Here is a 115,343-nt window from a genome sequence, read left to right on the forward strand (position 1 = left end):
CCTAAATTACGTTTAGTTAAACCAATATTTAATCATTACCTAACGATTCAACGGGTTTAAAAAGATTATCAACCAACTCAGGTGCATCAGCTTGTGTAAAATGGCATTTAGAACAAAAGTAGCGACGCGGAGAAACATCTGACAGTGTTTTACCGTCACGTGTCTCAAAGTGCGTTAAACTTATTTTGGTTGCGCCAGTTTCTCTCGCATACTTCCAACCATGACAAGTTAAACACTTATTACTGTCTTTATTGACCCGATAACCACGTATTTGATGAGGCGCAACAGGTGGTTGATGCACATAATTGCGCTGAATAGGGTTTTTATCTTTAATGACACGTTTAAGTGCTTCTGTACTTTTGGTTTCATTAATTTTAGCTATGCCACGAATAGTCTCTAAACCGCCTGACGTTACTTATTGATAAGCTTGTACGCCTAATGCCATGGCTAAACTGGCTGTTATCATTACTATTGATAATATTTTCATTTTTACCTCTACCCGGTAGATTAACTAAATTTAATTAGTGCTAAACAGTGACTTTTTTCACTTTTACCGCACATTTTTTGAAGTCAGTTTGTTTAGACAAAGGATCGGTAGCATCTAGGGTTAACTTATTAACCAATTTTTTTGCATCGAACCAAGGCATAAAAACTAAACCTTTCGGGGGTCTATTACGGCCACGAGTTTCAACACGAGATTTTACTTCACCTCGACGAGATTCGATCAGCACCTCATCACCACGGCGTGAACCTCTTACTTTAGCATCGTCAGGGTGGATAAATAATACCGCATCAGGAAATGCTTTATGAAGTTCAGGCACGCGCGCAATCATAGAGCCTGAATGCCAATGTTCAAGAACACGACCGGTACTCAGCCATAAGTCGAATTCTTCATCGGGTGACTCTGCCGCTGGTTCGTAGGGTAAGGCAAATATATTGGCTTTTTTATCTTTATGACCATAGAACTGCACTTCGCTACCTTTTTCTACATAAGGATCGTGACCCTCACGAAAACGCCACTTAGTCTCTTTACCATTAACAACCGGCCACCTCAGGCCACGCTCTTCGTGATAGCGATCAAAGGGGGCTAAATCATGACCATGTCCGCGGCCAAAAGTCGCATATTCTTCAAATAAGCCTTTTTGAATATAGAAGCCAAAATAATCACCTTCAAAGTTAGTATCACCTTTGGATTCACTCATCGGGAATTTATCTACATTACCGTTTGCATAAAGCACGTCAAACATAGTTTTGCCAGGGTATTCAGGATTTTTGGCAAGTAATTCTTCAGGCCATACTTCTTCAATTTTAAAACGCTTAGAAAATTCAACTATTTGCCATAAATCTGAACGCGCTTCACCCGGCGCACTTACTTGTTGATGCCAAAATTGTGTATGGCGCTCTGCATTGCCGTAAGCTCCCTCTTTTTCTACCCACATAGTCGTAGGTAAAATCAAGTCAGCGGCTTGTGCGGTTACCGTTGGGTAAGGGTCTGAAACGACAATGAAATTTTCTGGATTACGATAACCAGGGTTCCCTTCTTCATTGATATTTGGTCCGGCTTGCATGTTGTTATTACACATAACCCAATACACATTTAATTCGCCGTCTTTAAGCATACGATTTTGCTGAACGGCGTGATAACCGGGTTTACGTGGAATAGTACCTTCAGGTAATTTCCATATTTTTCAGCTATCGCTCTATGTTTAGGATTTTTAACAACGAGATCGGCAGGTAATCTATGTGAGAAAGTCCCTACTTCACGCGCCGTTCCTCAGGCTGACGGCTGTCCGGTTAATGAAAACAGGCTGTTACCCGGTTCAGATATTTTACCCGTTAATAAATACACGTTGTACATAAAATTATTTGCCCAAACACCACGAGTGTGCTGATTGAAACCCATCGTCCAAAACGAAGTCACTTTAACTTTAGGATCCGCATAAAGTTTAGCCCGTGTTAACAACTTATCTTCAGAAACGCCCGAAAGTTTTGACGTATATTCAATACTATAAGTACTAACAAATTTAGCAAAGTCATTAAAAATCTTCGACTTAGATTCGCCACTACCAGGGTTTTTAGCCACTTTTTGTAATGGATGAGAAGGACGTAAACCATAACCAATATCAGTAACACCTTCGCGAATATTGACATGCTTTTTCATAAAATCTTCGTTAACGGCATTATTTTGAATAATATAATTAGCAATAAAGTTTAATATCGCTAAATCTGTTTTTGGTGTAAAAATCATAACGTTATCAGTAAGTTCAAAACTTCGATGCTTATACGTTTACTTTTACATGAGGATGACTTAAACGACGATCAGCTAAACGCGACCATAAAATAGGATGCATTTCCGCCATATTAGAACCCCAAAGTACAAAGGCATCGGCGTGCTCTAAATCATCATAACAACCCATAGGTTCGTCGATACCAAAGGTACGCATAAAACCATCCACAGCTGACGCCATACAGTGACGGGCATTAGGATCAAGGTTGTTGGTTAAAAAGCCCACTTTCATTAATTTTGAAGCGGCATAACCTTCCCAAACAGTCCACTGACCCGAACCAAACATACCAACAGAGGTCGGTCCTTTTTTCTTTAAAGCAGCTTTAAATTTTCAGCCATAACATCAAGGGCGGTATCCCAGCTTACCGGTGTAAACTCACCTTCTTTGGCATAAACACCGTCTTTCATCCGTAATAACGGTTGAGTTAATCGGTCTTTACCGTACATAATTTTGGATAAAAAGTAACCTTTAATACAGTTGAGGCCTTTGTTAACTTCTGCTTGAGGGTCACCTTGAGTCGCGACCACTTTTCCTTCTTGTGTTCCAACAAGCACACTACAACCTGTGCCACAAAAACGACAAGGGGCTTTATCCCATTTAATGGTGGTATCCGACGATTTAGTCAGCAAGTTTGAAGCTAAAGATGGCACAGCAATGCCCGCAGCGACAGCAGTTGCTGCAATGGCGTTCGCTTTTATAAAATCACGTTTTTTTAATGTCATACCTTTATCCCCTGATGTTGTGGTAGCCCATAATCATTATGATGAAAAATCAATGATGAAGAGATCACATCCGGTAAATTACTCATATCTGTAATGGTGTTAATAAGGCCTTTGCCTTTTTCACCTCTGTTTAAATCATTTTCTTCTATGGTTACCACCATAGAACCGTTATCAGCAATTTCATGCACTTCAGCGCCAGGAAACCCACCAAGTTCTTTGGCCACTTTGGTGGTATTACTTGGCTGAGTAACAAAAAGCACACCAGCAATATTAATAGGTTTTTCTTCTAGTAGATTGATCATGATCATTCCCCAGCCGGCTTAATACCTAACATTTTTAAAAGCGCGATAGCGACTAAAGCGGTACAGGCAAAACCAGCTAAAAAAATAACAGGCATCGATGAATACACTAAGATATTCCAAATCATTTGTTCAAGAGCGCTCATATAACTCTCCTATTAGTGTGTGTGGGTTGCTCACCCACAGAATTTTTTGGTGTTAATTCAATAGATGATTGCGGGCAAATAGCAACACAGGCCCCACAATTTTTGCAGTCACTAAGTTTTATCTGGGATTGTGGTACTGATGAATTTATATATTTAAAAGATATAGCTTCTGTCTCACAGCACTCTTGACAACTTTGACAAAACACATCGTTAACTGCTAAGCAATCGCCCTTTATGGAGATACTAAATCCCAAGCATTAATTTCTGAAGCTAGTGCGCGTTCAGCAAAAAGTGGCTGTTGACAACTTTCAACGCACGCTTGACAAAAAGTACACTCTCCTTTTAAAAAGTTAACTTCCGGGAAACCGCCATCACCTTTTTGGATGATATTTTCAGGGCAAGACGTTAAACAGTCACCACACTGTGTGCAACCAGCAATAAAAGTGGCTTCATTGAGCACCCAAGGCAATCTGATTGCCGGAGCGGTTGTTAATTTTTTTGCTTTAAAAAAGTTTCGTCTAGCTAAATCAACCATGCTATCTCGTTATTTTCACATCATATTTCAGACTTTCTACCCAAGAGTAATCTATCTGATACACGAAGATGAGATATTGATTTTGATCAAGACTTTCAAATAATATGACTATTGATGTTTTTATTAAATTCAGAAAAAGCGAGCTTTTATTGACTTTATTATTGAATATCAACCTTAAAAATAACCAATCAAATAATTATTATCTGCACGATCACTTGCCACTTAATCAAATAACAAAATAAAAAGTGTTAATGTCTAGGATTCTTGCTAAAAATAATCATTTAAAGACAGTCCTCTAATGCGGCTATTTATATTTATGGTACAATGCGCGCAAAATTTAGGATTGTTCACATGTCCTTTCAGTATTTAAAAAAAGCATTTTATGTGCATCAGCATGTACACCAAAGAGAACTTTTAAAACATGACAACGCTACAGGCTAATGAAGTCAATCTAAGACGTACTTTCGCAATTATCTCTCATCCTGATGCGGGTAAAACCACCATCACTGAAAAAGTATTACTTTTTGGTCAGGCTTTACAACGAGCCGGCACGGTAAAAGGTAAAAAGTCAGGCCAGCATGCAAAGTCTGACTGGATGGAAATGGAGAAAGAGCGTGGTATTTCTATCACGACCTCTGTAATGCAATTTCCTTATAACGGTTGTTTAGTTAATTTACTGGACACACCTGGTCACGAGGATTTTTCAGAAGATACCTACAGAACACTCACCGCGGTTGATTCATGTTTAATGGTTATCGACGTAGCTAAAGGTGTTGAGGCACGTACTGTTAAGTTAATGGAAGTTACCCGTTTACGTGATACGCCCATCATTACTTTTATGAATAAAATGGATCGTGATGTTCGTGACCCTATGGAAGTTATGGATGAAGTAGAAGATGTACTGAAAATAAAATGTGCCCCTATTACTTGGCCGATTGGTATGGGTAAAGAATTTAAAGGTGTCTACAACATTTTAACTGACGAAATATTTTTATATAAGTCAGGACTTGGCCATATGATCCAAGAAGAAAGAATTATCAAAGGGCTTGATAACCCAGAGTTAGATAAGGTCATTGGAACTTATGCTGACGATTTACGTGAAGAATTAGAACTGGTTGCGGGTGCATCACATGAATTTAATTTGGAAGAGTTTTTAAAGGGTGAGCTAACGCCAGTATTCTTTGGTACGGCTTTAGGTAATTTTGGTGTTGACCATATGCTTAATGGTTTAACTAAATGGGCACCAAAACCCTTACCTCGTTTAACTGATGTTAGAGAAGTAACCGCTCAAGAAGAAAAATTCACTGGCTTTGTTTTTAAAATTCAAGCGAACATGGATCCAAAACATCGTGACCGTATTGCTTTTATGCGTATTTGTTCAGGTAAGTATGAAAAAGGCATGAAAATGCGTCAAGTACGTATTAACAAAGATGTAAAAATTGCCGATGCCGTAACGTTTATGGCTGGAGACCGTGCACATGTAGAAGAAGCCTACGCCGGCGATATTATCGGTTTACATAACCACGGTAGTATTCAAATCGGTGATACCTTTACTTCAGGCGAAATGATGAAATTTAGTGGTATTCCAAACTTTGCCCCTGAAATGTTTCGTCGTATTCGTTTACGTGATCCATTAAAGGCTAAACAATTACAAAAAGGTTTAATACAACTTTCAGAAGAAGGTGCTGTGCAAGTATTCAGACCTTTTAACTCAAACGAGATGATAGTTGGCGCGGTCGGTGTATTGCAGTTTGAAGTCGTTGTACAACGTTTAAAAACTGAATATAAAGTTGACGCTATTTACGAACCGATAAGTGTAGCAACTGCACGCTGGTGTACCTGTGATAATGAAAGAACACTAGAGCAATTTAGTAAAAAAGCTTATGACAATTTAGCACTAGATGGCGGTAATAACTTAACGTATATTGCTCCAACTATGGTGAATTTGAATTTGGCACAAGAGCGTCATCCTGACATTCAGTTCCACAAAACCCGAGAACACTAAATTTTTCTGCGTAGTAGGCATTTTATCGGCGTTGTTCGATACTTTTTATTGGCTCATTTAGTCAACTAAACTGACCAATAAAAAGTAATAAACGCTTTGCTAAAATGCCATCTACTTGCAAAAAATGAGCAAATAATTTCTATTATAAGAAAACAGAGATCAAAATGAATATTAAGCAATTACTAAGTGAAAAAGTATCTGCGGCCATGGTTTTGGCTGGATTGCCTGAAGGTACTAACCCAGCGGTAAGCCTGTCAAGTCGCCCTAATTTTGGTGACTACCAAGCGAATGGTGTTATGGGTGCAGCTAAAAAACTGAAAATGAACCCACGCGAATTAGCGACCACCGTTGTTAACCACTTAGAGTTAGCGGGTATTGCTGACCAAATAGAGTTAGCGGGACCGGGTTTTATTAATATTCATTTAGACAAATCATGGTTAGCCGCTCAACTTGCTAAAATGGCTGACGATGAAAAATTAGGTGTAACCCAGCGTGGTGCCACTCAAGAAGACAAAAAACAAACGGTTATCGTTGATTATTCAGCGCCAAACCTCGCCAAAGAAATGCATGTGGGCCACTTACGTTCAACCATTATCGGAGATGCCGTAGTACGTGCATTAGAGTTTCGTGGTGACAAAGTCATCCGCCAGAATCACATGGGTGACTGGGGCACACAATTTGGCATGTTATTGGCGCATTTAAGCGACAAACTTAATGCCAATGAAGTTGCTGAAACTGCACTTTCTGATTTAGAAAACTTTTACCGTGAAGCAAAAGTACGTTTTGATAACGAAGAAGGCTTTGCTGACCGTGCTCGTGATTATGTGGTAAAACTGCAAGGTGGCGACAAAGATTGCTTAGTATTATGGAAATTATTCATTGATATATCTATTGCCCACAGTGAAGATATTTATCAAAAACTTAATGTGACCTTAACCCGCGACGATATTATGGGCGAAAGTGCTTATAACGAAGATTTACCTAGGGTTGTTGATGAATTAATGACTAAGGGTATTGCTGAAGTTAGTGAAGGCGCAAAAGTGGTTTTCATTAATGAAATGGAAAATAAAGACGGTGATGCCCCCGTTTTTATTATCCAAAAAACCGGTGGTGGTTATTTATATGCGACCACAGATTTATCTGCTTGTCGCTACCGTAGCGATGAACTAAAAGCTGACCGTATCATTATTTTTACCGATGCCCGTCAAAGCTTACACTTTAAACAAGTAGAAATTGTAGCGCGTAAAGCTGGGTTACTGCCAGAACATGTTGGTTACGATCATTGCCCGTTTGGTATGATGATGGGCGACGATGGTAAGCCATTTAAAACAAGAACTGGCGGTACTATAAAATTAGCAGAATTACTTGACGAAGCCATTGTTCGTGCAAAAGCGGTCATTAAAGAAAAAAATCCAGATTATCCTGAAGATAAGCTAAATGAAATTGCATTGAAAGTAGGTATTGGCGCGGTTAAATTTGCTGATTTATCTAAGAATAGAACCAGCGACTATATTTTTAACTGGAAAACCATGTTGAGTTTTGAAGGCGCTACGGCTCCTTACTTGCAGTATGCTTATTCACGTATTCAAAGTATTTTCAGTAAGGCAAAAATTGAACAAGTAAACTTTAGCGCTGATATCACCATTATTGAACCACAAGAAAAAGCCTTAGCGTTAAAACTACTCCAGCTCGAAGAAGTGCTAGATGCGGTCATTGGCGAATCTATGCCTAACCTATTGTGCAATTATTTATATGAGTTAGCGAGTTTATACATGAGCTTCTACGAAGCTTGCCCTATTCTTAAAGAGGGCATTGACCAAGATGTAAAACAGTCTCGCTTAGCACTTTGTTTAAGTATCTCTAAGACCTTAAAACAAGGCTTAGATATTCTTGGCATTGACGTTATGGAACGCATGTAGTCTCCATAAAAGCATAGATGGCATTAGCCCTTGTTTACTGAAGGGGCAATGCCAAAAAATTGAAATTGTTTCAGCATATGGCAAGTATTAAGGTAGGAAGTGTCAATAAATGAAAGTGCTAATCGTTGATAATACAGACCAAAAACTCTTGCCATTAAAGCAGGAATTTTATAATGGTCCTTGCCAAACCGCTTATGTTGATAACGGCAAACATGCCTTAAAAGCCTTAAAAAAATATAAATTTGACGCTATTATTAGTGTTTTGGATTTAGGACAAATAAGTGGTTTAGATCTTCTTAAAGCCATAGCACTTAAACATCCTGCTATGATACGAATAGCAATTACTAGTGATAACATCGCACAGAGCCAGCTTAATGGTCAAACCACTAATAATTGCCATTACACTTACACACTGCCGCTTAATGTTGAAAACATTCATCAAACCATCAAAGCCCTTGGAGATGATAATAAAGCGATCACCAAAGATCATATTATCAAGGCCGTAGCCAAAGTTAAAACATTACCAAGCCCACCCAAAATCTATTTACAACTCAATGCAATTTTAGAAGAAAGTAATACCGATTCAGAAAAAATATCAGAGATAATTTCTCAAGACCCTGCACTAGCCGCTAAAGTATTGCAGTTTTCCAATAGTTCTTTTATGAACCAAGGCAGGCCAATCAACGATATTAGTGAAGCAATAACACGTATGGGACTAGAAACACTCTGCTGTATTGTTATGACTGCTGAACTTTTTTCTTATGAACCCGACATTGCTGACTTTTCATTGATCAAAGAACAACTACACTGTTTATCAACGGCCCGCTTGGCCGCTTCAATGGTGAAAGTAGAACTTAAGCGAGATGCTCTACTTGCGGGTTTATTGCACGACATTGGTAAAATTGTACTATTTGAGATGGACCCAACACTTACAAAAACATATTTTCAGTATCGGCTTAAAAATGCCAACAACAATGCCTTAGAGCAAAAAATATTTGGCACAGATCATAACCATGTCGGTGGCTACCTCCTACATCTGTGGAGCTTTTCTTATCATTTAATTGAGGCGGTAGTTATGCATCATCAGCCGGAGAAGCTCTTAAAAAAATCATTTGGTATCGCACAAGCCGTTTATCTAGCCGATATATTATTAAGAGAGCAACAACCCGAGCCAAAATTTATCGAACATTTTAAATTAGAAAATGTACTTGGCGCTTTAGAAAAAAGAGCAACAAAGCTAAGACAGTAATCAACAAGCTGAACTTTAGATAAGCTATAATTTCACACACCCATTATTTGCACTTCAAGTAAAGTCGATTATTTTATGAAATTTACCGATAGCCACTGTCACTTAGATTTCAAAGCTTTTACCCCTAAAGGTAGTGCTTCAACAAATTTACTGCTCGAGCAATGTGCAAAAAAAAGTATTCATCAAATTATTGTTCCTGCCGTTAGACCAGATAACTGGCAAAATGTTTTAAGCTTAGCCCACCATAATAAAAACCAACCTTTGAGTGGTTGCAATATTTTTCCCTGTTTAGGTATTCATCCTTGGTTTTTAGAGGGGTTAACGCAAAAAAATCTCGATGACTTATCGCAAAAAACATTAGAGAATAAAACACAAATAATTGCAATTGGCGAAGCTGGGCTTGATGGCATTATCGCAAAACAGCAAGATAATATTAACCAACAAATGTTATTTTTCGAATTCCAACTTAACCTGGCACAACAGCATCAACTGCCGATTATTGTTCATCACCGGCGCACGCACAACGAAACTATCACACTATTAAAACAAGTAAAAATTTCTCGAGGAGGTATCATTCATGCTTTTTCAGGAAGCTACCAGCAGGCTTGCCAATATATAGACTTGGGATTTAAATTAGGCATCGGTGGCACAATCACCTACCCTAGAGCGGAGAAAACAATAAAAGCCATTAAGCGCTTACCTTTGAGTAGCCTAGTATTAGAAACAGATGCACCTTCGATGCCGCTAAATGGTTTTCAAGGCGAAGATAACTCACCTCTGCGTGTTATTGATGTATTTGAAAGATTAGCCGAATTGCGCCAAGAGAGCAAAGAGGAGATAGCAGAAAAAATTGAAGATAATATTTCAACCCTCTTTCAGTTGGCTCAACGATGAAAGGGATTAACTAGCTCTATTAAATGATGCCGACTTAACTCAGCCTTTTATCTTTATTAACTAATCTAAACCCCTGACGACTAAATCGGTTGAGACCTCTGGTAAGCAGAAAGCCAACAACTCCAGCGATTATCATCATAAAACGTAACAGCGTAAACTGTTGATCATTATTTTTTAATAACTTATTGGTTAAATAGTTTTTGTCTAGGGTTAAGCGAACGTAGCCAATCAATCTTTCTTTACGGATTTCACTAACGAAAGGCACGGCGAATTCGCTCTTATTTAATTTATATTCAGACAGCCCAAAAAGAGCTTTAACACTTTTTGCATTTTGACTGCTAATAATTAATTGCCCAGATAAATCATAGAGATGAATTTCTTTTATTACCTCAGCCAGTTGTAATTCATCAACGTAGTTTTGCAGTAATTGTCGACTCTCTTTCGTGTTAACCTCGGTGATTAATACAGATAAACCTGCTGAAGCTTGTTGCAAATACTGCTGGCCAATATCATAAAAGTGTTGATCGATAGTTTGCTTATTTTGTGTCTGGCTGTATATCCATAGATTCATTAGAACGACAATAAAGACAATCGCTATAGCTAATTGCATAATTTTATTATAAATGGATGATAATTTAGGGTATAAAGGCTGTTCTATTTGTGTCATAGCACTACAAATGTATAAAATTTATCATTACGTTCATTTTTATACTATAGCATTATTCATTGAAAATAATCGCTAAAACTAACATTCACATAAAAGGCGGTACTGTGTCCATTGCTATTAAACGTTTTTCCCTTGAGCATATTCAACAACTTACTTTAGCTGAGTTTATTTCTTCAACAACATCAGAAAAATGTTTACCTTGCTTTACCACTTTCGAAGGTAATGACTGGTGCGTTGATCAGCGCCTTACCCAACAACAAGGTGGTCAAACGTGTTTAGCCGAGAAGACACACACTAAAACCCCCTTAGAGCTTGTAGTTTTCAGTGAAATTAGTCTTAGTATGCTCAGTAATTTAATCAGTCAATGCCAACTATCAATTTGGGCGGTAAATGCTATCAATCTAAGGAATAATCTTACCAGCTATCGCTTTACCGTTACCTGTGCAAACTTAAAAACGGCAAGAGAAAACTTAGTCAACTTTACCCTCAGCAATAAAATCGAAGCCGCACTGATTGAAAACGCGCCAAAATTATCAGAGCCAGGTATTTTGGTTATGGATATGGACTCCACGACCATAGAAATTGAATGTATCGATGAGATTGCAATACTTGCAGGTGTTGGAGAACAAGTGGCGGCCGTTACTGAACTTGCTATGCTTGGTGAACTTGATTTCGCACAAAGCTTGCACCAACGGGTCGCCACCTTAAAAGGTTCCTCAGAAAGCATTTTGGCTGAGGTTGCCGAGAATATCCCGTTAATGACTGGTTTAGAGATACTTGTTAGTACATTAAAATCCCATGGTTGGAAAGTTGCGATTGCCTCAGGTGGCTTTACTTACTTTGCCGATCACTTAAAAGATTTACTGGCACTTGATGTCGCACATGCTAATACTTTAGAAATTATTGATGGCAAGTTAACGGGTAAAGTTTTAGGGGATGTTGTTGATGCACAGGCAAAAGCAGATTGTTTAGTCGCTTTACAAAAGAAATATCACTTAGCTAAGGAACAAACCGTCGCTATGGGTGATGGTGCCAATGATTTAGTCATGATGGCGGCGGCACATTTGGGCGTAGCATTTCATGCTAAGCCACTAGTTTTAGCAAAGGCAGACAGTGCCATTAATGCCGATGGTCTTGATTGTCTTTTACACTGGCTAGCGTAGAGCCCTTTAAATAACAGCACTTAATAGCTCATGACGAACTAAAGTTTCTTGAGTAATATCAAGAAACTGCATAACGCCAGCAACACTCCAAATATCTTGCTCTATTTGTTTACCACGATGAATAGCATAGGAACTGATATAGCTTAATTCTGGGTTAAGATAGTCCATGTCGGGATCATCAGTTCGAGATAATCTAACTTGTACACAAAAGAATAAACCACGATTTAATGCTCGCGATATAAACATTCGTTGCAATATCGGCGACTCTAATTCGCTTGCTGTTTTGGTCGTAACCGCTTGATCAATTATTTCATTATCTAAATTTACAGCAATATATAATGTCTCAAGCACCGGAGTATCATCGGTTTGCATTTTCTTCAGTGGTAAGGTTAAGGTACTAGTTGCTTGTAAATTATTGAGTAAAGGATATAGGTTATACTGCGATGGCGAATCACTTAACTGTTTCATAACCGGTAATAATTTATCTTTAACGGTACCACAAACGATAGCTTCTAATTTATAACGACTGCCACTGGTTTGTACCATTAATGTCGGAATAGTTAAACTTCTACTGTAAATATTTCTTAATGCCTTAGCAAGGCCAGGTATCATTAAGGCATATTCGTCTGGGGTTAACTTGTCACGATTTTTTGTAATTAATGCTTTAAAAAATGCTCTTCCCATATGTTGATGCTTTTCAACATAAACCCGTAAGTTAAGTATGTTTTTCTTTTTATTAACTCGCATAACTTCATAAGGCAAACCTTTTAAATCAAAGGCTGAGGTAATCTTTTGCAAGCCAGGAAAAGTTAAATAGACAACGTCTCCTTTGTTTAATACCGAGGGCTTATCAAGTTCTAGTTTTAAACCTAAAATAGAAAAATCATGCGATTTACCCGAGCAACGAACACCTGCAATTTCAAGTTCAACAGGAGTAACATATTTAAATCTTGACTCTTGTCGTTGATTTTTATAATTAATGCCCACTTCATCCATCAACAGCGGTGATGTAAGTCGTTTATGACCAAAGTTTTTTAACCGAATTGTATCAATGTTTTTAAATGAAAGTCGTTGATACTGCTTAGTTGATGCTGGGTTGGTTACATCACTAGCGACCACGATACTTTGCAGATTATGAAGCGTTTCTATTGCATCACTAGGGATAGGGAGATTTAAGTATTCATTCTTTTTTGTTAGCGTATTCGATAACGTTAACGGAGAATGCGCTTTATCAATATCAACGTCCATAATCGATAGTTGAGTAATAGCAAAGCTCGGCTTTGACGCAGCAAAACCTAAAAATTGTACCTTAAAATCACTATCATTATTTAATTGCTCAACATCTGCCGTATAAAAAAATAATTTACCTTGGCTTATGTGCACGAAACTATAAACTAATAATGATTTACCTAAAGCATGGGTTTTTCTCATTCTGAGCAAGCGTTCAGGTGTTATCAGACAGTATAAGGTTGAGTGGCGATTTTCATCTTGCCAATATTGAAAAGTGGCTTGGTTATTATGACAGGTGAGCGCGTATCTAGGTAAAATTTCACCTTTGTTATCTTCTACAAAAATCGGTAATTCATTTAATTTAGGTAAACTATATTGCTCAAAGCTACGTGATTGAATAGCATGAATAGTATTGTCTAGATTGACTTTATAACGGCGTTTATTACCTTGGATAAAGCCCTGAAGAAAAGTTTGAAAACCGTCAACGCGTTTATCTTTCGAATAAACTCTCTGACAGCTAATCAACTGAGTTTTATCAATTTTTTGTATATTTTTAACTTCAAAATTAAAACTTTTTTCTTTGCCAAATTGAAATTCGTCTTCGAGACCTCGAAACCGAATATTTATATGTTGTCCAACCGTAATTATGTTTTTAAAATTAAAGCGAAACTTACACCCCTCAACACTGATATCTGAACTCGTACACTCGTATTCATTTTTATCGTTTTCAAGCAGTATGTCTAAGGTAATAGCGAAATTCATTCGCTCTTCACTACGATTATGGTATGGACCAAAAGTAAACAAACTTGCTGGGTACTGCGTTTTTTCAAAGAGCTTACCGGCTTTTGTCGTTTCAACCTGTACCGGTTTACCCATGTTACTTTTTTCTTTTTGATATATAACTCGAAAGTTATTTTCAGTGTTCATTACGGCTTCGTAAACACCAAAAGTATATCCCTGATAAAAACCTATATTTTCTTGATATACTTTAATCGCAATATCATCAAGATAGTGAACGCGTCCATCATGATCAAAAGACCGACATTCTCCATCAACATGGCCACGCAAATCGATTAATCGCGTACATGCAACAGCTAAACGCTTGAGCTCCATTTTAAGTAAAAATCGCTCTGTTTTGGGGATATGTTGAGTCATCGCAGAAAAGTTTGTTTCAAAATCGTTCTTTAAAACCTTCCCATTAAACTGTTCAATTATCTTTTGGTACTTTGAAAAATCTGTAGTCATATCTGCTTTAGTTTCTTTTAGTAACACTTATGATACGCAATGAATTGAAAACAATAATCATTTACTTCCTATGTAGTAAATCTACTATAAATTAATTTGTAATGAAATAACATCAGTAAGAAATATCATTAAAACTAATATGTTATCTAGATACTAGCTTATATTAAAAATAGTAGAGCAAAAATTATGCCCCATAAGAAAAATAGAATTAAAAAAACAAATTAACACCTATAGGTACAGCTAATACAACCCAGTCTATGCGGGGGATAGAACAGTAAATCATCGTTAAAGGATACAAGGATATAGATGAATTTAATCTGGCTAAGTAAGCCTATCACAATAACAATTTACCGCATTTATCACAAAAGATCGGCAATAATAAAAAATTACAAATATTTGACACTATGCACCTAGTAAGTAAAGAGGACTTTTATCTAAGTCACTTAATTCTACCCTATGATGATTAGGCTATTGTATTAAACAGTTCGCTGTTAATTTCTAATCGTAATAACGCGCACAGACACATTTTCATACAACAATGATGTGCTACTTTACAACAATCTTGCTGTCAGTGTTACACCCATCATTGTGGCTAGCAATTAATAACTAAGTACTTCTTTAACAAATTCACACATTTTAGCTACCACGTAAATTACCCAGTGATTTCTCTTTTATAGTAATACATATATAAGTTTATAGTTCGAGTACTGCAAAAACACTCGTCACCGTTGAAAACATTGACTTAAAAGGTGATAGTTCAGATAAGCTTTGTCGATACTTGTAGTCGTTCATGGGCTGAACAGACCTGCAAATATACTATTGAGTTTTTTAATCCTATGATTTTTGATCGTAGGTGAAATGTAACATTGGAGGGGATGGAGATTCATATTATGAATAAGTTAAGTATGGCTTAACAAATTATTGATATTATACATTATTAGCCAATTTCATTGAAAATCCTTAGTGTTAAACAGTATCCACATTTATTAGATACTGATTATGTTTCTCAAGCCAGAATAAAAGTATTACTCATTTAGATAATTTTAATATCAATCATCTGCTCTTTAGCAGCAGCAATACGTTCGCGCTCTTGGCGTTTCTCACAAGGGTTATCGCAATTACACGACTTATCAATACCCACTGTTGCTAATCCGCCGCAACTGCCTGCTAACGACTTTTGTTGAAAGATATAGCCAACCGACATAGCAACAACAACTACAAGGAAAAAACCTAAAGTGATCATAAATATCATCATAAACTAACCCACTTATCTTCTTTATCTATTAAGATGAATAAACAGTAACTCGTTTTAATCAGTTACTTTAAATACTGCATGAATTTTACCGTGCTTTGCTCAACAAAGCCATGCTCTGTCTTCGCAATAATGTAAGCAGCTATACCATTTTTCTCTGCAAAGTCGATGGCTTTTACTTCCCCCATAACCATCATCGCCGTAGACAGACCGTCTGCGGTCATAGAAGATGGATGAATAACTGTTACTGAGACTAACTTATGATTGATAGGTTTGCCCGTCGCCGGATCAATAATATGTGAAAAACGTTGACCATCTTTGGCTTGATAATAATTACGATAATCGCCTGAAGTTGCCACTGCATTATTTTTTGGTATGATCACTTGATAGACAGAGCGATGCTCACCACTTGCATCCTGAATAGGCTTTTCTATCGCAACATGCCAAAGCTCACCGGTATGTTTAAAACCTTTTAAACGCATTTCTCCACCAATTTCTATTAGGTAATTATTAATGCCCTTTTCTTCTAAATATTCTGCGACTATATCGACCCCATAACCTTTGGCAATGGTTGATAAATCGACATAAAGGCTAGGCGTTTTTTTAGAAAGTTTATTGCCGTTTAACACCAGCTTTGACAAGCCTATTTGTTGGCGCGCTAACAGTAAAGCCTCGGCCGTTGGTATAGTATTTGGACGATATTCAGGGCCAAACCCCCAAAGGTTGACTAATGGCCCAACAGTAATATCAAGATTGCCTTCACTTAATTGCCCCAGACGAATCGCTTCTTTAATAACGCGTTGTAACCCAACAGATATTGCGACAGGCGTAAGCGATATCGATGTGTTAAATCGTGATAATTCAGAATCAACGATATAGGTCGACATTTCTTGATTTAATTGCACCAATAGTGCGTCAATGCCTGTATGGACTTGTTCAGTATCAGCCAAATTATTATCAATGACCACTTTAATATTATACGTAGTCCCCATAGTACGACCTTGCAACAAAACTTCTTGCTTACTTAAATCACTACTTGGAAAGCAACCAGCTATAAACACCAGAATAAAACTGATAATCAATACTTTTACTTTAATCATTTTTGATACCTATAAATTTATTATTTAGGTAAAACGTCTAGGTAAAACGCCTTATATAAATAATAAAAGACGACCAAAGCCGTCTTTTACAATGCACTATTATCAAGTGACTTTTAACTCAAAACTAGTTCACTTTAAAACAATGAGATGGCGCGGAACTGATAATAGTCAATAACCACCTTCTCTACCGCTATTAAGTAAAATAGCAAAGAAATAGACACTATCCACCGAAGTCATCTAACATGATGTTCTCGTCTTCTACGCCTAAGTCTTTAAGCATATGAATAACAGCAGCATTCATCATTGGAGGACCACACATGTAGTACTCACAATCTTCTGGTGCTTCATGATCTTTTAAGTAGTTTTCATAAAGTACATTATGAATAAAACCTGTCATGCCTTCCCAGTTATCTTCAGCTTGTGGATCTGATAACGCAACATGCCATTTGAAGTTGTCATTCTCAGCGGCTAAGCCGTTGTAATCATCTTCATAGAACATTTCACGCTTAGAACGAGCACCATACCAGAACGACATTTTACGCTTAGACTGTAAACGTTTAAGTTGATCAAAAATGTGTGAACGCATTGGCGCCATACCGGCACCACCACCAATAAAGACCATTTCATTATCTGATTCTTTAGCAAAAAACTCGCCAAAGGGACCAGAAATAGTGACTTTGTCGCCAGACTTAAGGCTGAAGATATATGATGACATTTTACCTGCTGGTAAATGTAAACGTCCTGGAGGAGGCGTAGCAATACGCACGTTAAGCATAATAATGCCTTCTTCTTCAGGATAGTTAGCCATTGAATATGCACGTAACGTTGGCTCGTCAACTTTTGATTCAACATCAAAGAAGCCAAAATGATTCCAATCGCCTTTGTACTGTTGATCAATATCAAAATCACTATATTTTACATGATGAGCTGGAGCTTCTATTTGAATATAACCACCGGCTTTAAACGGAACAGATTCCCCATTGGGTATTTGAAGTTTAAGTTCTTTAATGAAAGTTGCTTGGTTATCATTAGAGATAACTTCACATTCCCATTGTTGAACACCGAAGATTTCGTCTTCCACTTCAATAACCATATCTTGCTTAACAGCAACCTGACAGGCTAAACGACAACCTGTTTTAGCTTCACGCTTAGTGATATGACCCGTTTCAGTTGGTAAAATGTCGCCACCACCTGAATGCACGTCAACACGACATTGACCACAAGTACCACCACCACCACAAGCAGAAGGAATAAAAATCCCTTGATCTGCTAAAGCGCCAAGAAGCTTGCCACCAGCAGCGGTTACTACTGATTTATTTGGGTCGCCATTTATACTAATTGTTACGTCACCTGAAGAGACTAACTTAGATTTAGCAAATAAAATCACTAAAACTAATGCTAACACTATCGCGGTAAACATCGATATGCCGAGAATGATTTCCATCGACTTTTCCTTAAATTATCTAGGGCCTAAGCTCAAATTACTTTTTGTAATAAGTGACTTAGACCGATATTTTTTAAAGTGAAATACCACCAAAAGAAAGAAAGCCAAAAGCCATCAATCCAGCGGAGATAAACGTGATACCTAAACCTTTCAAACCATCTGGTACGTCAGAATATTTCATCTTTTCACGTATAGCAGCCAACAACACAATAGCTAACATCCAACCCACACCAGAGCCAATGCCGTAAACAACACTTTCACCCAAGGTTAAATTTTTCGCTACCATAAAGGATACCGCACCAAAAATTGCACAGTTAACAGTGATCAAAGGTAAAAATATACCTAAGGCTTGATACAAAGCAGGAAAATATTTGTCTAAAATCATTTCCAAAATTTGTACTAAAGCAGCAATAACACCGATAAAGGTAATAAATGATAAAAAGCTTAAATCGATTGAATCTTTCTGCTCAGTAATACCCATCATACTATCTAAAGCGCCTGGCGCTAAAATAGCTTGATAAATAATTTGGTTAGCTGGAACAGCTAAACCTAGTACCACCACAACCGCAACACCTAGACCAATGGCTGTACTTACTTTCTTAGACACCGCTAAGAAAGTACACATACCCAAAAAGAAGCTTAATGCCATATTCTCAATAAATATGGTTTTAATAAAAATACTTAAATAATGTTCCATGGGGCTAATCCTTCTCTACTTGTTCTGGTTTCCACTGGCGTACAGCCCAGATAATTAAACCAATAATGAAGAATGAACTAAATGGTAAGACTAATAAGCCATTACCTTGGTACCAACCATCGTTTTGAACTAATTTAAATACTTCAACACCAAAGATCTCACCAAAACCAAATAATTCACGGAAAAAAGCAACAACCATCAAAACTGCGCCGTAACCTAAACCATTACCAATACCATCTAAAAAGCTGACACCCGGCTTTTCTTTCATAGCAAAGGCTTCTGCACGGCCCATTACAATGCAGTTAGTAATGATCAAACCAATGAAAACTGACAACTCTTTCGACAACTGATAAGAGAAGGCTTTTAACACTTGGTCAACCACAATAACTAACGACGCTATAATCGCCATTTGCACAATAATACGCACACTTGATGGAATATGATTACGCACAAGTGAGATAAAAAAGTTAGAGAAGCCTGTAACTAGCATTACCGCTATGGTCATAACCAAAGCGTTTGCCATTGAACTGGTTACCGCTAGAGCAGAACAAACACCTAGTACCTGTAAGGCGATAGGGTTGTTATCTACAATAGGTCCAAATAGTACTTTTTTAGTATCTGAAGACATTAGTTCATCTCTCCTTCGCTAGCAACACTGCGGTATTTAGCAATAAAAGGTCCATAACCTTGCTCACCTAACCAAAAATGTAAGGTATTTTGTACGCCATTACTGGTTAATGTAGCCCCTGACAATGCGTCAACGCCATGAATATCTCCGGCTTTAGCACCACCTTTAATCACGTTAATAGCCACTTCACCGCTATCATTGTAAATTTTCTTACCTGGCCATAAAGCTTTCCACTTAGGGTTAAGCACTTCAGCGCCTAAACCTGGAGTTTCTTTTAAGTCAGAATAAATAAGACTACGAACGGTATTTAAATTTGGCGCTAAACCAATATAACCGTACATTAAATCCCACAGCCCTGAACCAACAATAGGTAAAACCAGAGTATTTAGCTGGCCTTGCTCATTATTAACTAAATAAACAACAGCATGATTAGCTCGGCGATTAATACCTGCAGTATCGTTAGTAAGCTTTGAGCTTTTAGCAGCATTACGAGCGTCTGCACGTTCGTCAAATATATCAGTGTTACCTTCAATAATATTCCCTGAATCTAGGTCAATCATCTTAGCTTCAACATATTTTTCAAATGTTGCAACGATACTTTTAGGTTCACTACCTGAAGCTTTAATATTTTCTGTTTTCAAAGCTAATGTTAATAAGCCAGAAGCTTCAAGAATTTTAGTTTGCTTATCAAGCAGTTTATTAGCTTGTTGTAACGGTTTTAAACTAATCGCAGCAACAGAGACTAATGCAGCACAAACCAGACAAACTAAAAACACAAAGCCGATTGTTTTAATTGGAGTTTCTTTATTACTAGACATTACGAGCGAGCCTCCGTTTGATATTCCCTTGAACAACAAAATAGTCGAAAAGAGGAGCGAATAAATTAGCAAATAAAATAGCTAACATAATTCCTTCAGGGTATGCCGGATTAACTACACGTATGAGTACAACCATTACGCCAACTAATGCACCAAACCAGTATTTACCCGTGTTAGTAAAAGACATAGTGACAGGGTCAGTAGCCATAAACATCATACCAAAAGCAAAGCCACCTGTGACTAAGTGCCAATACCATGGCATAGCAAACATTGCGTTCGTATCACTACCAATACTGTTAAACAGTAAAGAAGTAAACACCATGCCAACGAATACGCTTAAGACAATACGCCACGAAGCAATACCTTTATAAAGAATGTATGCACCACCTAAGAAAATAGCAGCTGTTGATACTTCACCCATTGACCCTGGAATAAAGCCCAAGAATGCATTCCACCAGTTAGTATTGATTGCAAAATCAACCGACCCTGGAATTGCTGCTGCTGCAGCACTTAATGGAGTCGCACCTGAGTAACCATCAACAGCAACCCAAACAGCATCACCTGATAATTCACCTGGATAAGCAAAAAACAGAAAAGCACGGCCAGCTAGCGCAGGGTTCAAGAAGTTTTTACCTGTACCACCAAAAATTTCTTTAGCAATAACAATACCGAAAGTAATACCAATAGCAACTTGCCATAATGGAATTGTTGCAGGCAAGATCAAGGCAAACAAAATTGAACTAACAAAAAAACCTTCGTTAACTTCATGCTTGCGCACTGAAGCAAATAGAACTTCCCAAAAGCCACCAACAATAAAGGTAGTTGCATAAATAGGTAAGAAGAACACTGCTCCATAAAGCATTTTACCTAAGACACTCGAGTCAGCAGATAAACTCCCTCCAAGAAATTCGAACAAGCCTACTTGCCAAGTATCAGGTAAAGCATAACCAGCAGCTAAAGCATCAGCTGCTTGAAAACCAATGTTGTACATACCAAAAAACATAGCAGGGAAAACAGCTAACCATACTGTTATCATGATGCGTTTTAAGTCAATACTGTCACGAACGTGAGTAGCACCTTTGTTCACTTGACCAGGAGTAAATAAACCGGTGGCTACAGCTTCATACAAAGCGTACCACGTTTCTAGCTTACCGCCTTTTTCAAATTGCGGTTCAATATCTTCAATATACTTTTTCAAGCCCATGTCTAACCTTCCTTCTCTATTGTGGTTAGGCATTCACGAAGAATAACGCCATAATCTGTTTTGCCTGGGCAAACAAATGTACATAAGGCTAAATCTTCTTCATCAAGCTCTAAAGCACCAAGTTGCTGCGCGCTGTCGGTATCACCGGCACATAAATCACGCAATAACATTGTTGGGAGAATATCTAATGGCATCACTCGTTCAAAATTACCAATTGGAACCATGGCACGAGGACTACCGTTAGTTGTAGTGGTCATATTGAATAATTTCTTTGGGAAGAAATGAGACATATATGCACGTGTTACCGAGAATTTATTAGGCCCAGGATACATATAACCAATAAACTCTTTTTCGCGACCTTCTAAAATTAACGAAATTTGCACATGGTAGCGACCTAGATAAGCGTGAACACCTTTTGCTTTTGCTCCTGAAAGTAAAGAACCCGATATAATGCGTAATTCACCGTCAGCAAATTCACCCGCAATTAATTCGTCAGTGTTTGCACCTAAAATAGTACGCACTAAACGAGGGTTCTTAGCAGCAGGGCCAGCGAGTGAAATAATACGGGTGTTATTCAGCTCACCAGTAGTAAATAACTGCCCAAAAGCAATAACGTCTTGATAGCCTAAGTTCCATGAAGACTTGTCTACACTAACTGGCTTTAAAAAATGCATATGTGTGCCAACTAAACCAGCAGGGTGTTTTCCTGCAAATTCGTTAACTTGCACATTAGCCTCAACGGGAATATTAGTACCCGGCGCTTTACTAACAAACACTTCACCATTGGTTAAACGAGTAAGTATTGTCAAGCCATTTTTAAAGGCTTCACTTTGTTCATTAATAATCACTTCGGGGTTAGCGGCTAGCGGATTAGTATCCATTACACTAACAAAAATCGCGGTTGGCGTTGAATCAACGGCAGGAACTCTACTAAATGGACGTGTACGCAATGCTGTCCACAAACCTGAATTAACGAGGTTATCAACAACATCTTGACGTTTTATTGAGTTAAGTTCATTCGCTGTGTATGAAGGAAATGTAATTTGCTCATCGCCGTCAATTTTAATAACGACTGATTGCAAAACACGTTTTTCACCACGGTTGATTTCTTTAACAACACCGGCAGCATGAGCTGTGAATTTAACGCCAGGATTCTTTTTATCTTCAAAAATAATCTGACCTTTTTTAACACGATCATCCACTTTAACAAACATGGTTGGTCGCATACCCACAAACTCTTCACCTAATGTTGCAACGGTTTTGATGGCGTTGCCATCATGGATTACCTGCAGGGGAGAACCAACGACAGGAACATCCAGACCTTTTTTTATTGTAATCATAAACACATGCACTACTTTTGATGGGAGTATCAAAATCATAACCTTACATACGTAATTAAACTCTTTTACGATCACTCGTAAATAAAGTCTGATAGGTAAGGAAAGTACTGATTTTAGTGTATTTCAGTAAGTACTTTTTTTAGCAACAACAACAGTTAGTTGAAAATAAAAAAGACCCACTGGCTCTAAGTTAAAATTTCTGGCGCGATTTTAACACAAAAACTCTAAGGCTATCTACGATCTCAGTTACTTAAATTACAAATTAGTTGAATATTATTGATTTCGCTCATTTATCAGCCAAAAATTTTGTCAGACCTAAAAAAACCGACATTTTATGTCGGCTTTTTATTATTGATGCTAATCACAAATAATTAAAGTTAATCGTTATAAGAGATGCTTAATTTCTGCCATTGTATTGACATCAGCCTCGTAATCAACACCCACAACACTAAAGCCAAATAACTTTAAAAATTCTTGATGATAGCCAACATAGTCTGTTAATTCATCAATATTATCAGAATCAACGGTATTCCAAATGTCTGTCACACGTTTTTGAACGCTGTCTTCAAGCTCTTTATGGTTTTGACGATAACGATTTTTATCATCTAAGCGAGGTGTTTCACTGTAGATGTTCTCAACAAATAGGTTCTGAATTTGTTCGATACACCCTTCATAAGTGCCATCTGCCTTCATCACTTTAAACATTGCTGAAATATAAAGTGGCATGATGGGTATTGCTGAACTCGCCTGCGTAACGACCGCATTTAATGAAGTAACATGAGCTTCGCCCTTAAAATTAGCGGTCGCTTTATTAATTGCCGATGCAGCACGGTCTAAATCTTCTTTTGCTTTACCTATAGTCGCTTTTCCGTATATTGGCCAAGTTAATTCTTTACCAATATATGTATAAGCTACTGATTTAAATCCTTCTGAAAGAACGCCAGCCTCATTCAATGCCTTAATCCATAATTCCCAGTCAGCGCCACCCATTACATCAATGGTACCTTGTATCTCGGCTTCATTTGCTGCTTCAACAGAGATTTCATCGATAACACGCTTCGAGGTGTTTAGGTTTTTCGTGGTAACACTTTGACCAATAGGTTTAAGCGTCGATGAATAAACTTCACCGGTATCTGGATCAGTACGACGAGGTGAAGCAAGTGAGTAAACGATTAGATCAATTTCACCTAATTCAGCTTTAATCGTTTCAATAGCCTTTGCTTTAATTTCATGTGAAAACGCATCACCATTAATATTCTTAGACCAAAGGCCTTCTTGCTCAGCGGCCTTTTGAAACGCCGCAGTATTATACCAACCAGCACTGGCTGTTTTCTTTTCAGTCGGCGGTTTCTCAAAGAAAATACCTAATGTTTTAGCATTATTACCAAATGCAGCGGTTATACGTGACGATAATCCATAACCGGTAGATGAACCAATAACCAAAACATTTTTTGGCTTGGCATTAGCCTGTTGATGAGATTTAACATAAGAAATCTGCTCATTGACATGAGCTTCACAGCCGGTTGGGTGTGCATTTGTACAAATAAAACCACGAATTTTAGGTTTAATAACCATAAGAAGACCTTTTAATTAATACTATTTTTATCGCCAAACAACTCGGCAATTTAGTCATTATTCAATATTTATTGCGACATAAATTTAAAATTGTTGCATAGTTTACGCTACTAAAAAGAATACGAGGTATGACCAGTGAATGTTTTCCTCAAAATAAAGGATTAAAGCCACTAGCTATTTTAATAAAGAACATCTGCCCAAACATGGCCATCAGCTTTTAACGTATAAACAGCGCCTAACATAATGCCCCTAGCATGAAAGTACAATACCAACTCTTGTATCACATCCAACCAACATTAAAGTGATATCGCGACACCACAATGAGAAAAACAAATCACACCATCAATCATAATAACCCTGAAATAATTGTTTCGGTTTATCAGTGACCCTATCAATTGACCTTGTTAGCTAAATTTAGCCATTAAGTGACGTAGCTGTTGGCAAATATTCTTCATTTCACATAGATAGTTAAGATTAAATAACAAGTGTTTCACGAAAAGTGAATACAATTATGAGGGTATTATAAATTAGGGATAAAATCGCGAATGATGGTTAGTTAGCGTTTGACCCCTAATTTATTTGCTAAAGTTACGCTGATTTTTTACCACCACCTAAGCATTTAGGCGACAAAGGGGTATTATCTGCATAATACTTGTCCCACTCATCCTTGGTATAAGTATGAAGCGCTAACGCATGTATTTTTTCGGCAAGCTCTGTTGAAAGCAACGAATTAATGGCTCGGTGACGTTTAATTAAGCGTTCTCCAATAAAGTCGTCGCTAACGATAATCACTTTAAAATGAGATTCACTGCCCGGTGCAACATTATGTTGATGGCTTTCATTAATAACATCGAGATGTATTGGAGAAAATGCGGAAAGAAGTTTTTGTTCTATTACAGCTTCAATGGTCATTATTAAATCCCTGATGTGTTTTTCTATAGTGGAGTCATTTTAGTTTGTTACACACAATATGCCATCAGTCTGGATGGCTATAGTGGTTTCACTGTCATTAATGGCGAGTAAACAGTTGCCATTATTGATAAAAAAATCTCATTTATTTATAAAATAGTTTTTAAGCGCTCAAAGCAACTATCACTGGCTCAATTCCGTATATTTTGTCACAATAGCCGACATTCTTCTAGGTAAAAATCGAACCTCTTCATTATGATCAGCCCTTTTATTGTTAACGCAGATGGCGTTTATGACAAGAACCTTTTTTTAGATCGCTACCCCGTTGGTCAAGTTAACCGTGCACTAGTTGCTTGGGATTCAGCCGACGAGTATTTAATTAATTATGTTAATGAACAAGATTTAGCGGGTAGCCAGCACAAATTACTCATTTTCAATGATAGTTTTGGCGCTATTACCGCTAACTTTACTCAGTCAAATGTGACTACGGTTTCCGACTCTTGGATAAGCCATCAAGGGTTAAAATATAATATTGAGCAAAACGGTTTGTCGCTTGACAATATTTGCCAAATAACGAGTTTGGATGACCTACCCGATAATATTAGTGTGGTGTTGTACAAGATACCTAAAAGTAAGTCATTAATGATCGACCAACTATTATCAATTAAAGCTAAATATAATCAAAATCTTATTTTTATTGCTAGCGATAAAGCCAAAGATATACATAGTTCGACGTTAAAATTATTTGAAAAATATTTAGGGACAACAAAAACGTCTTTAGCGGTAAAAAAAGCACGTTTAGTATTCTCTCAACTTGATAACAAGCAAGTTTTCTCTTCACCTTTTCCAACAATTTGGCCGTTAGAAGATAGCGCTTTTATTATCAGTAATCATTCAGGGGTTTATGCGCGTGAAAAACTTGATATTGGTGCTCGTCACTTTATTAAGCACCTTCCTGAAGTAAAAGCAGGTAGTCGTGTTATTGACTTAGGTTGTGGCAATGGTGTGATTGGCTTAGCCGTAGTGGCCGAGCAACCCGAGGCATTAGTTACTTTTGTTGATGAATCTTATATGGCTGTTGATTCTGCAAAGACTAATATCAGTAAAAACTTACCTGAGCAACTCAATCAATGCCAGTTCATGATAAATGACTGCTTAGCAGACGTGGAGCCTAATAGTGTTGATTTGATTTTGTGTAACCCTCCTTTTCACCAGCAAAATGCAACCACTGACCATATCGCTTGGCAGATGTTTCGCGATAGCCATAGAGCATTAAAGAACGGTGGGGAGTTACGCATTATTGGTAATCGACAACTCGGATACCATATTAAACTTAAACGACTTTTTGGTAATGAAAAACTCATTGCCAGCAATGATAAATTTGTCACGCTTTCATCAATAAAATAATGGAGTTAATCAGATCATGAAAAATATATTCATTAACAATAAAATTAAAACATTAGCCGCAACAACTTTACTGCTTGTACTGACGGCTTGTGCCAACAAACCCACTTACGTAGTTATTGCTCCAGATTTAAGCATAAATAATAGTGCATCTAGCCAAAGTGCTTATCAAAATAAACAAGCGAGTTTAACGGTCACTGATTTGCGGAGTGCCCAGCATGTTGTGCAAATATTAAGAAAAGATGAAGCGGCAGAGGTTTATTCTAGTCAGCAACCATTAAACCGTATTGTTGAGGAAACGTTAGCCGCTGAATTTAAAAAACAGGGCTTAGACATTAACGCTCAAGCGGGTAATGCAATTGAAATAATTATTGATAATGGCTTAAGCAGCGTGCAACAAGAAATGATGAAATATCAAGTTAACAATGAACTTGTGATCCGTGTAACGGTTAACAATGGTTCACAAACGTTAAGTAACATCTTTAAAGTTCGCGGAACCAGTGAAGGCCCATTGGGCGCAGATATTGCAGTATTAGAGCGTGACTTTAGTCAACAACTTACTCAGCTATTATCTCAAGTTATTAATAATATTGAAATTCAGCGCTTTATAAAATAATTTTTAACAGCCCCTTTAAAAGAAGAAATGATAATGAAAGGTTTATTTTTTTTACTTATATTTTTATCTGGCACTCTATCAGCGAATAATATCGCCATTGATCCCAATAACTTATTTCCAAAAGTGAAATTAGAAACATCAAAAGGAGTCATCATTGTTGAGTTAGACCGTATTCGTGCGCCATTAACTGTTGATAATTTTTTAATGTATGTGGTTAAAGGTGAATACAACAACACAATTTTTCATCGTATTGTCTCAGACTTTATTGTACAAGGCGGTGGTTATGATGAAGACTTCAATTTAAAAAAAGTCACTGGAAATATTGTTAATGAATCAGGTAATGGTTTAAAAAATGAACGTGGCACGATTGCTATGGCAAAAGAAAATCGCCCACACACCGCAAATCGTCAATTCTTTTTTAATATGGCTAACAATAAAAGTTTAAATCCAGGCCGTCGCTGGGGATATACCGTATTTGGCGCTATTGTTGAAGGTCAGGCAGTTGTTGATGCTATGAATTTAGCTAAAACACACTATAGTGATGCGATGGGCTGGGACGATGTGCCCGTAGAACCTATTACCTTAATTAAAGCCACTTTATTACCAGAAGAATAAATTTATCCAATAAAATTTCAGCTAAAAATTATAGTCAGGAGGTAATATTTCTGACTATAACAATGCCAGAACAAACATTATTTTTTGTACGATCTTACAATTAAATGAAAATTAGATTGCCTACACCTTTGACAAACTGTTTTTAATCTACGATATATAAGGTAGTAAATAAACAATAACAACTATTTTCACCATTTCAATAAAGTGGTAGCTACTTTCCTACTTGAATGATTTAAATACGAAAGTGAACTGAGGATGCCATGATAATTGAGCCGTTTATCAACGAAAAAACACAACAAATAGCTTACTATATTAAAGCTGTGATTAACCAATCATTGCATTATACCGAACTCGACACATTCATCCTTGATACCATGGAGGAATGGACATTGCTCAAGGTAAATGATGAAACCCCAAGTAGTGCAAAAGAGCGCGTTTTTTGGCACTTAGTCCATGAGATGAGTTTACATGGAGCACAATCACTGAGTCATGACTTGTATTTCAAAAGTGAAATAACGACTTGCTTAGATTTTTTCACAGGTGCTGGCAGTTATCCTATTGACTGTATTGGCTGGCGTCCGTTACCTTAGGTTAACGTAAGTAAAACCCTCGACACTTGCTCACAGAACTCAAGAATAAACTTCTGTTTTCAATAACATTTTGATAGCCTATACCTACTAAGATTTTTATAGGTAAATGCATGACCACTCAACAAACATTCAAAGAAGCTATTCTAAATAAAAGAATGTTGATTTGTATCTTTACCGGATTCACTTCGGGCTTGCCGTTATTTATTTTATATCAACTGGTACCTGGTTGGTTAAGATCAGAGGGAGTGAGTCTAGTTGAGATAGGTTTATTCTCATTAATTGGCATTCCTTATGTTTGGAAGTTTATTTGGTCGCCATTGATGGACAGGTATTCTTTTCCAATCTTAGGTCGACGTCGAAGTTGGATGTTTGCTACGCAAATTTTATTACTCTTCTCTATCGCTGGTTTTGGTTTTATAGACCCGACTATTAATATTTGGTCTGTCGCTTATCTTGCCGCTGCTGTTGCTTTTTTTAGTGCAAGCCAAGATATTGTTCTCGATGCCTATCGCAGGGAGTTATTGCAAGAACACGAACTGGGCTTAGGTAATTCTATCCATGTACAGGCTTATCGTCTATCTGGCTTAGTGCCGGGGTCGTTAGCTTTTATCTTGGCTGACCATATCAACTGGCAATCAGTTTTTCTTATTGTTGCTGCGTTTATGCTCATCGGTATTTTACTGACCTTATGTATTAAAGAGAGTAAAAGCGAACATCTTGCTCCTAAAACATTACATGATGCTGTTGTATTGCCTTTTAGAGATTTTATTTCACGAAAAGGTTTTAAAAGTGCCTTACAAATTCTCATTTTTTTATTTTTATACAAATTAGGCGACAGTATGGCTACAGCCCTGCAAACGCCATTTTTTATAGACCTAGGCTTTACTAAAACAGAAATTGGTGTGGTTGCTAAAACAGCGTCGCTTATTGCGATGACTATCGGGCTTGCTGTTGGCGGCATTGTAATGATAAAGCTCAGTATAAATAAGGCATTATGGTTGTTTGGCTTTGTGCAAATCATCAGCATATTAGGCTTTGCCGCTTTAGCAGAAATAGGTCATAATACTTACGCTCTAGCTTTTGCGATGGGCTTTGAATACTTAGGTGTTGGTTTAGGTACAGCTGCATTTACTGCCTTTATAGCAAGAACAACCAACCCCGCTTTTGCTGCAACGCAATTTGCACTCTTTACGGCGCTAACCGCTTTGCCTCGAACCTTTGCCAATGCAACAACTGGCCTTATTGTAGAGCAAATAGGTTGGACATCGTTCTACTTTCTTTGTACTTTCCTCGCGATCCCAGGAATGCTAATGTTATTTAAAGTTGCTCCTTGGAGCGAAAAGGTCCCTTTCGAAACAAAAAATAAAACCGAGGAATTAATATGATCAAACTGTTCTTTCTACTCCCTATTATCATGTGCCTTTTTTGGTGGCGATATTTAGGTGCTAAGGGCTTTAGTGTAAAAGAAGGTGTGAAAGGTTTTGCTTATATTATTGCTTTAAATACCGTACTCATTGGATTTTTAGTGGTAATGATATACGTTACTCACGGATGACGACTCCAGTTATCCTGATACCAAATCCATCGTCCTGATACTAAATCCGTCAGCCCGATACCGCGCCTCCATCATCCTGAACTTGTTTCAGGATCTCGTCGTGACAACACAAAAAGCGGATACTGAAATAAATTAAGCATGACGGCAATGGGATAAGCCTCTGACATTCTGATACCACCTTTGTCATCCTGATAACGCCCCCGTCATCCTGATACCACCTCCGTCATCCTGAACTTGTTTCAGGATCTCGTCGTTGACAAAACAAAAAGCAGATACTGAAATAAATTCAGCATGACGGCAAAGGGATAAGCCTCTGACATTCTGATACCACCTTTGTCATCCTGATAACGCCCCCGTCATCCTGATAACACCTCCGTCATCCTGATACCACCTCCATCATCCTGATCCCCCCCGTCATCCTGCACTTGTTTAAGGATCTCGTCGTTGACAAAAAAAAGCAGATACTGAAATAAATTCAGCATGACGGCAAAAGGATAAGCCTCTGACATTCTGATACCACCTTTGTCATCCTTATAACGCCCCCGTCATCCTGATACCACCTCCGTCATCCTGAACTTGTTTCAGGATCTCGTCGTTGACAAAACAAAAAGCAGATACTGAAATAAATTCAGCATGACCGCAAAGGGATAAGCCTCTGACATTCTGATACCACCTTTGTCATCCTGATAACGCCCCCGTCATCCTGAACTTGTTTTAGGATCTCGTCGTTAACAACACAAAAAAAAACTTACTCAAAAAATGAGTAAGCTTTTAAAATTCAATCTTTTTAAAGTAGAGTTTAAAAAACTGAACGAAATGATGAGCGACCGCTTCGACGGGTTGAGCGTCGGTTTCTCATACGACTATGAAGTTCGCGACGTTTAGAATCTAGCCACTCTTCACGAGTCACTGAAACATCACCACTACGGCCTTCTTCTCGGCTACGATAAGCACAAAACTCTAAAAATGCTTCGATATCATCTTTCAGTTCTTCGGCAACTAATTCAATCATGATGGCGTCGTCTAAAAAGCCTAATACAGGAATATGGTCAGGTACTAAATCTTCCGGATCACTAAAATAAGCCAATGCACTTAGCACATCACTGCGCTCTTCTGCTGGAATTTTCCATTCAGAGTCTTCTATCATTGCCACTAAAGTTTCTAGTTTTTTAATGCGTTCGCTGACAAATTCTGGAACACTTCCTTTAATATCTTGGCTAATACTCTTAGCGTTACTTAAAATAACTGCTTCACTAAGTTTTGCAACTCCTGATTGTGCTTTACGCATTACATCACGGAAGTGGTCTAAGTCTGACTCTGTTAATTCAAATTTAACTTCAAACGCCATTATAATTCTCCTGTATTTGGCTTTTCTATTACTACACTTTGCTTATTATTTACTTTTTTGCATAATAATAAACATAGTACATTCAACCCTATTTTTCTTATTAGAGTAAATTTAGCAGATAGTTATACAAACAGCACGCAGTTAACTCAATTAATTTGTAAATATTTATAACTTTTCCCTCACACTTTTATAAACATAATGCTATGATTTTGTTCTATTGTTTGTATTTATTCTGAAACTTTTATGCAAAATACCGAGTTAGTTAAAAAAAATAATGATATTGATATCATGTCATCAGTCTCTGAACAGCCTGATACCATAAGAAGTTCAGCAAATAATAATTGTGATAATTGTCAGCAACCACTCAGTGGTCCTTTTTGTGGTCAGTGTGGCCAAAAAGCAGAATCAACATTGAAATATTTTTGGGTGGTTATATTACACCTCCTTGATGATATTTTTAGTTTTGATTCAAGAGCTGCTCGAACTATATTGCCATTAGTTACTCGTCCTGGTTTTTTAACTAATGAGTATATTACCGGAAAACGCGTCCATTACGTGCCTCCGCTGCGTCTATACCTTTTTGTGAGTATTGTCTTTTTTATTACCTTAAAATTTTTTGTGCTCTCAGACAGTGATTCTCTTCTCGCGGTAAGCGACAATCAGACATCAATCACTCAAATCAAAAATCAACTTGTTTTACTTGAAAAAAACAAGCTTAAAGCCATTGATGGCTCACCAGACAATACCGTTGATTTGTCAGAAACAACAAAAAGCATCGCAAAATTTGAAATCTATCTAACCGATATGAATAAAGATTACAGTATTGAAAAAAATAAACGGTTAATTGATATGACCAAAACACTTGTCGATTTAGAATTAAGACAATTTAAAGATGGACAAACGCTTAGCGGGAATAAGAAAGAACGTTATGATTTATTAACCTCAAATATTGCAAAATTTAAAAATGGTGAGGAGCTAGATAAGGTAGACAAAATTTCTACGACCATAAGCAACAATGCCGATGGTACCTTGTCTTTTGATTTTTTGAGTGAAGATAGTAATAAAAAACTTAATGTGTTCACAAAGTCTTTGATCAAGAAAGCAGAAAAAGCCTTCAGATCTGATGCAACGCCATTAGTGCAAGAAGTTATTGGAAAATTACCACAATTAATGTTTATTTTACTGCCTCTTTTCGCCATATTGTTAAAGATAATGTATATCTTTTCAAAGCGTCTTTATATGGAGCATTTAACTGTTGCCTTACACAGCCATAGTTTTATTTTCTTTACTATATTGTTGGTAGAGTTATTAGATGTGTTTGCTGGCTATAGTAAAACAGTCCTCCCCATACTTACTGGCTCAATTGAATTTGCCAGTAAAGCCTTATTAACTTGGATCCCCATTTATTTATTTATTATGCAAAAACGAGTTTATAAGCAAGGTTATTTTTTTACCTTTATTAAATATTCATTTATTGGCACCGCCTATATGATACTTATTGGCTTCACCGGTGTAATTGCCTTCGTTTGGGGCTTAACAGATATTTAACTAACAATTTCAGTTACTCTGCTCTAAGACAAGCCAGTTATGCTGATATGAACTACGTCAGCCTGATACTAACTCCATCAACTTGATACCGCCTCCATCATCCTAAACTTTTTTAGGATCTCGTCGTTGACAACACAAGAACAGATACTGAAATAAATTCAGCATGACGGCACAGGGGTAACTAGACTATGTTCGTCTGAAACCAGTTGTCATCCTGAACATATGACATCTTTGGCGTTATTTCTAAACAGAAAAGCCGGATAAGTGATTAACTGATCCGGCTTTTATAAATCTAATGAACGCTTCTAAAAGCGCTCATGATAAAGGTTACTCAGCTAGAGGACGCATATGAGGGAACAAAATAACATCTTTTATCGTTGGTGAGTCAGTAAACAACATCACTAAACGGTCAATACCAATACCTTCACCCGCAGTTGGCGGTAAACCATATTCAAGCGCTTGAATATAGTCTTCATCATAATGCATTGCTTCATCGTCACCAGCATCTTTACCTTCAACTTGGTTGCGGAAACGTGCTGCTTGGTCTTCTGCGTCGTTAAGCTCAGAGAAGCCATTAGCTAATTCACGGCCACCAACGAAGAATTCAAAACGGTCAGTAATAAATGGGTTGTCATCATTACGACGTGCTAATGGTGAAACTTCCCAAGGGTATTCTGTAATGAAAGTGGGTTGATCAAGCATATGCTCGGCAACTTCTTCAAATATTTCACAAATGTATTTACCTGGGCCCCATACTTTTGACGCTTCAGTTTCTTTAACACCTACAGTTTTGGCCATAGCTTTAAGTGCATCGAAGTTTGCTTCGGGGTTACGTAAAATGTTTTCGTCTAGGTCGTTACCGTATAATAAAATAGCATCAACCATAGATAAGCGCGTAAACGATTTTCCAAAGTCATAAAATTTTTCTTCTACGACTTCGCCATCGCTATTTTTAACCGTGTTACGAATAACAGAGCTACCCAATACGTTTTCAGCAAGGGTACGTAACATATCCTCAGTAATATTCATTAAATCAATGTAATCAGCATAAGCTTGATAGAATTCAATCATAGTGAATTCTGGGTTATGACGTGAAGATAAACCTTCATTGCGGAAGTTACGGTTAATTTCGAATACTTTTTCAAAACCACCAACAACTAGGCGCTTTAAATAAAGCTCAGGAGCAATACGCATATACATTTGAATGTCTAAGGCATTATGAAAAGTTTCAAAAGGTTTAGCCGTTGCACCACCTGGAATAGTTTGTAGCATTGGCGTTTCAACTTCCATAAAACCGCGGACAGTTAAAAACTGACGAATACCTTCAACAATTTTTGAACGAATAAGGAAAGTATTACGCGTTTCTTCATTGATGATTAAATCAACATAGCGTTGGCGATACTTAGTTTCAACATCAGATAAACCGTGGAATTTTTCAGGTAACGGACGCAATGACTTAGTGAGTAATTGATATTCGTCCATATTGACATACAAATCGCCTTTACCAGACATATGCATAGTGCCGGTAACACCGATAATATCGCCAATATCTAAAGTGCCCCAACGCTCTTTAATATCTTTTTGCACGGTTTTATGTGCATAAGCTTGGATGCGACCAGACATATCTTGTAGTACCAAAAATGGCCCACGCTTAGCCATAACTCGACCAGCAATACTATAGGTTGCGGTTTCAGCTTCAAGTGTTTCTTTATCTTTCTCACCATGCTCAGCTTGTAAATCAGCAGCGTAGTGTTTTCGGTCAAACTTGTTTGGGTGGCCATTAGCCGGACAGTTTTCACGAATTTTCGCTAATTTACCGCGACGTTCGGCGATTAATTTGTTTTCATCTTGCTGATTTACTTGTGCTTGGTCGGTCATTTTTTTTCTCGTTAACTTTTTAAGTTTTGATTGTCGAACCTTGCCACGCAAGGATCTTCTACTTTATAAACCAGATTTCAGGCTGGCTTCTAAAAATTTGTCTAAATCGCCATCTAAAACTGCTTGGGTATTTCGATTTTCAACACCGGTGCGTAAATCTTTAATTCGGCTGTCGTCTAAAACGTATGAGCGTATTTGACTACCCCAGCCAATGTCAGATTTACCATCTTCTAATTCTTGCTTACCTTCATTTTTCTTTTGCATTTCCATTTCAAAGAGCTTAGCTTTTAACAACTTCATCGCCGTTGCACGGTTCTTATGTTGAGAGCGGTCAGCTTGACAAGCGACAACAGCGCCCGTTGGAACATGGGTAATACGAATAGCTGAATCAGTTTTATTAACATGTTGACCACCCGCGCCCGAGGCACGAAAGGTATCAATACGTAAATCAGCAGGGTTAATATCGATTTCAATATTATCGTCAATCTCAGGATAAATAAATGCCGAAGCAAATGAGGTATGACGACGACCACTGGAATCAAATGGTGATTTTCTTACTAAGCGATGAACACCTGTTTCTGTACGTAACCAGCCATAAGCATATTCACCGGTATACTTAATCGTACAGCCTTTAATACCGGCAACATCACCGTCAGTCACTTCAATCGCTTCTGTTTTATAACCGTGTGCTTCACCCCAACGCAAATACATACGCATTAACATTTCAGCCCAGTCTTGTGCTTCAGTGCCACCAGAACCCGATTGAATATCTAAATAACAGCTATTTTCATCATGTTCACCAGAAAACATCCGGCGAAATTCTAATTTTTCTAAACTTTTTTCCAACGCTTGAATTTCATCGCTCGCATCGTTAAAGGTTTCTTCATCTTCTTCTTCTAGAGCAAGCTCAACTAAACCTTCAACGTCTTCACAGCCTCGATCCATTTCATCAATGGTTTCAACAATGGCTTCAAGAGAAGAGCGCTCTTTACCGAGTGCTTGTGCTCGTTCAGGATCATTCCAAACTTCAGGTGACTCTAATTCACGTACCACTTCAACCAAACGTTCTGATCTTTGGTCGTAGTCAAAGATACCCCCGAAGCATATCTGTACGCTCGCGGATGTCTTTAATCTTGTTTAATACCGGGTTAGCTTCAATCATAGTTTATAATTTTACATCGCAAATTTGGCGTCAAGATTCACGCCCGAAAGAATAAAATAAAATAATCGCGCATTATAGCGTAATTTCATCGCTAAATAAACGATTTAACTGACTAAACTGGCTGAAAATAAAGCAACGGATTGCCAGGCTTTTATTCAAGGTATTCCACAATAAATTGCACACTTTGCTTACCACGAAATTCATTAATATCGAGACGATAAGCAAGATGGACTTGTTGAGTTTGATGGTCAGGCCAACGGCTTAAGTCAACATTAAAAGCGATAGCATCAAAAACTTGCCCCGCTTTTTCAACAACCAGTTTCAGATGTTTCTGGCCGACAATACGTTGCTGAACCAGCTTAAATTTATCGTCAAATAAAGGTTCGATAAAGTTTTGTCCCCAAGGGCCAGAATCACGTAATAGCTGAGCAAAAGATAAAGTCATTTCATTGGTGGGTAGTTCACCATCGGAGGCAAGCGTACCTTTGAGATCGTCACTGCTTAACCAAAGCTCGGCATATTGGTTTAATAAGCGCTGAAATTCTTCAAAGTTTTCCTCTGCTATTGATAAGCCTGCCGCCATGGCATGACCACCAAATTTAATAATAATATTTGGATGCTGCGTGTCAATATGTTCCAGTAAATCTCTAATATGTAGACCAGGAATAGAGCGTGCTGAACCTTTAATTTCGCTGGTTTTTTCTGTTTTCTCAAGAGAAAGATCATTACTCGTGCCAGCAAAAACAATACTGGGCCGGTGATACTTTTCTTTTAAACGACCAGCAACAATACCGATAACCCCTTGATGCCAATCTTTTTGAAACAAAGAAATCGCATGCGGTAAGTTATCATCTGAAAAATTTAAGCTTTTTAATACTTGTTCTGCTTCTTGCTGCATCCCCTGCTCGATTTCCCGGCGCGACTTATTCAAATCATCAAGATCAGCAGCCATGACCCGAGCAGAAGCAAGGTCTTTAGCAAGTAAACAATTAATACCGTACGACATATCGTCTAAACGCCCTGCGGCATTTATTCTTGGACCCAAAGCAAAACCAAAATCACTGGCAACTATCTTTTTCTGATCTTTACCGGCTATTTCGAGCAACGCTTGAATGCCTGGGCGCGTAACCCCAGCACGAATTCTTTTTAAGCCTTGTTCAACCAAAATTCGATTATTGTTATCAAGAGAAACAACATCGGCTACTGTCCCTAAGGCAACTAAGTCAAGGAGTTGAGCAATATTAGGCTCTGCTATATTTTTGTCAACGAACCAGTTTTTCTCACGTAAATATTTACGCATTGCCATCATAAAATAAAAAGCAACACCAACACCCGCCAGCGCTTTACTGGCGAAGTCACAGCCAACTTGGTTGGGATTAATAATAGCGTCGGCATCAGGTAGTGTCATGCCCGGTAAGTGATGGTCAGTAACAATAACACCTAATCCTAATGACTTGGCTTTAGCGACGCCGGCAACACAACTAATACCATTATCAACGGTTATTAATAGCTCTGCGCCTTGCTTAGCAGCTATTTCGACAATTTCTGGTGTTAAACCATAACCATATATAAATCGGTTAGGTACTAGGAATTGATAATTATCACAGCCAAACAAACGTAAAGCTTCCATCATTAATGCGGTGCTGGTCGCACCATCGGCATCAAAATCCCCAATAATGGCAATGTTTTTATTCGCGACTAAGCCTTCATATAAAACCTCACAGCCTTGATTAATACCTTTTAAACTTTCAATGGCACAGAGTTGGCTGACATTAAGTTCGAGTTCAATTGCCTTATCAATACCGCGGCTGGCATATATTTGCTTAATAAGTGGATGAAGATGATTGGGAAGATGGTTATCTTCGACTTTGACACGGCGTACTATTTGCTTTTGCATAAGGAGAGTTTCTGATGATTAATTCAATGAGGTTAAGAGAGCAAAATGGCAGGCTATTGGGCCTGCCATTTAGGTTAGATCATTAACAAACGATTATAATTTATCCTGCCATTTTCATCTGTTCAATTATAGCAACAAGCGCATCGGGTTCTTGATAGCCAGGTAACATCATACCGTTTTCTAAAATAACAGCCGGTGTGCCACTAACCCCAACTTGACGACCAAAATCAAACTCACCTTCAATGGGCTTATCACATATACGTTGAGCAACACTTGAACCCATTTTAGCTTTTGTTAACGCATCTGCTGGATTTTCGTGACACCAAATAGAACGTAAATCTTTAAAGCCTTGAGAATATTGACCAGAACGGTCTTTCACACCTGAACGAGGGTAAGCTAAATAACGTACTGTGATACCTTTATCATTATATTCATCCATTTGTTCATGCATCTTGCGGCAGTAGCCACAAGTGATGTCGGTGAATACGGTAACAACATGCTTTTCATTTTTTGCTGGATAGACAATCATCGCATCAGCAAATTTGTCCATACCGTCAAGTCGAACTTGCGCTAAACTTGCTTCTGAATAATTGACAACCTTGCCGCCTAAACCATAGAGTTTACCTTGAATGAAAAATTTACCATCGGCACTCGCATAGAACAAACCTTGGTTAGTGATAAGTTCAACTAAACCAGGCATAGCTGATGGTTTAACGGCATCAATTTCTAAGCCTAACATTAAACTAAGCTTTGCTTTTAATTGAACCGCATCGAATTCGGTAGAATTATTGATGGTAGACGTGGTGGCTGAGACGCTATTTGCAACAACAGTCGGCTGCTCTACAGCAAACACTAAACCAGCAACACCAATACAAACCGCCGTAAGGGCAAGGGAAATTTTCTTAAACATTAATGACTTCCTAAAAGTAGAACTAACAATCGGTAATCTCAGTGATTACACAAGATTAATTGAGCTATATAACATGACCGTTTCTTGGTCGCTAAAATTACAGGGAATTGAAATAAAATGCAATAAACCTAGTCATATCACTCGATTAATAAGTGTAAACAGTCACTTTATAACGATATATATATTTTACTGCCTTGATATAAACTATCTGTTAAACTCTCGCAAAAATAGTGACCCTAATGTTAATCGGTCAATATCTTACTTCTAAGCTCAAAAAAGATGCTAAAGGCTACCTCATGAAAATTGGTTTATTTTACGGTTCTACCACTTGTTATACTGAAATGGCGGCGGAGAAAATTCAACAATATTTTGCTGATAAAGCAAAGTTCAAGACAGAGTTCGACGTTGAATTATTTAATATCAAAGAGACACCGCTAAGTAAGGTTGACGATTTCGACCTGGTTATTATGGGTATTTCTACTTGGGATTATGGTCAAATTCAAGAAGATTGGGAAGGCCATTGGGATGATATCGCGACTTTAGATTTATCAGGAAAAATTATCGCGCTTTATGGCATGGGTGACCAAATTGGTTATACCGAGTGGTTTCAAGATGCGCTGGGCATGTTGCATGAACAAGTCATCGCACAAGATGGTTTTGTGATTGGTTTTTGGCCCAACCTAGGTTATGAGTTTGAAGCCTCTAAAGCGCTCACCGAAGATAATAGTCAATTTGTCGGTTTGGCATTAGATGAAGACAATCAATACGAACAAAGTGATGAACGTATTGCGCTGTGGTGCCAACAAATTCAAAGAGAAATAGCTGAGATTATTGAAAGTGAATAAAAACTAAAAATAAATAGCTTTAGCTTTAGCTAAATAGCCTGTTTCGCTTTATAATTCATGGCAATATTATCCTGACCGAAATTATACTTTATGTTTGAGCAATTTGACCTAGATTCAGCCCTACTAGGCGGCATTACAAATGCTGGTTATAAAAAACCAACATCTATTCAAGAGTTGGTTTTACCTGTCGCCATGACAGGTAAAGATGTTTTAGCTTCAGCGCCAACGGGCACAGGTAAAACAGCTGCTTTTATATTACCTATCGCTCAACATTTGCTAGATTATCCGCGTAAAAGCCCAGGTTTTCCTCGGGTACTTATTTTATCGCCAACGCGCGAGCTTGCTATTCAAACCAGTGAGCAATGTACACAATTAACTGAATTAACTGATATTAAAACTGGCCTGATCACTGGCGGTGTTAGTTATGACAGCCATAAAGATGTCTTAACTAAGAACACCGATATTCTAGTTGCTACGCCAGGTCGTCTACTTGAATATCTTGAATCAGAACAATTTGAAGCCCGCGACATTGAAATTCTTGTACTTGATGAAGCTGACCGTATGCTTGATATGGGTTTCTCTGATGCGATTAACCGTATTGTTGGTGAAGCTCGCTGGCGTAAACAAACCATGCTTTTTTCAGCAACCCTCGAAGGTGCAGGTGTTTTACGTTTTTCAAAAGAAGTACTTAACGAGCCAGTATTTTTAGAGTCTCACCCATCACGAAAAGAAAAAGCCAAAATTCACCAATGGCTTCACTTAGCAGATGACAAAGAACATAAATTTAAATTATTAATCAACTTGTTAAAACAAGAAGGCTTTGAACGCACGGTTGTTTTTGCCAATAAACGTGAAACGGTCCAGCATTTGTCAGGAAAACTCTACGCTGAAGAAATCCCTTGTGCTTGGCTTGAAGGTAAAATGCCACAAGACAAACGTAATCATGCCATTAACCGATTACGCTCAGGCATGGTAAAAGTGTTGGTTGCTACTGATGTTGCTGCTCGTGGTTTAGATATTGATGACATTACTCATGTTATTAACTTTGATATGCCACGCAAAGCAGATATTTATTTACACCGTATTGGTCGTACAGGCAGAGCGGGTAATAAAGGTACAGCTATCTCTTTAGTTGAAGCACACGATATGCCAGTCATTGCCAAGATTGAACGTTACATGGACGAGCGTTTATCACGTCGAAATATTGAAGGCTTAAAACCACAATATAAAGAGTCTAAAGTTGCCTTGAAAAAACCTAAAATCAAAATTAGTAAATCACAGAAAAAAGCTAAGGCGAAAAAACAAGCAAAACGTGCAAACAAAAAGAAATAAAGGTAGAGTAGAATTATAGGAGGGTTTTCTAGTTTTGAAAGCCCTGATTATCATATTGATTTGTCAGGTAAAGTAAGTTTTAATTGATAATAAAAACCGTTTGCTATTACGCTAGGATGCACGGCATGGTCGAATAAATATATCGATGTTTGCGTGAATTGAATGAAGACAAAATATTTATTATGGCTAAAATACAATATAATAATGAAATAGAAGTGCAGGCCAAGTATTGGCTATCTCGCATTGAACAAGGATTATCGCAACAAGAGCGACAAGCTTTTGTTGCTTGGGTTAATCAAGAAAACAATCATCACTTAGCCCTTCATAAGTACTCACCTTCGACCAAAATTTCTAAGTTACTTGCCGAGTTTAATGGTTTATTTCCTTTAGAAAAAAAACACTCTCCTCACTCTAAAAAATTATTCATGCAATTATCAATGGCTGCCAGTGTTATTTTCTTTGGTATCATCACCAGTGAGTTTTTTTTAAATAAACCGATATTTTCGTTTTTTCAATCAACGTCATCTGAAGTTATTTACGATCAATTTTCAACAAAAATAGGCGAGCATAAAAAAGTGACCTTACCCGATGGTTCAAATGTCGAGTTAAACACTGATAGTTTACTCACTATTAGCTTCAGTGAAGGACATCGTCAATTAAATTTGATCAAAGGCGAAGCCTCTTTTGAAGTCGCAAAAGATAAATCACGCCCCTTTAGTGTCACTTCTGGGCAACAATCATTTACCGCTTTAGGCACCATTTTTAATGTACAAAAAAGCGATAATAATCAGTTAGAGTTAATTGTTACCGAAGGGCGAGTATTAATCGCTGATTCGAATGAAACATTACCGGCATTAACTGAAAAAATAGCCAGCACGGTTCAATTTCCGCAAAAGAATAGCATTATAGTTGCAGGTGAAAAATCGACTATAATCAACAAAATTCAATCACCGACAAATAAAATTTCATCACTCACATTATCTCATGAACTTTCCTGGAAAAAAGGCATACTTATTTTTGATGGTGAATCACTGGCCACTGCACTTGATGAAATTAGTCGCTATACCGATGTTAAATTTACCATCAAAGATAAAGCGCTTGCCCAAATGAAAGTGTCCGGTTATTTTAAGTCAGACGATGTTGGTACTTTATTAGATTCAATTAGCTATAATTTCGACCTAATATATACCAAGACAAGTCACAATACTGTAGTTATCACCAAAGCCACTGACGCCATAATTTAATGGTCAACGCCTCAAGTAGGCTATAGATAAATACAGTGAATGAAAATTATAAATAGAAGGTGAGCTTTCTGTATTCAACGAACACAATTAAAGCACTAGTTGACACCTTGCTAAACTATTTATTTAAAGAAAGAAAAAAGCAGCCACTTAGTGCCGTTTTAATAAAAAAAGTGATACATTTTTTTTGTTCATTCTTTATTATTCTTCCATTATCTTTTAGTTTAACTACTCAAGCTAAAGTACAAGCTATTGCACCTAATATAACGCACTTTTCTGTCGCCGCTCAATCCGTTGATCAAGCATTAATTAAACTTGCCCAGCAAGCCGATCAGACCATTATATTTTCTTATGATTTAACCCGACGTTTTAACAGTAATGCCATAGAGGGTTATTACTCAGTTTCTTTGGCTTTGAGGAAACTCCTTAAAAATACGGGTCTTCATGCAGAAGTAAATAATAAAGGCCAATGGTCGATAAAGCAGAAAAATAACGTTACCGCACAGAGCAAGTCTAAACAAAAAATTAATACCACAGAAAAAGCCAAATCCATTGAAAAAATAGTTATTGTAGGTAGTCATATTAATGGCAGAACCGTAAAAGAGTTACCTGTTCCTGTTGATATTATATCTGCTGACACTCTGCGTAATAGTGGCCAGACTAACCTTGGTCAAATATTGCAGGCACTAGTACCTTCTTTTAATTTTTCTCGTTCAGCAATAAGTGATGGCAGTGACGTATTACAGCCAGCAACGTTGCGTGGTTTAGGGCCAGATCAGACACTGATTTTATTAAATGGCAAGCGTCGTCATCAAGCGAGTTTAATTCATATTAATAGCTCTGTTGGGCGAGGTACAGCCGGAACAGATATGAATGCCATTCCAGTAGGAGCGATTAAACGTATTGAAATTTTACGTGATGGTGCAGCCGCACAATATGGTTCGGATGCTATAGCGGGTGTTATTAATATTGTGTTAAACGATAGTAGTGAACAAACAACCTTATTAACATCAGCTGGTGCTTATGAGCAAGGCGATGGTCAAGATTATCAGCTATCTTATACACAAGGTTTGCCGTTGGGTGATGATGGTTTTATCAATGCCACATTAAGTTTAGTCGACCATCAAAGTACCAACCGCTCAGGTTTACATGGTGCCTGCCAATTTGGCCAGTGCACTCAATTGGACAATGGTCATTGGCAAACCGATGATCCAAGAGAGTTAACAGCTAACCGAGCAACATTTCGTATTGGCGACCCTTCGTATCAACAACTTTCTTTTGCCGCAAACAGTACATTTGAACTGAATCACGGGCAACTTTATGGCTTTTTAACCTATTCACATCGAGAAAATCAATCTGCCGCTTTTTTTCGTCACAGCGCGAATAGTAATGAAAACCCATTATTAAGCGATGGGCAAGCCGTTATTCCTCAAGGTTATTTACCCAAAATAGATTCAGATATAAAAGATATGTCATACAATTTTGGCTATAAAGCGGCTTTCGATAATGACAGCGCCATTGATATTTCATATACCTATGGCAAGAACCAAATAGACTATACGACTAAAGATTCACTTAATGCTTCTTACGCTAACTATCTATCACAAACCAGTGACTTAACAGCAGATGAATTACGTGCTCAATTACCAAAGTCTGCTTTTGCTTACGGGCTATCTTTGTCACTTGAGACAGTGAATTTACTCTTCAGCCAAGACTATGAAAATTATTCACTCGCGTTAGGCACAGAATTTCGCCAAGAAATATACAAAATAATACCAGGTAACCCCTACAGCTTTCAGGATTATGATACTGACAATAATCAAGCATTGTTTGACCAAGATGCCGCCGGTGGTATTCAAGGTTTTCCAGGAGTCGCACCTGAACTTGCGGTTAACGAGAGCCGAGATGTTGTTTCAATTTTTGCGGAGTCTGTGACCCAAATCAATAACTCTATCGAGCTCAGTGCGGCCATTCGCTATGATGATTATGATATATTTGGTAACAGTACCAACACAAAAGTTGCGGTGCATTGGCAAGCACACCAACAACTTATTTTACGTGGTGCCTATAGCACAGGTTTTCGTGCACCTTCTATGCAGCAAATGTATTTCAATAATATCAGTACACAGTTTATTGTTGACGAAAGTGGCTCTCTGTTGAGTGAAGAAGTGGAAACCTTCAGAAATGACAGTACTTTGACCACTCGACTCGGGGTGCCTTCTTTAAAAGAAGAAGAATCTGATAACCTCAGTGTTGGCTTTATCTACAGCCCTACTGATAATATAGATATAAGTGTTGATTTTTATCAGATTGATATTGATAACCGTATTGTCATTAGTAGTAAATTGGGCATGGGAATATCACCTCTACTCGATCAAGCTTTTACTGAGGAGTCTGCTACCAAAGGACAGTTTTTCTTAAATGGCGCTGATACCACAACTCAAGGGACAGATATTGTTGCTACTTGGCAGACTCAAGCTTTTGCTGGAGATATTAACTTCACCTTGGCGGCAAACTTTACCAATACTGAGGTAACCAAGTTATTTACACCTGATCACAGCACTCTGCATACCATTAGCGTTGAAGAAATTTTTTCACAACAAGATATTTCTATCATTGAAGAGTGGCAACCACGCAATAAAATAAGTCTAAACACCCTCTATAAAAACCAGCATTGGACCATCAATATATTATTCAATCACTATGGTAAATATACGATAACCGATGGTGGTAAACAAACTTATGGCGAAGAGCTATTAACTGATATTAGCGTTAGCCATCAAATGACAAAAAATCTTGCGGTCACTGTGGGTAGTCATAATTTATTTGATGTTATGCCTGACAAAAATCGTATAGGAAACTCTCGAGGAGGCACGATTGAAGATCAACAAGGTAATATCATTGTTGATAGCCCGGGTGTATTTAAATATTCACGCCGTTCAGCTCCTTTCGGTTTTAACGGCGCTTATTTTTATGCAAGTCTGCAGTATAATTTTTAAGGGTGTGCTGTTAACACTTAATAATAAGTAACCGCTTTAATTTCACGTTTTGGTGAAGAAGCTAAATAAATATTATAAACATCTTCAAAGTCTAAACTTAACTCTGTGGTATAGCTGTCGCCAACAGGATAGCTTTTAATCACTTTAGCTGCGCGGATAACACCTTGAACTGACGCCGACACTTCATTTTTACCCATTATCAGTTGTGACATGGTCATTTCACCATTTATTTTTTGCCCATAAACTTGTTCTGCAAGTTCGGCATAAGCGGCAAGCTTTGAGGCATTAATCGCCATCAACATGCGCTGAGTTTCATGTTGGGAGTTTTGCAAACTTATCGGCGCTTGACCAATAGCATGTAACACTGGGAAGGTTTCAGGTTTAACACTTTGCCATTGTACGTGTTTGTCATAAACACTAGAACAACTGACGAGTAACAAAGCCAAACTACCAGCGGTTAATATATTAAGAATAATTTTTTTCATCATAAATACCAAAAGTTAGTCCTACATCAATGTAAAAAACTAATTAACAATTTTAATTGAACGTTCGTCATCTGCTAACATAACGCTGTTTCGAATAATTAATCCATCTTTTATCCGAACACTTTCATCTTGATTAATCTGTTCACCTATTACCCAGCTTGGAATAAAAGATTGTGCCGTGGCAACAACAACACGTGATTGCATTCCAATCATCCGAGCATTAATCATCACACCATTTTCTTGTTCCATCATGGTACCGGTTACAACATAGTCAATAATCTGCCGCTCTGGTAGCTCTTTCCAGTCGCGACTAAAAACATAATCGCCTTGAGCAGTAACACGAATATGTCCCGTCGTTTTAAAATCAATAACAACTAAACCATGGCGCTGTAATTCATGAACAAAGTTCTCTGATATTTGATTACCCAGCCAATTAGTTGACTCAAGGTTTTCTAATTCGACAAAAGAAGCTACCGCGATAGGTGTTTTAGGATTTACAAAAGAGCTACTTTCAAGCATCTGATAAGTAAGCCCTTTAACCACATCTGCTATCGCATGCCTAGGGAGATTGAAACTGTCAATTTCACCTCGCACTTCTTGCTTTGATTTATAAAAATTATCTTCATCACTCATCATATTCATTGATGAACACGACATCAACGTTGGAATAAATAATGGAATAAGCCACTTTTTCATTGAGCTCCCCTTAATCGCTCTGAAAGCGAATAATCAGTTTTGCAGTAATATCGATAAACGACATCAAATAGTTTCTAAAATAAATAAAGCACAAATCGCGCCAATCTATAAAGTTACCAGAGCATAAAAATAAGTGGGCATAGAAACTGCATATTCGACAGGAGATATTAAACCCTTTTTACTGACGGACTTCATATGCGTTTATTTATATCAGCTCTACTTTTATTTTTTATCACTCTTTCTGCTGATGCCCAGTGGTATGAAGCTCAGGGAAAGTCAGTAATAATGCAGGGCAATGCCGAACGAGCAAAAACATTAGCCATAGAGAACGCATTAAAAAAAGCCTTACTGGTTGCCGGTGCTTCAGTATCGAGTGTGCAAAAAACGGTTAACGGATTATTGACACAAAATGAAATTAATATTCGCGCCAGCGGTACTGTTAATTCTTTTGAGCTGGTTGATGAAAATTATGAGGGCAATTTGGTCACCGTAACCATTCGTGCTGACATCTTCCCACAAAGTAAACAGTGCTTCTCTTCTGATTATCGAAAGTCTTTATTAATTACCCGTAGTAACTTAATGCATAGAGAGCAAGCAAGTATCGGTAAAGTTTATGCGCTTGATAATAAATTGATGGCTAAGCTTGCTTATAAAATTAACAACCAAGGTATTTATCTAGACACCAGATTGTTGTTAAAAGAAAAGTCTCAGTTCTCAAGATTAAATAACAGTTTGCAAGTTGAAGCAATAAAAAGTCTTACCATGTCGTTAGCTAATATCAGCGATACTCAGTATGTCATGTATTCTGAAATTAATGACATTAGCTTTGCACAGGGCTCAACCAATGGTTGGCAGTTTTGGCAAGAAGATGTTTTTAACCGTCAGTTTAGTGTCAGCCTATATATTTACAACGGTAGTAATGGTGAATCTGTCTTCACTAAGCAGTACCGTAGCTCTGCCCCATGGGAATTTGGCAAACGTCAGCAAGTTGATGTTCATAGCGAAGTATTCTGGCAAAGCCAATACGGAATGGCTATTGAAAAAGTGTTAGGCGATATGATCATTGATATCGACGAAAATATGATGTGTCAACCTACTCGAGGCAAGATAGTACAAATAGCCGGTAATTCGTTAACGATTAATTTAGGCAAAAAGCATGGCGTAAAAGTTGGTGATGAGTTTTCTCTATTACATTTAAATAATATCATTACTGACGCAGGAAAAACCTATGCCGGTTTTAACGTTAGCCCTTACACAGTAAAAATAACGCAGGTGTCTCAGCAAAGTGCACAGGCAATGACTACTGATGGGCAATTACTGGGTAACATCCAATCAAATGATTTAGCGGTCCGTTACTAGCTTCATCGTTATATCGATAGTTAACGTTAACAGCAGGCTGTTAACGTTAACATTGCCACTATTTTTCGCCTTACTCGTTTGACACAGTAATACGTTTGATCAATAAAGCTGAAAGCCCTGCAAACAAAGCGGAAATAATTAAACAGGTAATTAAGTTAGTAAATTGATAAATAACACCTGACATCACGGTACCTAATAACCTTCCCAGGGCATTAGCCATATAATAAAAGCCAACGTCCATAGAAACGCCATCTTCTTTCGCCATGGCAACGATCACATAGCTATGCAGCGCCGAATTAATAGCAAAAACAGCCCCAAAAATAAATAAACCAGCGATAATGATGATTTCAGTACTGATGTTGAGCTTGGTCGCATAAAACATCAACAGTGCTAACAACAAGGTGACACTGGATAAAATCATACCCCAAGTAAATAACAGATGACCGTTGATATTATGTTGGTTGTTTTTAATAAAAAATTTAGGTGTTGAGCCTTGAACAATACCATATGCGATAATCCATAACGCCATAAATATCCCAACATTAGTATGTTGCCAACCTAAATTACTGACCAAATATATCGGTAATCCAACAACAAACCAAATATCTCTAGCGGCAAATAAAAATAAGCGCGCGCCCGCCAAGTAATTTAATGATGGGTGATTTGAGAATATCTCTTTAAATTTAACGTTGTGCTTTGCCTTACCTAAATCACCCTGTAATAATAATAGACTAAGCACAAAAACAATCGCCAACACACTCGCCATTATTAGCATAGCTGCTGAAAATCCGACGGTACTTAGTAACCAGGCACCTAGGAAAAAACCTATGCCCTTTAAGGCGTTTTTTGATCCCGTCAGATAAGCAACCCAACGAAAAAGAACAGCGTGATCTTGGTTGTTATTGGTCGTTGGTACCAGCGTTTTAATACTACTTTTAGCGCTCATCTTATTAAGATCTTTCGCTATACCCGACAGCGCTTGTGCCAACATAACCCAAATAACGGTTAAATATTGCTCAGGAACTGTCAGCATTAATAATGCAAAAACTTGGCTGAACAGACCAATATTCATGGTTTTATTCAAACCAATTTTTGCTCCTAACCATCCACCCACTAAGTTGGTAATCACGCCAAAAACTTCATAAAATAGAAATAACATCGCAATGGCAAGCGGGGAATAACCTAGATGATGAAAATGTAATAATACCAGCATACGCAAAGCACCATCGGTTAAAGTGAAAAACCAATAGTTAGTGGTAATTAATAGATACTGTTTTACCGCACTAGGCAGTGCGGTTATTTTGTTTAACATAAAGGTACCAATAATGGTATTTTCGATTGATGTTGGCGAATACTAATAAATAACCAAAAGTATTTAACACTAGCGTAACGCCAAGATATTATTCGTTTAAAAACGCCGTCTATGTCGACATTCTCAAAGACTAGTGCTTAATATCAGATCGCCCAACTAACAACATTAACTCTGCAGCTCGATTGGCATAACCCCATTCGTTGTCATACCACAAATACATTTTCAATTGGGTATCGTTAACAACCATGGTTGATAACGCATCAACAATACATGAACGTGGATCCGTTTTATAATCAACAGAGACCAAAGGACGTTCTTCATAGCCAAGTATATTTTTTAACTCTCCTTGCGCCGCCGTAGACATCAATTGATTGATTTCTTCAACAGTTACGGCTCGATTTAGCTCAAATACACAGTCAGTAATTGAGGCATTCGCTAACGGAACTCGCACGGCATGACCATTTAATTTTCCCTTCAGCTCAGGAAAAATATGGGTAATAGCGGTTGCAGACCCGGTAGTCGTTGGAATTAAACTTTGGCCACAAGCTCGTGCTCGACGTAAATCTTTATGAGGCGCATCAAGGATAGTTTGCGTATTAGTAATATCATGGATAGTTGTCATACTGCCGTGTTTTATGCCAACACTGTCTTGGAGAACTTTAACCACTGGCGCTAAACAATTAGTGGTACAAGAAGCAGCAGTGACAATTTTATGCTGTGCTTTGTTATAAAGGTGATGATTAACACCCATGACAATATTTAAGGCGCCCTCTTCTTTTACGGGTGCTGTGACCATAACCCGTTTAACACCTTGTGCTAAATAAGCGCTTAATAGCTTAGTCGTTTTCATCACTCCAGAAGCTTCTACAACAACATCACATTGTGACCAATCGGTTTCAGCTATGGTTAAATTATGACTAATATTAATGCGATGTTCACCGTCTTCATCACAAACGACCATTTGATTATTGTCTACTTGTGCATCAAATTTCCAACGACCATGAATAGAATCAAAATTCAGTAAGTGTGCTAATGTTTTAGCGTCACCTGCGGGATCATTAATTTGAATAAACTCTATTTCTGGCCATTGCCATGCCGCACGCAAAACTAAACGTCCTATGCGACCAAAGCCATTAATACCTACTTTAATTGTCATGATTTATTCCTCTTTATTTCGGTTATTCGCAACATTTTTGCTGTCTGCTTGGACGATTGCCCATATCAATAAGGTTTGTTACACATGCGCTTAAATATGCTTGATTGTTAAGACTTGATAACTCGATGACTTCTTTTTGCCAAAGTGGCATAGCATCAACGAGACTATAAAAAACCCAGCGTCCTACTTTTCGTTCACTGAGAATATGATGCAATTTAAGTTGAGCAATATGACGTGATATTTTAGGTTGGGATAAAGACAAAGCGGCCGTTAATTCACAGACACACAATTCCTTTTCCGTTTGTATCAGTAAGATTATTTTTAGCCGAGTATCATCAGCTAAATTTTTAAAAAATTGAACCGCCCTATCATTATTCATAACTGGCACCGCATTTATCCTAAAGCTAATTTGGAGCATATATAAAATAACAATATACAGCTAACATATGATTTTTCATACATATGAAAAATCATATGTTATTTTATATTGAAAGTGTATGCAAATAACCTTTTTAAATAAAAGCAGTGGTTAGATAAAATGAGCAAAAAAAAGCATGAGTTAACTCATGCTTTGGTGTTAAAAACTAAACCAGGCTAAATTTCTACCATGTCACCTTTACTTTGCAGCCATGTTTTTCTATCTGGACTACGTTTTTTTGACAGTAGCATATCCATTAACTCCATCGTTTCAGAGTGCTCATCTACAGTTAGTTGCACTAAACGACGGGTATTTGGATCCATTGTCGTTTCGCGTAGTTGCAGAGGGTTCATTTCACCCAGACCTTTGAAACGTTGCACATTAACTTTACCCCGTTTTTTCTCAGCTTCTATTCGATCTAAAACACCGTCTTTTTCGGCTTCATCTAAGGCATAGAAAACTTCTTTACCGACATCAATACGATAAAGTGGTGGCATAGCCACATAAACATGGCCGCGTTGCACTAAGGGTAAAAAGTGCTGCATGAATAAAGCACATAATAACGTCGCAATATGAAGACCATCGGAATCGGCATCGGCAAGAATACAAATTTTACCGTAGCGCAATTCTGATAAATCATCGCTATCGGGATCTATGCCTAATGCCACTGAAATATCATGGACCTCTTGTGAAGCCAGTATTTGTCCAGAATCGACTTCCCAGGTATTTAAAATTTTACCTCTAAGCGGCATAATTGCCTGAAACTCACGATCTCTTGCTTGTTTAGCACTACCTCCTGCCGAGTCTCCTTCCACTAAAAATAATTCTGTTCGGGCAATATCTTGACTGCCACAATCAGTTAATTTCCCAGGTAAAGCAGGTCCTTGAGTAATTTTTTTACGAATAATTTTTTTGCTGGCACGCAAACGTCGCTGCGCATTTGAAATACAAAATTCAGCAAGGTTTTCTGCGATTTCAGTGTGTTCATTTAACCATAAACTAAAAGAATCTTTTACCACACCGGTAACGAAAGCGGCGCATTGTCGAGAAGATAAGCGTTCTTTAGTTTGTCCTGCAAATTGTGGTTCTTGCATTTTCACCGATAAAATATATGAACATTTGTCCCATATATCATCTGGCGTTAATTTTACACCACGAGGAATGAGATTTCTAAATTCACAAAACTCGCGCATTGACTCCAATAAACCTTGGCGTAAACCATTAACGTGTGTACCACCTTGGATGGTTGGAATTAAATTAACATAACTCTCTCCAATCCCCTCACCACCTTCAGAGAGCCAAGTTACTGCCCAATCAGCTGCTTCATGCGAAGAAGAAAAAGTCCCAACAAAAGGATCCTCAGGTAAACAAATACAGCTTTTAAGAGAATCTTTCAGATAGTCGACTAAACCATCTTCGTAATACCATTGATATTTTTTATCTTCATTCTTGTCATGAAACTTGATGGTCAAGCCTGGACATAAAACAGCTTTCGCTTTTAATAAGTGAACTAAGCGACGCACTGAAAAATTTGCTGAATCAAAATATTTAGGATCAGGCCAAAATTTTACGCGTGAACCGGTATTTCTTCGGCCAACCGTACCAGTTTCATGTAACTCTTCAACTTTTTCGCCATGCTCAAAAGCCATTTCATACACTTTACTGTCACGGCGAACTGAAACATCTACGCGGGTAGAAAGAGCGTTAACCACAGAAATGCCAACACCATGCAAACCACCAGAAAATTGATAATTTTTATTGGAAAATTTACCACCAGCATGAAGTTTACAGAAAATAAGCTCAACACCTGAGACACCTTCTTCGGGATGAATATCGGTTGGCATACCTCGACCATCATCAATAATTTCGAGTGATTGGTCTTTATCGAGCACAACGGTGATATTTTGCGCATGCCCAGCCAAAGCCTCATCAACCGAGTTATCAATAACTTCTTGACCTAAATGATTAGGGCGAGATGTATCTGTGTACATACCTGGACGGTGTCGTACTGGGTCTAGACCACTGAGGACTTCAATGGAGTCTGAATTATATTGTTCGCTCATTTAACTATTCTAATAATGATTATGATTAAAAAATGTTTTAATACCTATCGGTCTACTTTATTGACTTTTAGGGTATAAATTAAAAAACATCGCAATTTTAGGTAACACTTTCGAGTAATCAATAAAGCTGTGATCCCCGCCTTGCTGGACAATTATTTGGCAGTCACAATATTTATCGACAGCTTTTTGATAATCTAACACTTCATCGCCTGTTTGTACCATGACCAAGTAATTATTTTTCGAAATAAATTGTTGTTCAAGACTTTTTAATGACTCAATAAAATGCTTTTCAATGTAATAAACTTCCTGGGTGTAAGGATTAGTTTGTTCACCTAAATAATCAACTAATAATTCAAAGGGCTTTACCGCAGGATTAATTAATACAGCTTTGCCTTGATATTTCTCTGATAAATACGTTGAAAAATAGCCACCTAGTGATGAACCAATAAAATACCAAATGTTTTCTTTATCGATTTTTGAGTCTATTAGTGTCGCTAATTGTTCGATAACAGCCGTTGGTGACGAAGCTAACTGAGGGCTAAAAAATGAGACTTCGGGAAAATTATCATTAAAATAATGCTTTGTCAGTTGCGCTTTCATCGATTGTGGTGATGAATTAAAACCATGTAGATATAAAATATTAACCTGTTTTGACATTTTATTCCTTTGTTAAAAAGTAGCTGTCTGACTTTATTTTTCCATCAGTAAATAGCGAAAAAACACGATAGCCTGGCCCTTGTCCGTTTGAAGCACCAGCGCTTTTATTCGTGTCAAATTGAATCGATGTAGCGGGACAGGTAAATAAAGGTATGGCTGGTGATTGGTTTGAATACAAGGTTAATGCTTGATGCACATGCCCACAGGTAATGGCTTTGATACTCGAAAACTTATTAATCGTTTGCCAAAACTCTGCTTGATTTTCTAAACCGTGTTGATCAATAAAATAACCAACATCTAATGGGTGATGATGCATCATCACTAATTGATGTTTTTTACCATCCACGATTGACTCAAATGCAGATAAATCACTTGGTGTTACTAGACCTTTCGGTGTTTCACTTTTACTATTAAGTAAAACAATTTGCCAATATTTATCATTAAAGACTTTTTCACCATTGAAAGGAGGAACAGATAAATATTTATCCAATAACTCGAGTTCATCATGATTCCCCGCCAAATAATAAAAAGGTAACGTTATGTTACTTTCAACAACAGCTTGCACAAAAAGTTGATAAGACTTTTCACTATGGTCTTGAGTTATATCACCGGTGAATACAATAGCATCTACTAAATGCTGATTTTTAATCTCGTCTAATACACTGACTAAGTTATGGTAAACATTAGCACCATGATGCAAACCATCTGTTTGAGAAAACAAATGGCAGTCGCTTATTTGCGCAATTTTAAAAATAGAAGACAAAAGGATTACTCAAAAAGTGATAAGTTGACTTGGCCTAACTTTAAACAAAGTTGCAGCCATTCTTTAAGAAACTGATTAATTTGCTCTTTTTCATCAGGTAAATGCATTTTACTATTGGGGTAATCGTAACGAGGTTGAACTTGTTTAATGTCTTGATTACTGATCACCTCAGCCATTCGAGCATCATGGTATAAGCGGATAATCATTTTGGGACGTAAGATGTGGTCAAATACCGTTTTATTATTGTTATCTTCTTCAGTAACTAGTGGTTTTGTCTTAGGCAGTTCTTGACAAATACTCACCAAGCTGGTGTAACGAGTAATTTCGAGTATTGTTATCTTATAGGATAAAAAATCAGAAATAAAAAAACACCGCTCATCACCAATCGCTTCTTCATTGTTCTGACTGGCCAATAAGCGAACTAAAAACATATAATTAACGTCACAAAGATTCATTAAGGTTGATAATCTTGGCTGATATTTTTTATTTTGCTGTATCATTTACGAAGACCATTTCTGCTGTAGTTGATGAAAGTTATTTTGTAACCATTGTAACCCAATTATTGTTGCTGCATTGGTGATTTTTCCATTTTCTAACAACGACATGGCTTGCTCTCTTGACATAACATGCAACAAAATATCTTCATTTTCAGTCTCTAAACCGTGCACGCCTGAGACATTTTTGCTGTCTATGTTAGCAACATATAAATGTATAACTTCGCTCATACCACCAGGACTTGAAAAATACTCCAGCACTTTATCGAGTTGATTAGCATTTAACGTTAAGTCAGCTTCTTCTTTAGCTTCTCGAATAGCAACATCAATAGGTGATTCATCTTGACCAAACATACCAGCGACAAACTCTAATAGCCATGGCGTATCTCCTTGACCAATAGCGCCAACCCGAAATTGTTCGATTAACACAACGCGATCAGAGGTCGCATCATAAGGAATAACGACTACTGCATGACCACGTTCAAAAACTTCGCGCGTTAATACTTTACTTTCGCCACCATCAAATAATCGATGGCTAAGTTGATACTCATCCATTTTAAAAACACCTTGGTAGCAGGTTTTTTGTTGATAGATGGTGACGTCTTTATTTGAAAACTTTGATGGCTTTGTATTTTTGTTAGGCATTGAGTGGCTTTATTTCCCATATAAAAAATTTAAATAAATGAAGATACTATAATAAAGCGACCACTAGCATAAAACATTTTGTTACACTAGAATGCATTCGCAAACACTTATTATATTTAGCTAATTCAAAAATCAAGATACGATAGTATCATAACAATATAGCGTACATGGCACACTCAAAGGAATAGCTCACTCATGAAAAAAACAATTACGGCACTCATCATTGGTTTGGTTTGTGTAACTAATACTACGTTAGTTAACGCTGAAGATTTATTGAGCGTTTATCAACAAGCACAAAAAAATGATCCTACCGTATTGAGATCAAAGGCTTTATTTAACGCATCAAAAGAAGGCATAGATCAAGCCCGAGCTGTTTTATTACCAGAGATCAGTGCTGCAGCTAGCTACACAATGAGTAAAGATCAATTTATTCCAACATCAGATGATGGACAATCATCAAATAGAACATTGACCAATAAATCTGATACTTTGCGCTATGGCTTGAGTTTAAGTATGCCATTATACAATCATAGTACATGGCTAAGATTAGATAATGCCAAAAAAGCCGCACACCGCAGTGATGTTTCTTATCAAGCAGCAAAACAAGAGTTGATTGTTAGAGTAACGACCGCTTATTTTGATGTTTTAAGTGCTAAAGACGATTTAGATTTTGCTAAAGCAGAGAAAGCGGCTATTGAACGTCAATTAGAACAGACAAAGCAACGTTATTCTGTTGGTCTAAAAGCGGTAACAGACGTGCATGAAGCACAGTCGCAATACGATAATGCCGTTACTTCTGAAATTCGCGCTGAAAATAGTGTTTACACTGCAGAAGAAGCGTTAAGGGTAATTACCAATGTGTATCCAAGAGATTTAAGTGTTTTAAACACTGAACGTTTCAGTACCTCACGCCCTATACCCGACAGTGCAAACGAGTGGCAACAAACAGCAGAAGCAAAAAATTTAGATTTAATTAGCCAAAAAATAGCGGTTGATGTCGCTAAAGAGAATATTAATATCGCAAGATCTGGTCATTATCCAACATTAAGTTTATCGGGCAGTTATGGTGCTAGAGATCAAGATAACGAAGTTAACAATGCTACTTTTGAAAACCCGGCTCTAGATAGTCAGTCTATCGGCATAACGTTAAACGTACCTATTTATTCTGGTGGGGCTACGTCAAGTGCTGTTCGCGAGGCACAGAGCAACTATGTTGCTGCCAGTCAAGATTTAGAGTTAACTTATCGTAATGTTGTTCGTAATACACGTAATGCGTACAACACCGTTATTGCTGCTGTTTCGGCAATCAAAGCCCTTGAGCAAGCTGTTGTTAGTGCTGATAGTGCATTAAAAGCAACGGACGCTGGTTTTGAAGTAGGAACTCGTACTATTGTTGATGTATTAGATAGCACGCGTAATTTATATAACGCAAAACGTAACTTATCATCAACACGCTATAACTATGTACAATCAATTTTATCGTTAAAACGTGCGGCAGGTACAATCAGTGAGCAAGACTTAATCAACATCAACCAAGGGTTAAGTGCCGCTAAGTAAGCTTATTAAACCTCCTTTGTGAAGTATTGATTGTAAGTATAAAAATTATTGATATAAAAAACCCTGATATTTCAGGGTTTTTTTATTGTCTACAACTTTATTGTTATTAACTGAACATAGTTTTTACATTAGTAACCATCTGTTGAAATTCTTCACTTTCCATAAAGTCAACGTCGGGTAAAATACCTTTATTCACATAGCTTTTTAATAGCACTTCACAGGTTGATACATTCTTGAAAATACCGTTGTAAATAGCCCCCGCACGAATGAAATCCAAATAATGAGTTTCAGGAGGTAGTACCGTTAAATCACTCCAACTGGTCACTAAGGTGATAAATTCATCTGAGAATCCCCACGCTTTAGTCACTTCTCCACCAATATCCGCAGCTAACTTAGCAATAGCTTGCTGCAAAAAAGTCGGGTTAGCGAAAACATCAGGATGATTTTCAGCTTCAGTTAAAATAGGTAAAACACCAATATTATGAACCAGTGCCGCCAATGTTAAGGTGTCTAACGTTAATGATGTGTGTTTATGGTCTTGAATATAAAAAGTTATTAAACTGATGGCAACCGCTGCTACGTCGACGGTTTTTTTCCATGACTTTTTCAAATACATTGAAACTATTTCATTTTTTGAGACAAATACTTGCTCTAACGCCATCGCTGTTGCGATACTTTTTATTTGGCGCAAACCGATGCGAGTAACAGCCTGGTTGACTGTTTCAACTTTAACTGAACGTCCTAAAATAACGCTATTCGCTACTTTCAACATACCCAAAGATAAAGCAGGATCATAACTGATAATATCGCTCATTTGTTTTAAATTAATGTTTGGGTCATCAGCCGCTTGGCGGACTTTCAGTGCGACTTCTGGCAAGGTTGGAAGTACAAGCGCATCTTGTTTAATTTTTTCTACTAAAATTGTATAAAGGGCATTTTCAGTTCCCATAGTCTCACCTTAATTATTATTATCAATTATTGATTGTATTACATTAAAAAGTAGCACACTTTTTTGCTTATATTATTAATTTAGGTCAAATATTAGTAAATTTTTCAATGCTGTATATTTATCAAATAAACGACTTTATTAAAGATATTACGTCCGTTATAGCAGTGGTTCTAGATGCACTGATTTTAGAAGATATATGTATTAACTGTCATAGGTGCTAACTAGCATGCCCTAATGAGGCTATTGCATTGGGTAACATGATTTATGAGATTGACGTGGATGAACGCACTGAATGTGTTGGCCATAATGATAAGCCGACTTGTATTGGCGTTTGTCCTATTGATTGTATCAAAAAAGATCTAAAGCATAGTAAAAATAAGCAAACCTTATTAGCTAAATTTATCACTATGCATAGTTAACAGCAACTTCATCGACTAAAACAATAACGTGCAATTGCTCAGTTGATGAAGTTTGTATTTAAACAGATATAGCGGCTTTTATATGAGCGTGGCATTGATAATTCACTAATTCAAAGTCTTCAAAAGTAAAATCAAAAATACTTTTTATCTCAGGATTAATTTTCATGGTTGGCAAAGCTAGCGGAGTGCGACTCAGCTGTTCATCAACTTGTTCCATATGGTTTGAATATAAATGAGCATCTCCGAAAGTATGAACAAAATCACCTAGTTCTAAATCACAAACTTGGGCGATCATCATGGTAAATAATGCATAACTTGCAATATTGAACGGTACACCTAGAAAAATGTCGGCACTGCGTTGATATAATTGACACGACAGCTTGCCATTGAGTACATAGAATTGAAAAAGCGTATGGCACGGGGGTAACGCCTGTTTGCCCTGTGCAGCATTCTCTGCAGGGCTTATAGATGTATCAGGTAATAAGGCAGGATTCCAAGCGGTAATAATATGACGTCGTGAATCGGGGTTATTTTTTAAATCATCAATCAATTGCGTAAGTTGATCAATTGTTTCGCCATTGGCTGATGGCCAATTACGCCACTGTACGCCATATACAGGACCTAGTTCACCCGACTCTGTTGCCCAAGCATCCCAAATTTTAACGCCATTCTCACTTAAGTAAGCGATATTAGACTCACCTTTAATAAACCATAATAATTCATGGATAATGGATTTTAAATGACATTTTTTAGTGGTGACCAGTGGAAAGCCTTTTGCTAAGTCAAAGCGCATTTGATAACCAAAAATACTTTTGGTGCCTGTACCTGTGCGATCTGATTTTTGTACGCCGTTATCACGAACATGTCGCATGAGATCTAAATATTCTTTCACTGTCTTTCCTTCTCTAAAAAATTTTAATTTTAAACAAATGCTATTGTACTAACTTAGTATCATTTTAACTGCTACTAGCATCAAAAATATCGCAAATGCTTTCTTGATAGTACCTACCGGTAGCTTACTCGCCGCCTTAACACCTATTGGAGCAAAAAGAGAAGACGTAATAATGATACCAAGCAAAGCAGGTAAATAAACATAGCCTAAGCTATATTTGGGTAAGTTTTCTTCTCCCCAACCCGCAATCACATAGCCGCTAACACCGAATATGGCCACAACCATACCACTCACCGTGGCAACACCAATGCATTGGCGCAGAGGGACTTTAAAGTAACTTAATATAGGGACTAGAATAGCACCACCAGCAATGCCCATCAGACTTGCTAAAATACCAGTAAAAAAGCCAATAGCTTTAACAATTATATTTTTGGGTAGTTTTTCATCATCATTGTGATTAATTAATTTATTTTTCTTCGCTCTATTAATAGCAATAAACATATAAGACGAAAGTAAAAAAACAGCAATAGCAAAAGTATTTTTTAGTGCAACAACAGAAAGCATATCCGCAATAAATCCACCAAGTAACGATCCTAATGCAATCGCCATCATTAGTTGCTTAGCAAGTGGCCAAGGTATATTGCTATTACGGTGATGAGCTAACGCCGCAGAAAGTGAAGTAACAACAATAGTGGCTAACGAGGTCGCAAGCGCCATTGGCATAACTAAGTTCGGTTCAATTCCTAACTGCGGTAATAAATACACCAAAGCGGGTACAATTATCAACCCGCCACCTATGCCTAAAAGACCAGCAGAGAAACCGACCACTGACCCGAGTAACACGCAAATTAAAAAGATACTTAATAACATTGTTTACTGCTTTTTAAGTTAAATTAACCGGAAACACTACCTACCGGTACGTACGAAACTGCTTAAACCGAATTGTTCAAGTTGTTCATTTAAATAACTGTGTACTTGTTTGGATGTTGAAAGGGTTAACACATGCGCCAACATCATTTTTACTTGATGAAAATCAACATGGCGGATCACCCATTTAATTTTTGCGATATTATGCGCGTTCATACTTAATTTGTCATATCCCATCGCTAATAATAATAAAGCACCTGCTGGTTCGCTGGCTAGCTCGCCGCATAGGCTCAGAGGTACCAGTGAGCTAGCTGATTGTTCAGCAATATGGTTAAGCGCTCTTAAAACAGCTGGATGATATGAATTATATAACGCAGATACGCGGGCATTATTTCGGTCAACCGCTAATAAATATTGAGTTAAATCATTACTGCCCACTGAAAAGAAATCAACTTTACTGGCTAATTCAGGCAATTGATAAATAATACCTGGCACCTCGATCATTATACCGATTTTTGGACGAGTGAGCTTTTCTTCACCAATAAAATCAAATTCATTAGACAGTTCATAATAAGCTTGATTGATTAAGCGGGTTGCTTCGTCTACCTCTAAAGTACTTGAAATCATCGGCAACATAATTTCTAAATTATTTAAGCCAACATTCGCTCGTAACATTGCTCGTACTTGCAAGAGAAAAATTTCAGGATGATCAAGTGTAATGCGAATACCACGCCAACCAAGAAATGGATTATCTTCATTGATCGGAAAATAGGGTAGTGACTTGTCACCACCAACGTCTAAAGTACGCATAGTTACAGGCTGATCAGGAAAAGCACGTAATACTTGACGATAAAGTTCCGTTTGCTCTGACTCAGAAGGAAAGCAGCTGCGGTTCATAAAAGGAATTTCAGTACGATACAAACCGATCCCTACAGCACCTGAGTTTTTTGAATATTCAAACCCTGATGAAAGCCCTGCATTAAGTTGCAACTCAATGGCTTGACCATCTTTGGTAATAGCAGGTAATTGTGCTACTTTTTTAACTTTATCGGCGAGTAATATCTCTTGAGCGATTAAGTGTTGATATTCACGTTGTAAGGCTTCATTAGGCTGAACAAAAAGCTCACCACTAAAGCCATCCACAATACAGTTCTTCTGGTGTAATCGACTAAGCGATATTTTCTCAATACCCATTACAGCTGGTACACCTAGTGCTCTTGCTAAGATAGCAGCATGAGAATTATTGGAGCCATGAAGCGAGACTACACCTTTTAAGCCTTGGTGCTGGTATTGTGCAAGCATAGCTGCCGTTACTTCTTCAGCAACCAGTATAAATTCTTGAGGAAGTTCTTGCTCTTTTATATTTAATTTTTTTAAGTTAAGTAATAATCGATTACCTAAGTCACGTATATCACTGGCCCTTTCACGCAAATAACGGTCATCTAAGGCCTCAAACTGAATAACATAGTTATCTATGATTTGTTTTAAAGCACTTTCAGCAGTCCAACCTGATATTATTTTTTGGGTAACTTCTTTAGTAATATTTGCATTATTTAATAACTGCTTGTACATATCGAAAATATCTAAAGTACTCTCCGCAATAATACCTCGCAAATTACTGGCCATGAAATCAAAATCTATGCGTGTTTTCGCCACGGCTTCTTCAAAGAATTGCAACTCTAGCGTTGGGGCTGTAGTTCGTTGTAAAGAAACAGAAGCTAAACTTACCGCTGGATACACAACATACATTTCACCAATCATTACTCCTGATGAGCCAGCAACCCCCTGTAATGCTTTAGTCCAATGACTATTAGCATCTTGCTCAGTGATTAACACATTAGCCTCGGCATTGGCCAATGAAGTGGCTAGTTGGGCTGACAAGGTAACTAAGAATGCTTCTTCATTTTCGGTAAAGTGCCTAGCCTCTTTTTGTTGAATCGCCAGTATGCCCAGCACTTTTCGTCGATGAATAATGGGGGTCCCCAGAAAGGCATTTAGTTCGTCTTCCTCCACTTCAGGGGCATGAATAAATTGAGGATGGTTTTGCGCATTAGCAATGTTAAGTGGTTCCTCTCGCTGGCCAACTAAACCGACTAAGCCTTCAGTAAAACCAATGGTTGTTTGACCTAATGAACCTTCTGCCAGACCGTCAGAGGCAACCAATAAAAAATGTTGTTTGAGGTGGTCAGCAAGATAAATTGAACAACAGTCAGTATTCATCGTTTCTTTTATTTGTTCCACCATACGATGTAATGCACTGTCGAGTTCAGCGTTTTGGCTAAATTCTAGAACAATTCTCCGTAGGATAGTTAACATACTGCTCCTTAAATAAAAATGCCCGTTCACTTTAAGATATAGGGCCATCTTTAAGTGATACGGGTATATTATACATTTGTGTTTTGTCGTATAAAACTGCTACATAATAATAATCAACTACGACGTTTACGGTTTTGATGGCGATAAGAAGGCATAGACGCCTGAGCAAATTCTTTCATCACTTTACGGTAAACTTCACGTTTAAAAGACACTACCTGACGCACTGGGTACCAGTAACTTACCCAACGCCAATCATCAAATTCTGGATGAGCAGAATGAAGTAAATCAACCGCAGACTCTTCTGAAGTTAGCTTAAGTAAAAACCATTTCTGTTTTTGCCCAATACAGACAGGTTTACTTTCATGCCTAATTAAACGTTTTGGTAATTTATATCTCAGCCAGTGTTTGGTCGAAGCAACAATACTGACATGTTCCGGTTTTAATCCCACTTCTTCGTGCAATTCTCGGTACATAGTTTCTTCTGCTGTTTCTCCCTCATCAACCCCCCCTTGTGGATATTGCCACGAGTGTTGACCATAACGCCTAGCCCAAAATACTTGTCCTCTATCATTGATTATGACTATGCCGACATTAGCTCTATAGCCTTCAGCATCTATCAAAGGAATTCCCAATAACTTTCATAAAATATATCTTGATTCTTCCATAATATGGGCTTGCGGGCAATTAATTAATTTTTTATTTTATCTAGACCATAGCGTCAAAAGTTATGAATCTTTATACTGAGTAAAGAAAAGTCACGACTAAAGAGTTTACTCATTAAAATTAATATCCCTGCTAACGAAGATGATTTACTAGAAAGAGCGCAAGCACTTGCTGGACTTAATTTAGCTGAAATAGCTGAACAAGCAGGCGTAGTAGTCCCTGACAATTTAACGAGAGAAAAAGGTTGGATAGGTCTTTTACTTGAACAGGTCCTTGGCGCTAATGCGGGGTCAAAACCTGAACCTGACTTTCCACATTTAGGTATTGAATTAAAATCGTTACCCATTAACATGCAAGGTAAACCTTTAGAGACAACATTTGTATGTGTTGCACCTTTGACTGGCTTAGTAGGGGCTAGTTGGAAAACCAGCCATATACGTAACAAAATGGCGCGTGTTTTATGGGTTCCGGTAATTTCTGAACGACATATACCAATAGGCGAGCGTATAGTTGGTACCCCTTTTATTTGGTCCCCCTCTTATGAAGAAGAACAATTACTCGCTCTAGACTGGCAAGAGCTTACCGATATGATTGTATTAGGTGAAGTAGAAAATATCTCAGGAAAACATGGGCAAGTGTTACAACTTCGCCCAAAAGCGGCCAATAGCCAAGCTAAGACACAAGCCTTTAATAAACACGGCGAGCCCTTTAAAACACTGCCGCGTGGCTTCTATTTAAAAACATCTTTTACACACATGTTATTACGTAATCATTTGCGTATTGATTAAGCACAGTCCTTTTATCAGCAGAGGTTTAAAATAACCAACAACACTGCTCAGTTTACAAATAAATATGGCGGTGCTAGCAGGCGAATAACTGGCGATCACAAGTGGTTAGTTTTCTAGCTACTCTTATATGCTAGGTCTCTCCAGCAGGTCAGATAAACTATTACTTTAACTGGGCAAAATATAGATGAAAAAAAACCAACTCGAAAGTTGGTTTTTTTCAATTTTCAGCTTTTCAGCAAATGTGGTGGGCGCGGCAGGAGTCGAACCTGCGACTGTAAGTGGTTAGTTTCGTAGCCACTCTTATATGCTCGGTCTCCCCAGCAAGTTAGATAAACTATCACTTTATGCTAGGCAAAATATAGACGAAAAAAAACCAATCCGAAGATTGGTTTATTTCTGCTTTTTCAGCAAATGTGGTGGGCGCGGCAGGAGTCAAACCTGCGACCGGAAGTGGTTAGTTTCGTAGCCACTCTTATATGCTCGGTCTCCCCAGCAAGTTAGATAAACTATCACTTTACTTTAGACGAAAAAAAACCAATCCAAAGATTGGTTTATTTCTGCTTTTCAGCAAATGTGGTGGGCGCGGCAGGAGTCGAACCTGCGACCGCCTGGTTCGTAGCCAGGTACTCTATCCAGCTGAGCTACGCGCCCACATTAAACTTTATTTACTATCTTGTTCAAAGATAACACCCATTATTTTTATAAGCCTTGGTATTTGCTTAACAACTCAAAATACCTCCTAAGGATGATACTTGAGTTTTTTAACTGCTATATTTTAGAAGAAAAAAAACCAATCCTAAGATTGGTTTATTTCAGCTTTACAGCAAATGTGGTGGGCGCGGCAGGAGTCGAACCTGCGACCGCCTGGTTCGTAGCCAGGTACTCTATCCAGCTGAGCTACGCGCCCACATTAAACCTTATTTAATATCTCGTTTGAAGATAATATCTATTAATTTTATAAGCGATGATATTTGCTTAGTCCACATTTCAATAAAGAAAAGTGGTGGGCGCGGCAGGAGTCGAACCTGCGACCGCCTGGTTCGTAGCCAGGTACTCTATCCAGCTGAGCTACGCGCCCTCACATGAACTATTTTTTATATCTTAGTCTAAAGATAGCAAATTGCTTTGCATTTATTACTTTTACCGCAGTTACCTTTAATAAAAGTAATGGCGGAGAGCGAGAGATTCGAACTCTCGAACGGATTTAAAGCCGTTACTCCCTTAGCAGGGGAGCTCCTTCGGCCACTCGGACAGCTCTCCATTTTTACTTCTTTACTGTAGAGTTCTAATGCGTACTTTAAAATACATCTTAGAAAAAACTCTCTATCAGGCTAGTAGCCAGATACTCCTTTAACAGGTGAGCGTCTTCAACCAATCGGTCACATCTCCAGTGGGTGCGAATACTAATGGATCGAGAAAATAAGTCAACAATATTTTCTATTTTTCTGTACTTTTAAATCTGTTTGCTGAGATTTCAACCAACAAGGCTATTTTTCAAGCTCAAAAAGATTATTGTCACTAAATTAATGCTAAAAAAAATTAATATTAGTCATTAAAAAAGTCGGCAATTGCCGACTTTTTTAATGAAGGTATTCAACAAAGCTAAAATTTATTACCTGTTTCGGCTTCGCTACTGTCACTTCCTGTTTTTTCTGCTTGTATGCGCATGTAAATTTCTTCACGGTGAACAGATATTTCTTTTGGTGCATTTACACCAATACGAACCTGATTACCCTTTACACCTAAAACAGTGACGGTAACTTCGTCACCAATCATTAACGTTTCACCAACCCTACGAGTTAAAATTAACATCCTAAATATCCTTTATGTTTAAAAGCCAGTCCACTAAAAAATTATAAGCTAGTAATAAATTTAGTTTAATTTTGGTAAAAGTACATAATAAAAATTAAAAACTTTGTAAAAAATAGTTACTTAAGTTCACTAAGACCCAGTTTTACCACTATTTACAAAGATTTTATTACCACAAGTGATAATCAGTTATTAACTTTGCACTTATAACCAATATTGGCATTCTAGCAAGCTTATTCAAGCAATAAAGTGATTTTTTGAAATTAATTATAACTATTTGTTATTATTAATATTGTAGTTAACGCAGGTTAACTCTGCATTAACAGCTAAGTAACCTAATTTGCTGTTTAAAAGATTTACCCACAAAAAAGGAGCTAAAACACTCCTTAATGAAATATATTAGCTTACTATAATATTACGATAACTGGTCAATTAACCATGCTTTCGCTGCGTCTAATGCCATAGGTAAATTCTCTGGTTTGCTGCCACCAGCTTGTGCCATATCTGGACGCCCACCTCCTTTACCACCAACATGCTGTGCTGCGGCATTAACTAAATCACCGGCTTTTACCTGTCCAGTGAGATCTTTAGTTACACCGGCGATCAAACCTACTTTTCCGTCTGATGCTGTGCCTAATAAAATGATCCCTGAGCCTATTTTATTCTTGAGTTCATCCATCATGCCGCGAAGCGCTTTAGACTCGATACCGGCTAAATCTGCAATAAGTACCTTAACACCATTAACATCTATAGCCTCACTGATTAAGTCAGAACCGGCTTGAGCCGCTACTTGCTGTTTTAGGATTTGAATTTCTTTTTCGAGTTGCTTACCGCGACTAATTAATTGCTCAACTTTTCCTGGCATACTCGCCACATCAGATTTAACCATTGAAGCAACTAAGCTTAGATTTGAACCTTGCTGCTCAGTAAAAGCAAGTGCACACTCACCAGAAACAGCTTCTATGCGACGAACACCTGCAGCTATGCCTGATTCTGACACTATTTTAACAAAGCCAATATCGCCAGTACGATCAACATGAACACCACCACAAAGCTCGGTAGAAAAACCACCTAAAGTAACCACTCGTACTTCATCGTCGTATTTCTCACCAAATAAAGCCATAGCGCCTTTTTCTTTAGCTTCGTCTATCTGCATTAAGTTGGTTTCACGAGACAAGTTATTACGTATTTCTTGGTTAACTAAACGTTCAACAGTTTGCAACTCTTGCGCGGTAACCCCTTCAAAGTGAGAGAAGTCAAAACGTAACTTTTCAGCATCACATAACGAACCTTTTTGCGTAACATGTTCACCCAAGACGCTACGCAATGCCGCATGAAGAAGGTGAGTAGCCGTGTGGTTTTTAACGATAGCTGCGCGTCGCTCGGTATTTATCTCCGCTTTTACTAGGCGATTTAAGCCAATATTTACGCGAGCAATTCCTTTATGAGCAAAGGCGTTACCCATTTTAGTGGTGTCGTGTACTTCAAATATACCGTCATCAATATGAAGAAGGCCTTGGTCTCCTGCTTGGCCACCAGATTCCGCATAAAAAGGTGTTTTGTCCAAAATAACAATGCCCTGCTCGCCTGCTTTTAACTCAGCAACCGACGCTTCGTTATTGAATAATTCAACAATCGTTGCGGAGAATTCATTACGGGTATAACCTTTAAACTGTGTGTTGTGATCAGATTTAAGCTGGTCGTTATAGTTAGAACCAAACTGACTTGCTTGCTGAGCACGTTCACGTTGAAGTCCCATAGCAATGTCAAAACCATTGTGGTCGACTTTTAATTGACGTTCTCGGGCAATATCTGCCGTTAAATCGGCAGGAAAACCATAGGTGTCATAAAGTTTAAAGGTATCGTCACCTGAAATAGTATCGCCTTTAAGGTTCGCTAAAATATCTTCAAGTAAGATCATGCCACGATCTAGCGTGCGGCCAAATTGCTCTTCTTCGATACGTAATATTTTTTCAATAACCGCTTGTTGGCTAATAAGCTCAGGGTAGGCTTCACCCATTTGCTTACCTAATGAAACAACTAGTCGATGAAAGAAGTGTGATTTTGCTTCTAATTTATGACCGTGGCGTACGGCACGTCGAATAATACGACGTAATACATAGCCACGACCTTCGTTTGAAGGCATAACGCCATCGGCTATTAAGAAGCTACATGAGCGAATATGATCGGCAATGACACGCAAAGATTTATGTTCTAAATCATTGCACTGTAATAACTCAGCAGTATCTTTAATTAAGCCTTGAAAAATATCAATTTCATAATTGCTATGCACGCCTTGCATTATTGCTGAAATGCGTTCTAAGCCCATACCTGTATCAACAGAAGGCTTTGGCAAGTTTTCCATGGTACCGTCAGCATGACGGTTGTACTGCATAAAAACTAAGTTCCAAATTTCAATAAAACGGTCACCATCTTCATCTGGTGAGCCTGGAGGTCCACCAAAAATATTTTCACCGTGATCATAGAATATTTCAGAACAAGGTCCACATGGCCCCGTATCACCCATTGACCAAAAGTTGTCTGACTCGTACTTTTTACTGGGTGACTTATCACCGATACGAATAATTTTATCTACCGGAATACCTATTTCGTCACGCCAAAAAGCAAAGGCTTCTTCGTCACTGTCATAAACAGTCACTAAAAGCTTTTCTTTAGGTAAAGCTAATTTGACGGTTAAAAATTCCCAGGCAAAACGTATAGCGTCTTGTTTAAAATAATCACCAAAACTAAAGTTACCTAACATTTCAAAGAAAGTATGATGGCGCGCCGTATAGCCAACGTTCTCTAAGTCGTTATGTTTACCACCAGCACGAACACAACGTTGTGATGAGGTTGCACGAGTATAACTTCTACTCTCTGCCCCTAAAAAAACGTCCTTAAAAGGAACCATACCGGCATTGGTAAATAATAACGTCGCGTCATTACCTGGAACTAATGAACTACTTGGAACAATTTGATGTTGCTTCGAAGCATAAAAGTCTAAAAAAGTCTGTCGTAATTGTGCACTAGTTTTAATCATGGGAATGTTCACTCTCTGAAAAGTTAATTCTTGAATTTATTCGTTTAATCGCTATGAGTATATTTAATCAATATCATGATTTCATCCGAAGAGAAACCTCGAGACTGCATAAATCGAATGCGTTTTAATTTATCTTTTTGATCTTTAATTGTACTTTCGCCAAAGCGTTTATTATACGCAAGCTCGGCTTGAAGATACCAATCAATTTGCTGATTTTTACTCAGTTCAACTATAATAGTATCGCAAACGCCTTTTTGTTCCAATTCATTGCTAATATAAAGCCAACCATAACCTTTATTAAGGCGGCTACCAAACAAAGACTCGGCAAAACGTTGGTCACTCAAATAGTTTTTTTCAATTAGAAATTCAAGGACTGGCGTAATTTCATCTTCACTGTGTTCACGAAATTTGAGCTTTTGCATTAACTCTTCATAAGAATGCTCGCGACGAGAGAGGATACCTACCGAACAATGTAAGATAGCTTTGTTCAATGATTCATTACCTTTAAAGACGTTTTACCGCTTATATTATCTTTAAATTAACAGATAATTATAGTGTTCAATTATTTAAATTTCAGATAAATAATAAGTTTTTACTTTGAGTGAATAATCACGCAGAATAAGTTGTTATAAAAGTAAGCGTAAAGTTTGCAGATAAACAGCAAAATAAAACAGGGATCTGTATGAAGGTATGTTTTAAGAACCTCAGTCAAATGTTCACCATTTTTTGTATGATATTATTGCTTTCTGCCTGTGGTGGTTCTAATGATAAATCAAAAAATTACGCCATTAACGCTGATGTTTCAACGATTAGCTTTAGCAATGAGATAATTACTGAGTTTGACGATTCAATAACCGTTAATGTTACTTTTGCTGGCGACGGTTTATTAGTGGGTTATGCCCCTGACTCCCAACCCGTGGGCTGGCTAGCCTTTAGAACTGAAAACCTAACCAGTAATTCTGCCACTGTTCATATTGATTTAACCCAAGCAGACCAAATTAATTTAGGTGAATACGTCACAAAGTTGCGTTTTTCAACGGGCGAACTCTCTGATAATGGCGCAACCTTAGTGCATCATGACATCAACGTTTCATTACTTATTTGGCAAGCAAATATAGATACTGAGCTGGTCAGTTTTCGTGGCACCTTTGGTGATGTCAGCATTCCAAGCCAAACAATCGCTATCACCAGTGAGAGTAATAACTGGCAGTTAAGCAGTGATATTGACTGGATAACTTTTGACATATCTTCAGGTTCCGGTGATGCAACAGTCACCGTTACCCCCAATATTAGCAGTTTTACTGCCGCGCAGTTATCAAGTGGGAATATTATACTCACCGAAACAACAACGGGTGATACTAAGCTTATCCCTGTAGAAGTTGGTTTAGATAATCAGTATTTATATGCCAACCAAGCCAGCTTAGCTTTTACGTCAACCGCGAATATTTCAGTGCTTGAGCAAACCATCAAAGTCAGTACCAACAGCAACGCTGAAATAAATTGGCAAGCAAGTTCTGCCTCAACCTGGTTAACCTTAACAAAACTCGACAATGACTTTCTTAAGGTTGCTGTTGATGTTAATGCCATGCCGGTAGCAGCGATAAATCAAACTGAAATAACCCTCAATGCCATTGAAAATGAAGTTGTTATGGGGCATGTTCTACCGGTATCATTATTTCAAAGTACTGAGCAAACAGAAACTAAAGTTATCACCGACATAGCCGCAAATATCGATACCGTAATAGCAGCACCTAACATGCCCTACTTTTATGTTGGCTCAGAAAACAACTTACTTGTTTATCAACAATATAGCGGTGAATTAATTGCAACCATCGCTATCGCTCCTGATAACACCCTACTTGAGCAATTTATTGTTCATCCTGACGGTAGTAAATTACTAGCAAAAGCGCTTGAAGTTGTTATCAATGAAGACGAGACCACCACTGAAGTTGTTCATCGTTATAATATCAATTTAAGCGATTATAGTTTTACTGAAGTTGCATCACCAACCATAGAGTTTGAACCTAGCCGTTACGTACAATTTTCTGGCCGATACTTTATTGTCACGCAAACACTTGAATATGCAGATGAAGAGTTACAACGCTTATTTTGGGATCGTGAGAATATCTTTTTCACCGCAACCATTGACCAAGCCAGTGAAACAGAAGCTTTATATGCACTAGACTTTCAAACAGCAACCTTAAATCGCTATAACGCAAAAATTAATGACTTCAGTCAAGATAAAATCATTACGACCTTAACCCATGAATATAAACCAGAACGGTTAGCTGAAGCCGATAGTATTTCAAGCTTTGTCGTTAATCATAACGAAACCGCGCTTTATCTTATTAGCCCAACAAGTGAATACATTAGCTTTGATGGCACCGCTTTTACCGATATGGGATTACTCAACCAAGCAGAGGGTGCAACGACGTTATTTGTTGAAAAGTCGAATAACAATTTTGCCCATTATCTGCGTTTTGTTCCCGCTAGCGGCTTCGTTGTGAATGTTTACAACCAAGCATCAGCACTGACTGCTACCATTGAAACTCAGGGACAACAGCCGACCAGCATTGATATTTCATCTGATAATAAACGCTTGTTAGTGAACGCGGTAAATAGTACTCAAATAGAAATGGTAACTTTAGCGCAGTTTGATGTGTCGGCATCTCAGTTGTCCTTTAATACTACCTTAGGCAATGCCAGCGTTGCTAGCCAGGAATTGACTATTTCAGGCGTGAGTGATTCATGGCAAGCAACAACAGATGTTTCATGGTTATCTTTTACTCAAACAACAACGCAAGAGAGTAAAACGCTTGTTATTTCCATTGATTCAAATGAGATCGTCGGTTGGGGTTTATTTACCGGTATCATTACTCTTACCGACCCAGAGACAGGTATCAATGTACAAGTAGTGGTTGAGTTAGCGGTTGATGAAATAAGGTTATTCAGTAACGCTTCAGCACTAACCTTTACTTCACAAGCGGACAAGTCAACGCTCAGTCATACAGTAGATATTGTCACCAATAAATCCAGTGCGGTAGCTTGGCAAGCACAAAGTAATGTTAATTGGTTAACGTTAACGGCTGATACCGTTAATAACACCCTAGCGATCGACGCCGATCCAAGCAAAATAACGACTAATGGTTTGTACTATGGCGAAATCACCTTAGCACCGGTCAATAGTTCTGAAAGCGTCAAGGGTACAATAAAAGTCAGCTTTGAAAAGGGCGACTTTGACACAACAAGCATCAGTGAAATTGTTATCACTGATATTACACCTAATACCTCAGCTGTCGTATTAGACCCACTGCGTCCTAATATTTATATCGGCCAAGGTGATGTGATAAAAGTGTTTAATATTATTACTGGCGCTGCAATAACAACGATTAATTCACCGCTTGGCGGTGTTGATTTAACCGACTTGGTTATTCACCCGGATGGCTCACTCCTGTTGGCTTCAAATAGTGAAAACTACAACGATGAAAATGGGCAGCCACAAACGCGTATTAATCATTATCAAATAAACCTTAACGATTTCAGTATTAACTTACTGCCAGCTGCTGACATAGATCTACAATTTAGGCCTAAAACTATCGCGATAGTCGCCGGTAAAGCCATTGTTATCAGTCAAGCGTTAGAATATGCAAACTTAGCCTTAGCGGTGCAGTTTTGGGATAGAGAAAACATTTTCAACTCACCCATCATCTATGACGTACCGGCAAGCAATCATGTTATTGCTTATAACGCTAACACTTCAGCATTGCTACAATATACCTTAGCGTATAATGCCTTTACTGCTGAAAGTGTTCAACAAATTGCCAGTAATGAAAATATTAACAGCGCTTATAGTGGCGTTTTATCAAATATAGTCACCAGTAGTCGTGGTGCAGATCTTTATACAGCGAGCACCACTTCAGAGTGGACAACTTTTGATGGTACAAGTTTTACTGACCAAGGCGTTTTGCGAGCGAGTATACGAACGGTTAACGTAGCCATTGACTCGGCTAATAATAGTTATTTCTATCGTTTCGATAGTAGTGGCGTTTTTATTCTCAGTAAATATGATGCAAACCAACAAGCCTTATTTACCGTTGGGTATACTGCCGGTTCTGTTGACAGTTATATATCGCCAAACTACCAGCGAATAATTCACTACAATTCGACTGCAAATAGCTTAGTACTTGATTATATTCCTGATTAAGCTTAGCTACATATTGCACTTATGTAATCCCGTGCTCGCACGGGATTTTTATTTCCGCTAAAGCCTACTTATTTTATTCTGTATTTTACAAAAATAATCAAGATAAAAGCTGACAACTTAACAATTCAGCTTTTTTAACCGGTTACTCACCGTTTTTAAACGTGCTGCGTCTTGTAGCTTGGTCGAGTGCAACATAGAATAAATTCATTAGCTTTGTCTATACGATATTAACAAAATCATTTAATTGTCTAACATTTAATAAAGGTCATTTATGAAAAAGCGCTTACTCGCCCCACTTGCTATTGCTATCACATTAGCCGGTTGTCAGTCGTACGACGATAACAAGAATCAAATCAAAGAAAGTCAGCAAATAATTAAAAAAGCTGAACATATAAATCCATTGTTCAGTGCATTTACTACGCCACACGGCATTCCCCCTTTTGATCAAATTAAAAAAAGTGATTACTTACCCGCATTTGAGCAAGCCATTAGTGAAAATAAAATAGAAATTTCCACTATCGCCAATGCTACTAACACAGCAACATTTGCAAATACCATTGAAGCGATGGAAAAGTCAGGTGATTTTCTTAACCGCGTCAGTAATGTATTTTACGGTTTAACCGGTTCAATGTCTGACGAAGAAATGCGCAATATTGCCAAAGCAGTATCACCACAATTATCAGCGTTAAATGACGATATTAATCTTAATGCAAAATTATTTGCTCGGGTAAAAACGGTTTATGACAAAAAAGATCAACTGAATTTACAAGTAAACGAATTAACCTTACTTGAGAAAACCTACAAAGGTTTTGTCCGTGGTGGTGCTAATTTATCAGACGCTGACAAAGTAAAATTACGCCAATTTAATACGCAATTGAGTGAATTAAGCTTAAAATTTGGCGAAAATTTATTACACGAAACGAACAGCTTTGAAATGGTTATTGATAACAAGGCTGATTTAAACGGTTTACCTGACGATATTATTGCCGCCGCCGCTGTTACGGCAAGCGACAGAGGCCATGAGGGTAAATGGGTATTCACCACTCATCGTCCTAGCAAAAATCCCTTTTTAACCTATGCAACTAACCGTAAATTACGGGAAACCTTATATAAAGGTTACACCATGCGCGGTAACAATGACGATGAGTTTGATAACAAGAGTATTGCTGCAGAAACAGCCAGCTTACGTTACCAAAAAGCACAGTTATTAGGTTATAAAACTCACGCACATTTTGTCCTTGAAAATGCGACGGCTAAAACACCTGAAAACGTATTTGGTTTATTAAATAAAGTATGGCCAGCCGCTTTAGCAAGAGCAAAAGAAGAGTCAGCTGATATGCAAAAGCTGGCTAACTCACAAGGCTCTAAAATTGAAATAGAAGCCTGGGATTGGTGGTACTACGCTGAGAAAATTCGTAAAGCTCGCTACGATATAGATGCAGCAGAAACTAAGCCTTATTTTTCACTTGAAGGGACTTTACAAGGTATTTTCTTCACTGCTGAAAAATTATGGGGCGTAACCTTTAAAGAACGCAACGACTTACCTAAATACCATGAAGATGTACGCACCTTTGAAGTCTTTGATAAAGACGGCAGCTATGTTGGTATTTATATGACTGACCATTACGTGCGCGAAAGTAAACGTGGTGGTGCTTGGATGAGCAGCTTCCGTAAACAACATCGTATGTATGGTGAAGAAGTTACCCCTATTATCTACAACGTATTAAATTATCCACGCCCGGTCGGTGATACGCCAACATTATTAACTTTTGATCAAGCATCGACCTTATTTCATGAATTCGGTCATGCAATTCAGGGCTTGTTGTCTAACGGTTATTACCGTTCACAAACTGGTACTGCTTTACCACGTGACTATGTTGAATATCCTTCACAAGTCATGGAAAATTGGATGACTGAGCCAGAAGTATTAGCAAACTTTGCTAAGCACTATAAAACAGGTGAAGTTATTCCAATGGCATTAGTTGATAAAATTCAAGCTTCAGGTAAATTTAATCAAGGTTTTGGTACCACTGAATACCTTGGTGCGGCTTTACTTGACATGAGCTGGCATTCTTTAGAAACAGCAGAGCTGCAAGATGCTGCCGTATTTGAGCAAAAGGTCTTATCTGAAATTGGCTTAATCAAAGAGATATCACCTCGTTATAGAACAGGTTACTTTTCTCATATATTCTCTGGCGGTTATTCATCAGGTTATTACGGCTACATTTGGTCAAATATCTATGATGCAGATACTTGGTTAGCGTTTAAAGAAAATGGCATATTCGATGAGAAAACTGCAGATTTATACCGTAAGCATATCTTAGAGCCCGGTGGTAGTGAAGATCCTACCATAATGTACCGTCGTTTCAGAGGTCAAGACCCTAAAGTTCAACCTTTGCTTGACCGTCGTGGTTTAACAACAACTAAATAACGTTAATCCTAATATTATTAATATCCGTTATTTAAGACTCCGTCATGCTGATACTAGATTTATATGAGTCTCAGCATGACGATTTAGAGTTAAAAAAGATATTAACTGAGATAGCGCTTTATAGTTGCTAAAAAAACCTAAGTACTTTTATTCCCATCCTGATATCATTGCCACTACTCTTGTCTTTAACGGGATAACGTCCAGTTTTTAAAATTTTTAATAAAAGTTTATTTGTATTGTTTATAACCTAATAATGTAATAATAATATTCTCTCAACGCCATATAGCTCACTAAAGTTAACCCCCCATTATGAAGTTAAAATCTGCTGTATTACTCATATTGAAAGGTTTTGTAAAAATGAGTATTATTTTCAATAACCGTAAAATAAAGTCTTCGCTGTTTTTATTTTTGCTGATACTTTTTCCTTCCTGCGTTTCATTCGCTGCAGTGCAATCAACTCGGTTTGAGCGTCTATCTATTGAAGATGGCCTACCACAAAGTGATGTAAATCAAATACTACAAGACAAACAAGGCTTCATATGGGCAGGGACTTCCAACGGGTTAGCACGTTATGACGGCTATACGTTTAAAGTATTTAAGCATAGTGGTAAAAATCAGAACTCACTAACAGGCAATGTGATTCGAACTATATTTGAAGATAAAAGTGCGAACCTATGGATAGGTACAGAATTTGGACTTAACCACTTTAATCCGAGAACTGAACAGTTTAGACACTTTCGTCACAATGCTAATAATCCAAATAGCTTAAGCCATGATGTTGTCAATGCAATAACTCAAGACCGCTTAGGCAATATCTGGATAGGTACTCGGGGCGGACTTAATCGTTTTGATCCAAAAACAGGGCAGTTTACTCATTATAGATATAATATAAATAATCCAAAGAGTTTAAGCCATAATAATGTCTGGGCAATATTAGAGGATAATAATGGCGAAATTTGGGTTGGCACTCATGCTGGTCTTAGTCGCTTTAATACAAAAACTGAGCAATTTACTCATTACTTTCACAGTGCTAACGACCCCAATAGCATAACTCAAGGAACAGTTTGGTCAATAATTACCGATAGGCAAAATAATCTTTGGATAATTACTGAAAACGGCTTAAATCGATTTAGTCTACAAACTGAACAATTTACTCATTACCGCCATGACAGTAATAATTCTAATAGTTTAAGCGATGGAGTAATTTTAACCTTAGCGGCTGATAAAAAAGGCAACCTTTGGATTGGGACAAGTATAGGATTGAATAGACTGAACCTTAAAACTGAGGTTTTCACCTATTACCGTCATGAAGAGGCAAATATAAACAGCTTAGGCTATGGTCGTATTATGGCTATCTTAGAGGACAGAGAAGGTAATATTTGGTCAGGGACTGACAAAGCGGGTCTTAGCCGCTTCAATCCAATAATAGAACAGTTTGGTCATTACCGTCGAGATATCCTTACCCCCGCAAGCTTAAGTAGTAATTGGGTTGCTGCGATCGTTGAAGACCAGCAAGGCAATCTTTGGGTGGGTGTTGATTCAGAAGGCATCAATCGCTTTAATAAAAAAACTCAGCAGTTTGAGCATTATAGTATAAATAAAACTAGCCCAGAAAATGTAAGTAATAACTGGGTTAACGCGATAACTAAAGATTACCAAGGCAACATTTGGTTTAGCTCTAAGAGTGCATTAAATAAATTCACCCTCAAAACTGAAGTATTCAGTACGTATCGGCATAATTTGGACAATTCAGACAGTTTAGGTAGCAGAGGCATCAAAGCGATAACTGAAGACAGCCAAAATAACCTTTGGGTAGGTACGGCTAATGGTCTAGATTATTTTATCCCTAAAACTGAAAAGTTCAGGACCTATCAGCATAGTGAAGTTAATTTGAACAGTTTGAGCCATAACTATATTTTAGCAATAACTGAAGACAGCCAAAAAAATCTTTGGGTGGCTACTGCTGAGGGCCTTAATTATTTCAATCATAAGACTGAAGTATTTACTCATTATCGACATGATATGGCTCAACCAAGCAGTTTAAGCCATAATTATATTACCTCAATAGCTTTAGATGACGAAGGTAACCTTTGGGTAGGTACTATGAATGGTCTCAACCTTATGGATATGAAGTCGGGGGAGTTTGCACGTTTTACTGAAGAGGACGGATTACCTGATAGCACCATTTATGCAATAGAGATTGATGAGCAAGGTTATTTATGGATAAGTACCAATCAAGGCTTATCTCAATTTAACCCCAAGTCTAAAACGTTTAAAAATTATGATGTTGGCGATGGCTTACAAAGTAATGAATTTAATGCTGGCGCTTCTTATAAGAGTGACAGTGGCGAATTGTTTTTTGGTGGTATTAATGGTTTTAATCGATTTTTTCCTAATAAGCTAATTCAGGATAACAATAAACCTGTGGTCGTTTTCACCGAAATGCTATTGTTGAATCAATCAGTCGCTATCGATGCCAATAAAGAACACGATAAAAATAAGGCAAAACCTGAAGATGGTACATTTTTTTTGGAGAAAGGGATCCATGCAACATCAGCGATCACTTTAAGCCACAAAGAAAATTTAGTGGCGTTTGAGTTTAGTGCTTTACATTTTTCTGCCCCGAAAAAAAATCAATATGCATACAAGCTTGAAGGTTTTGATGACCATTGGATAATGACCGATTATAAAAATCGCCGAGCAACATACACAAATCTATCTGATGGTGAATACTTACTAAGAGTAAAAGCAAGCAACCCTGATGGTATTTGGAATGAAGAAGGTGTTTCACTTAAAATAACCGTGCTACCACCGTTCTGGAACTCTTGGTGGGCATATACCTTATATTTCATCTCATCTTTGCTCATATTAGTCTTTTTCATTAAGGCTCATCAAAAAAAAGCAATTTTTGAACGTGACCTTATTAAGCAATTAGAGCATCAAGTTTCCACACAAACGGCTTCAATCAAACAAGAATCGAAAAAGGTTATTAAAGCGAATGAAGTTAAATCTCAATTCTTAGCGAATATGAGCCATGAGATAAGAACACCTTTAACCTCTATTATTGGCCAAACTGAAGCGATATTACATGGTGATATTGATAACAGTACTGATAGCATAAAAGTCATATATAATAATAGCTTGCATTTATTGAGCTTATTGAATGATACCCTAGATTTAAGTAAAATAGAGGCAAATAAATTTGAATTAGAAATAACGGCCTTAGATCTCATACAAATACTTGTCGACATTAAAAATATTTTCTCAGAACAAGCTAAATCTAAGGGCTTAAATTTCACTATACACCATACTTTGCCCTCCCCTTTTATGATCAATATTGATGGCTTTCGTTTAAAGCAAATTCTTATTAACCTTTGTTCAAATGCCATTAAGTTCACTGAAAAAGGGGATGTTGCTATTGAAATATACGCGCAGCATTATAATCATATCAACGAATTAACCTTCAAAATACGTGATACAGGCATAGGTATCAGTGATGAACAATTAATAAGAGTGTTTGACGCCTTTACACAAGCAGATACCAGCATTAGTCGGCGCTTTGGTGGCTCAGGTTTAGGGTTAAATTTATCTGAAAAATTAGCTGACTTCATGGGGGGAATAATCGATGTTGAAAGTGAGATAGGTCAAGGCAGTATTTTTACCTTGATATTACCCTTTACTCCCACCAGTTCAACTGAGATTGTAAAAGAATTCGAAGTAACAAAGAAGACCTTCAGTGGCGCTATTTTATTGGCTGAAGACCATGATGATAATAGGCATTTAATGAGCAGGCTACTGACCGGACTAGGTTTTGAGGTTTATACTGCGACAAACGGCTACGAAGTAATAGCGTCTTACTTTAAAAATAAACCTGATTTAATCTTACTTGATATTCAGATGCCAAAAATGGATGGTATAGAAGCGATAAAAATTCTAAGAGCTAGAGCTTGTGAAGTGCCGATTATTGCATTAACGGCAAATACCTTAGCCAAAGATCTAGAACAATATTTAGCGCTAGGATTTAATGGATTTCAAGCTAAGCCTTTTGAGCGACAAACCTTTATCAATACCATCGCTAAGTATTTTGAACAGCCTATCAAAATTAGCCACGAAGACAGTAGCTCGCTAACTAATAGCAGCATTGATATATCTGATTTGGTTGCTAAATTTGAAGTGGGTTTAATTGCAGAACATAAAAACTTCATATTGTTGAATCAAACGAATGATAATGATGCACTTGCTAAGCAAGCACATAAACTAGCTGGAGCCGCACAAATGTTTGGTTATAACAACATAACACGAGTCGCAATGAGCTTAGAGTCCAATATTAAGAGAAAAAATTATGCCGCTATTAAATCTAGCACCCATGAGCTTATTGCGGCGTTATTAACGGTTATTAACAAAAGCGACTGATAACGTTTCTCATCATTTTATTGTTAGCACATTTGAAGCATATTAATTAGGCTCTTAGCACCATATCCTACTGATCGCCGTAAACGTAAAAACCCCAGTAAGTGCAAACTTACTGGGGTTTTTATTAGCTTCAACTAAAAGAAACACTTACTTCATATAAGGGTCACTTTCAAAAAAAGCAAAAACGGTATCAAAGGCAGGTTCTTGATATTGCTTCAAGCCGGTATCACGAAAATCAATATCTATTTGACTTCTTACTAGGGTTTTCTTGACAAAACTACCCGCAATAATTTCTACTTGTAGTTCTTTTATAAGTTGAATACACGCTTCTAATTTAAAGCCGATCGGTCCACCAGAAAATTTACCTTTTAAAGCGCGACCACGGATAACAACTTTATCAACGTGATAGTCTTCCATCAATTTAGCAAAGGTAAATTGGAAGTGTTGTACTGCTTCGGAATCACCTGCATCTACTAAAGATATTTTTTGCACGCGCGTTTGCGGAATATCATACAAACCGTTTTCACGTGACATAATACAAATAATTGCATCATTACCTTTTAATTCAACACCACATATTCTCATAAAGTTATACCAATTCAATTAATTTCGATTTTCGCGGTCGCATTATATACCTAAATAGTAGATACCGAAACGAATTAATGACATTTGTCATTTTAAGTCATGACAAAGTGCTCTAATACTAAAACTAGATACTTGAAATACTTGTTTTCGCCAAGGGGGAATAAACAAAATTCTTCTTTAACTTAAAACAAAATATAAGCGAGAATACGATGAAAACTACATTATTTAAATTAGCAATTACCGTTTCATTAATGTTAAGTACTCAGGCGCAAGCTGATCAGCAAACCATTACAGCCATTGAAAATGCGTCAATGGAATTAAACTTAACAGAATTAGTAAATATTAAAGAATCCAGCAACGGTTACGACCGAGCTTTAGCGAATTATCGTCTTGGGTTCAATTACAGTTTTCTTCAACAGCAAGACAAAGGCACTGCTGCGTTAAACCGAGCAACAGAACAATTAACTGAACTGGTTAAAATTAATAATCAAGACAATGAAAGTTGGGCGCTACTAGCGCAGGTTTACGGATTACGTATTGCATATCAACCGATGAGCGGGATTGAATTAGGTCCTAAAGCAATAAGCGCATTGACAACAGCCCAAAAAATTTCACCTAACAATCCACGTGTATTACTCTTTACAGGTGTAAGTAAATATAATACACCTGCCATGTTTGGTGGAAGTAAACATCAAGCATTAATAGAGTTATCTAATGCCATTGAACAATACAATAACGATCAATATTCTGAGTATCATTGGGGATTTGCAGAAGCATATACATGGCGCGGATTAACGCAATTGGAACTAGGTAATAAAGAGGCCGCATTGGCCGATTGGGCAAAAGCAGTAGAGGTATCCCCTAATTACAGTTGGGCAAAAAATCTACTTCAGAAGAATACTTAAATATCTATTAAAATCTTAAGCTGCTGATATTAAAATAATATAATTAATTACAGATTCAGCAGCACCTCATTAAATATGATATAAATAGCGCGTTTTAGTTAACTAATATCATACGAAGTTTTGGACATTGAAATGAATATCAATAATAGCACTTTTGTAGCACCGAGCTTAACCGAAAACCAAATTGTACTGTGGACATGGCTTCCGCTGTTTTTTTCGCTATTTTATTTTTTTCCTCTATTTGCCAACTGGCAAAATTTCGATGTTATACAAATATCTGGTTCGCTCATCGTTTATAGTTGTTTTATTTATTTTTATATTACTGGTCAAAGTAATGATGAACGAATGGCTATTCGTCCTATTTTTGCTATTTTACTTTTAAGTTTTCTCGGTACATATTTTACCCCCGGCACATTTACCTTATTTGCCTTTGCAAGTTATTTTATTGGTTATTATTACCCTGCCCCAAAAAGTATAATAGGTTTAGGGATCACGATTGGTCTCATTTTTATTACTGCGGCAGTCTTTGATCTCGTCAACTTTTTTTTCATAACTCCTGCACTTTTTTGTAGTATTCCAAACTTTTTATTTGGTTTAGCTGAGCGTCGTAGCCGCAAGCAAAAATTGTCAGAACAACGCAGTCAACAGCAAATAGAGCAATTAGCAACGGTTGCTGAACGCGAAAGAATTGCACGAGACTTACATGATTTACTCGGCCACACACTCTCTTCAATCGCACTAAAAGCAGAGCTTGCCGAGAAGCTAGCTAAAGCAGGACAAATAAAAAAATCAATTGATGAAATATCACATGTTGCAAAAATTACGCGTGAAACATTAAGTGAAGTTAGACAAGCCGTTTCAGGTTATAAAGCTAAAGATCCACAAGCTGAAATCAATAAAGCATTTGCTCGTTTAATTGATAGAAATTTCACGGTAACACAGCAAGTGTTATTACAAAAATTAACAGCAAAAGCAGAAAGTTCGTTATTACTTATTATTAGGGAAGCAATAACGAACATTCTTCGTCACAGTAACGGTGATAACGTTATCGCTAAAACTCAACAAACTGAAGATTCGTTATGTCTCACAATATGCGATAACGGTTCTCATTACCAAGACGAAAATAGAGAACCTAAGTTCAGTAACGGGCTGATAGGAATAGTAGAGCGCGTTAAGGAACTCAATGGACAGTTCACCATAAATACAAAACAAGGGTTTGAGTTAAAAATTAGTTTACCATCAGAGGCTTTCATCAATGAAAAATGAAGTATTAAATAAAAAGATCAAAGTAATTATCGCTGAAGATCAAGCACTCATAAGAGGAGCATTAACAGCCTTACTTAATTTAGAGGCAGATATTGAAATTGTTGGCGAAGCTGAAAATGGCGTTGAAGCAGTGAAACTTATTAATAAAAACAGTACCGATATTTTACTAACTGATATTGAAATGCCTTTGATGAGTGGCTTAGAGTTAGCGCAAATCACAGCAAAAAATCACCCCTATATTAAAACAGTTGTCATCACTACGTTTGGTCGTGCTGGATATATTAAGCGCGCTTTGACTATTGGCGTTAAAGGTTTCTTACTTAAAGATACTCCGTCTGATGAGTTGGCAGCGGCTCTGAGAAAAGTAATGCAAGGGAAAAAAGTAATAGACCCTGAATTAGCAATTGCTGCCCTAGATGATGTCGACCCATTATCAGACAAAGAGCGTAAAGCTTTGAAATTAGCAAGTGAAGGTAAAACAACAAACGATATTGCTCAATTGTTATTTCTATCAGAAGGAACTATTCGAAATTATTTGTCGGAATGTATTTCTAAACTCAACGCGACTAATCGTATTGATGCTGCCAGAATAGCGCAACAAAAAGGCTGGCTCTGAGCTAATAATCGACAAAACTATTTAGTGCCTTTTAGCTCAACATTATGTTTTTTAGTATAATCAAGATAGTCTTCTAATGCTTGTGGATTACCTCGGTTCTTCTGGCAAACACTTTTTTGGTACTGATAACTAAACATATCAAACCATTGATCCAATAATTGTCCATTGACCGGTTCTTTTGCCATTGTTAACATTTTTGCCGCGACTTCTGCGGTAGCAAATTGATAGTTTTCTTCGGCAATGCGTATTTGATAGCGAGAGGTATTAGCCGCTTCGTCAAGTAAATGTGGGTCAAAAGCAGCAATGGGAAATTGGTTCAAGTAAGGACTTTTACGAAACATTTTTTTCGCTTCACGCCAGCAACCATCCAACATAACAAAGAGTGGTCTTTTACCTGAAGGTATGGTCATTTCATTACAAAAAACCTCACGTTCAGCCTGTGCATATTGTTGAGGAAAAACAACATAAGGTTGCCATTGCTCGTCGTTTAAAATGGCTAACATTTCTTTATTTTCTTTAGTTCTTGACCAAAGAAATGCAAAGGTATCTGGCACGACATCAGCAATTAACTTGCCTGTATTACTCGGTTTTAGTACTTCGGTATCATACATCAATAATAAAAAACCGGCATTACTGGTAGATTTTGGCGAATATGAACAAATACAATGAGGTTTTGCTAGACGACATAAGTCACAACGTAAAACGCGTTGTCCACGAGACTTGTAAGTCGTCGTGCTCAGACTCATACGATAATGATGAAGTTTATGTACAGCGTGCATAAGTGTAATTAAGACCAATTAAAACATAAAAAAATAGCGGCAATTAGAGCCGCTACTTTAGTGATTTTTAGTTTGATGTGCAATGCTTAAAACTGCGGTTTACTGAATAAGTTAACTTACTCAAACCCATTGGGGTTTTGTGACTGCCAGCGCCAAGTATCAGCAATCATAGTATTTAAATTGCGTGTTGCTTGCCAGCCTAATAGGCTGTTTGCTAATGATGCATCAGCGTAAACAGTGCCAATATCACCCGCGCGGCGCGGCACCACTTTATAGGCGATATTTTGACCACTAATTTGCTCAAAAGTATTCACTATTTCTAATACTGAAGTGCCATTACCCGTTCCGATATTAATCGCTTTACAACCTTTTATTTTTGACAAGCTTTCTAACGCTTTAACATGACCAATCGCTAAATCTACCACATGAATGTAATCGCGAACACCTGTGCCATCTGGCGTGTCGTAATTATCTCCAAATACTTGTAGTTGAGGTAAACGCCCTACTGCCACTTGAGCAACATAGGGTAATAAGTTATTAGGAATACCGTTAGGGTTTTCACCAATAGTCCCCGATTCATGTGCGCCAATCGGGTTAAAATAACGTAAGCAGGCGATTGACCATTCACTATCACTTTTTGCTAAATCAAACAGTACATGCTCAACCATTAACTTAGTTTGACCATAAGGGTTAGTCGCAGAGGTTGGCATAGTCTCATCTAATGGTGATGGGTTATTCTCACCATAAACCGTCGCTGAAGAACTAAAAACTAAATTTTTAACACCATGTTTAGCCATAACTTGAAATAAAGTAACAGAGCCTGAAACATTATTTTGATAGTAACTCAGTGGTATTTCGTTGGACTCACCAACCGCTTTTAAGCCAGCAAAATGCACAACAGCTTCAATATCATGTTCTTTGAAAACAGCATCAAGCGCAGCTTCATCACAAATATCAGCTTTAATGAAAGTGACTGTTTTGCCGGTAATTGCTTTTACGCGATTAAGGACTAAGGTAGATGAATTTGATAAGTTATCAACGATGATAATATCTTTATCTAATTTAAGTAACTCTACCACGGTATGACTACCGATATATCCAGTACCACCGGTGATTAATAAACTCATTTTTAGTCCTTTTTTAAATAGATTCGTAATCTTAAAGCCGCCATATTGATACTGAAATTCATTCAGGATGACGATGGGAAAGTGATACTTTATTTAATCACTATATTATGAGGGATATTCTGACACTGTCGCGATAAACTTACTAAGGATTTTTTGAATAATTAATATCTCTACCGTGTCTGCTCGACTGTTAACCTTAGCCTTAATGCTTAATATTATCAGACTAAATTCTACGAAAAAATATTATCAGTGATTTAATACACCCCAAATAAGCATAGTGACCGTTATGTTCTACTATCCAGCAATATAAAGTACAGACAAGACTTCGCCACTACTTTATTAGTTTGGGTGAATTAACATCATCCTTCTGCTAGCTCTCTTGCACAAAGGAACGCTTTTATTTCATCACGAGAACCCAAAATATGCTGTTTTAACAAAGCAACAGACTTTTCAATATTACCTGCTTTACATAAAGCGAGTAATTCATTGTGTTCAGATTCTGCTTTTGAAATACCCCCTGCCCATAATAAATGCATGCGAATATAACGGTCTGCATTTTTATTCAAGGTATTTACTAAGTCTTGTGTTTGCGGACGATTTGCCCCTGAGTATAAGCAATTATGGTAATCAGAATTTAATTCACTCCAGGTATTAGCAGCATTCTCTTTACCAAGCGCTTTGTCTAATTTCCCAAGAAGTTCTGTCGCTTCGTCAAGTTTTTCAACCGTAAGACGAGGGATTGATGACGCCAACAAATCAGCTTCCAACATAGCCCGTAGTTCAAATAACTCATCAACTTGACTAGCATTTAGCTCGGTAGCTGTAGCGCCTTTATGCGGTTCAAAAGCAACTAAACCTTCAGCTTCTAATTGTAGTAACGCTTCACGTACCGGAATTCGACTAACATTTAACTCTTCGGCTAATGCCGCTTGCCGTAAAGGTTGCCCTGCTTGAATTTCGCCACTGAGGATCTTCTCTCTAAGGGTTTCAACAACTAACTGAGTTCGGGTTTTATAAACAATGGTCATAAAGTACTTCTCTTACAAGTGTGGTGACATTATAAGGGTTTATTAACTAAAAAAAAGCGACTAACAAATATTAGCCGCTTATTGTTGTTATCCATGAAAGTTATAACTTCAAAACCTACTGACTTAATAATGTAGTTAGTGACTCATCGGTCATATTTTAATAACCAATGGTAAATGGAGGCGTTTATTAGCATTCCCAACAGTGATTGCAATTATTTAATTAGCGCTAAGAAAAGTAGCAATGGCTGAAATCACTCATTTTAAAAGCCCTTTACTTGTCTTTGAGAAGACCTCAGCTAGCACTATTAAGTGTCAATTTACCCATAACCTTTTTAATTATCTATAAAATAAAGACTATCCAAATAGTTAAGAATTCTTTAAGTAACACTATACAATATTAAATAATAAGATAACTAATAACACATTATCAACATAACCATAATAACAAGTAAAATAAAAATCAACTTATGCTAGAACAAACAAAGACCACTTAACTATACATAATTAACTAGCAAATAATTAACTAGCAAATAATGATTTAGCTATTGTTAAATAAATCGTTACCTTAAGCTGAGTTATCGATTAGTTAGTTTGATTAATTAAATTAATAAGTCAGTTATCACAGCTGACAATTGATTATATAAAACATTTCTCATTGACGTTTTTCGCCATAACACACCAATTTCTCGATAATAATCTTGGTCTAATGGTGCTATGGTTAACCCCTCATTTTCCCCAATATTTTTCTTTACCGCCATTTCAGGCAAAAAAGTAAAACCTTGATGAAAAGCGGTCATCTGTACTAATGTTGATAAGCTTGACGCAGAAAAAGAATGAATACGCGATTTATCAGCAAGTTTACATGCTGACAAGGCATGTTCAGTAAGGCAATGCTCTGATGATAATAGGAAAATACTCTGTTCCGGTAAATGTTTATAACTGTCTGTTTGTTGAAATGTCTCTACTAGCCTTTTATTACCTGCCATAAAAAACCTGTCTTTACCTACTAATCGACAATGAAAATTATTTACTCCTATTGGCAACGCTAGAATCAACACATCTATTTCACCATTATTAAGCATATTCATTAAGTTTTCAGTGGTATCTTCACGTAAAAACAAGGCTAAATCAGGAAGTTTACTTTGGCAGGCGCGCACAAAATCAGTTAAGAGAAATGGCGCAATCGTTGGAATACAACCAATACTTACGGTGCCGGTATACTCACTACCTTGTTGTTTTGCAAAGCTGACTAATTCGTTGGCCGAGACTAGTAACTGTCGGGATTTCTCAACAACTTCAATGCCCTGAGTCGTAAATAAAAAAGATTTGTTGTCACGTTCAATTAATTGACAATTTAGCTGTTCTTCTAATTTTAGAATAGCGCTGCTTAAGGTTGACTGACTAACAAAGCATGCACTAGCTGCTCGATGAAAATTTTGTTCTTGGTAAAGCGCAATTAAATAGCGTAAATGTTTAAGATTCGGTAAAAACATAAGGCAAAGTCCAAAGGGTAATGACGATTAATTTATCACATCACAATTAAATAAAACGATTATGATTTAACAAACACCGAATAAGGACCCGAGGACAAAAGTATAAATTTATTGTTAACTTGTCATTTTAATCAATAAACCGAGTATAAAGTTGATGAATATTAATTCAATCCATCGATTTCTTTAATTTTTTCTAAAGATACGGTAAAGTTAGAGGATTAATTTACACCATCATATAGGAAGCAACATGTCACAAGCATCAGCACGTCATTTATTAGTAGATACAGAAGAGCAATGTTTAACGCTTAAAGCACAAATCGAAGATGGAGCAGATTTTGCGGTTGTAGCGCAGGAGCACTCAAACTGTCCTTCAAAAATGCAAGGTGGAGATTTAGGATCATTTGGCCGTGGTCAAATGGTACCAGAATTTGATGAAGTGGTTTTCACTGCTGATTTAAACACAGTTCAAGGACCAGTAAAAACGCAATTTGGTTATCATTTATTAGAAGTAACGGCTCGCTCTTAATAGTCAGCTTGCTTAAAAATCGATAAAGGAAAGGTTATCAATGGCAAAAATTATAATATTGATGTTTCTTTTATCGATTTCAAATCACTGCCAAGCTAATTCTATTGCAATTGACGCGGTAAAAGCAGATGAAAAAATAATTCATTACCTTGCTGATAAATCTATCACTAACTTTCAAATAACTTACCAGCAACTCGAGCTTGGTGATATTTGTGGATTTGTTGGTTGCCAATGGCGAAAACTCGTTTCTGTCGTCGTAACGTCTAGAAGTGCTAATGCACCATCAACAACCATTGTCGCGCTTGTTGAAGGCATAGTACCTAACAACCAAGAACAACCTAAGGTTACCTTTGTAACGTTAAACAATAGCCTACCCAACACGCTAACCTTTATTAATTAACGAACGCGTTAATACCTTATTAATTTGTTAGATACTTTCATTATTTTCTCGAATCTTTATTTATTTTTCCTTATATAAATCATTGCCTATTTCACAAATATCACTTCGCATAAATTTTTTTAAACAATAATTTATTGATAGAGTTGTTAATTAAATATTAATAATAGATCAATTTGTTGCTAAAGATGTTAAATCAATGTTACGGTTGATTTGTCAGCAAAGACTGGCTAAAAAATCCTCAAGGCCATTGGAGGACAAATTAATCAAAGGAATGAGGGAGGAAAATAAAAATATCACTTGGCTTTTAATGCAAGTATAAATTAAGTAAAATTAGGAACACTTAATGCAAAATAATAATAAGATTTCTCAACTTTCATTCCTTATTGGCGCAGCACTTACCGCTGCAACAATGAACGCAACAGCTGTTGAAATGAGCGCCAGTTCACTGCAACAAGAAACAAACACCGGAACACCGGTTATGGCACCAGCAAGCCAAAGTCCAGTGCTTGGAAATTACCCGCTGGTAATCAAAAACCCTGCAGAACAAGCCTTTCAAAACATCATTTCAAATCAAAGCTCATACGGCTCAGTTGGTAATGAAAAATTTAAAGTTCGACGCCAATGGACTGATGAATTAGGTAAAAGCCATACTCACTTTGATCAAACGATTAACGGTATTAAAGTTTATGGTACAAGTATGATTATGCATACTAATTCGCCAATAAATACTTTTAACGCAAGTAATAGTGCAAGTAGCGTTTATAAAGTTACGGGTAAATTAGCCACTAATTCATTACCTTCGTTTTCAGTAATGAACAACGCTAGTGCATTAAGCAATGACTCTGCACAAGCACTGGTTGCTGCTGAAAGTGTTGGAGACGTGTTAAATATTCCAGAGCTTGCTTACGTGTACCTACCACTTTCAGAAGAAACTAAACTCGCTTATAGACTAGAAGTATCATGGGATAATGGCGGTGAAGACTTTGGTCGTGATTTTATATACTTTGATGTGAATACTTCTGAAATCTTAGCGAGAGAGCCACAAGTACATTCTGCTAAAAATTGGCGGACATACACGCTTAATGGCGGTTCGGCAAACTCGGCTCCAGGTACTTTGTTATGTACTAACACACAAAGTTGTGGCAGTAACGCCGCAGCACAACGTGCACATGATGGCGCGTCAAAAGTGTATGACTATTATCAAAGTAAATTTGGTCGCGACAGCCTTGATAACAATGGAATGACACTCGTATCTAGTGTTGATTTAGGCGTAGTTAACGCTTATTGGACGGGCTCACAAATGATGTATGGTCAAGCATCTGGTGGCATGAACGACTTTACCAGTGACTTTGATATCATAGGTCATGAATTAACACACGGTGTCACAGATAAAACGGCAAACCTAATTTATGCCAATGCATCAGGCGCCTTAAACGAAGCTTGGTCAGATATTCTTGGTATCTCAGCCGAAGCTTACCGTAATGGCACAACAAGTTCTTCATGGTTATTGGGAGATGGTTTATATAACACTCAAGGTCAGGCCTTACGTTACATGGATAATCCAACTCAAGATAATTACTCAAAAGATTGGTACCCAGAGCGCATTCCTTTTGTAAGTAACCCAAGTAATAGTAATGACCAAGGTGGTGTTCACGGTAACTCAGGTATTGCTAATTTAGCTTATGTTTTGTTGGTAGACGGTGGTACTCATCCGCGCAACAAATCAACGGCACAAGTACCCAGTATAGGTATGGCAAAGGCCGAAAAGATTTTCTATCGTGCACTTGTTACCTACATGAATCAAAATACTAATTTTGCGGGTGCAAGAGCGGCAACAGCTCAAGCCGCACAAGATTTATATGGTGCTACCGAAAAAACAGCAGTAGAAACGGCTTGGTGTGCTGTAGGTGTTGGTGCTTGTCCGACAACAGGAACACCTCCAACGGGTAATGTATTAACCAATGGTGTTGCTGCCACGAACCTAAGTGCGTCAACAAATGCAGACGTTGTTTACACGATGGAAGTTCCATCGGGCGCAACAGATATCAGCTTTTTAACAACGGGTGGTTCTGGTGATGCTGATATGTATGTTAAGTTTGGTTCAGCACCTACCGATTCAAGCTATGACTGTCGTCCTTATAAAGGCGGAAATGTAGAGTCTTGTGCAGGTACATCAACGGGTGGAACATATTATGTTCGAGTCAAAGCCTATTCAGCATTTTCGGGAGTTAGCTTAACAGGTAGTTTTACAGAAGCTGCTACAGGAAATCCTGCGCTTAATGGTTCAGAGTCGAATGTTGCTGTATCAAAAGGACAGTGGAAGCGCTTTACTCAAGTTTTACCTGCAGGTTATGCCGATCTGACTATTAGCCTTTCAGGGGGGTCAGGTGATGCTGACTTATATATTCGCCGAGGAGCACAATCAACAGCTTCTGCCTATGATTGTCGACCTTATAAAAATGGTAACAATGAAAGCTGTAGCTTTACAACCCCTGCTGCAGGTACATGGTATATAGATATATTTGGCTATAGTACAGCTTCAGGTATGACATTAACATTGCAAGCAAATCCATAAAATTATTTATAATCATTACTTTATAAATAATAAATAAGTTAAGACTAGCCGGTGCTTTTGGCTAGTCTTTTTTTATCCACTTATTTAGTTTTTTAAAACGAAGTGCTAAAAGAAGAAAAGTAATAAAAAGATAAATACTCGGTTCTATGATTTCAGACTTTACCGACCAATAAAAATGAATCCCAACAAGAACAACGGCTAAGTAAACCCAATTATGGAGCTTTTGCCAATTTTTACCCATTTTTTTTCTTAATAACGAAACTGATGTTATCGCAAGCGTTAACAAAATCAATAAGCCCGCCATACCAATAGTAATATAAGGTCGTTCAAGTATTTCACTCACAAATAGTGACCAATCAAACTGCACTTCAAACACTAGGAAATTGGTTAAATGTAGGAAAGCATAAGTAAAGCTATATAAGCCTACTAAACGGCGAACTTTTAATAATATTGATATTTTAAAACGCTTACTTAAAGGCGTTATCATTAAACTTAACAACAATAAATTAAACGCACCAATACCGGTAAAGTGAATAATGGCTTCAACTGGGTCAGCGCCTAGTTGATCAGTAAAAGCCAGATAATAAGCATTGGCTAGCGGTAAAAAAGCCGCAAGGTGGACAAAAACTTTAAACAAAATAACTTTATACTTCATAGAGATGATACGACTCAAGTTATTACTACAGATTAGTGGGGCAATAAAGCCCCTACTCACGATTTTACCCTGTCGCTATTTTTAAAAGTTTTTCCGTAAATCAAGGTTTCTATATAGATCGGCAACTTCCTCACCGTAGCCATTAAAAGGCAAAGTATCGATACGGTTACGCGCAAACAATCCGCCAGAAGTTAATCTTCGTTCACTGGCTTGACTCCACCTTGGATGGTCAACTTCAGGATTAACATTGGCATAAAAGCCGTATTCGTTAGGGGCTAAAATATTCCATGTTGACGCAGGAGGATGTTCAACAAATTTTATTGCAACAATCGACTTAATACTTTTAAAACCATATTTCCATGGCACCACTAAACGGATTGGCGCACCATTTTGTGCTGGTAATGTTTTGCCATAGAGACCGACACTCATTAGGGTAAGTGGGTTCATCGCCTCATCAATACGTAACCCTTCCACATAAGGGTAATCAATACCGCCGCCCATTCGCCTACTTGCTTGTCCGGGCATTTGCTCTGGGTCGTGTAAGGTTTCAAAAGCAACATACTTAGCTCGAGAGTTCGGCTGTGCCTTTTTTAATAGTTTTGATAATTCAAAGCCAACCCATGGGATAACCATTGACCAAGCTTCTACACATCGCAGCCGATAAATGCGCTCTTCAAGGGCAAAACTTTTCGTTAAATCATCTAAATCTAAAGTATAAGGCTTATCACACTCACCACTTATCGTGAGCTGCCAAGGTTTAATATTGAAGTTTTGCGCATTATTAACGGGATCGTTTTTACCTATACCAAATTCATAAAAATTATTATGACTGGTTACCTTAGCTTCAGGTGTCAGCACTTCAGTATTATTAGTAGCGTCAGCCGTGAACTTTAAAGGATAACGTTGAAAGGTGTTTTCTGGTTCTGATGAAAAAAAATCTAAACCTTGGGCGTTTACAGTGCTAGATATAGTTGAAGATAATAAAGTACCGGCACCGAAGAAACCCATTTGCTTAATAAGCTGCCTACGCTTTAAGTAAACACTTTCGCTGGTAACTTGATGTTCTTTTAGTGCAGATTTTCCAGGAGATTTAATTAACATATGGCTACTTCTCAGGTTATTAATTAACTAACGATAAACCAATAGACCCGAGAAATAGAGAAATACTTCATTATTTATAAAATAATATTACTGTCCTATCAATTAACGGGCAAATTGATGTAAATAATCAATCACAGCAGACGATTCATATAACCAAGTAACCTTTTGGTTTTCATCAGTGATTTTCAAACAAGGTACCGTACGTTTTCCACCTTCTTTGATTAACTCTTCACGATAATTTTCATTTTGATTAATATTACGTAATTCGATATTTAAACCATCGCGTTTTATAGAACGACGAACTTTCACACAAAAAGGACAAGCGGGTAATTGATATAAGCTCAAGTGTTGAGTGCTTGTATCTATTTCAGCTTGCAACTGAGTTGTTCTTTTTGGGCCGCTCGGTGAAAAAACAAAATTTAACAATAAGATGATACGACCAATAATCCAGCGAACAATAAACATAAATCAACTTCTCTTTATTTAAAAAAAACACTAGACTGTCTAAAAACAGCCACCCTAATTTTGCGCGAGTTTAACATATCTACTTGGTTAACACTGCTTTCATTTTGCACAAATGGCTATCTACCACATCATATCGTCAGGAATTTGATAATCGGCATAAGGATCGTCAGCTTCAATTAAATCACTTTCCACTTTATCATTTTGTACTAAAATAACACTAGCATCTAAAGTCGCTACTTTTGCTGCGGTTTCTGCTGTGACTAAATAGCTCTGTTCAGTTAACCCACAAACCGCTAATCGGCCATTAACTAAAGCTCTATGGGTAACCGCGTTAACAAATAACTTTTTAATTTTACTGTTAAAGGTGTAATTATATTCTGTTTCACCGGTAACATTTTTTATTTGATGGTGTTCGAGTATTTGTTGAATACGTAACATTTTTTCTTTGTTGGCGAGCTGTTGCTTTCTTTCTTCATTGAGCGCGGTGTCTTTCGCCAATTTTTCTTTTTGAGCTTTAGCTAAGTCTTGCTTTACTTGTTCTTGTAAACTTTCGTCTTTTGCTACGCCACTGCGTTTTTGTTTATTTGATTTACGCTGGCTTGTATTTGCTTGTCGCGCTTTTTGCTTAGTCGTTAAGCCTGCTTTTAATAGCTGATCTTGTAAAGATGCCATACAAACTCCTTAATTAGGTTTATCAATAGTAATTATTGCTATTCTATCGGGAAAAATAGCAATAAAAAAGTAGCTCGGCTTTTCTTTGTACATAAACCGATAATAATCTTCTATCATTAAATGTTAACTTTATAAATAATAAGGTAATCTAGCACGTCTAAATATCCTAAATACACCACATTATGAATAGATTTAAACATATATTAATTGGTTTCTTGCTGATCTTATTTTTAGTTGTTACAAGTTTAGGTACTTGGATTTACAGCCAAATTGATAGCGCGTTACCGGTACTTGAAGGAAAGCGAACATTACTTGGCTTGAGTGATACAGCCATTGTTGAGCGCGATAGTCAGGGTATTGTCACCATAAAAGCGAAGAAACGTAACGATGTTGCAGTCGCCACAGGGTTTATACATGCCCAAGAACGTTTTTTTCAGATGGACCTACTGCGCCGTAATTCAGCAGGCGAACTCGCCAGCTTATTTGGCGAAAAAGCCTTGCCACATGATAAAGAGATCCGCCGTCATCGTTTTCGTGAGCGTGCTAGAGCCATAGTTGCACAACTTCCTAAAAAAGATTTGGCCTTACTCAAAGCCTATACCCGTGGTGTGAATCAGGGCATAAATAATTTAAGCTCACCTCCCTTTGAATATCTATTACTTCAACAGGCTCCTGTTTCTTGGCAAGAAGAAGACACCATATTAACTGTATTAAGTATGTACATGGACTTACAATATGCGGCAGGTGACCGTGAAAGAACCTTAGGAAATATAAAAAACACCTTAGGTGAAGATGTCTTTAAATTTTTGAATCCTAAAGGCAGCATTTGGGATGCCGCCATTGATGGTAGTCAGTATCCATCAAGTAAAATGCCAACACGTGCATGGCCTTCTGCCTCATCTGAACAAGATGCTTTAGCTGCTAATACGGTACAAAATTTAGTAAAAAATATACCTGAGCAAAAATATCAAGGTGAGGAGTTCCCAGGTTCAAACAACTGGGCGGTATCGGGGAAAATAAGTAAAACAGGAAGTGCCATTGTTGCTAACGATATGCATTTAGGAATACGCGTACCAAACACTTGGTTTCGGGCAACCTTTGAATATCAAAGCGATAATAATAAAGCCATCAAAGTAACAGGACTGACCCTCCCGGGAACACCTAATATCATTGCTGGCAGTAACGGTAATATTGCATGGGGGTTTACTAATAGTTACGGCGATTGGAGCGATATAATTATTTTAGATACCAATGTAGATAAGAGCCAATACTTGACACCTGCTGGCTATCAAGACTTTACTGAGCATAAACATGTTATTGCGGTAAAAGGTCAAGACGCACAGGAAATCATAGTCAAAGAAACAATTTGGGGGCCCGTTATAGGAGTGAACAACAGCCAACAATTATTAGCTTATCGCTGGGTTGCACATGATGTACAAGCCGTAAATCTGCACCAAACTCAACTCGAATTAGCCACTAGCGTTGACGAGGCATTTAACATTGCTAACCAAGCAGGTATTCCGGCACAAAATCTAGTTGTCGGAGATAAAGCGGGAAATATTGGCTGGACAATCATGGGGCCTATTCCAAAAAAATCCTCCTCGTTTGGCGAAACACCTACACATTGGGGTGACGGTATCAATCATTGGCAAGGATATTTAAAAGCGGATCTGTATCCTAAAATTAAAAATCCGCAAAATAACCGTTTATGGACCGCAAATGCTCGTGTGGTTGGCGGTAAAATGTTAGAAAAATTAGGCAACGGCGGTTATGCACTTGGTGCAAGGGCACAACAAATCAGAGAAGGATTACTTGCAAAAGAGGTGTTTTCGGAACAAAACTTACTTGATATTGCGCTGGACGACCGCGCCATTTTTTTAAAACGCTGGCAGAAATTTTTAATTGATAAAGTACTAACACCCGACGCTATTATCAGTCATCCGCGTTGGCAAGCAGTGAAAGAAACCCTTAATACTGATAATTTATGTGCATGCACAGACTCAGTCGCTTATCGCCTTGTTAATAATTTTCGCTTGAATGTGCGTAATGATGTTTTTAGTCTACTCAACGAAAACTTAACTCACTTAGATAATGGCTACTCTTTTCACACCATTCGCCACCAAGTAGAAACACCGCTTTGGCAAATGATTAATGAACAACCAAGCAACTTTTTATGGTTGCCCGAAGATAACTGGCAAAAAGTTTTTGAGCGAGCACTCTCTACCACCTTAACGGATATGACCCAAGACCAACCATTGGCTAAAGCGACTTGGGGGCAACAGAACACCAGTAAAATACAACACCCACTTAGTAACGCTATACCCTTTATTGGTCGTTGGTTAGATATGCTGCCAATACCTCTTGCTGGCGATAGCTATATGCCTCGTGTACAAGGAAAGTCTTTTGGTGCCTCTCAACGTATGGTGGTTTCACCGGGTCATGAGGCATCAGGAATATTACATATGCCAACCAGCCAGTCTGGCCACCCGTGGAGCCCTTATTATGGTTTAGGTCATGATGATTGGGTACAAGGAAAGCCCTCACCTTTCTTACCGGGTGAGACAAAATATACACTGACATTACTGAGCTATTAAGTTAAATTTTCAACACTAAAATTACTATCTACAATATAAAAAGAGGAAAAGTATGACGATTCTTATCTGGTGTTTATTTACAGCCACTCTATTGCCTTATTTAGCTAAAGCCCCTGTTGCAATGGCTATGAGTAAACTCGATGGCTATGACAATAACCATCCGCGTGCGCAACAAGCAAAACTAACTGGCTTTGGGGCCCGAGCACTCGCGGCTCACCAAAATGCTTTTGAATCACTGATTATTTTTGTCCCAGCGGTTTTGCTCGCAATAACCACGAATACAATAACCGACAGTGTAACTTTCTTAGCAATTAGCCACGTTATCGCTCGAGTGGCTTACAACTTATTATATTTATTCAATATTGGACTACTGCGTTCAATTGTCTGGGGAGTAGCAACCGTGTCTTCTTTTGCCATTATTTGGCAATGTTTTCCACAAAGCTAAAAATCTATTTCTATTATAGATTTTTTTAATACAAGCCTTTAGCAATAAAGGCTTGAACAATTTCTTCGCCCTCGCTACAGTAATGCTATGTATCCTAGCTAATAGCTTGTTTTAGTCGCCTTCATTACTTTCCTTTACTAAAACATCAGGATTCTTTCTTTTTAACCATTTTCGAAAATAATATATAGGGTGGAAGTACTGTGAGTGAAGATTTAGATCTGAATAAAATTCGTGAAAAAATAACCAAACTTGACCAGCAATTATTAGAGTTATTTGCTCAACGCCGCTCTCTCACTCTCAGTGTTGCAAAAAGTAAAGCGCATCAGATACGTCCCGTTCGCGATCAACAACGTGAGCAAGAATTATTAATACGTTTAATTAACCAAGGTAAAGTGCTCGGTTTAGATGCTCATTACGTTACCAGCGTTTATCAAACAATTATTGAAGATTCAGTCTTAAATCAGCAAGCCTATTTACAAACATTGGCCAACCCCAATATCCAAGTGCCTACGGTTAGCGTCGCTTTTCTAGGTAATAAGGGCTCTTATAGCTATTTAGCTAGTCATCGATATTTCTCACGCCGTGCAGCAAAAATCAATGAATACGGTTGCCAAAGTTTCAAAGAAATTATGCAACAAGTCGAATCTGGCCATGTAGATTACGGTATGCTGCCCATTGAAAATACCAGTTCAGGTAGTATTAACGAAGTTTATGACGCCCTACAACACACTAACTTGTCAATTGTTGGCGAGATAACTCAGCCGATTGAGCATTGCTTATTAACAGCAGTAAATACCCAACTCAGCAAAATAAAAACGATTTACGCGCACGGACAACCTTTTACTCAGTGTAGTAATTTTCTCGACAAACAAAAAAATATTCGCATCGAATATTGTGACAGTACCGCTGATGCTATGGCTCAAGCGTATGAGTTGCAAGACCCTACAGTCGCCGTTATTGGCAGTGAAGAAGGTGGTCATCTCTATAAGCTTCATGCTTTAGAAAAGTCGATTGCTAACCAAGCAGAAAATCATAGTCGTTTTATTTTAGTCGCTCGTAAACCTATTGATGTCGCTGAACAAATCCCTGCTAAAACAGCATTGATTTTAGCAACAGGACAAAAAGCAGGTGCCTTAGTTGACTGTCTTATTATTTTAAAAGCAAAAGGTATTAACATGTGTAAACTTGAATCTAGACCTATTCAAGGGCGACCATGGGAAGAAATGTTTTATATTGATGTTGAAGCCAATTTGAAGAGTGCTGTACTACAAGAAGCAATTAATGAAATAACCTCAATTACTAATTTCATTAAAATATTAGGCTGTTATCCTATTGAGCATATTAGTCCGACTAGTGTGCCAAGTAGCGCGATAAACACTTAGCCGTTGTCGCTTAATTTTTAAGTTAATGGCTTTGATAAAGTCTCTACGCCAGCAAAATAAAACCTTACTCGACCTCGTGAAAAATACAGGTCGGTAAGGTTTTATTTTTAGTTTTAAGCGCTAATCAACAACGCTTTAAGAGCTGCACGATAACATCGAACAACCCGCCTTATTTCTCGCCCATTCAGGACGTTTCTCACTGTAATGATGATATTCAACTTGTTCATCATAAGGGTTTTCCAGAACCTTTTGTAATTCATGTGATTTACTAAAATCACCTTGCTCTGCAAGCTCAATCGCTTGTTGTGCTAAATAATTACGCAATACATATTTAGGGTTCACCTTATTCATCGCCGCTTTTCTTTGTGCTGCTGTTTTTTCGTCGTGCTGAATTCGATTAGCGTAGCTTTCTAGCCAAGAAGAAAAACGTGCTTGATGCTGTGGCGTTAACTGCTCGTCTAGATAGAAGCAATCGGCAAAATGATTGACGTTATTTGCTTTAACTTTTTCGTCGTAACTAAAATCAGCCAGTAAACGATAAAAAATAGTCATGTCTGTTTCTATATCACCCAACAAGGTTTCGAGTGCTAAAAACAATGTTGTGTCCGCTTTATGGTTTTTATCTTCAGCCGTAATACCCAGTTTATTCGACATCATTTCATGCCACTGTTGTTGATACGTTTTACTGTAATTATTTAATATCACTTCTAGTGGTTTAGATTCTTCTATCAATGGATAGATAGCGTTTGCTAATTGAAATAAGTTCCATTGTGAAATTTCACCCTGTTTGCCGAAGCTGTAACGCTTACCTTGAGCATCTGTGGTATTTGGTGTCCAAGACAAATCAAAATTATCAATCCAACCATAAGGACCATAATCAATTGTTTCACCAATTAATGACATATTGTCGGTATTCATTACGCCATGAACAAAACCAACCCGCATCCAATGCACCATCAATCGACAAGTGCGTTGGGCAATTTCATCAAACCAAGCTAAATAACCTTGTACCGAGTCACTTTCGTGGTCATTTAATAAATGCGGAAAATCTCGTTTAATCGAATAATCAACGAGCTGCTTTAACAAAGCTTTATCTTTACGGTAAGCCGGTAGCTCAATACTTCCAAAACGCATAAATGACGAAGACACTCGACAGACAACAGCGCCTAATTCAGCTTTCGCATTACCGTTATAAAACATATCTCGAACGACACTATCACCCGTTAACGATAAACTCAGTGCTCGGGTGGTAGGAATACCTAAATGAAACATCGCTTCTGAACATAAGAACTCTCGTACCGATGAACGTAATACCGCTAAGCCATCAGCTGTTCGTGAAAACGGAGTGGGTCCTGCGCCTTTTAGCTGGAGAACTTTATGGCCATCTAAAGGGGTGTTTACTTCAGCTAAGTTAATAGCGCGGCCATCACCTAATTGCCCAGCCCAATGGCCAAACTGGTGTCCACCATAACACATCGCATAAGGGGCGAATTCTTTGGGCACGACATTCCCCGTGAACAACTGTAAAAATTCATCACTTTTAAGCTGCTCTTCGCTTAACCCTAATATTGAGGCAACATCACGACTAATCGTAACCAACTGTGGATTTGACGTTCTTTTAGGTGATACCCAAGAAAAAGCAGCGGCATGAACCTGGTGCGGAAAAATAGACTCTTCTAAATCTTCAGGTAACTGTGAAGAAAAGCTATTCTCAATATTGAAATCTAAGTAAGACAAAATAAGCGACTAATTGAAAAATAGAATTGAAAGGGAATTATTGACTGTCAGTTTCTATATTGCAATATTCATTTCAAACAAAAAGCTGATTTGGCTATACCCTTGTCAGCTTTTGCTTAATTAGTTATATATTCACTTATAAATATCATTAAAAAATAATATCTACTCAAGTAAAAGCTAGCACTAACTATTTCAAAGCTATCGTCAGTTCAGCTTTAAACGTGCTATGGCAAGATTGACAAGCCAGTATTAATTATTGATATTCAGCGACAATAACAACCATATTTTTTTCTTTGGCCGCTTGCTTAATTTTGATAGCGCCACCATGAACAACTTCGTCAAAACCTTTAAATGTAGGGACTTTTAATCCTAAGGCTTTCATCAATTTTTTCCGTTACGACATTGCTGGTTTTGGGTGATTAATAATCCCCTGTGCTGCACTTTCAACAAGGCTAAAGTCTTCTAAAATAATTCCTTGTGTGAACATCTTGGTGTCAGATAACAATGCCTGCATGACCTTTTTAAACGTTACGATACTATTTTTATCAATACCTTGTTGATAATGCTGTGCGTTCGATGAAACAGCAACAAAAAAAGCTATCACAACACTGGTAATAATGATTTTTTTTGTATTTTATACATAGTGACTCTTATTTTATCAGTGAGGTAAATGAATAAACTAAGGTTAATAAAGTGGTTAAGTTATGATGACATTAATCGTTTTAAGGTTAACCAAACAGGAAGCAATCATTAATAATCGCATAAGAATAGCCAATTTACGCCAAAAATATTAAAGCACTTTAGCTTAGTTCAGTTTAACGGTAAAATAGCAGCAAATTTTAGCGCCCTATTAGGCTTTATCTTGCAAACATTAGCCCAGCTCAATTCAGGTAAATATTCAGACATAACACATTTAACCCTCAGTGAGAATTTAACTGAATTTCCACAAAAAATTTTTTCATTAGCAAACTCTCTTGAAGTATTAGACTTAGCGAATAACAAATTAACGGCTTTGCCCTGTGAATTTTCTTCATTGAAGAAGTTAAAGATATTATTTTTAACTAATAATAACTTTAAAAGTATTCCTGAAGTTTTAGCGGCTTGCCCACAGCTAGAAATGATCAGTTTCAAAGGTAATCAATTAAGCCGAGTAGATGAAAACGTGCTGCCAACAGGAACACGTTGGTTGATATTAACCGATAATAAAATATCAGTACTACCCCATTCAATGGGCAAGCTAAGCCGTTTACAAAAATTAGCATTTGCTGGCAATCAATTACAGCAACTGCCCGATAGTATGCAGAACTGTAAAAATTTAGAATTAATACGTCTTTCGGCTAATCAATTAGTCACACTTCCCGATTGGCTCTTTCAACTACCTAAATTGGCGTGGCTAGCTTTTTCGGGTAATAAGTTAACGCGTAGTGTTCAACCAGTCATTGAACACATACCAAGTATTTCACCACAAGACTTTCAACTAAAACAAAAATTAGGTGAAGGCGCATCAGGGATAATTCATCAAGCAACATGGTTAACTAAACCTATAACCATTGATTCAGATGACGATATAGCGGTAAAGATTTTTAAAGGTGAAATAACCAGTGATGGTTACCCTATTGATGAACTAAATAATTACTTGCAAGCCGGTGAACATAAAAACTTAATCAAAGTCATTGCTAAAATCATGTCGAAAGAGCAACTTGCTTTAATCATGGAGTTAATTCCTCAGCGTTTTTATAACTTAGGTTTACCCCCTTCGTTAACAAGCTGTACTCGTGATACTTTTCCTACGTCTGCCACATTAACAACAAGTCAGATAATAAAAATAGTCCTTAGCATGGCTGACACTTTACGTCATTTACATGAAAATAAAGTCAGCCATGGTGATATCTATGCTCACAATACTATGGTCGATGAAAACGCAAATATGCTGTTTGGTGATTTTGGTGCCGCTTCTAACTTAAAGGTTTTGCCTGAAACACAACAAAAAGCAATGCAAGCGATAGAAGTAAGAGCTTTAGGCTGTTTATTAGATGATTTATTGCTTTTGTCTCTTCATCTAGAAAACACTGCGCAATACCAAGCGCTATTGATAATAAAATGCCGTTGTATGCAAGCAGATACATTTAAAAGACCCACCTTTATCGCTATCGTTGAGCAATTAAAAGTACATCTTTAACCTGGTTTTTTAATTCATATTATTAGGCATATAACCGGTGAGATCGAATAACTGGTTTTAGAAGCTCTCTTTTAAAACCAGTTATTATCTACAAACCGCTTTTTTTTAAACACCAGCGCTAAAACGATTCAAACACATTTGCTTGCCTAGCCCCTTTAACCTAAAATATCGACAAGTTACTTTTTCCTTCAAATAATAAGGTTTTTCATGGCACAACCATTACCAGATAAATTTATCATGTCGATGAACCGCGTATCAAAAGTGGTTCCACCTAAAAGAACAATACTTAAAGATATTAGTCTTTCATTTTTCCCTGGCGTTAAAATTGGTGTTTTAGGTTTAAACGGTTCAGGTAAATCAACGCTGCTTCGAATTATGGCAGGTGTTGATAAAGATTTTGAAGGTGAAGCAACGTCTTTAGCCGGTACAAAAATTGGTTACTTACCGCAAGAGCCTCAACTTGATGAAAGCCAAACAGTGCGTGAAGCTGTTGAAGAAGGGGTTGCTGAAGTTAAAAATGCTATGGCTCGTTTAGACCAAGTCTATAACGAATATGCAGAAGAAGGCGCTGATTTTGATGCCTTAGCCAAAGAACAAGGCGATTTAGAAGATATTATTAATGCGCAAGATGGTCATAATCTTGATAACGTTTTAGAGCGTGCGGCTGATGCTTTACGCTTACCTGAGTGGGATCAAAAAATTGCGGTACTAAGTGGTGGTGAACGCCGTCGTGTCGCGCTTTGCCGTTTATTGCTCGAAAAACCAGACATGTTATTACTTGATGAACCAACTAACCATTTAGATGCTGAATCTGTTGCTTGGTTAGAGCGATTCTTACACGATTACCCCGGCACTGTGGTAGCAATTACCCATGATAGATACTTCCTTGATAATGTAGCGGGTTGGATTCTAGAGCTTGATAGAGGGCATGGTATTCCTTATGAAGGTAACTATTCTTCATGGTTAGAACAAAAAGATGCACGTCTTGCACAAGAAAGTAAAGGTGAAAGTGCACTACAAAAAACCATCAAGCAAGAACTTGAATGGGTGCGTTCAAATCCGAAAGCTCGTCAATCAAAAAGTAAAGCCCGTATGGCGCGCTTTGAAGAGCTTAATAGTCAAGATCATCAAAAACGTAATGAAACCAACGAACTTTACATTCCACCTGGACCTCGTCTAGGGGATAAGGTTTTAGATGTTAATAACTTAACCAAATCTTTTGGTGACAGAGTACTTATTGATGACTTAAGTTTTAGTGTGCCCAAAGGTGCTATCGTTGGTATTATCGGACCAAACGGCGCAGGTAAATCAACGTTGTTTAAAATAATGTCGGGTGCTGAAAAACCAGACTCAGGTAATGTAGAGCTAGGTGATACAGTTAAACTTGCCAGTGTTGATCAGTTCCGTGATGACATGGACAATAGTAAAACTGTCTACCAAGAAATATCTCAAGGCCATGAGATATTACAAATTGGTAATTTTGAAATTCCAAGCCGTGCTTATGTTAGCCGTTTTAACTTTAAAGGTAACGATCAACAAAAGATCATCGGTGAGTTGTCTGGTGGTGAACGTAACCGAGTTCATTTAGCTAAGCTAGTACAAACCGGTGGTAACGTATTACTGCTTGATGAACCAACCAACGATCTTGATGTTGAAACCTTACGTGCGCTTGAAGAAGCGTTGTTAGAGTTCCCTGGTTGTGCCATGGTTATCTCACATGACCGTTGGTTCCTTGACCGCATTGCAACTCACATTTTAGATTACCGTGATGAAGGTAAGATTAACTTCTATGAAGGTAATTTTACTGACTATGAAGCTTGGTTAAAGAAAACACTGGGCCCTGCAGCGACTGAGCCTCACAGAATTAGATACAAAAAAATTGGCTAAGCTAAAGCTAATAGATAATTTTTAAATTATCTATTAGTTATTAAATAGTTATCGGCACTTTATTTTTGTGGTTTTATAAAAATCCACACGAATAAAGTGCCTTTTTGCTAAAAGGGAGCTATGCTGAAGATACCCATTTATAATTTGAACTTAAGCAATGGAAAATAGACGTCAATTCACGCGAGTTTTGTTTTCAATCAATGCAATATTAGAGGTTGAACAGCAGAATTATCCAGTTACTATCCACGACATTTCACTTAATGGCGCTTTGGTTACTATGCCTAAAGCTGAAAAGTCATTAAAAGGTAAGTTAGGCTTATTACATTTTGACTTAGTTAATGGCGAATCAATCGTTGAAATGCATATTGCTGTCGTTCATGAAGAAAATGACAAGCTAGGTTTACAGTGCGAAGTAGGCTTGCAATGTAATGCTATCGATATTGACAGTGTGACCCATTTAAGACGGTTGGTTGAATTAAATTTAGGTGATGAAAGCCAGTTGCATAAAGAACTTTCGCAATTATCACGCCTTGCTTGATATGATGACATTCGCCTTGCTTTATAGAGGAACATTATGAATCACTTAGTTATTTCATTTATTACCATAGACCGTCCTGGTTTAGTCGAAACTTTATCCAAAGTCATTAAACAACACCAAGGTAACTGGCAAACCAGTAGTTTACATCATTTGTCGGGCTGTTTTGCTGGTGTACTCGAAATAGCGGTAGAGCAAGGTCAATGTGAAGCACTAACTCGTGCAATTACAACACTGGACGGTTTTAAAGTCATTATCGAAAAAACTACCCCTAGCCAAATAAGCGATGAGTCACCGGTAGTTTTAGAGCTAACAGCAAACGATCGAGAAGGTATTGTAGAAGAAATATCTGCGGTTATTCACCATCAAGGGGGTAACATGATAAGGCTTGTCAGCGAGCAAGATAATGCGCCACATACTGGCCAGCCACTATTTAAAGCGAAAATAACCTTAGCGGTTAATAAAGAACAAACACCAAGCTTAATAAATGCATTAGAAGATCTTGCTGACGATTTAATGATTGATATTTCTCGTTAATCTGTTGAATTGTAACTTAATCTACACGGTTTTATTAGCCCACTTATCAATACTTCTTTGAGCTTGATAATCCCGTGATATTTTATTCATAGACTTGCTTAACCCTGATGTTAAAAAGGATTTAGTAAACAAGATCATCCCTCTCTCCCCTTCAATAATACTCTCATAAAATTACTGTTAACTCCTGGCTACTAAACTAAAATTCAGTATTAACTGAAAACAGCCTCAATCCTCTAATGATTTTCATCAACCTTTAGGTTTTTACGAGTGCCATAGAAAACAAAAAGGCCTGACATAAGCCAGGCCTTTTCAAAGTGGTACTGGTGCTTTTACTTAAAGCTTAATACCTAATTTTTTCAATTCTTTTTGAACAACTGAGTTCGGTAATGGAATATAACCATCTTTCTCAACAATCTTTTGACCTGACTTAGAAAGTACCATAGTTAAAAATTCAGCATCCATTGGCGCTAATGGCTTGTTTGGATGCTTATTTACATAAACGTATAGGAAACGAGATAATGGGTATTTTTTCGATATAGCATTCGCCATATTAGCTTCAACATAGTTGTCACCTTTTTTAGACAAAGGTAAAGCACGAACACCTGAAGTTGTATAACCGATACCAGAATATCCAATACCGTTTAGTGAAGAGGATACTGATTGAACGACTGAAGCTGAGCCTGGTTGTTCATTAACTGTGTTTTTAAAATCACCCTTACAAAGGGCTTTCTTTTTAAAGTAACCGTAAGTACCAGAAACTGAGTTACGACCATAAAGTTGAATGTCTTTTGCTTCCCAGTCACCTGTTAAACCTAAGTCGCCCCAACGGTCTGCATCTTTATCAGCACCACATTTGCGGTTATTTGAGAAAATAGCATCGACTTGTTCAATACGTAATCCTTTAATAGGATTATCTTTATGAACAAATACTGCTAATGCGTCAATAGCAACACGAACCGCCATTGGCTTATAGCCATAACGTTTTTCGAATGCTTCTATTTCACGCGACTTCATCTTACGGCTCATAGGGCCTAAGTTTGAAGTGGCTTCTGTTAATGCTGGTGGCGCAGTAGATGAACCAGCGGCTTGAATTTGTATATTCACATTTGGGTAAGTGCGTTTAAACTCTTCAGCCCAGAATGTCATCATGTTTGCTAAGGTATCTGAACCCACTGAAGATAAGTTACCTGAAATACCACTGACTTTTTTATATTCAGGTAAATCTTTATCCATTGCTAATGATGAGAAACTCACCAAGCTTGCTAAACCTATAACGCCTAAAGCACGTTTAAAACCCATGTTATTCTCCACTGAGAGTGTTTTCCCCATTAAATTATTATTAATTTATTTGGGGCTAATTAATTTATGAACACTATATAAAGTTTATGTGACACTTATATTACAGGTATAGATATAAGCTATATTATCCTTAATATTTGCCTACACTAACAAATGGAAACCATTCGTTACACTATAATGACAACTTTATAACAAAAAAGTTTTCTGTAATTAATTGGCATTGCTAAAATAAAATTAAATCGTTAATTATTATCATTAAATCAAGAACAATGTTTTAACCTTTGTTCGAGATTATTAGGCAGATTACATTATTTATAAAAGGAATTATGATGAATTTAAAGAATAAATTACTGATCACATTTTTATCTATCGCATTATTACCGACGATGGCTGTTGGTTTAATTTCCAGCTACATATCAAGTTCTGCTCTCGAAAAACAAGTCTTTTCTCAATTAACTGCCGTACGTGAAATAAAAAAAACTCAAATTGAAGACTATTTTAATGAACGTAAAAGTGACATAAAGATACTGTCAGAAACTGTTGATAATATGTTGAATTTCTCTTCTGCTAAATCACTTAAATCAAGCGCTAATAATAACCATAATTTTTTTGAAAGTTTTATTCATACTTATGGATATTATGACTTTTTTCTTATAGATAAAAAGGGTGATATTTTCTACACCGTAACTAAAGAAGCTGATTACCAAACAAATCTTTTAACCGGCGCCTATAATCAATCAGGTTTAGGAAAACTATATAAGAAAGTTAGTAATAACAAAAACTTTGCAATGTCTGATTTTAGCCGTTATGCACCTAGCAATAATGAACCCGCTGGCTTTATAGCTTTGCCTTATACCAATAGCAGTGGCGTAGAAATAGTTATTGCCTTACAACTTTCAATCGACAAGATTAATCATTTGATGCAGCAGCGTTCTGGAATGGGCGTAAGTGGTGAAAGTTACTTAGTAGGCAGTGATTTACTGATGCGTTCAGACTCATTCCTTGACCCTAAAGCACACTCAGTCAAAGCGTCTTTTGCTGGAAATGTAAAGCAAAACGGTGTTGATACAGAGGCTGTAAAGTTAGCTCTAAGTGGCGAAACAGGAAATAAAATTATAGATGATTATAACAGCAACCCTGTACTATCTTCATATACCCCTATTAATATTAATGGTATTAAGTGGGTGTTATTGGCTGAGATTGATGTGGCAGAAGCTTTTTTACCTGTTTATAAAATGTATAAGAATATATTCTACATTATAGTTTTATGTGTTTTATGCATTATTATCATTGCACTTTTAACAGCGAAGTCTATTTTAAAACCGCTCGGTGGAGAGCCTACTGAAATGCAAAAAATATCAGAAACTATTGCAGATGGCGATCTGATGATTTCTTTTATAGAGCATAGTAATCATTCCAGTGTTTATGCAGCTATGCAGCGTATGACGACTCACCTGCGTAATGTCATTAGCGAAATTATTCATGATAGTAATAACCTTACTCATGTAGCAATGGAAACTAGTGCACTAAGTTTACAGTCTTCGACCAGCTTACAAAATCAAAAATCGAATATTGCACAAATCGCCACAGCAGTCGAACAAATGTCTGTAAGTATCAATGAAGTTTCACATAATGCAGCAAATGTAGCTTACTCAGCACAAAAAGCCAGCTCATCATCTGGGCAAGCAAATACAAAAATTAGCCAAGCTATTGATGATTTAAATAATTTAGGTGTTGAAATATATCAAGCTAATAATATCATTCAAGATTTAGAAAAAGATTCTAATGATATTGGCTTGGTGCTAGAAGTTATCAGAGGAATTGCAGAACAAACTAATTTACTTGCACTTAATGCAGCTATTGAAGCAGCAAGAGCAGGAGAGCAAGGTCGTGGTTTTGCCGTGGTTGCAGATGAGGTTCGTACATTAGCCTCAAAAACACAAGAATCCACAAAGAACATTGAGCTAATGATAGAAAAACTCCAAAAAGCATCTACGGATGCCGTAAAAGCAATGGAGGTTAGCCAAGATGTTTGTCGACAAACAATTGAAAAAACACAAGATGTTGCTGACGTTATTGCTTCAATGAATGGCGAGATAGAGAGTATCACTCAAATGACAGACCTCATTGCTACCGCGGTAGAGGAACAGTCATGTGTCTCAAATGAAATTAGTAAAAATGTTACCGCAATTAGTGATGTCGCGAATGAAAACTCAACCAGTGCTGAGCAAGTATCAGCTTCTAGTAAAGATATCAGTAATATTGCTGCTGCACTCAACCAATTAACACTGCACTTTAAAGTCTCTTAATGCCAGTAAATAATGGCTTCTAAGGGAGCTTATCAATGAGAGAATAGAGAACTTTAAAACTTTATCCTCTCATTAAATAAGCATAAATAATAACCTTAGCTTTTATCTAGTACCTCGAAATAAATGATAAATTCACTGCCCTCTCCCCACTGACTTTCAATCGCTAATTCAGCGTTATGGTGGTGCAATACATGCTTAACAATTGATAAACCAAGGCCTGAACCTCCAGTATCACGAGAACGTGACTTGTCTACTCTAAAGAATCGTTCTGTGATCCGGTTAACGTGTTCAGGGCGAATACCAGGACCATTATCTTTAACAGAAAACTTAGCCTTATTACCACTTCGTTGCCATAAAATGTGTACAGAACCATGAGCAGGCGTATAAGCAATAGCATTAGATATTAAGTTAACACAAGCACTTTTCAATTCAGTATCTATGCCTTCAATCCATAAGTCTTCACTAAGATCAGCAGTAATTTTGTGTTGTTTATCTTGGTTGAGCCAAGTGGCATCATCGACCAATGTTTTAATTAGTTTAGGCATATCAACAAGTTGTTTATTTTCTTCATCGGCATGATTTTCTACACGTGATAAAACTAATAACTGTTCTACTAAGCGGTCCATACGTGATACTTGAGTTTCAATAGTGCTAAAAGCTTTTTGCCAATGAGGTTCGAGCGCATGTTCAGTGGTCAGTATCATTTCCACATAACCACGCACCACGGTAAGGGGTGTTTTGAGTTCATGAGAAACATTGGCAACAAAGTCACGCCGCATTTCTTCTAATCTTTTAATTTTACTGACGTCTCGGGCAAGAAAGAGTACTTGGTCACTGCCATAAGCCATTAAGCGCAGCTCTAACTGTAATTCGCTGTTAATAGGTGAAATAATATGACAGGGCTGTTCAAAATTACCGAGTTCTAGATATTTAGAGAATTCAGGAAAACGAATGAGGTTATCAATACGTTGACCAACATCACTCGGCCAACGAATACCTAAAATGCGCTGAGCTTTTTTATTGCCCCACAAAATAGTTAATTCATCAGATAAAACTAAGGCAGCATCAGGTAATGCTTCAGCACCATCCCTGAATTTTCTAATTCTTTCGTTTAGCTGTTTTTGTTTGTGGCGATGCTGTCTGATTTGTCGGTACAGGCCATCATATATTTTTCCCCAGATACCTTCAGATTGAGGAGGAGAGAGTGACTTACTGCGCCACAGCCACTTAATCAGTTTAAATAAATGGTGATAATGCCAACATAAAATAACCAAGGTACTGATACAGAGTACGAGGAGAGTTTGGCCAATTAAAAAACCAAATAACGCGCTTACTGACAATATAGTCAGTAAACGCGTGATAATACTTTTTACGGATAAACGAAAATACATAGTGAGTCGTTTTTACCTATAAATAATAATAAAATGCATACTTATGTATTACGCACTCGTTTTAAGCTTTCCGGAGAATCGGTAGCCAGAGCCTCGAACGGTTTGAATAAAATTTTCATGCCCTTCGCCTGTAATCGCTTTGCGTAATCGTCTAATATGAACATCTACCGTTCGGTCTTCCACATAAACATTGGTTCCCCAAACATTATCAAGTAATTGTTCACGGCTATAAACACGCTCGGTATGAGTCATAAAAAAGTGTAATAAACGAAACTCCGTAGGTCCAAGTTCGAGTGAGCGGTCATTAATTGAAACACGGTGGGCGATGGGGTCAAGTTTCATACCATGAAATTCAATGGCTTCTTCGAGCGCCGTAGGAGAAACTCTGCGAATAACAGCTTTGATACGCGCTATAAGCTCTTTCGGCGAAAATGGCTTAGTAACATAGTCATCAACACCCGCATCAAAACCTTTAACCTTGTCGTCTTCATCGGCACGAGCAGTTAACATTATAATAGGAATAGCTCGCGTATATTCATTCTGTTTTAATGATTTAGCAAGCTTAACACCTGTGCCTCCTGGCAGCATCCAATCCAATAAAATCAAATCAGGATAAGGCTCAATAATCTTTGCTTTTGCCTGTTCGTAATCTTCAGCTTCAATAGCATTAAAACCATTTTGCTCTAATACAAAAGTAATCATTTCCCTGATCGGCGCTTCATCTTCAACAACCAATATTTGTCTATTCATGTAAACTTCCCGTTGTCTAACTACACTTTACTTATTGACCATTGTGATAACTTTTTATGACATTTATATTACACACAACAAGTTTAATTCATTTATCTTCATGCCAAAAGCTTAATTTATTAATCTTCATCTAAAGCACTAGTTATAAAAAAAGCGACCAAAAGTCGCTTTTTTTATCTTTACTATACGGTGATTAATTAAAACTTGTATTCTATGCCTGTCGCTAAGTAATCTTGGTCAGCTTCATTGTCGAGATCAAAACTCGTGTAAAAAGCAAAAAGTTTAGTACTTTTCGCTAATGCGTAATCCACGCCAACAGTCATACCTGAACGGTGATCGCCGCCATCATAATTAGCCGTTTGTACTTGTCCTTTAACTGTAATTTTATCAAAGCCATATTTTGCTGAAAACAAGAAACCTTCGACATCACTGCCATCAGAAACTTTTTCTTGTCTGTGAACAATAGCACCTAACGTGAAACCAGCAAGTTTACCCTGCACAGTTAAACGGGCCGCATCATAACCTTTTACTTCTGAGTCTACCGCGATAGCAGCATAAATCTTAGATTTTTTAAGCGCTTTATCACCATAAAAAACGGCCATTGAGGTGCCATTTTGTCCATCAACCTCATCTTCTGCAATATAAGTAACACCCAGTTGAAAACCGTTAACCTTAGGTGATTTATAAGTAACCGTGTCGCTCATGCGGTTCTCACCTTTCCAGAGCTGTTTAATATCTGCGTTTAAATCACTGAATAAGTCAACCTTGCCTTGTGACTGTTTTAGTACGGTATCGTTAATACCTAACAATACTTCACCAAAATTACCTTTCAAGCCAATATATTGATTACGGTCAGTAATGCTATCACCCTTGTCACTATCACCATCAAGGTCAACTTGAAACTCGGCTTTAAAAATAACTTCAAGGCCATTACCTAAATCTTGTCCACCTTTAAAACCTATACGTGAAGCGTTACTTTTAACTTCAGAGTAAGTACCAGTGCCGTCATCTGATGACTGAACTGTAACATTGGCTTTACCATAGATATCAACATCACCAGCAAACGCTGATACAGAAAGAGTTGATAATAGTGCTGCTGCAAGATTGCTGTAAGAAAATTTCATATATATACCTTATTGGGTGACAGAGTCTTTTATATTAAGAACGATTTAAATTAACTAATTATATTCCACATATTCTGCCTAATTTATATGACAATTTTGTGACATTATGAATTATTTTTTAAAATTTTATGACAATTTGATAAATTTAGCTAAGAAAGACTCCGCATAAGTCACAGCAATTTAAAATAAAAAATTATTTCGTTTAAAAAGAGATAAAACACCTTACATTGAATAAAAATCATTCTTATAGCAGAAAATACTTTTAACCTACCGTAAAATGTCTAGAATTAAGCTAGGTATCACAATAAAGAAGATAAAATGAAGGTAACAAGCATTTCTCGAAAACTATTGACCCGAGTGCTCTCGGTTTATTTTGTTTTAACCTTTATTGTCACCTGCGTGCAAATTGGTGCTGAGTACATTAACACTAAGAGCCACATAAACAGTGAATTACTAACCTTAGAAAAAACATTTAGCAGCAGTTTAACTCGTGCTGTTTGGGAGCTAAATACACAGCAAGCTGTTGATATTGCGGTGGGATTAGTCGCTATTCCTATGATAAAAGGAATTGTGGTTACCGATGAATATGATCAAATCATTGCGCAATTAGGTGAGTTTTCCGAGGGTGAATTTTTTAATCAAGCAGATAAAGCCACCTTAAATAGTGAATCTACTGCCATTAGTTCTTTTTCTGAAGGATTATTCGGCCATTCATTTCAACTCATCTTTGAGTTTTCTGGTCGAACAACAAAAGTGGGGACCGTCGTTCTCTTATCAAGTAATGAAGTGATTTTCGATCGTATTGAAGTGGGTATATATTTTTTAATCGGTAATGCTATGGTAAAGACAGCCGCGTTAGTTTTTTTATTTTCCCTCGCCTTTTCTAGCTTATTAACAAATCCGCTTAATGAACTTACTGAACAAATCAACCATTTTGATATAGACGATCCCGAAGCTTCAAAGCTTCATACCATGAGTTATGAAAATAACGAGCTGAACATTTTACAAAGAGCCTACAACAATCTGCTCGATGAGCTGGTGCAATATCAAAATCGACTGAGTACCGCAAAGCAAGAAATATTAATGGCAAATCATAAACTTGACGATCAAAATTTAGTATTAGAACAAGAAGTCGCTAAAAAAACATCATCGCTAAGTACCACCATGCTTGAGATGAATAAACAACAGCGTGAACTTATCGAGCAACAAAAACAGTTAAAAGCTGAAAATATTCGCCGCAGCCAAACAGAACAAACCTTAACAAAGACCAACCAAGAATTAAAAAACTCGATTCTAGAACTCAAAAAAGCGCAAGAACGTTTACTTGATGCAGAAAAAATGGCTATTTTAGGTAAATTATCCGCGGAAATATCCCATGAAATTAATACCCCCATTGGTGTCAGTATTACCTCAACCAGTTATTTATCAGATTTGTTAAATTCGTTAAAAAGTGATGTCGACGACCAAAAGCTAACCAAACGATCATTAGATGACTTCACTAAAAATGCTGACCAAAGTTTACATTTACTCTTTAACAATCTTAATCGCGCATCTGATTTGATCACCAGTTATAAACAAGTCGCTGTTGATCAAACCAGCAATAAAACACGCAAGATTAATGTTGCACAATACCTGCATGAAATCATTCAATCTTTGCAGCCAAAATTAAAGAAAACTAAACATACAATTAACGTAAACTGTGTTGATAATATTGATATTTATTGCCATGCGGGGGCAATATCACAAATATTTACTAACCTAATAATTAATTCAATTATCCATGGATTTGATGGTATAGAGAATGGCACGATTACCATAGGTGCAAAACTAAAAGGTGAACGTTTATATCTGCATTACCAAGATAATGGTGTTGGTGTTCCTCAAAATAAATTACCACAAATATTTGACCCTTTTTATACCACCAAAAGTGGTACTGGAGGCACAGGCTTAGGCACTCATATCATTAACGAATTAGTTACTGACACATTGAATGGCACAATAGTCGCACATTCTGAGGTTGGACAAGGTCTTAGCTATGATATTGAATTTAATGATATGCGTTAAAATATTCTCTATCACGATATCTTAACGGTAAGACTCTGCAAGTGAGTGCTAATAGCTGACATTTAAGTTACTATATTGCTCTTTTAAAATTTATCAGCCGGTGCACTTAGTGTTCCAGCGGCGCAGGAAACTTCTATGTGGTTCAAAAACCTATACTTTTTCACATTTACTCGCCCTTTTGCATTATCAGAAGATCAATTAGAAAAACACTTAGCTGAACATTTATTCACCCCTTGTGGATCAACAGAACAATCGCATTTTGGTTGGGTAAATGCTTTAGGTAAACATGGCCATTCAACGGTTCATGCCGCTAACGGCAACCTTTTGGTTTGCGCAAGAAAAGAAGAGAAAATTCTTCCTGCTCCCGTCGTAAAAGATATGATTGAAGCAAAAGTTGCTCAACTTGAAGTTGAGCAAGCACGCAGCGCAACTAAAAAAGAAAGAGAACAGTTTAAAGAAGACATTATTTTTGAACTACTACCTAGGGCGTTTTCTCGCGTTACCGATACCCATGCTTATATTAATGCTGAGCATAACCTTATTGTTGTAAACTCAAGTAGCCGCGGTAAAGCTGAAGATTTATTAGCCTTGTTGCGCAAAGTTATTGGTACTTTACCTGTAACAAGTGTTTCACCAGAAAAAGCGCCTGATGAATTGATGACTGACTGGTTAAACGAGAAAAGCATTGGCGACAACTTTACTTTAGGTATGGAAGCAGAGTTTCATGCCTTAGGCGATGATGGCGCAGTAGTACGCGTTAAAAATCAAGATCTTGATAGCGATGAAATTAAAACCCATTTAGACGCTGATAAATACGTAGTGAAATTAGCACTTGAATGGGATGAAGCGATGTCGTTTATTCTTTGTGACGATCTAGCGATTAAACGTTTAAAGTTTTTTGATGTCTTACAAGAACAAAATGACGATATCGATAGTGACGACGTTATAGCAAAACTTGATGCAGACTTTGCCTTAATGGCTGGAGAGATTAATCGTTTGATTAATGACTTACTGGCTGAATTCAATGTTAAAGCGACAGATTACTTAGAGAGCTAACACGCTTTAGCTTACTGATGTTTCTAAAGAAAAAAGCAGCTAATATAGCTGCTTTTTCATTGCTTCGCTTTATTACTTCAGTATTAATCGAGTTAATAATATCGGTAAAATAGGTAGACTACTTCAAACGAATAGAATTGATGATATCGGTTGTGGAAATACCTTCTTCAAAGTTAAGTACTTTAACTATGCCACC

At 37.4% G+C, this 115,343-nt stretch carries 96 protein-coding genes, 4 tRNA genes and 1 pseudogene (1 of these 101 running past the window's edge); 39 read left to right on the forward strand and 62 right to left on the reverse strand.

The window, feature by feature from the left end; all coding sequences use genetic code 11:
- Positions 1 to 28: 28 nt before the first annotated feature.
- From H4J66_RS14715 to H4J66_RS14740, 6 genes and pseudogenes are all read right to left on the reverse strand, one after another.
- Complete coding sequence (locus H4J66_RS14715) at positions 29 to 391, reverse strand: nitrate reductase cytochrome c-type subunit (protein WP_310650671.1); 363 nt, start codon at positions 389 to 391, stop codon at positions 29 to 31.
- A gap of 136 nt (positions 392 to 527) precedes the next feature.
- Positions 528 to 3,010: pseudogene (gene napA, locus H4J66_RS14720) on the reverse strand (nitrate reductase catalytic subunit NapA).
- A complete protein-coding gene (locus tag H4J66_RS14725) occupies positions 3,007 to 3,312 on the reverse strand; it encodes a chaperone NapD (protein WP_182175766.1) in 306 nt (101 codons plus the stop codon). Before H4J66_RS14725 ends, napA begins: the two are co-directional and overlap by 4 nt.
- Before the next feature lie 2 nt (positions 3,313 to 3,314).
- Positions 3,315 to 3,455, reverse strand: a complete 141-nt coding sequence (locus tag H4J66_RS14730) for a TIGR02808 family protein (protein ID WP_182175767.1) — start codon at positions 3,453 to 3,455, stop codon at positions 3,315 to 3,317.
- Positions 3,452 to 3,661 (reverse strand): 4Fe-4S dicluster domain-containing protein, encoded by a 210-nt coding sequence (locus H4J66_RS20830; protein WP_182203071.1) that lies wholly within the window; start codon positions 3,659 to 3,661, stop codon positions 3,452 to 3,454. Before H4J66_RS20830 ends, H4J66_RS14730 begins: the two co-directional genes overlap by 4 nt.
- Before the next feature lie 26 nt (positions 3,662 to 3,687).
- Positions 3,688 to 3,990, reverse strand: coding sequence for a 4Fe-4S dicluster domain-containing protein (locus H4J66_RS14740; RefSeq protein WP_182175769.1), 303 nt, complete (start codon positions 3,988 to 3,990; stop codon positions 3,688 to 3,690).
- A gap of 421 nt (positions 3,991 to 4,411) precedes the next feature.
- On the opposite strand from H4J66_RS14740, the gene prfC reads away from it, so the two are divergent.
- From prfC to H4J66_RS14760, 4 genes are all read left to right on the forward strand, one after another.
- Positions 4,412 to 5,995 carry a peptide chain release factor 3 gene (gene prfC, locus H4J66_RS14745; RefSeq protein WP_070376025.1) on the forward strand — a complete coding sequence of 528 codons (1,584 nt, stop codon included), beginning with the start codon at positions 4,412 to 4,414 and terminating at the stop codon, positions 5,993 to 5,995.
- A gap of 164 nt (positions 5,996 to 6,159) precedes the next feature.
- Complete coding sequence (gene argS / locus H4J66_RS14750; protein WP_182175770.1) at positions 6,160 to 7,914, forward strand: arginine--tRNA ligase; 1,755 nt, start codon at positions 6,160 to 6,162, stop codon at positions 7,912 to 7,914.
- Positions 7,915 to 8,023: 109 nt separating this feature from the next.
- On the forward strand, positions 8,024 to 9,163 hold the full coding sequence (locus tag H4J66_RS14755; RefSeq protein WP_182175771.1) for an HDOD domain-containing protein: 1,140 nt from the start codon (positions 8,024 to 8,026) through the stop codon (positions 9,161 to 9,163).
- 75 nt (positions 9,164 to 9,238) lie between these two features.
- Positions 9,239 to 10,057, forward strand: coding sequence for a TatD family hydrolase (locus H4J66_RS14760; RefSeq protein ID WP_182175772.1), 819 nt, complete (start codon positions 9,239 to 9,241; stop codon positions 10,055 to 10,057).
- A gap of 34 nt (positions 10,058 to 10,091) precedes the next feature.
- On the opposite strand, the gene H4J66_RS14765 is transcribed toward H4J66_RS14760, so the two are convergent.
- On the reverse strand, positions 10,092 to 10,724 hold the full coding sequence (locus H4J66_RS14765) for an AhpA/YtjB family protein (protein WP_182175773.1): 633 nt from the start codon (positions 10,722 to 10,724) through the stop codon (positions 10,092 to 10,094).
- Between the two features lie 104 nt (positions 10,725 to 10,828).
- Here H4J66_RS14765 and serB point away from each other — a divergent pair, with 104 nt between their 5' ends.
- Positions 10,829 to 11,887 (forward strand): phosphoserine phosphatase SerB, encoded by a 1,059-nt coding sequence (gene serB, locus H4J66_RS20675; protein ID WP_310650668.1) that lies wholly within the window; start codon positions 10,829 to 10,831, stop codon positions 11,885 to 11,887.
- Between the two features lie 6 nt (positions 11,888 to 11,893).
- Here the strand turns inward: serB and H4J66_RS14775 are convergent, their stop codons facing one another.
- The 11 genes from H4J66_RS14775 to H4J66_RS14825 all read right to left on the reverse strand — a co-directional run bounded on the left by H4J66_RS14775 (position 11,894) and on the right by H4J66_RS14825 (position 25,332).
- Positions 11,894 to 14,362 carry a PilZ domain-containing protein gene (locus tag H4J66_RS14775; RefSeq protein ID WP_182175774.1) on the reverse strand — a complete coding sequence of 823 codons (2,469 nt, stop codon included), beginning with the start codon at positions 14,360 to 14,362 and terminating at the stop codon, positions 11,894 to 11,896.
- Positions 14,363 to 15,395: 1,033 nt separating this feature from the next.
- Positions 15,396 to 15,617 (reverse strand): (Na+)-NQR maturation NqrM, encoded by a 222-nt coding sequence (gene nqrM, locus H4J66_RS14780; RefSeq protein ID WP_070376020.1) that lies wholly within the window; start codon positions 15,615 to 15,617, stop codon positions 15,396 to 15,398.
- 62 nt (positions 15,618 to 15,679) lie between these two features.
- On the reverse strand, positions 15,680 to 16,714 hold the full coding sequence (locus tag H4J66_RS14785) for an FAD:protein FMN transferase (RefSeq protein ID WP_182175775.1): 1,035 nt from the start codon (positions 16,712 to 16,714) through the stop codon (positions 15,680 to 15,682).
- Positions 16,715 to 16,934: 220 nt separating this feature from the next.
- Complete coding sequence (gene nqrF, locus H4J66_RS14790) at positions 16,935 to 18,158, reverse strand: NADH:ubiquinone reductase (Na(+)-transporting) subunit F (protein ID WP_182175776.1); 1,224 nt, start codon at positions 18,156 to 18,158, stop codon at positions 16,935 to 16,937.
- A 73-nt stretch (positions 18,159 to 18,231) separates the two neighbouring features.
- Positions 18,232 to 18,855 carry an NADH:ubiquinone reductase (Na(+)-transporting) subunit E gene (gene nqrE, locus H4J66_RS14795; protein WP_182175777.1) on the reverse strand — a complete coding sequence of 208 codons (624 nt, stop codon included), beginning with the start codon at positions 18,853 to 18,855 and terminating at the stop codon, positions 18,232 to 18,234.
- A 4-nt stretch (positions 18,856 to 18,859) separates the two neighbouring features.
- Positions 18,860 to 19,483: an NADH:ubiquinone reductase (Na(+)-transporting) subunit D gene (locus H4J66_RS14800; RefSeq protein ID WP_182175778.1), complete on the reverse strand. Its 624-nt coding sequence runs from the start codon at positions 19,481 to 19,483 to the stop codon at positions 18,860 to 18,862.
- The gene (locus H4J66_RS14805; RefSeq protein ID WP_182175779.1) at positions 19,483 to 20,301 is read right to left on the reverse strand and encodes a Na(+)-translocating NADH-quinone reductase subunit C; all 819 of its coding nucleotides are present in this window, start codon (positions 20,299 to 20,301) and stop codon (positions 19,483 to 19,485) included. Before H4J66_RS14805 ends, H4J66_RS14800 begins: the two co-directional genes overlap by 1 nt.
- Positions 20,294 to 21,505, reverse strand: coding sequence for an NADH:ubiquinone reductase (Na(+)-transporting) subunit B (locus H4J66_RS14810; protein ID WP_182175780.1), 1,212 nt, complete (start codon positions 21,503 to 21,505; stop codon positions 20,294 to 20,296). The genes H4J66_RS14805 and H4J66_RS14810 overlap by 8 nt, the downstream gene beginning before the upstream one ends.
- 2 nt (positions 21,506 to 21,507) lie before the next feature.
- Positions 21,508 to 22,845, reverse strand: a complete 1,338-nt coding sequence (locus H4J66_RS14815; RefSeq protein WP_182175781.1) for a Na(+)-translocating NADH-quinone reductase subunit A — start codon at positions 22,843 to 22,845, stop codon at positions 21,508 to 21,510.
- 384 nt (positions 22,846 to 23,229) lie between these two features.
- Complete coding sequence (fabV, locus tag H4J66_RS14820) at positions 23,230 to 24,420, reverse strand: enoyl-ACP reductase FabV (RefSeq protein WP_182175782.1); 1,191 nt, start codon at positions 24,418 to 24,420, stop codon at positions 23,230 to 23,232.
- 588 nt (positions 24,421 to 25,008) lie between these two features.
- A complete protein-coding gene (locus H4J66_RS14825) occupies positions 25,009 to 25,332 on the reverse strand; it encodes a BolA/IbaG family iron-sulfur metabolism protein (protein WP_182175783.1) in 324 nt (107 codons plus the stop codon).
- Positions 25,333 to 25,584: 252 nt separating this feature from the next.
- Here H4J66_RS14825 and H4J66_RS14830 point away from each other — a divergent pair, with 252 nt between their 5' ends.
- The 6 genes from H4J66_RS14830 to H4J66_RS14855 all read left to right on the forward strand — a co-directional run bounded on the left by H4J66_RS14830 (position 25,585) and on the right by H4J66_RS14855 (position 30,109).
- Positions 25,585 to 26,736 (forward strand): methyltransferase, encoded by a 1,152-nt coding sequence (locus H4J66_RS14830; protein ID WP_182175784.1) that lies wholly within the window; start codon positions 25,585 to 25,587, stop codon positions 26,734 to 26,736.
- 16 nt (positions 26,737 to 26,752) lie between these two features.
- Complete coding sequence (locus H4J66_RS14835; protein WP_182175785.1) at positions 26,753 to 27,349, forward strand: YajG family lipoprotein; 597 nt, start codon at positions 26,753 to 26,755, stop codon at positions 27,347 to 27,349.
- Positions 27,350 to 27,382: 33 nt separating this feature from the next.
- Positions 27,383 to 27,964, forward strand: a complete 582-nt coding sequence (locus H4J66_RS14840; protein WP_182175786.1) for a peptidylprolyl isomerase — start codon at positions 27,383 to 27,385, stop codon at positions 27,962 to 27,964.
- Positions 27,965 to 28,224: 260 nt separating this feature from the next.
- Positions 28,225 to 28,554, forward strand: coding sequence for a hypothetical protein (locus H4J66_RS14845; RefSeq protein ID WP_083278033.1), 330 nt, complete (start codon positions 28,225 to 28,227; stop codon positions 28,552 to 28,554).
- A gap of 110 nt (positions 28,555 to 28,664) precedes the next feature.
- Positions 28,665 to 29,939 (forward strand): AmpG family muropeptide MFS transporter, encoded by a 1,275-nt coding sequence (locus tag H4J66_RS14850; RefSeq protein WP_182175787.1) that lies wholly within the window; start codon positions 28,665 to 28,667, stop codon positions 29,937 to 29,939.
- On the forward strand, positions 29,936 to 30,109 hold the full coding sequence (locus H4J66_RS14855) for a hypothetical protein (RefSeq protein ID WP_182175788.1): 174 nt from the start codon (positions 29,936 to 29,938) through the stop codon (positions 30,107 to 30,109). The genes H4J66_RS14850 and H4J66_RS14855 overlap by 4 nt, the downstream gene beginning before the upstream one ends.
- 799 nt (positions 30,110 to 30,908) lie before the next feature.
- Here H4J66_RS14855 and H4J66_RS14860 read toward each other — a convergent pair.
- Positions 30,909 to 31,457 carry a YkvA family protein gene (locus tag H4J66_RS14860; RefSeq protein ID WP_182175789.1) on the reverse strand — a complete coding sequence of 183 codons (549 nt, stop codon included), beginning with the start codon at positions 31,455 to 31,457 and terminating at the stop codon, positions 30,909 to 30,911.
- A gap of 243 nt (positions 31,458 to 31,700) precedes the next feature.
- Between H4J66_RS14860 and H4J66_RS14865 the strand changes: the two genes are divergently transcribed.
- Positions 31,701 to 33,005, forward strand: a complete 1,305-nt coding sequence (locus tag H4J66_RS14865; RefSeq protein WP_182175790.1) for a DUF3667 domain-containing protein — start codon at positions 31,701 to 31,703, stop codon at positions 33,003 to 33,005.
- Between the two features lie 327 nt (positions 33,006 to 33,332).
- On the opposite strand, the gene lysS is transcribed toward H4J66_RS14865, so the two are convergent.
- The 4 genes from lysS to dsbC form a co-directional block, all read right to left on the reverse strand.
- Positions 33,333 to 34,883 (reverse strand): lysine--tRNA ligase, encoded by a 1,551-nt coding sequence (gene lysS / locus H4J66_RS14870; RefSeq protein ID WP_070377186.1) that lies wholly within the window; start codon positions 34,881 to 34,883, stop codon positions 33,333 to 33,335.
- Positions 34,884 to 34,946: 63 nt separating this feature from the next.
- Positions 34,947 to 36,045, reverse strand: a protein-coding gene (gene prfB, locus H4J66_RS14875) for a peptide chain release factor 2 (protein WP_182175791.1) whose coding sequence is annotated in 2 segments (ribosomal slippage) — positions 34,947 to 35,969 and positions 35,971 to 36,045 — 1,098 coding nt in all. Because the reading frame shifts where the segments join, the coding sequence is not laid out codon by codon here.
- A 151-nt stretch (positions 36,046 to 36,196) separates the two neighbouring features.
- Positions 36,197 to 37,942: a single-stranded-DNA-specific exonuclease RecJ gene (gene recJ, locus H4J66_RS14880; RefSeq protein WP_182175792.1), complete on the reverse strand. Its 1,746-nt coding sequence runs from the start codon at positions 37,940 to 37,942 to the stop codon at positions 36,197 to 36,199.
- A gap of 100 nt (positions 37,943 to 38,042) precedes the next feature.
- Positions 38,043 to 38,852 carry a bifunctional protein-disulfide isomerase/oxidoreductase DsbC gene (gene dsbC / locus H4J66_RS14885; RefSeq protein WP_182175793.1) on the reverse strand — a complete coding sequence of 270 codons (810 nt, stop codon included), beginning with the start codon at positions 38,850 to 38,852 and terminating at the stop codon, positions 38,043 to 38,045.
- Between the two features lie 296 nt (positions 38,853 to 39,148).
- Between dsbC and fldB the strand changes: the two genes are divergently transcribed.
- The 4 genes from fldB to H4J66_RS14905 all read left to right on the forward strand — a co-directional run bounded on the left by fldB (position 39,149) and on the right by H4J66_RS14905 (position 45,269).
- On the forward strand, positions 39,149 to 39,697 hold the full coding sequence (fldB, locus tag H4J66_RS14890) for a flavodoxin FldB (protein ID WP_182175794.1): 549 nt from the start codon (positions 39,149 to 39,151) through the stop codon (positions 39,695 to 39,697).
- Positions 39,698 to 39,787: 90 nt separating this feature from the next.
- Positions 39,788 to 41,029 carry an ATP-dependent RNA helicase SrmB gene (gene srmB, locus H4J66_RS14895; RefSeq protein WP_070376001.1) on the forward strand — a complete coding sequence of 414 codons (1,242 nt, stop codon included), beginning with the start codon at positions 39,788 to 39,790 and terminating at the stop codon, positions 41,027 to 41,029.
- A 182-nt stretch (positions 41,030 to 41,211) separates the two neighbouring features.
- Positions 41,212 to 42,273 (forward strand): FecR family protein, encoded by a 1,062-nt coding sequence (locus H4J66_RS14900; protein ID WP_182175795.1) that lies wholly within the window; start codon positions 41,212 to 41,214, stop codon positions 42,271 to 42,273.
- A gap of 107 nt (positions 42,274 to 42,380) precedes the next feature.
- Positions 42,381 to 45,269, forward strand: a complete 2,889-nt coding sequence (locus H4J66_RS14905) for a TonB-dependent receptor (RefSeq protein WP_259369139.1) — start codon at positions 42,381 to 42,383, stop codon at positions 45,267 to 45,269.
- A 17-nt stretch (positions 45,270 to 45,286) separates the two neighbouring features.
- Here H4J66_RS14905 and H4J66_RS14910 read toward each other — a convergent pair whose 3' ends face one another.
- Positions 45,287 to 45,757, reverse strand: a complete 471-nt coding sequence (locus H4J66_RS14910) for an LPP20 family lipoprotein (protein WP_310650669.1) — start codon at positions 45,755 to 45,757, stop codon at positions 45,287 to 45,289.
- A gap of 36 nt (positions 45,758 to 45,793) precedes the next feature.
- On the reverse strand, positions 45,794 to 46,450 hold the full coding sequence (locus H4J66_RS14915) for a FlgO family outer membrane protein (RefSeq protein ID WP_182175796.1): 657 nt from the start codon (positions 46,448 to 46,450) through the stop codon (positions 45,794 to 45,796).
- 195 nt (positions 46,451 to 46,645) lie between these two features.
- Here H4J66_RS14915 and H4J66_RS14920 point away from each other — a divergent pair, with 195 nt between their 5' ends.
- Entirely contained in the window at positions 46,646 to 47,809 is a 1,164-nt protein-coding gene (locus H4J66_RS14920; RefSeq protein WP_182175797.1) for a flagella assembly protein FlgT, read from the forward strand.
- Positions 47,810 to 47,879: 70 nt separating this feature from the next.
- Here the strand turns inward: H4J66_RS14920 and arsJ are convergent, their stop codons facing one another.
- From arsJ to nudF, 8 genes are all read right to left on the reverse strand, one after another.
- Positions 47,880 to 49,121, reverse strand: a complete 1,242-nt coding sequence (arsJ, locus tag H4J66_RS14925) for an organoarsenical effux MFS transporter ArsJ (RefSeq protein WP_182175798.1) — start codon at positions 49,119 to 49,121, stop codon at positions 47,880 to 47,882.
- Between the two features lie 130 nt (positions 49,122 to 49,251).
- Positions 49,252 to 50,277 (reverse strand): ArsJ-associated glyceraldehyde-3-phosphate dehydrogenase, encoded by a 1,026-nt coding sequence (locus tag H4J66_RS14930; RefSeq protein ID WP_182175799.1) that lies wholly within the window; start codon positions 50,275 to 50,277, stop codon positions 49,252 to 49,254.
- Between the two features lie 22 nt (positions 50,278 to 50,299).
- Entirely contained in the window at positions 50,300 to 50,656 is a 357-nt protein-coding gene (locus H4J66_RS14935; RefSeq protein ID WP_182175800.1) for a metalloregulator ArsR/SmtB family transcription factor, read from the reverse strand.
- Between the two features lie 215 nt (positions 50,657 to 50,871).
- Positions 50,872 to 52,758: a DNA topoisomerase IV subunit B gene (parE, locus tag H4J66_RS14940; protein WP_182175801.1), complete on the reverse strand. Its 1,887-nt coding sequence runs from the start codon at positions 52,756 to 52,758 to the stop codon at positions 50,872 to 50,874.
- Positions 52,759 to 52,815: 57 nt separating this feature from the next.
- Entirely contained in the window at positions 52,816 to 53,415 is a 600-nt protein-coding gene (locus H4J66_RS14945) for a YqiA/YcfP family alpha/beta fold hydrolase (protein ID WP_182175802.1), read from the reverse strand.
- A gap of 1 nt (position 53,416) precedes the next feature.
- Positions 53,417 to 54,178, reverse strand: a complete 762-nt coding sequence (locus H4J66_RS14950) for a metallophosphoesterase (RefSeq protein WP_220463315.1) — start codon at positions 54,176 to 54,178, stop codon at positions 53,417 to 53,419.
- 5 nt (positions 54,179 to 54,183) lie between these two features.
- Positions 54,184 to 54,678 carry a DUF1249 domain-containing protein gene (locus H4J66_RS14955; protein ID WP_182175803.1) on the reverse strand — a complete coding sequence of 165 codons (495 nt, stop codon included), beginning with the start codon at positions 54,676 to 54,678 and terminating at the stop codon, positions 54,184 to 54,186.
- A complete protein-coding gene (nudF, locus tag H4J66_RS14960) occupies positions 54,679 to 55,317 on the reverse strand; it encodes an ADP-ribose diphosphatase (RefSeq protein WP_182175804.1) in 639 nt (212 codons plus the stop codon). It abuts the gene before it with no gap.
- Between the two features lie 195 nt (positions 55,318 to 55,512).
- Here nudF and tolC point away from each other — a divergent pair, with 195 nt between their 5' ends.
- Positions 55,513 to 56,874: an outer membrane channel protein TolC gene (gene tolC / locus H4J66_RS14965; protein WP_182175805.1), complete on the forward strand. Its 1,362-nt coding sequence runs from the start codon at positions 55,513 to 55,515 to the stop codon at positions 56,872 to 56,874.
- A 106-nt stretch (positions 56,875 to 56,980) separates the two neighbouring features.
- Here the strand turns inward: tolC and H4J66_RS14970 are convergent, their stop codons facing one another.
- Complete coding sequence (locus H4J66_RS14970) at positions 56,981 to 57,823, reverse strand: HDOD domain-containing protein (protein WP_182175806.1); 843 nt, start codon at positions 57,821 to 57,823, stop codon at positions 56,981 to 56,983.
- A 275-nt stretch (positions 57,824 to 58,098) separates the two neighbouring features.
- Here H4J66_RS14970 and H4J66_RS14975 point away from each other — a divergent pair, with 275 nt between their 5' ends.
- Positions 58,099 to 58,242: a ferredoxin gene (locus tag H4J66_RS14975; protein WP_310650670.1), complete on the forward strand. Its 144-nt coding sequence runs from the start codon at positions 58,099 to 58,101 to the stop codon at positions 58,240 to 58,242.
- 58 nt (positions 58,243 to 58,300) lie between these two features.
- Here the strand turns inward: H4J66_RS14975 and H4J66_RS14980 are convergent, their stop codons facing one another.
- From H4J66_RS14980 to rppH, 4 genes are all read right to left on the reverse strand, one after another.
- The gene (locus H4J66_RS14980) at positions 58,301 to 59,134 is read right to left on the reverse strand and encodes a thymidylate synthase (protein ID WP_182175807.1); all 834 of its coding nucleotides are present in this window, start codon (positions 59,132 to 59,134) and stop codon (positions 58,301 to 58,303) included.
- A gap of 48 nt (positions 59,135 to 59,182) precedes the next feature.
- The gene (locus tag H4J66_RS14985; protein WP_182175808.1) at positions 59,183 to 60,004 is read right to left on the reverse strand and encodes a sulfite exporter TauE/SafE family protein; all 822 of its coding nucleotides are present in this window, start codon (positions 60,002 to 60,004) and stop codon (positions 59,183 to 59,185) included.
- A gap of 36 nt (positions 60,005 to 60,040) precedes the next feature.
- Positions 60,041 to 62,317 (reverse strand): phosphoenolpyruvate--protein phosphotransferase, encoded by a 2,277-nt coding sequence (gene ptsP, locus H4J66_RS14990; RefSeq protein WP_182175809.1) that lies wholly within the window; start codon positions 62,315 to 62,317, stop codon positions 60,041 to 60,043.
- Between the two features lie 113 nt (positions 62,318 to 62,430).
- Complete coding sequence (rppH, locus tag H4J66_RS14995; protein ID WP_070375983.1) at positions 62,431 to 62,937, reverse strand: RNA pyrophosphohydrolase; 507 nt, start codon at positions 62,935 to 62,937, stop codon at positions 62,431 to 62,433.
- A gap of 162 nt (positions 62,938 to 63,099) precedes the next feature.
- Here rppH and mutH point away from each other — a divergent pair, with 162 nt between their 5' ends.
- Positions 63,100 to 63,768, forward strand: a complete 669-nt coding sequence (gene mutH / locus H4J66_RS15000) for a DNA mismatch repair endonuclease MutH (RefSeq protein ID WP_182175882.1) — start codon at positions 63,100 to 63,102, stop codon at positions 63,766 to 63,768.
- 574 nt (positions 63,769 to 64,342) lie between these two features.
- Here mutH and H4J66_RS15005 read toward each other — a convergent pair.
- The 7 genes from H4J66_RS15005 to H4J66_RS15035 all read right to left on the reverse strand — a co-directional run bounded on the left by H4J66_RS15005 (position 64,343) and on the right by H4J66_RS15035 (position 69,108).
- A tRNA-Arg gene (locus H4J66_RS15005) sits at positions 64,343 to 64,419 on the reverse strand.
- 179 nt (positions 64,420 to 64,598) lie between these two features.
- Positions 64,599 to 64,675 (reverse strand) — tRNA-Arg (locus H4J66_RS15010).
- 94 nt (positions 64,676 to 64,769) lie between these two features.
- Positions 64,770 to 64,846, reverse strand: a tRNA-Arg gene (locus H4J66_RS15015).
- A 90-nt stretch (positions 64,847 to 64,936) separates the two neighbouring features.
- Positions 64,937 to 65,028, reverse strand: a tRNA-Ser gene (locus H4J66_RS15020).
- A 342-nt stretch (positions 65,029 to 65,370) separates the two neighbouring features.
- On the reverse strand, positions 65,371 to 65,580 hold the full coding sequence (csrA, locus tag H4J66_RS15025; RefSeq protein WP_070375981.1) for a carbon storage regulator CsrA: 210 nt from the start codon (positions 65,578 to 65,580) through the stop codon (positions 65,371 to 65,373).
- Between the two features lie 412 nt (positions 65,581 to 65,992).
- Positions 65,993 to 68,617, reverse strand: coding sequence for an alanine--tRNA ligase (gene alaS, locus H4J66_RS15030; protein ID WP_182175810.1), 2,625 nt, complete (start codon positions 68,615 to 68,617; stop codon positions 65,993 to 65,995).
- A gap of 44 nt (positions 68,618 to 68,661) precedes the next feature.
- Positions 68,662 to 69,108: a regulatory protein RecX gene (locus H4J66_RS15035; protein WP_182175811.1), complete on the reverse strand. Its 447-nt coding sequence runs from the start codon at positions 69,106 to 69,108 to the stop codon at positions 68,662 to 68,664.
- A 191-nt stretch (positions 69,109 to 69,299) separates the two neighbouring features.
- Here H4J66_RS15035 and H4J66_RS15040 point away from each other — a divergent pair, with 191 nt between their 5' ends.
- From H4J66_RS15040 to H4J66_RS15050, 3 genes are all read left to right on the forward strand, one after another.
- Positions 69,300 to 72,821, forward strand: a complete 3,522-nt coding sequence (locus tag H4J66_RS15040) for a BACON domain-containing protein (RefSeq protein WP_182175812.1) — start codon at positions 69,300 to 69,302, stop codon at positions 72,819 to 72,821.
- Positions 72,822 to 73,092: 271 nt separating this feature from the next.
- Complete coding sequence (locus H4J66_RS15045) at positions 73,093 to 75,252, forward strand: M3 family metallopeptidase (RefSeq protein ID WP_182175813.1); 2,160 nt, start codon at positions 73,093 to 73,095, stop codon at positions 75,250 to 75,252.
- Positions 75,253 to 75,609: 357 nt separating this feature from the next.
- Complete coding sequence (locus H4J66_RS15050) at positions 75,610 to 79,665, forward strand: hybrid sensor histidine kinase/response regulator (protein WP_182175814.1); 4,056 nt, start codon at positions 75,610 to 75,612, stop codon at positions 79,663 to 79,665.
- A gap of 147 nt (positions 79,666 to 79,812) precedes the next feature.
- Here the strand turns inward: H4J66_RS15050 and H4J66_RS15055 are convergent, their stop codons facing one another.
- Positions 79,813 to 80,250: a DUF3010 family protein gene (locus tag H4J66_RS15055; RefSeq protein WP_070375975.1), complete on the reverse strand. Its 438-nt coding sequence runs from the start codon at positions 80,248 to 80,250 to the stop codon at positions 79,813 to 79,815.
- Between the two features lie 209 nt (positions 80,251 to 80,459).
- Between H4J66_RS15055 and H4J66_RS15060 the strand changes: the two genes are divergently transcribed.
- The 3 genes from H4J66_RS15060 (at position 80,460) to H4J66_RS15070 (ending at position 83,037) form a co-directional block, all read left to right on the forward strand.
- Positions 80,460 to 81,155, forward strand: a complete 696-nt coding sequence (locus tag H4J66_RS15060) for a tetratricopeptide repeat protein (RefSeq protein ID WP_182175815.1) — start codon at positions 80,460 to 80,462, stop codon at positions 81,153 to 81,155.
- 132 nt (positions 81,156 to 81,287) lie between these two features.
- Positions 81,288 to 82,421: a sensor histidine kinase gene (locus H4J66_RS15065; protein WP_182175816.1), complete on the forward strand. Its 1,134-nt coding sequence runs from the start codon at positions 81,288 to 81,290 to the stop codon at positions 82,419 to 82,421.
- Entirely contained in the window at positions 82,411 to 83,037 is a 627-nt protein-coding gene (locus H4J66_RS15070) for a response regulator transcription factor (RefSeq protein ID WP_182175817.1), read from the forward strand. The genes H4J66_RS15065 and H4J66_RS15070 overlap by 11 nt, the downstream gene beginning before the upstream one ends.
- A gap of 17 nt (positions 83,038 to 83,054) precedes the next feature.
- On the opposite strand, the gene H4J66_RS15075 is transcribed toward H4J66_RS15070, so the two are convergent.
- From H4J66_RS15075 to H4J66_RS15090, 4 genes are all read right to left on the reverse strand, one after another.
- Positions 83,055 to 83,816, reverse strand: a complete 762-nt coding sequence (locus tag H4J66_RS15075) for a tRNA-uridine aminocarboxypropyltransferase (protein WP_182175818.1) — start codon at positions 83,814 to 83,816, stop codon at positions 83,055 to 83,057.
- Positions 83,817 to 83,932: 116 nt separating this feature from the next.
- A complete protein-coding gene (galE, locus tag H4J66_RS15080) occupies positions 83,933 to 84,943 on the reverse strand; it encodes a UDP-glucose 4-epimerase GalE (protein WP_182175819.1) in 1,011 nt (336 codons plus the stop codon).
- Between the two features lie 359 nt (positions 84,944 to 85,302).
- Positions 85,303 to 85,971 (reverse strand): GntR family transcriptional regulator, encoded by a 669-nt coding sequence (locus H4J66_RS15085; RefSeq protein ID WP_070375969.1) that lies wholly within the window; start codon positions 85,969 to 85,971, stop codon positions 85,303 to 85,305.
- A gap of 599 nt (positions 85,972 to 86,570) precedes the next feature.
- Positions 86,571 to 87,464: a hydrogen peroxide-inducible genes activator gene (locus H4J66_RS15090; RefSeq protein ID WP_182175820.1), complete on the reverse strand. Its 894-nt coding sequence runs from the start codon at positions 87,462 to 87,464 to the stop codon at positions 86,571 to 86,573.
- A gap of 247 nt (positions 87,465 to 87,711) precedes the next feature.
- Between H4J66_RS15090 and H4J66_RS15095 the strand changes: the two genes are divergently transcribed.
- The 3 genes from H4J66_RS15095 (at position 87,712) to H4J66_RS15105 (ending at position 90,965) form a co-directional block, all read left to right on the forward strand.
- A complete protein-coding gene (locus tag H4J66_RS15095; protein WP_070375959.1) occupies positions 87,712 to 87,990 on the forward strand; it encodes a peptidylprolyl isomerase in 279 nt (92 codons plus the stop codon).
- A 40-nt stretch (positions 87,991 to 88,030) separates the two neighbouring features.
- On the forward strand, positions 88,031 to 88,390 hold the full coding sequence (locus tag H4J66_RS15100) for a hypothetical protein (protein WP_182175821.1): 360 nt from the start codon (positions 88,031 to 88,033) through the stop codon (positions 88,388 to 88,390).
- Positions 88,391 to 88,733: 343 nt separating this feature from the next.
- Positions 88,734 to 90,965, forward strand: a complete 2,232-nt coding sequence (locus tag H4J66_RS15105; protein ID WP_182175822.1) for a M4 family metallopeptidase — start codon at positions 88,734 to 88,736, stop codon at positions 90,963 to 90,965.
- A 61-nt stretch (positions 90,966 to 91,026) separates the two neighbouring features.
- Here the strand turns inward: H4J66_RS15105 and msrQ are convergent, their stop codons facing one another.
- The 4 genes from msrQ to H4J66_RS15125 all read right to left on the reverse strand — a co-directional run bounded on the left by msrQ (position 91,027) and on the right by H4J66_RS15125 (position 93,858).
- The gene (gene msrQ / locus H4J66_RS15110) at positions 91,027 to 91,620 is read right to left on the reverse strand and encodes a protein-methionine-sulfoxide reductase heme-binding subunit MsrQ (protein ID WP_182175823.1); all 594 of its coding nucleotides are present in this window, start codon (positions 91,618 to 91,620) and stop codon (positions 91,027 to 91,029) included.
- Between the two features lie 81 nt (positions 91,621 to 91,701).
- The gene (gene msrP, locus H4J66_RS15115; protein WP_182175824.1) at positions 91,702 to 92,721 is read right to left on the reverse strand and encodes a protein-methionine-sulfoxide reductase catalytic subunit MsrP; all 1,020 of its coding nucleotides are present in this window, start codon (positions 92,719 to 92,721) and stop codon (positions 91,702 to 91,704) included.
- Between the two features lie 102 nt (positions 92,722 to 92,823).
- Complete coding sequence (locus tag H4J66_RS15120) at positions 92,824 to 93,186, reverse strand: glutaredoxin (RefSeq protein WP_182175825.1); 363 nt, start codon at positions 93,184 to 93,186, stop codon at positions 92,824 to 92,826.
- Between the two features lie 120 nt (positions 93,187 to 93,306).
- The gene (locus tag H4J66_RS15125) at positions 93,307 to 93,858 is read right to left on the reverse strand and encodes a DUF2058 domain-containing protein (RefSeq protein WP_182175826.1); all 552 of its coding nucleotides are present in this window, start codon (positions 93,856 to 93,858) and stop codon (positions 93,307 to 93,309) included.
- Between the two features lie 182 nt (positions 93,859 to 94,040).
- Here H4J66_RS15125 and H4J66_RS15130 point away from each other — a divergent pair, with 182 nt between their 5' ends.
- The 3 genes from H4J66_RS15130 to H4J66_RS15140 all read left to right on the forward strand — a co-directional run bounded on the left by H4J66_RS15130 (position 94,041) and on the right by H4J66_RS15140 (position 98,279).
- On the forward strand, positions 94,041 to 96,452 hold the full coding sequence (locus H4J66_RS15130) for a penicillin acylase family protein (RefSeq protein ID WP_182175827.1): 2,412 nt from the start codon (positions 94,041 to 94,043) through the stop codon (positions 96,450 to 96,452).
- Positions 96,453 to 96,504: 52 nt separating this feature from the next.
- Complete coding sequence (locus H4J66_RS15135) at positions 96,505 to 96,897, forward strand: MAPEG family protein (RefSeq protein WP_182175828.1); 393 nt, start codon at positions 96,505 to 96,507, stop codon at positions 96,895 to 96,897.
- A gap of 200 nt (positions 96,898 to 97,097) precedes the next feature.
- Entirely contained in the window at positions 97,098 to 98,279 is a 1,182-nt protein-coding gene (locus tag H4J66_RS15140; RefSeq protein WP_070375941.1) for a chorismate mutase, read from the forward strand.
- A 135-nt stretch (positions 98,280 to 98,414) separates the two neighbouring features.
- On the opposite strand, the gene H4J66_RS15145 is transcribed toward H4J66_RS15140, so the two are convergent.
- The 3 genes from H4J66_RS15145 to H4J66_RS15150 form a co-directional block, all read right to left on the reverse strand.
- Positions 98,415 to 100,016 carry a YdiU family protein gene (locus H4J66_RS15145; protein WP_182175829.1) on the reverse strand — a complete coding sequence of 534 codons (1,602 nt, stop codon included), beginning with the start codon at positions 100,014 to 100,016 and terminating at the stop codon, positions 98,415 to 98,417.
- Between the two features lie 253 nt (positions 100,017 to 100,269).
- Positions 100,270 to 100,398 carry a hypothetical protein gene (locus tag H4J66_RS20470; RefSeq protein ID WP_259369142.1) on the reverse strand — a complete coding sequence of 43 codons (129 nt, stop codon included), beginning with the start codon at positions 100,396 to 100,398 and terminating at the stop codon, positions 100,270 to 100,272.
- Between the two features lie 12 nt (positions 100,399 to 100,410).
- Positions 100,411 to 100,620 (reverse strand): hypothetical protein, encoded by a 210-nt coding sequence (locus H4J66_RS15150; RefSeq protein ID WP_182175830.1) that lies wholly within the window; start codon positions 100,618 to 100,620, stop codon positions 100,411 to 100,413.
- A 258-nt stretch (positions 100,621 to 100,878) separates the two neighbouring features.
- Here H4J66_RS15150 and H4J66_RS15155 point away from each other — a divergent pair, with 258 nt between their 5' ends.
- The 4 genes from H4J66_RS15155 to H4J66_RS15170 all read left to right on the forward strand — a co-directional run bounded on the left by H4J66_RS15155 (position 100,879) and on the right by H4J66_RS15170 (position 105,154).
- Positions 100,879 to 102,195 (forward strand): leucine-rich repeat domain-containing protein, encoded by a 1,317-nt coding sequence (locus H4J66_RS15155; RefSeq protein ID WP_182175831.1) that lies wholly within the window; start codon positions 100,879 to 100,881, stop codon positions 102,193 to 102,195.
- A gap of 207 nt (positions 102,196 to 102,402) precedes the next feature.
- Positions 102,403 to 104,082, forward strand: a complete 1,680-nt coding sequence (gene ettA / locus H4J66_RS15160) for an energy-dependent translational throttle protein EttA (RefSeq protein WP_070375937.1) — start codon at positions 102,403 to 102,405, stop codon at positions 104,080 to 104,082.
- A 157-nt stretch (positions 104,083 to 104,239) separates the two neighbouring features.
- Positions 104,240 to 104,620: a PilZ domain-containing protein gene (locus H4J66_RS15165; RefSeq protein ID WP_070375936.1), complete on the forward strand. Its 381-nt coding sequence runs from the start codon at positions 104,240 to 104,242 to the stop codon at positions 104,618 to 104,620.
- 36 nt (positions 104,621 to 104,656) lie between these two features.
- Positions 104,657 to 105,154: a glycine cleavage system protein R gene (locus tag H4J66_RS15170; RefSeq protein WP_182175832.1), complete on the forward strand. Its 498-nt coding sequence runs from the start codon at positions 104,657 to 104,659 to the stop codon at positions 105,152 to 105,154.
- A gap of 333 nt (positions 105,155 to 105,487) precedes the next feature.
- Here the strand turns inward: H4J66_RS15170 and H4J66_RS15175 are convergent, their stop codons facing one another.
- On the reverse strand, positions 105,488 to 106,453 hold the full coding sequence (locus tag H4J66_RS15175; protein WP_182175833.1) for a PstS family phosphate ABC transporter substrate-binding protein: 966 nt from the start codon (positions 106,451 to 106,453) through the stop codon (positions 105,488 to 105,490).
- Positions 106,454 to 106,782: 329 nt separating this feature from the next.
- On the opposite strand from H4J66_RS15175, the gene H4J66_RS15180 reads away from it, so the two are divergent.
- Complete coding sequence (locus H4J66_RS15180; protein WP_182175834.1) at positions 106,783 to 108,762, forward strand: methyl-accepting chemotaxis protein; 1,980 nt, start codon at positions 106,783 to 106,785, stop codon at positions 108,760 to 108,762.
- Positions 108,763 to 108,857: 95 nt separating this feature from the next.
- Here the strand turns inward: H4J66_RS15180 and phoR are convergent, their stop codons facing one another.
- The 3 genes from phoR to H4J66_RS15195 all read right to left on the reverse strand — a co-directional run bounded on the left by phoR (position 108,858) and on the right by H4J66_RS15195 (position 112,027).
- Positions 108,858 to 110,153, reverse strand: coding sequence for a phosphate regulon sensor histidine kinase PhoR (gene phoR, locus H4J66_RS15185; protein ID WP_182175835.1), 1,296 nt, complete (start codon positions 110,151 to 110,153; stop codon positions 108,858 to 108,860).
- A gap of 48 nt (positions 110,154 to 110,201) precedes the next feature.
- On the reverse strand, positions 110,202 to 110,903 hold the full coding sequence (gene phoB / locus H4J66_RS15190; RefSeq protein WP_182175836.1) for a phosphate regulon transcriptional regulator PhoB: 702 nt from the start codon (positions 110,901 to 110,903) through the stop codon (positions 110,202 to 110,204).
- Between the two features lie 197 nt (positions 110,904 to 111,100).
- Positions 111,101 to 112,027, reverse strand: coding sequence for a porin (locus H4J66_RS15195; RefSeq protein WP_182175837.1), 927 nt, complete (start codon positions 112,025 to 112,027; stop codon positions 111,101 to 111,103).
- Positions 112,028 to 112,345: 318 nt separating this feature from the next.
- On the opposite strand from H4J66_RS15195, the gene H4J66_RS15200 reads away from it, so the two are divergent.
- A complete protein-coding gene (locus H4J66_RS15200; RefSeq protein WP_182175838.1) occupies positions 112,346 to 114,091 on the forward strand; it encodes an ATP-binding protein in 1,746 nt (581 codons plus the stop codon).
- A 135-nt stretch (positions 114,092 to 114,226) separates the two neighbouring features.
- Complete coding sequence (rdgC, locus tag H4J66_RS15205; RefSeq protein ID WP_182175839.1) at positions 114,227 to 115,147, forward strand: recombination-associated protein RdgC; 921 nt, start codon at positions 114,227 to 114,229, stop codon at positions 115,145 to 115,147.
- A gap of 118 nt (positions 115,148 to 115,265) precedes the next feature.
- On the opposite strand, the gene hldE is transcribed toward rdgC, so the two are convergent.
- Positions 115,266 to 115,343, reverse strand: the final stretch of a protein-coding gene (gene hldE / locus H4J66_RS15210; RefSeq protein ID WP_182175840.1) for a bifunctional D-glycero-beta-D-manno-heptose-7-phosphate kinase/D-glycero-beta-D-manno-heptose 1-phosphate adenylyltransferase HldE. Its footprint extends 1,347 nt past the window's final position; only the last 78 of its 1,425 coding nucleotides appear in the window; its start codon lies beyond the right edge, outside the window; its stop codon occupies positions 115,266 to 115,268.

Source organism: Colwellia sp. MB3u-55, from assembly GCF_014076785.1.
Classification (GTDB): Bacteria; Pseudomonadota; Gammaproteobacteria; order Enterobacterales; family Alteromonadaceae; genus Colwellia_A.

Coding starts and splice junctions, on each gene's coding strand:
- nqrM (WP_070376020.1), bottom strand. CDS start 15,617: ATGATGATATTTATGATCACTTTAGGTTTTTTCCTTGTAGTTGTTGTT.
- nqrF (WP_182175776.1), bottom strand. CDS start 18,158: ATGGAAATCATTCTCGGCATATCGATGTTTACCGCGATAGTGTTAGCA.
- H4J66_RS20470 (WP_259369142.1), bottom strand. CDS start 100,398: ATGAAAGCCTTAGGATTAAAAGTCCCTACATTTAAAGGTTTTGACGAA.
- H4J66_RS15120 (WP_182175825.1), bottom strand. CDS start 93,186: ATGTTTATTGTTCGCTGGATTATTGGTCGTATCATCTTATTGTTAAAT.
- H4J66_RS15130 (WP_182175827.1), top strand. CDS start 94,041: ATGAATAGATTTAAACATATATTAATTGGTTTCTTGCTGATCTTATTT.
- H4J66_RS14730 (WP_182175767.1), bottom strand. CDS start 3,455: ATGAGCGCTCTTGAACAAATGATTTGGAATATCTTAGTGTATTCATCG.
- rdgC (WP_182175839.1), top strand. CDS start 114,227: ATGTGGTTCAAAAACCTATACTTTTTCACATTTACTCGCCCTTTTGCA.
- H4J66_RS14955 (WP_182175803.1), bottom strand. CDS start 54,678: ATGATACAGCAAAATAAAAAATATCAGCCAAGATTATCAACCTTAATG.
- H4J66_RS14970 (WP_182175806.1), bottom strand. CDS start 57,823: ATGGGAACTGAAAATGCCCTTTATACAATTTTAGTAGAAAAAATTAAA.
- H4J66_RS15175 (WP_182175833.1), bottom strand. CDS start 106,453: ATGGGTTTTAAACGTGCTTTAGGCGTTATAGGTTTAGCAAGCTTGGTG.
- H4J66_RS14800 (WP_182175778.1), bottom strand. CDS start 19,483: ATGTCTTCAGATACTAAAAAAGTACTATTTGGACCTATTGTAGATAAC.
- H4J66_RS15070 (WP_182175817.1), top strand. CDS start 82,411: ATGAAAAATGAAGTATTAAATAAAAAGATCAAAGTAATTATCGCTGAA.
- H4J66_RS15180 (WP_182175834.1), top strand. CDS start 106,783: ATGAATTTAAAGAATAAATTACTGATCACATTTTTATCTATCGCATTA.
- H4J66_RS14760 (WP_182175772.1), top strand. CDS start 9,239: ATGAAATTTACCGATAGCCACTGTCACTTAGATTTCAAAGCTTTTACC.
- H4J66_RS15195 (WP_182175837.1), bottom strand. CDS start 112,027: ATGAAATTTTCTTACAGCAATCTTGCAGCAGCACTATTATCAACTCTT.
- H4J66_RS15095 (WP_070375959.1), top strand. CDS start 87,712: ATGTCACAAGCATCAGCACGTCATTTATTAGTAGATACAGAAGAGCAA.
- H4J66_RS14840 (WP_182175786.1), top strand. CDS start 27,383: ATGAAAGGTTTATTTTTTTTACTTATATTTTTATCTGGCACTCTATCA.
- H4J66_RS14920 (WP_182175797.1), top strand. CDS start 46,646: ATGCGTTTATTTATATCAGCTCTACTTTTATTTTTTATCACTCTTTCT.
- H4J66_RS14815 (WP_182175781.1), bottom strand. CDS start 22,845: ATGATTACAATAAAAAAAGGTCTGGATGTTCCTGTCGTTGGTTCTCCC.
- recJ (WP_182175792.1), bottom strand. CDS start 37,942: ATGCAAAAGCAAATAGTACGCCGTGTCAAAGTCGAAGATAACCATCTT.
- H4J66_RS14725 (WP_182175766.1), bottom strand. CDS start 3,312: ATGATCAATCTACTAGAAGAAAAACCTATTAATATTGCTGGTGTGCTT.
- parE (WP_182175801.1), bottom strand. CDS start 52,758: ATGAGCGAACAATATAATTCAGACTCCATTGAAGTCCTCAGTGGTCTA.
- H4J66_RS15045 (WP_182175813.1), top strand. CDS start 73,093: ATGAAAAAGCGCTTACTCGCCCCACTTGCTATTGCTATCACATTAGCC.
- dsbC (WP_182175793.1), bottom strand. CDS start 38,852: ATGTTTAAGAAAATTTCCCTTGCCCTTACGGCGGTTTGTATTGGTGTT.
- H4J66_RS14845 (WP_083278033.1), top strand. CDS start 28,225: ATGATAATTGAGCCGTTTATCAACGAAAAAACACAACAAATAGCTTAC.
- prfC (WP_070376025.1), top strand. CDS start 4,412: ATGACAACGCTACAGGCTAATGAAGTCAATCTAAGACGTACTTTCGCA.
- H4J66_RS15170 (WP_182175832.1), top strand. CDS start 104,657: ATGAATCACTTAGTTATTTCATTTATTACCATAGACCGTCCTGGTTTA.
- phoB (WP_182175836.1), bottom strand. CDS start 110,903: ATGAATAGACAAATATTGGTTGTTGAAGATGAAGCGCCGATCAGGGAA.
- H4J66_RS14810 (WP_182175780.1), bottom strand. CDS start 21,505: ATGGGCTTGAAAAAGTATATTGAAGATATTGAACCGCAATTTGAAAAA.
- H4J66_RS15055 (WP_070375975.1), bottom strand. CDS start 80,250: ATGAGAATATGTGGTGTTGAATTAAAAGGTAATGATGCAATTATTTGT.
- H4J66_RS14930 (WP_182175799.1), bottom strand. CDS start 50,277: ATGACAATTAAAGTAGGTATTAATGGCTTTGGTCGCATAGGACGTTTA.
- H4J66_RS14755 (WP_182175771.1), top strand. CDS start 8,024: ATGAAAGTGCTAATCGTTGATAATACAGACCAAAAACTCTTGCCATTA.
- H4J66_RS15075 (WP_182175818.1), bottom strand. CDS start 83,816: ATGCACGCTGTACATAAACTTCATCATTATCGTATGAGTCTGAGCACG.
- H4J66_RS14765 (WP_182175773.1), bottom strand. CDS start 10,724: ATGACACAAATAGAACAGCCTTTATACCCTAAATTATCATCCATTTAT.
- H4J66_RS15090 (WP_182175820.1), bottom strand. CDS start 87,464: ATGTTTTTACCGAATCTTAAACATTTACGCTATTTAATTGCGCTTTAC.
- H4J66_RS14775 (WP_182175774.1), bottom strand. CDS start 14,362: ATGACTACAGATTTTTCAAAGTACCAAAAGATAATTGAACAGTTTAAT.
- nqrE (WP_182175777.1), bottom strand. CDS start 18,855: ATGGAACATTATTTAAGTATTTTTATTAAAACCATATTTATTGAGAAT.
- H4J66_RS15200 (WP_182175838.1), top strand. CDS start 112,346: ATGAAGGTAACAAGCATTTCTCGAAAACTATTGACCCGAGTGCTCTCG.
- H4J66_RS14865 (WP_182175790.1), top strand. CDS start 31,701: ATGCAAAATACCGAGTTAGTTAAAAAAAATAATGATATTGATATCATG.
- H4J66_RS14850 (WP_182175787.1), top strand. CDS start 28,665: ATGACCACTCAACAAACATTCAAAGAAGCTATTCTAAATAAAAGAATG.
- H4J66_RS15165 (WP_070375936.1), top strand. CDS start 104,240: ATGGAAAATAGACGTCAATTCACGCGAGTTTTGTTTTCAATCAATGCA.
- H4J66_RS14805 (WP_182175779.1), bottom strand. CDS start 20,301: ATGTCTAGTAATAAAGAAACTCCAATTAAAACAATCGGCTTTGTGTTT.
- H4J66_RS15125 (WP_182175826.1), bottom strand. CDS start 93,858: ATGGCATCTTTACAAGATCAGCTATTAAAAGCAGGCTTAACGACTAAG.
- H4J66_RS14830 (WP_182175784.1), top strand. CDS start 25,585: ATGATCAGCCCTTTTATTGTTAACGCAGATGGCGTTTATGACAAGAAC.
- alaS (WP_182175810.1), bottom strand. CDS start 68,617: ATGATTAAAACTAGTGCACAATTACGACAGACTTTTTTAGACTTTTAT.
- lysS (WP_070377186.1), bottom strand. CDS start 34,883: ATGACCGACCAAGCACAAGTAAATCAGCAAGATGAAAACAAATTAATC.
- H4J66_RS15050 (WP_182175814.1), top strand. CDS start 75,610: ATGAGTATTATTTTCAATAACCGTAAAATAAAGTCTTCGCTGTTTTTA.
- H4J66_RS14910 (WP_310650669.1), bottom strand. CDS start 45,757: ATGATGAAAAAAATTATTCTTAATATATTAACCGCTGGTAGTTTGGCT.
- arsJ (WP_182175798.1), bottom strand. CDS start 49,121: ATGTTAAACAAAATAACCGCACTGCCTAGTGCGGTAAAACAGTATCTA.
- H4J66_RS14860 (WP_182175789.1), bottom strand. CDS start 31,457: ATGGCGTTTGAAGTTAAATTTGAATTAACAGAGTCAGACTTAGACCAC.
- galE (WP_182175819.1), bottom strand. CDS start 84,943: ATGAGTTTATTAATCACCGGTGGTACTGGATATATCGGTAGTCATACC.
- H4J66_RS15040 (WP_182175812.1), top strand. CDS start 69,300: ATGAAGGTATGTTTTAAGAACCTCAGTCAAATGTTCACCATTTTTTGT.
- H4J66_RS15100 (WP_182175821.1), top strand. CDS start 88,031: ATGGCAAAAATTATAATATTGATGTTTCTTTTATCGATTTCAAATCAC.
- argS (WP_182175770.1), top strand. CDS start 6,160: ATGAATATTAAGCAATTACTAAGTGAAAAAGTATCTGCGGCCATGGTT.
- phoR (WP_182175835.1), bottom strand. CDS start 110,153: ATGTATTTTCGTTTATCCGTAAAAAGTATTATCACGCGTTTACTGACT.
- H4J66_RS15135 (WP_182175828.1), top strand. CDS start 96,505: ATGACGATTCTTATCTGGTGTTTATTTACAGCCACTCTATTGCCTTAT.
- csrA (WP_070375981.1), bottom strand. CDS start 65,580: ATGTTAATTTTAACTCGTAGGGTTGGTGAAACGTTAATGATTGGTGAC.
- tolC (WP_182175805.1), top strand. CDS start 55,513: ATGAAAAAAACAATTACGGCACTCATCATTGGTTTGGTTTGTGTAACT.
- msrP (WP_182175824.1), bottom strand. CDS start 92,721: ATGTTAATTAAATCTCCTGGAAAATCTGCACTAAAAGAACATCAAGTT.
- H4J66_RS14835 (WP_182175785.1), top strand. CDS start 26,753: ATGAAAAATATATTCATTAACAATAAAATTAAAACATTAGCCGCAACA.
- msrQ (WP_182175823.1), bottom strand. CDS start 91,620: ATGAAGTATAAAGTTATTTTGTTTAAAGTTTTTGTCCACCTTGCGGCT.
- srmB (WP_070376001.1), top strand. CDS start 39,788: ATGTTTGAGCAATTTGACCTAGATTCAGCCCTACTAGGCGGCATTACA.
- H4J66_RS15060 (WP_182175815.1), top strand. CDS start 80,460: ATGAAAACTACATTATTTAAATTAGCAATTACCGTTTCATTAATGTTA.
- H4J66_RS14935 (WP_182175800.1), bottom strand. CDS start 50,656: ATGAATAATGATAGGGCGGTTCAATTTTTTAAAAATTTAGCTGATGAT.
- H4J66_RS14985 (WP_182175808.1), bottom strand. CDS start 60,004: ATGTTATTAAGTATCTTTTTAATTTGCGTGTTACTCGGGTCAGTGGTC.
- H4J66_RS15085 (WP_070375969.1), bottom strand. CDS start 85,971: ATGACCATTGTTTATAAAACCCGAACTCAGTTAGTTGTTGAAACCCTT.
- ptsP (WP_182175809.1), bottom strand. CDS start 62,317: ATGTTAACTATCCTACGGAGAATTGTTCTAGAATTTAGCCAAAACGCT.
- H4J66_RS14900 (WP_182175795.1), top strand. CDS start 41,212: ATGGCTAAAATACAATATAATAATGAAATAGAAGTGCAGGCCAAGTAT.
- H4J66_RS14945 (WP_182175802.1), bottom strand. CDS start 53,415: ATGTCAAAACAGGTTAATATTTTATATCTACATGGTTTTAATTCATCA.
- H4J66_RS14740 (WP_182175769.1), bottom strand. CDS start 3,990: ATGGTTGATTTAGCTAGACGAAACTTTTTTAAAGCAAAAAAATTAACA.
- fldB (WP_182175794.1), top strand. CDS start 39,149: ATGAAAATTGGTTTATTTTACGGTTCTACCACTTGTTATACTGAAATG.
- H4J66_RS15065 (WP_182175816.1), top strand. CDS start 81,288: ATGAATATCAATAATAGCACTTTTGTAGCACCGAGCTTAACCGAAAAC.
- H4J66_RS14785 (WP_182175775.1), bottom strand. CDS start 16,714: ATGATTAAAGTAAAAGTATTGATTATCAGTTTTATTCTGGTGTTTATA.
- nudF (WP_182175804.1), bottom strand. CDS start 55,317: ATGCCTAACAAAAATACAAAGCCATCAAAGTTTTCAAATAAAGACGTC.
- H4J66_RS15105 (WP_182175822.1), top strand. CDS start 88,734: ATGCAAAATAATAATAAGATTTCTCAACTTTCATTCCTTATTGGCGCA.
- ettA (WP_070375937.1), top strand. CDS start 102,403: ATGGCACAACCATTACCAGATAAATTTATCATGTCGATGAACCGCGTA.
- fabV (WP_182175782.1), bottom strand. CDS start 24,420: ATGGTTATTAAACCTAAAATTCGTGGTTTTATTTGTACAAATGCACAC.
- H4J66_RS14825 (WP_182175783.1), bottom strand. CDS start 25,332: ATGACCATTGAAGCTGTAATAGAACAAAAACTTCTTTCCGCATTTTCT.
- H4J66_RS14915 (WP_182175796.1), bottom strand. CDS start 46,450: ATGAAAAAGTGGCTTATTCCATTATTTATTCCAACGTTGATGTCGTGT.
- H4J66_RS14855 (WP_182175788.1), top strand. CDS start 29,936: ATGATCAAACTGTTCTTTCTACTCCCTATTATCATGTGCCTTTTTTGG.